General features: G+C 59.1%; 98 protein-coding genes and 2 pseudogenes (2 of these 100 running past the window's edge). 40 read left to right on the top strand and 60 right to left on the bottom strand.

Going from position 1 to position 115,343, the window contains the following annotated elements; all coding sequences use genetic code 11:
* The 13 genes from ACZZ0A_RS07615 to ACZZ0A_RS07555 all read left to right on the top strand — a co-directional run.
* On the top strand, nt 1-91 hold the 3' portion of the coding sequence (locus ACZZ0A_RS07615; protein WP_095111617.1) for a CpsD/CapB family tyrosine-protein kinase. It extends 557 nt beyond the left edge of the window; 91 of the gene's 648 nt are visible here — the last part of the coding sequence; its start codon lies beyond the left edge, outside the window; it ends in the stop codon at nt 89-91.
* Nucleotides 92-112: 21 nt separating this feature from the next.
* Complete coding sequence (locus ACZZ0A_RS07610) at nt 113-1,135, top strand: polysaccharide biosynthesis/export family protein (protein WP_007919474.1); 1,023 nt, start codon at nt 113-115, stop codon at nt 1,133-1,135.
* 16 nt (nt 1,136-1,151) lie between these two features.
* Entirely contained in the window at nt 1,152-2,744 is a 1,593-nt protein-coding gene (locus ACZZ0A_RS07605; protein ID WP_007919472.1) for a GumC family protein, read from the top strand.
* Entirely contained in the window at nt 2,741-3,829 is a 1,089-nt protein-coding gene (locus ACZZ0A_RS07600) for a glycosyltransferase family 4 protein (RefSeq protein WP_095111619.1), read from the top strand. The genes ACZZ0A_RS07605 and ACZZ0A_RS07600 overlap by 4 nt, the downstream gene beginning before the upstream one ends.
* A complete protein-coding gene (locus ACZZ0A_RS07595) occupies nt 3,826-5,193 on the top strand; it encodes an O-antigen ligase family protein (protein WP_463542781.1) in 1,368 nt (455 codons plus the stop codon). Before ACZZ0A_RS07600 ends, ACZZ0A_RS07595 begins: the two co-directional genes overlap by 4 nt.
* Nucleotides 5,190-6,158: a glycosyltransferase gene (locus ACZZ0A_RS07590; RefSeq protein ID WP_123374858.1), complete on the top strand. Its 969-nt coding sequence runs from the start codon at nt 5,190-5,192 to the stop codon at nt 6,156-6,158. Before ACZZ0A_RS07595 ends, ACZZ0A_RS07590 begins: the two co-directional genes overlap by 4 nt.
* Complete coding sequence (locus ACZZ0A_RS07585; protein ID WP_007919437.1) at nt 6,151-7,287, top strand: glycosyltransferase; 1,137 nt, start codon at nt 6,151-6,153, stop codon at nt 7,285-7,287. The genes ACZZ0A_RS07590 and ACZZ0A_RS07585 overlap by 8 nt, the downstream gene beginning before the upstream one ends.
* Nucleotides 7,288-7,300: 13 nt before the next feature.
* A complete protein-coding gene (locus tag ACZZ0A_RS07580; RefSeq protein WP_007919436.1) occupies nt 7,301-8,302 on the top strand; it encodes a polysaccharide deacetylase family protein in 1,002 nt (333 codons plus the stop codon).
* Complete coding sequence (locus ACZZ0A_RS07575) at nt 8,299-9,606, top strand: oligosaccharide flippase family protein (RefSeq protein WP_007919435.1); 1,308 nt, start codon at nt 8,299-8,301, stop codon at nt 9,604-9,606. The genes ACZZ0A_RS07580 and ACZZ0A_RS07575 overlap by 4 nt, the downstream gene beginning before the upstream one ends.
* Nucleotides 9,603-11,522 carry a hypothetical protein gene (locus ACZZ0A_RS07570; RefSeq protein ID WP_463542780.1) on the top strand — a complete coding sequence of 640 codons (1,920 nt, stop codon included), beginning with the start codon at nt 9,603-9,605 and terminating at the stop codon, nt 11,520-11,522. The genes ACZZ0A_RS07575 and ACZZ0A_RS07570 overlap by 4 nt, the downstream gene beginning before the upstream one ends.
* 68 nt (nt 11,523-11,590) lie before the next feature.
* Nucleotides 11,591-12,280, top strand: coding sequence for an N-acetyltransferase (locus tag ACZZ0A_RS07565; RefSeq protein WP_463542779.1), 690 nt, complete (start codon nt 11,591-11,593; stop codon nt 12,278-12,280).
* A 4-nt stretch (nt 12,281-12,284) separates the two neighbouring features.
* Nucleotides 12,285-13,475: a GNAT family N-acetyltransferase gene (locus ACZZ0A_RS07560; protein WP_463542778.1), complete on the top strand. Its 1,191-nt coding sequence runs from the start codon at nt 12,285-12,287 to the stop codon at nt 13,473-13,475.
* Nucleotides 13,472-14,164: a GNAT family N-acetyltransferase gene (locus ACZZ0A_RS07555; RefSeq protein ID WP_007919427.1), complete on the top strand. Its 693-nt coding sequence runs from the start codon at nt 13,472-13,474 to the stop codon at nt 14,162-14,164. Before ACZZ0A_RS07560 ends, ACZZ0A_RS07555 begins: the two co-directional genes overlap by 4 nt.
* A 125-nt stretch (nt 14,165-14,289) precedes the next feature.
* On the opposite strand, the gene ACZZ0A_RS07550 is transcribed toward ACZZ0A_RS07555, so the two are convergent.
* Nucleotides 14,290-15,087, bottom strand: coding sequence for a class I SAM-dependent methyltransferase (locus ACZZ0A_RS07550; RefSeq protein WP_463542777.1), 798 nt, complete (start codon nt 15,085-15,087; stop codon nt 14,290-14,292).
* A gap of 249 nt (nt 15,088-15,336) precedes the next feature.
* Between ACZZ0A_RS07550 and ACZZ0A_RS07545 the strand changes: the two genes are divergently transcribed.
* Together ACZZ0A_RS07545 and ACZZ0A_RS07540 are read left to right on the top strand one after the other, a co-directional pair.
* The gene (locus tag ACZZ0A_RS07545; protein ID WP_463542776.1) at nt 15,337-15,516 is read left to right on the top strand and encodes a helix-turn-helix domain-containing transcriptional regulator; all 180 of its coding nucleotides are present in this window, start codon (nt 15,337-15,339) and stop codon (nt 15,514-15,516) included.
* A gap of 56 nt (nt 15,517-15,572) precedes the next feature.
* On the top strand, nt 15,573-15,920 hold the full coding sequence (locus tag ACZZ0A_RS07540; protein ID WP_322846658.1) for a hypothetical protein: 348 nt from the start codon (nt 15,573-15,575) through the stop codon (nt 15,918-15,920).
* Nucleotides 15,921-16,066: 146 nt separating this feature from the next.
* Here ACZZ0A_RS07540 and ACZZ0A_RS07535 read toward each other — a convergent pair whose 3' ends face one another.
* The 5 genes from ACZZ0A_RS07535 to ACZZ0A_RS07515 form a co-directional block, all read right to left on the bottom strand.
* Complete coding sequence (locus ACZZ0A_RS07535) at nt 16,067-17,509, bottom strand: sigma-54-dependent transcriptional regulator (protein ID WP_123374851.1); 1,443 nt, start codon at nt 17,507-17,509, stop codon at nt 16,067-16,069.
* The gene (locus ACZZ0A_RS07530) at nt 17,478-18,968 is read right to left on the bottom strand and encodes a sensor histidine kinase (RefSeq protein ID WP_447784512.1); all 1,491 of its coding nucleotides are present in this window, start codon (nt 18,966-18,968) and stop codon (nt 17,478-17,480) included. Before ACZZ0A_RS07530 ends, ACZZ0A_RS07535 begins: the two co-directional genes overlap by 32 nt.
* Before the next feature lie 94 nt (nt 18,969-19,062).
* Nucleotides 19,063-20,166, bottom strand: a complete 1,104-nt coding sequence (locus tag ACZZ0A_RS07525) for an SCO family protein (RefSeq protein WP_463542775.1) — start codon at nt 20,164-20,166, stop codon at nt 19,063-19,065.
* Nucleotides 20,163-22,970, bottom strand: a complete 2,808-nt coding sequence (locus ACZZ0A_RS07520; RefSeq protein WP_463542774.1) for a multicopper oxidase domain-containing protein — start codon at nt 22,968-22,970, stop codon at nt 20,163-20,165. The genes ACZZ0A_RS07525 and ACZZ0A_RS07520 overlap by 4 nt, the downstream gene beginning before the upstream one ends.
* A gap of 355 nt (nt 22,971-23,325) precedes the next feature.
* Nucleotides 23,326-24,774 carry a sensor histidine kinase gene (locus ACZZ0A_RS07515; RefSeq protein ID WP_095111630.1) on the bottom strand — a complete coding sequence of 483 codons (1,449 nt, stop codon included), beginning with the start codon at nt 24,772-24,774 and terminating at the stop codon, nt 23,326-23,328.
* 424 nt (nt 24,775-25,198) lie between these two features.
* On the opposite strand from ACZZ0A_RS07515, the gene ACZZ0A_RS07510 reads away from it, so the two are divergent.
* The 4 genes from ACZZ0A_RS07510 (at nt 25,199) to ACZZ0A_RS07495 (ending at nt 30,825) form a co-directional block, all read left to right on the top strand.
* Entirely contained in the window at nt 25,199-26,545 is a 1,347-nt protein-coding gene (locus ACZZ0A_RS07510; protein ID WP_038364907.1) for a hypothetical protein, read from the top strand.
* A gap of 35 nt (nt 26,546-26,580) precedes the next feature.
* A complete protein-coding gene (locus tag ACZZ0A_RS07505) occupies nt 26,581-28,809 on the top strand; it encodes an Ig-like domain-containing protein (RefSeq protein WP_123374847.1) in 2,229 nt (742 codons plus the stop codon).
* 73 nt (nt 28,810-28,882) lie between these two features.
* On the top strand, nt 28,883-29,347 hold the full coding sequence (locus ACZZ0A_RS07500; RefSeq protein ID WP_414915452.1) for a curlin: 465 nt from the start codon (nt 28,883-28,885) through the stop codon (nt 29,345-29,347).
* A gap of 26 nt (nt 29,348-29,373) precedes the next feature.
* The gene (locus ACZZ0A_RS07495) at nt 29,374-30,825 is read left to right on the top strand and encodes a curlin (RefSeq protein ID WP_463542773.1); all 1,452 of its coding nucleotides are present in this window, start codon (nt 29,374-29,376) and stop codon (nt 30,823-30,825) included.
* 143 nt (nt 30,826-30,968) lie between these two features.
* On the opposite strand, the gene ACZZ0A_RS07490 is transcribed toward ACZZ0A_RS07495, so the two are convergent.
* The 23 genes and pseudogenes from ACZZ0A_RS07490 to ACZZ0A_RS07380 all read right to left on the bottom strand — a co-directional run bounded on the left by ACZZ0A_RS07490 (nt 30,969) and on the right by ACZZ0A_RS07380 (nt 55,806).
* Nucleotides 30,969-31,493, bottom strand: coding sequence for a hypothetical protein (locus ACZZ0A_RS07490; RefSeq protein ID WP_238539559.1), 525 nt, complete (start codon nt 31,491-31,493; stop codon nt 30,969-30,971).
* A gap of 94 nt (nt 31,494-31,587) precedes the next feature.
* Nucleotides 31,588-31,686: pseudogene (locus ACZZ0A_RS07485) on the bottom strand (antitoxin PaaA2 family protein); the annotation flags it as partial.
* Nucleotides 31,687-31,916: 230 nt separating this feature from the next.
* Complete coding sequence (locus ACZZ0A_RS07480) at nt 31,917-32,288, bottom strand: DUF6124 family protein (RefSeq protein WP_463542772.1); 372 nt, start codon at nt 32,286-32,288, stop codon at nt 31,917-31,919.
* Between the two features lie 889 nt (nt 32,289-33,177).
* Nucleotides 33,178-34,038, bottom strand: a complete 861-nt coding sequence (locus ACZZ0A_RS07475) for a CsgG/HfaB family protein (protein WP_095124770.1) — start codon at nt 34,036-34,038, stop codon at nt 33,178-33,180.
* Nucleotides 34,039-34,066: 28 nt separating this feature from the next.
* Nucleotides 34,067-34,498 carry a curli assembly protein CsgF gene (locus ACZZ0A_RS07470; protein ID WP_007919401.1) on the bottom strand — a complete coding sequence of 144 codons (432 nt, stop codon included), beginning with the start codon at nt 34,496-34,498 and terminating at the stop codon, nt 34,067-34,069.
* Nucleotides 34,495-34,887 carry a curli production assembly/transport protein CsgE gene (gene csgE / locus ACZZ0A_RS07465; protein ID WP_414915451.1) on the bottom strand — a complete coding sequence of 131 codons (393 nt, stop codon included), beginning with the start codon at nt 34,885-34,887 and terminating at the stop codon, nt 34,495-34,497. The genes ACZZ0A_RS07470 and csgE overlap by 4 nt, the downstream gene beginning before the upstream one ends.
* Nucleotides 34,884-35,423, bottom strand: coding sequence for a type II secretion system protein (locus ACZZ0A_RS07460; RefSeq protein ID WP_038364888.1), 540 nt, complete (start codon nt 35,421-35,423; stop codon nt 34,884-34,886). The genes csgE and ACZZ0A_RS07460 overlap by 4 nt, the downstream gene beginning before the upstream one ends.
* Nucleotides 35,398-35,772: a type II secretion system protein gene (locus ACZZ0A_RS07455; RefSeq protein ID WP_007919395.1), complete on the bottom strand. Its 375-nt coding sequence runs from the start codon at nt 35,770-35,772 to the stop codon at nt 35,398-35,400. Before ACZZ0A_RS07455 ends, ACZZ0A_RS07460 begins: the two co-directional genes overlap by 26 nt.
* A 5-nt stretch (nt 35,773-35,777) precedes the next feature.
* A complete protein-coding gene (locus ACZZ0A_RS07450) occupies nt 35,778-36,251 on the bottom strand; it encodes a type II secretion system protein (RefSeq protein WP_007919393.1) in 474 nt (157 codons plus the stop codon).
* A 2-nt stretch (nt 36,252-36,253) separates the two neighbouring features.
* Nucleotides 36,254-38,101, bottom strand: coding sequence for a secretin N-terminal domain-containing protein (locus ACZZ0A_RS07445; protein WP_414915450.1), 1,848 nt, complete (start codon nt 38,099-38,101; stop codon nt 36,254-36,256).
* On the bottom strand, nt 38,098-38,610 hold the full coding sequence (locus tag ACZZ0A_RS07440) for a hypothetical protein (RefSeq protein ID WP_007919390.1): 513 nt from the start codon (nt 38,608-38,610) through the stop codon (nt 38,098-38,100). The genes ACZZ0A_RS07445 and ACZZ0A_RS07440 overlap by 4 nt, the downstream gene beginning before the upstream one ends.
* Complete coding sequence (locus tag ACZZ0A_RS07435; RefSeq protein ID WP_095111640.1) at nt 38,610-39,158, bottom strand: GspMb/PilO family protein; 549 nt, start codon at nt 39,156-39,158, stop codon at nt 38,610-38,612. Before ACZZ0A_RS07435 ends, ACZZ0A_RS07440 begins: the two co-directional genes overlap by 1 nt.
* Nucleotides 39,145-39,690: a PilN domain-containing protein gene (locus tag ACZZ0A_RS07430; protein WP_463542771.1), complete on the bottom strand. Its 546-nt coding sequence runs from the start codon at nt 39,688-39,690 to the stop codon at nt 39,145-39,147. The genes ACZZ0A_RS07435 and ACZZ0A_RS07430 overlap by 14 nt, the downstream gene beginning before the upstream one ends.
* Nucleotide 39,691: 1 nt before the next feature.
* The gene (locus tag ACZZ0A_RS07425; protein ID WP_463542770.1) at nt 39,692-40,495 is read right to left on the bottom strand and encodes a hypothetical protein; all 804 of its coding nucleotides are present in this window, start codon (nt 40,493-40,495) and stop codon (nt 39,692-39,694) included.
* The gene (locus tag ACZZ0A_RS07420; RefSeq protein ID WP_463542769.1) at nt 40,476-42,182 is read right to left on the bottom strand and encodes a GspE/PulE family protein; all 1,707 of its coding nucleotides are present in this window, start codon (nt 42,180-42,182) and stop codon (nt 40,476-40,478) included. Before ACZZ0A_RS07420 ends, ACZZ0A_RS07425 begins: the two co-directional genes overlap by 20 nt.
* Nucleotides 42,183-42,263: 81 nt before the next feature.
* A complete protein-coding gene (locus tag ACZZ0A_RS07415) occupies nt 42,264-42,794 on the bottom strand; it encodes a response regulator (RefSeq protein ID WP_007919379.1) in 531 nt (176 codons plus the stop codon).
* Nucleotides 42,795-43,013: 219 nt separating this feature from the next.
* Entirely contained in the window at nt 43,014-43,775 is a 762-nt protein-coding gene (locus ACZZ0A_RS07410; protein ID WP_007919377.1) for a peptidylprolyl isomerase, read from the bottom strand.
* A gap of 15 nt (nt 43,776-43,790) precedes the next feature.
* Nucleotides 43,791-45,341, bottom strand: a complete 1,551-nt coding sequence (locus tag ACZZ0A_RS07405; RefSeq protein ID WP_447784488.1) for a cytochrome c/ABC transporter substrate-binding protein — start codon at nt 45,339-45,341, stop codon at nt 43,791-43,793.
* Between the two features lie 9 nt (nt 45,342-45,350).
* Nucleotides 45,351-45,971 carry an SCO family protein gene (locus tag ACZZ0A_RS07400; RefSeq protein ID WP_007919362.1) on the bottom strand — a complete coding sequence of 207 codons (621 nt, stop codon included), beginning with the start codon at nt 45,969-45,971 and terminating at the stop codon, nt 45,351-45,353.
* Nucleotides 45,968-46,618 (bottom strand): SCO family protein, encoded by a 651-nt coding sequence (locus ACZZ0A_RS07395; protein ID WP_463542768.1) that lies wholly within the window; start codon nt 46,616-46,618, stop codon nt 45,968-45,970. The genes ACZZ0A_RS07400 and ACZZ0A_RS07395 overlap by 4 nt, the downstream gene beginning before the upstream one ends.
* A gap of 14 nt (nt 46,619-46,632) precedes the next feature.
* Entirely contained in the window at nt 46,633-48,555 is a 1,923-nt protein-coding gene (locus tag ACZZ0A_RS07390; protein ID WP_463542767.1) for a YncE family protein, read from the bottom strand.
* Nucleotides 48,556-49,162: 607 nt separating this feature from the next.
* The gene (mnxG, locus tag ACZZ0A_RS07385) at nt 49,163-54,997 is read right to left on the bottom strand and encodes a manganese-oxidizing multicopper oxidase MnxG (RefSeq protein ID WP_007913550.1); all 5,835 of its coding nucleotides are present in this window, start codon (nt 54,995-54,997) and stop codon (nt 49,163-49,165) included.
* A gap of 200 nt (nt 54,998-55,197) precedes the next feature.
* The gene (locus tag ACZZ0A_RS07380) at nt 55,198-55,806 is read right to left on the bottom strand and encodes a lytic transglycosylase domain-containing protein (RefSeq protein WP_463542766.1); all 609 of its coding nucleotides are present in this window, start codon (nt 55,804-55,806) and stop codon (nt 55,198-55,200) included.
* Between the two features lie 206 nt (nt 55,807-56,012).
* On the opposite strand from ACZZ0A_RS07380, the gene gspG reads away from it, so the two are divergent.
* From gspG to ACZZ0A_RS07365, 3 genes are all read left to right on the top strand, one after another.
* Nucleotides 56,013-56,441, top strand: a complete 429-nt coding sequence (gspG, locus tag ACZZ0A_RS07375; RefSeq protein ID WP_007913548.1) for a type II secretion system major pseudopilin GspG — start codon at nt 56,013-56,015, stop codon at nt 56,439-56,441.
* A 14-nt stretch (nt 56,442-56,455) separates the two neighbouring features.
* The gene (locus tag ACZZ0A_RS07370; RefSeq protein ID WP_007913547.1) at nt 56,456-57,643 is read left to right on the top strand and encodes a type II secretion system F family protein; all 1,188 of its coding nucleotides are present in this window, start codon (nt 56,456-56,458) and stop codon (nt 57,641-57,643) included.
* 75 nt (nt 57,644-57,718) lie between these two features.
* Nucleotides 57,719-58,309 (top strand): hypothetical protein, encoded by a 591-nt coding sequence (locus ACZZ0A_RS07365; protein WP_463542765.1) that lies wholly within the window; start codon nt 57,719-57,721, stop codon nt 58,307-58,309.
* A gap of 266 nt (nt 58,310-58,575) precedes the next feature.
* Here ACZZ0A_RS07365 and ACZZ0A_RS07360 read toward each other — a convergent pair whose 3' ends face one another.
* Nucleotides 58,576-59,475, bottom strand: coding sequence for a LysR family transcriptional regulator (locus ACZZ0A_RS07360; protein ID WP_007913544.1), 900 nt, complete (start codon nt 59,473-59,475; stop codon nt 58,576-58,578).
* A 161-nt stretch (nt 59,476-59,636) separates the two neighbouring features.
* Here ACZZ0A_RS07360 and ACZZ0A_RS07355 point away from each other — a divergent pair, with 161 nt between their 5' ends.
* Both ACZZ0A_RS07355 and ACZZ0A_RS07350 read left to right on the top strand, forming a co-directional pair.
* On the top strand, nt 59,637-60,659 hold the full coding sequence (locus tag ACZZ0A_RS07355) for an alpha/beta hydrolase (protein WP_007913543.1): 1,023 nt from the start codon (nt 59,637-59,639) through the stop codon (nt 60,657-60,659).
* Between the two features lie 108 nt (nt 60,660-60,767).
* Complete coding sequence (locus ACZZ0A_RS07350) at nt 60,768-62,195, top strand: mechanosensitive ion channel domain-containing protein (protein ID WP_463542764.1); 1,428 nt, start codon at nt 60,768-60,770, stop codon at nt 62,193-62,195.
* A gap of 332 nt (nt 62,196-62,527) precedes the next feature.
* Here ACZZ0A_RS07350 and ycaC read toward each other — a convergent pair whose 3' ends face one another.
* The 9 genes from ycaC to ACZZ0A_RS07305 form a co-directional block, all read right to left on the bottom strand.
* Nucleotides 62,528-63,151 (bottom strand): isochorismate family cysteine hydrolase YcaC, encoded by a 624-nt coding sequence (gene ycaC / locus ACZZ0A_RS07345; protein WP_007913541.1) that lies wholly within the window; start codon nt 63,149-63,151, stop codon nt 62,528-62,530.
* A gap of 70 nt (nt 63,152-63,221) precedes the next feature.
* A complete protein-coding gene (locus tag ACZZ0A_RS07340) occupies nt 63,222-65,060 on the bottom strand; it encodes an amidohydrolase (protein ID WP_016987824.1) in 1,839 nt (612 codons plus the stop codon).
* A 43-nt stretch (nt 65,061-65,103) separates the two neighbouring features.
* Entirely contained in the window at nt 65,104-65,730 is a 627-nt protein-coding gene (locus tag ACZZ0A_RS07335) for an antibiotic biosynthesis monooxygenase (RefSeq protein ID WP_123374833.1), read from the bottom strand.
* Nucleotides 65,723-66,136 (bottom strand): DoxX family protein, encoded by a 414-nt coding sequence (locus ACZZ0A_RS07330; protein ID WP_007913538.1) that lies wholly within the window; start codon nt 66,134-66,136, stop codon nt 65,723-65,725. Before ACZZ0A_RS07330 ends, ACZZ0A_RS07335 begins: the two co-directional genes overlap by 8 nt.
* A 255-nt stretch (nt 66,137-66,391) precedes the next feature.
* Nucleotides 66,392-66,751 carry a DUF6124 family protein gene (locus ACZZ0A_RS07325; protein ID WP_463542763.1) on the bottom strand — a complete coding sequence of 120 codons (360 nt, stop codon included), beginning with the start codon at nt 66,749-66,751 and terminating at the stop codon, nt 66,392-66,394.
* 498 nt (nt 66,752-67,249) lie between these two features.
* Complete coding sequence (locus ACZZ0A_RS07320) at nt 67,250-68,866, bottom strand: hypothetical protein (RefSeq protein WP_007913531.1); 1,617 nt, start codon at nt 68,864-68,866, stop codon at nt 67,250-67,252.
* Between the two features lie 5 nt (nt 68,867-68,871).
* A complete protein-coding gene (locus tag ACZZ0A_RS07315) occupies nt 68,872-69,804 on the bottom strand; it encodes an Ig-like domain-containing protein (protein WP_007913530.1) in 933 nt (310 codons plus the stop codon).
* Between the two features lie 70 nt (nt 69,805-69,874).
* Nucleotides 69,875-73,921 carry an RCC1 domain-containing protein gene (locus ACZZ0A_RS07310; protein ID WP_463542762.1) on the bottom strand — a complete coding sequence of 1,349 codons (4,047 nt, stop codon included), beginning with the start codon at nt 73,919-73,921 and terminating at the stop codon, nt 69,875-69,877.
* Nucleotides 73,922-74,034: 113 nt separating this feature from the next.
* A complete protein-coding gene (locus tag ACZZ0A_RS07305) occupies nt 74,035-74,958 on the bottom strand; it encodes a LysR family transcriptional regulator (RefSeq protein WP_007913518.1) in 924 nt (307 codons plus the stop codon).
* Between the two features lie 211 nt (nt 74,959-75,169).
* On the opposite strand from ACZZ0A_RS07305, the gene ACZZ0A_RS07300 reads away from it, so the two are divergent.
* Nucleotides 75,170-75,601, top strand: coding sequence for a helix-turn-helix domain-containing protein (locus ACZZ0A_RS07300; RefSeq protein ID WP_007913516.1), 432 nt, complete (start codon nt 75,170-75,172; stop codon nt 75,599-75,601).
* 125 nt (nt 75,602-75,726) lie between these two features.
* Nucleotides 75,727-78,615, top strand: coding sequence for an ATP-binding protein (locus ACZZ0A_RS07295; protein ID WP_463542761.1), 2,889 nt, complete (start codon nt 75,727-75,729; stop codon nt 78,613-78,615).
* Here the strand turns inward: ACZZ0A_RS07295 and ACZZ0A_RS07290 are convergent.
* Nucleotides 78,592-80,049, bottom strand: coding sequence for an ATP-binding protein (locus ACZZ0A_RS07290; protein WP_463542760.1), 1,458 nt, complete (start codon nt 80,047-80,049; stop codon nt 78,592-78,594). The two genes, ACZZ0A_RS07295 and ACZZ0A_RS07290, sit on opposite strands and share 24 nt — an antisense overlap.
* Nucleotides 80,050-80,139: 90 nt before the next feature.
* Entirely contained in the window at nt 80,140-81,090 is a 951-nt protein-coding gene (locus ACZZ0A_RS07285; protein WP_463542759.1) for a GlxA family transcriptional regulator, read from the bottom strand.
* Between the two features lie 214 nt (nt 81,091-81,304).
* On the opposite strand from ACZZ0A_RS07285, the pseudogene ACZZ0A_RS07280 reads away from it, so the two are divergent.
* A pseudogene (locus ACZZ0A_RS07280) lies at nt 81,305-82,028 on the top strand (pirin family protein).
* A gap of 48 nt (nt 82,029-82,076) precedes the next feature.
* Here ACZZ0A_RS07280 and ACZZ0A_RS07275 read toward each other — a convergent pair.
* The gene (locus ACZZ0A_RS07275; protein ID WP_463542758.1) at nt 82,077-82,541 is read right to left on the bottom strand and encodes a hypothetical protein; all 465 of its coding nucleotides are present in this window, start codon (nt 82,539-82,541) and stop codon (nt 82,077-82,079) included.
* A 177-nt stretch (nt 82,542-82,718) separates the two neighbouring features.
* Nucleotides 82,719-83,594, bottom strand: coding sequence for a LysR family transcriptional regulator (locus ACZZ0A_RS07270; RefSeq protein WP_007913506.1), 876 nt, complete (start codon nt 83,592-83,594; stop codon nt 82,719-82,721).
* A gap of 111 nt (nt 83,595-83,705) precedes the next feature.
* On the opposite strand from ACZZ0A_RS07270, the gene ACZZ0A_RS07265 reads away from it, so the two are divergent.
* From ACZZ0A_RS07265 to ACZZ0A_RS07255, 3 genes are all read left to right on the top strand, one after another.
* The gene (locus ACZZ0A_RS07265) at nt 83,706-84,905 is read left to right on the top strand and encodes a YbfB/YjiJ family MFS transporter (protein ID WP_123374826.1); all 1,200 of its coding nucleotides are present in this window, start codon (nt 83,706-83,708) and stop codon (nt 84,903-84,905) included.
* A 61-nt stretch (nt 84,906-84,966) separates the two neighbouring features.
* Nucleotides 84,967-85,965 carry an NAD(P)H-quinone oxidoreductase gene (locus ACZZ0A_RS07260; protein ID WP_095111659.1) on the top strand — a complete coding sequence of 333 codons (999 nt, stop codon included), beginning with the start codon at nt 84,967-84,969 and terminating at the stop codon, nt 85,963-85,965.
* A 112-nt stretch (nt 85,966-86,077) separates the two neighbouring features.
* Nucleotides 86,078-87,022, top strand: a complete 945-nt coding sequence (locus ACZZ0A_RS07255) for an alpha/beta hydrolase (RefSeq protein WP_007913502.1) — start codon at nt 86,078-86,080, stop codon at nt 87,020-87,022.
* Here ACZZ0A_RS07255 and ACZZ0A_RS07250 read toward each other — a convergent pair.
* Entirely contained in the window at nt 87,019-88,830 is a 1,812-nt protein-coding gene (locus ACZZ0A_RS07250; RefSeq protein WP_007913497.1) for an ABC transporter ATP-binding protein, read from the bottom strand. The genes ACZZ0A_RS07255 and ACZZ0A_RS07250 overlap by 4 nt on opposite strands.
* 223 nt (nt 88,831-89,053) lie before the next feature.
* Here ACZZ0A_RS07250 and ACZZ0A_RS07245 point away from each other — a divergent pair, with 223 nt between their 5' ends.
* The gene (locus ACZZ0A_RS07245; RefSeq protein ID WP_007913495.1) at nt 89,054-89,467 is read left to right on the top strand and encodes a VOC family protein; all 414 of its coding nucleotides are present in this window, start codon (nt 89,054-89,056) and stop codon (nt 89,465-89,467) included.
* 57 nt (nt 89,468-89,524) lie between these two features.
* Here ACZZ0A_RS07245 and ACZZ0A_RS07240 read toward each other — a convergent pair whose 3' ends face one another.
* Nucleotides 89,525-89,854, bottom strand: a complete 330-nt coding sequence (locus tag ACZZ0A_RS07240) for a hypothetical protein (RefSeq protein ID WP_007913493.1) — start codon at nt 89,852-89,854, stop codon at nt 89,525-89,527.
* Between the two features lie 154 nt (nt 89,855-90,008).
* Here ACZZ0A_RS07240 and ACZZ0A_RS07235 point away from each other — a divergent pair, with 154 nt between their 5' ends.
* Nucleotides 90,009-90,284: a hypothetical protein gene (locus ACZZ0A_RS07235; RefSeq protein WP_463542757.1), complete on the top strand. Its 276-nt coding sequence runs from the start codon at nt 90,009-90,011 to the stop codon at nt 90,282-90,284.
* Between the two features lie 298 nt (nt 90,285-90,582).
* Here the strand turns inward: ACZZ0A_RS07235 and ACZZ0A_RS07230 are convergent, their stop codons facing one another.
* Complete coding sequence (locus ACZZ0A_RS07230) at nt 90,583-91,080, bottom strand: hypothetical protein (RefSeq protein ID WP_463542756.1); 498 nt, start codon at nt 91,078-91,080, stop codon at nt 90,583-90,585.
* Nucleotides 91,081-91,804: 724 nt separating this feature from the next.
* Here ACZZ0A_RS07230 and ACZZ0A_RS07225 point away from each other — a divergent pair.
* Both ACZZ0A_RS07225 and ACZZ0A_RS07220 read left to right on the top strand, forming a co-directional pair.
* Nucleotides 91,805-93,259, top strand: a complete 1,455-nt coding sequence (locus tag ACZZ0A_RS07225; protein ID WP_463542755.1) for a tyrosine-type recombinase/integrase — start codon at nt 91,805-91,807, stop codon at nt 93,257-93,259.
* An 82-nt stretch (nt 93,260-93,341) separates the two neighbouring features.
* The gene (locus ACZZ0A_RS07220) at nt 93,342-93,770 is read left to right on the top strand and encodes a hypothetical protein (RefSeq protein ID WP_463542754.1); all 429 of its coding nucleotides are present in this window, start codon (nt 93,342-93,344) and stop codon (nt 93,768-93,770) included.
* Here ACZZ0A_RS07220 and ACZZ0A_RS07215 read toward each other — a convergent pair.
* From ACZZ0A_RS07215 to ACZZ0A_RS07170, 10 genes are all read right to left on the bottom strand, one after another.
* Nucleotides 93,767-94,126: a hypothetical protein gene (locus ACZZ0A_RS07215; protein WP_463542753.1), complete on the bottom strand. Its 360-nt coding sequence runs from the start codon at nt 94,124-94,126 to the stop codon at nt 93,767-93,769. The genes ACZZ0A_RS07220 and ACZZ0A_RS07215 overlap by 4 nt on opposite strands.
* A gap of 10 nt (nt 94,127-94,136) precedes the next feature.
* Nucleotides 94,137-94,607 carry a hypothetical protein gene (locus ACZZ0A_RS07210; protein WP_463542752.1) on the bottom strand — a complete coding sequence of 157 codons (471 nt, stop codon included), beginning with the start codon at nt 94,605-94,607 and terminating at the stop codon, nt 94,137-94,139.
* A gap of 13 nt (nt 94,608-94,620) precedes the next feature.
* On the bottom strand, nt 94,621-94,947 hold the full coding sequence (locus tag ACZZ0A_RS07205) for a DUF6388 family protein (RefSeq protein WP_463542751.1): 327 nt from the start codon (nt 94,945-94,947) through the stop codon (nt 94,621-94,623).
* Between the two features lie 191 nt (nt 94,948-95,138).
* Nucleotides 95,139-95,675 (bottom strand): hypothetical protein, encoded by a 537-nt coding sequence (locus ACZZ0A_RS07200; protein ID WP_463542750.1) that lies wholly within the window; start codon nt 95,673-95,675, stop codon nt 95,139-95,141.
* Nucleotides 95,676-96,090: 415 nt separating this feature from the next.
* Complete coding sequence (locus ACZZ0A_RS07195; RefSeq protein WP_124314859.1) at nt 96,091-97,245, bottom strand: DUF3800 domain-containing protein; 1,155 nt, start codon at nt 97,243-97,245, stop codon at nt 96,091-96,093.
* A gap of 173 nt (nt 97,246-97,418) precedes the next feature.
* Nucleotides 97,419-97,760 carry a hypothetical protein gene (locus ACZZ0A_RS07190; RefSeq protein WP_463542749.1) on the bottom strand — a complete coding sequence of 114 codons (342 nt, stop codon included), beginning with the start codon at nt 97,758-97,760 and terminating at the stop codon, nt 97,419-97,421.
* 228 nt (nt 97,761-97,988) lie between these two features.
* Nucleotides 97,989-98,300, bottom strand: a complete 312-nt coding sequence (locus ACZZ0A_RS07185) for a hypothetical protein (protein ID WP_463542748.1) — start codon at nt 98,298-98,300, stop codon at nt 97,989-97,991.
* Nucleotides 98,301-98,435: 135 nt separating this feature from the next.
* Nucleotides 98,436-98,699 (bottom strand): hypothetical protein, encoded by a 264-nt coding sequence (locus ACZZ0A_RS07180; RefSeq protein ID WP_124314858.1) that lies wholly within the window; start codon nt 98,697-98,699, stop codon nt 98,436-98,438.
* A 130-nt stretch (nt 98,700-98,829) separates the two neighbouring features.
* On the bottom strand, nt 98,830-99,189 hold the full coding sequence (locus ACZZ0A_RS07175; protein WP_421666874.1) for a Rap1a/Tai family immunity protein: 360 nt from the start codon (nt 99,187-99,189) through the stop codon (nt 98,830-98,832).
* Nucleotides 99,131-99,586, bottom strand: coding sequence for a hypothetical protein (locus tag ACZZ0A_RS07170; protein WP_463544123.1), 456 nt, complete (start codon nt 99,584-99,586; stop codon nt 99,131-99,133). The genes ACZZ0A_RS07175 and ACZZ0A_RS07170 overlap by 59 nt, the downstream gene beginning before the upstream one ends.
* Nucleotides 99,587-99,835: 249 nt before the next feature.
* On the opposite strand from ACZZ0A_RS07170, the gene ACZZ0A_RS07165 reads away from it, so the two are divergent.
* Both ACZZ0A_RS07165 and ACZZ0A_RS07160 read left to right on the top strand, forming a co-directional pair.
* A complete protein-coding gene (locus ACZZ0A_RS07165; protein ID WP_463542747.1) occupies nt 99,836-101,389 on the top strand; it encodes a tetratricopeptide repeat protein in 1,554 nt (517 codons plus the stop codon).
* Nucleotides 101,386-101,637, top strand: a complete 252-nt coding sequence (locus tag ACZZ0A_RS07160; protein ID WP_463542746.1) for a hypothetical protein — start codon at nt 101,386-101,388, stop codon at nt 101,635-101,637. Before ACZZ0A_RS07165 ends, ACZZ0A_RS07160 begins: the two co-directional genes overlap by 4 nt.
* Nucleotides 101,638-101,753: 116 nt before the next feature.
* On the opposite strand, the gene ACZZ0A_RS07155 is transcribed toward ACZZ0A_RS07160, so the two are convergent.
* A complete protein-coding gene (locus tag ACZZ0A_RS07155) occupies nt 101,754-102,608 on the bottom strand; it encodes a hypothetical protein (RefSeq protein ID WP_463542745.1) in 855 nt (284 codons plus the stop codon).
* Between the two features lie 15 nt (nt 102,609-102,623).
* A complete protein-coding gene (locus tag ACZZ0A_RS07150; RefSeq protein ID WP_463542744.1) occupies nt 102,624-103,526 on the bottom strand; it encodes a UPF0158 family protein in 903 nt (300 codons plus the stop codon).
* Between the two features lie 693 nt (nt 103,527-104,219).
* Between ACZZ0A_RS07150 and ACZZ0A_RS07145 the strand changes: the two genes are divergently transcribed.
* From ACZZ0A_RS07145 to ACZZ0A_RS07130, 4 genes are all read left to right on the top strand, one after another.
* Nucleotides 104,220-105,437, top strand: coding sequence for a hypothetical protein (locus tag ACZZ0A_RS07145; protein WP_124314854.1), 1,218 nt, complete (start codon nt 104,220-104,222; stop codon nt 105,435-105,437).
* Nucleotides 105,434-105,895 (top strand): three component ABC system middle component, encoded by a 462-nt coding sequence (locus ACZZ0A_RS07140; RefSeq protein ID WP_058546399.1) that lies wholly within the window; start codon nt 105,434-105,436, stop codon nt 105,893-105,895. Before ACZZ0A_RS07145 ends, ACZZ0A_RS07140 begins: the two co-directional genes overlap by 4 nt.
* Nucleotides 105,892-107,892, top strand: coding sequence for a DUF3732 domain-containing protein (locus ACZZ0A_RS07135; RefSeq protein WP_463542743.1), 2,001 nt, complete (start codon nt 105,892-105,894; stop codon nt 107,890-107,892). The genes ACZZ0A_RS07140 and ACZZ0A_RS07135 overlap by 4 nt, the downstream gene beginning before the upstream one ends.
* A 219-nt stretch (nt 107,893-108,111) precedes the next feature.
* Nucleotides 108,112-113,442 carry an ATP-binding protein gene (locus ACZZ0A_RS07130; RefSeq protein ID WP_463542742.1) on the top strand — a complete coding sequence of 1,777 codons (5,331 nt, stop codon included), beginning with the start codon at nt 108,112-108,114 and terminating at the stop codon, nt 113,440-113,442.
* Between the two features lie 244 nt (nt 113,443-113,686).
* Here the strand turns inward: ACZZ0A_RS07130 and ACZZ0A_RS07125 are convergent, their stop codons facing one another.
* Complete coding sequence (locus ACZZ0A_RS07125; protein ID WP_463542741.1) at nt 113,687-114,928, bottom strand: hypothetical protein; 1,242 nt, start codon at nt 114,926-114,928, stop codon at nt 113,687-113,689.
* A 353-nt stretch (nt 114,929-115,281) separates the two neighbouring features.
* On the bottom strand, nt 115,282-115,343 hold the 3' portion of the coding sequence (locus ACZZ0A_RS07120) for a DEAD/DEAH box helicase (protein WP_463542740.1). 2,917 nt of this gene lie beyond the right edge of the window; only the last 62 of its 2,979 coding nucleotides appear in the window; its start codon lies beyond the right edge, outside the window; it ends in the stop codon at nt 115,282-115,284.

Here is a 115,343-nt window from a genome sequence, read left to right as displayed (position 1 = left end):
ACGCCTGACCCAGGCCGGGGCAAAAGTGGTCGGTAGCGTGTTCAACCGGCGCAAGTACTACATGCCCAAATGGCTTTACAAAAACCTGTAAGCGAACGCAAAGGATGACGCCATGAACGCCAAAATGCTTGTCCTGCTGTTGCTGCCGCTTGCAGGCTGCACCAGCAATTCCGAAACCCGCAACATGCCGGTGAATATCCTCACCGCCACACCGGCCAATGCGCAGGCCACCGACATGCCGAGGGTCGAGCAGACCCTGCGCCCGAAAGATGTGCTGGATGTGATTTTCCACATCAGTACCAGTGGCTCGGACGCTTACCGCGTGCAGTCGGGTGACCAGATCGGCCTGAACTTCACCGCCGCCAGTCAGCTCAACGGCACGCAACTGGTGCTGCCTGACGGCACCATCGAACTGCCGGGCGCCAACACCTCGGTGAAAATCGCCGGGCTGACCAGCGACGAGGCGCGGCAGGAAATCCAGCGCGCCTATCAACGCAAGCAGCTGTTCCAGCCCAACCGCAATCAGCTCTCGGTGCAGATTCTCAGCCCGCTGAGCAACGAGCAGAACCTCAAAAGCGCGCTGAACCACCCGGCCACCGGCATGAGCCGCGAAATCACCGTCGGCACCGATGGCTATGCGAGTTTTCCGGAAATCGGCGCTGTGCCGCTGCAAGGCATGACGGTCAATCAACTGGAAACCTTCCTCAATAGCAAGTACGCGCAATTGCCGGGACGGATGACTGTGGATGTGCTGCTGAAATCCACCGCCGGCAACGAGATCTACGTACTCGGCGAAGTCGCTCAACCGGGCTCGTACCCGATCCGCCGTCCGGTGTCGGTGCTTGAGGCGCTGACCCTGGCGCGCGGTACCAATGTCAAGGCGCGTCTCGATTCGGTGGTGATCATGCGGCGCAACGGCAATCAGGTGCAGGCCATGAACTACGACGTGGAGAAAGCACTGTCGGGCGATGCGCCACAGATCGCCTACCTGCAACCGGACGACATGCTTTACGTACCGAAAACCAAACTGGCCAGCGCCGGCGAACTCGCCCGCCAATTGGCCGATGTGGTGCTGTTCCAGGGCGTGGGTTTCAGCTTCGGCTACCGCGTCGACAACAAAGGCAGTGACAACTGACTCTCAGGTGAACGACATGAACCCAAAAGAAAATTACCTGCACGAGTTCTTCAGGATTTTCTTCGCCAACAAGCAACTGGTGAAGCGCATCTTCCTGATCTTTGCAGTGATCGCGCTGTTGCTGCCGCTGTTGCTCAAACAGAGCTTCGATATCACCGCACAGGTGATCGTGCAGTCGAAAAAACTGTCTCAGGGCGATGCGACCACCTCGCTGACCCAGGACAACGCCACCTTCATTCCGCCATCGCTGGCGGATATGGAAACCGAAAGCAATATCCTCCGTTCGCCGGCGCTGATCCGTCAGACCATCAGCGAACTGCGCGATCAGGGTCAGTACAACCCGCCACCGGGGATGCTCAGCAAGCTGCTCGGCGAACCGTTCAAGAATTACGTCAGCACGCCGCTGCGCGAATACGTGATCAATCCGCTGCGTGATGCACTGGGCATGGAAACCGATCCGGTGCGCGACACGGCACTGGATGGCTTGACCCAGGAAGCCATCGACAATCTGAAGATCGAAACCCTGCCGGGTTCCAATGTGATCTCGATCGTCTACAGCTTCCCTGATCCTGCCCAGGGCACAACGTTCGTTGCCACGTTGCTGCGCAACTATCTGGTCGATCGTCAGGCGCTGCAATCGATCGAGCTGCCGCACTCGTTCTACGAGACCAAGAAGCATCAATATCAGGTGCGGCTCGATGGTCTGGAAGGCGCACGGCTGAGCCTGCTGGAAAGTGTCGGTTCGTCCGATCCGAAAGAGGAAATCACCTTTCGCCTCAACGCGATCAACACTGAAGAGCAGGCACTCAACCTGTATCGCGATCGCTTGCTGCAAAGCCAGCGCTGGCTCGATTACCTGAAAACCAGCCTGGCCGCCGCCAACACCAACAAGCTCAACGACTACACCTTCCCGTTCACCTTCACCACTACGGTGGACAACATCGCGTTCGAAGACCGTGAGATCCGGCAGATGGGCGAGGCACTGACCACTCAGGTCAGCCGCTATATGAATGACCTCGCGGTATTTCAACCCAGTAGCGAACCGATGTTGCTGACCCGCGAGCAAATTGCCCGCACCCGCCAGCAGTTCCTCAAAGTGGTCAACAACCGCATCCAGGAACGCACGATCGACCTGTCGGTGGTCAGCCAGGTCATCGAGCAGAAAACCGCGCGCATTGCCGAATTCAAGAATCGCATCCATCAATTGCAGCAAACCCAAAGCAAGCTGCGCCAGATGGACACCGAGATCGGCGCATTGCACGCAGCGTTTTCAACCTATGCGCAACGCTTTGCCGAAAGCAGCACGACCCGCGCGCTGGACAACGACTTGTCCAACGCCCGTGTCTTGAGTCCGCCGTATGAACCGACCGAGGCGGCGTTTCCCAAGCCGATGCTGATCATTCCGTTTGGTTTGCTCACCGGTCTGCTGCTGGCCATTGCCTTCGTCTATGTGCGTGAGTTCTTCGATCACCGCTTCAAACATCCGGCGCAAATCAGTCATGAACTGGGCCTGCCGGTGCTGTTGGTAATCAATGAAGAAACGTCGCAGCCTGGCAATCCGCACAAGAACTGGACCATGCCCAGCCTGGTTCACTGGGTGCGCAATTGAACGCGGCGTCCACCCCGTGCGTCGCCCTGCCGATCATTCATTTGCTCAGCAGCGGCGGCTTCTACGGAGCCGAGCGGATGTTGCTGGATCATTGCCTGGCGACGCCGGGGCAGCATCAGGTGCTGTTCCTCGACGCGCCAGCCGAGCTGATCGAGCGCTTTCGTCAGGCCGGGGTGGACGCCCGCGGCTGTGCCGGGCTCGGCGGACTACTGCGGCACTTGCATCAGCGCCGTAGTGACAAGCCGTTGCTCAACACGCACAACTTCAAAGGACAACTGTTTGGCTGGGTCGGCGCAACGCTATTGCGCCTGCCGCTGGTCATCACCCAGCACGGTTTCACCCCGCGCAGTCGCAAACAGAAGTTCTACACCTGGCTGAGCCTGCAATTGTGCCGCACGGCCTCGGTGAAGCGGGTGATCTGTGTAGCGCAAAGCATCGCTGCGCTGCACCGTGAGGCCGGCGTCCGTGCAGAGAAGTTGCAGGTGATCCCCAACGGTTTGCCAGCGGCGTCAGCGGCGCCGCCGCTGGAACGACAACGCTGGCTGGTCGGTTACGTCGGTCGGTTGAGCAGCGAGAAAGGCCCGGATCTGTTTCTCGATGCGCTGATTGCGTTGTGTCACCAGCATCCGCAACTGGACGCGGTGATGCTCGGTGACGGTCCAGAACGTGAAGCCTTGCAGGCGCGTATCGACGCTGCCGGTTTACCACAGCGGATTCGCTTGCCGGGCTATCAGACGGCGATGCAAGGCTGGTGGCAGCAACTCGATGCGCTGGTGATCAGCTCGCGCACCGAGGGTACACCGATGATTCTGCTTGAAGCGATGCAGGCCGGTGTGCCCGTGGTGGCGTTCGCGGTCGGTGGCATTCCCGATGTCTTGCAGGACCGCCACAACGGCCTGCTCGCCGCACCGACCGATACCGCCGCCCTCGCCCGTCAGCTCGACACGTTGCTGGCCGAACCGAAGCTGGCCGCGCAACTGCGCGACAACGCCAGACGCACACAACAGGAACGCTACGACCTCAAGGCTTTGGCTGAACGCTGGTCGCAGCTGTACATCCACACGGCAGGGGAGGCACGCGCATGATTTTCCCGCTCTCGATCGTCAGCCTGCTGGCACTGGTCTGCATGGCTTTGCTGGTCAGTCCTTATCCGTATCTGGCGCCGGGGGCAGTGCTAGGGCTGCTGGGTTTCACGGTGCTGTACCGCAAACCGTCGTGGGGCCTGCTGGGTATTGCCGCGATGGTGCCGTTTGAAGGGTTCTTTAAGGACAGCGCGTTATCGGGGAGCAAATTCATCGGTGCTTCGCTGGCACTGATCCTGGCGTTGCAACTGGCATTGCATCAGATTCCATCGCAGCGCCTGCGCAGCAATCTGTGGCGCTACCTGATCGGTTTCATGGCGCTGTACCTGCTGAGCCTGCTCGCCACCGACAACATGGGCATGTCACAGAGTCATCTGCGTGAACTGAGCGTGGGCCTGATTCTGTTCGTGATCACTTTGTTGATCGGCCGCGAACTGAACCTCGATCTGTTCGCCCGACTGGTCACGCTCAGCGTCAGCACGACCTGCGCGATGGCGATGTTTTCCAGCCGATTCCAGGACAAGGGCCGCGCCGCCGGCCTGCTCGAAGACCCGAATGCCTTTGCGCTGCTGATCGCCTTCGCCGTGCCGCTGGGCCTGCTGCTGGTGATTCGCAGCCCGAATCTGCTGCAGCGTTTGTTCTGGGCGGGCTGCTGCCTTTTGCTGCTCGGCGGCATGACCAAAACCGAGTCGCGCTCAGGGCTGGTGGTACTGGCCTTGAGTCTGGCGATCGGGGTCTGGCATTACCGCCAGCACCTCAACCGTATCCGTCCCCGGCATTTCGGATTCGCCATGCTCGGCGCCGCCATCGTGCTGCCATTGGCGATTTATGCGATGCCTGCCGGTTATCTGGCGCGCATCCAGTCGCTGAGTATCTTGAGCGCCGGGGCCAAGGCTCAGGATGAATCCCTCGGCCGTCGCGCCTCTTACATTGTCGTCGGCAGCCAGATCATCCGCGAGCATCCGCTGCTCGGCTCGGGCCCGGGGACATTCCCGTTGCACTATGCGACTACCGGTTATGCCAAGGCATTCTCGGCCAACCGCAAGATCGGCGACCTGTATCGCCGGGCGCATAACACTTATCTGGAGATCTTCAGCGAATTGGGGATTCCCGCCGGCCTGCTGTTTGTCGGCATGCTCGTGCAGGGTTTCTACAACCTGATCCGCGCACGACGCGAATGGCTGCAACGGCGCGAGTGGCAGCAAGCGGACCTGATGACCCATCTTGGAATGAGTTTCCTGTCGTTGACGTTGTTTCTGATGTTTCTCAGCGCGCCGAACCTGAAGTACCTGTGGATCATGCTTGCACTGACCTGGGTACTGCGCCTGAAAGCCGAGCAAGCACCGCTGACGGAGGCCAGAGCATGAGCCGGATCAGCATCGTCATTCCGATGTACAACGAGGCACGGCACATCGGCCGCACCCTCCTGGCCGCTCGCAAAGCTGCGAACGCCGCCGACATCGACTGTGAACTGATCGTCGTCGACAACGGTTCCACTGATGACGGGCCACAGATCGCCCGCGCATTCGGTGCACAGGTGCTGGTGCTCCCCGGCCTGCTGATCGGCGCCTTGCGCAATCGTGGCGCAACGGTTGCCAGCGGTGAATGGCTGGCGTTCATTGATGCCGATATCGAAATGCCCGAAGACTGGCTGAACGAATTGTTCGCTCTCGAAGCGCAGAATCAGGGCGACATCTTTGGCCTGGATCTGCACACCCCCGCCGCCGCGCCGTGGTACGCGACCGCCTGGCAACGGCGCATGTTGCGTCCATCAGCGCACGCCAGTCGCACCGTGGACTGGCTACCCAGCGCCAACCTGTTGATGCGCAAACGGTGGTTTGACGTCGTCGGCGGATTCAACGAAACCCTGCGCACCGGCGAAGACAAGGAATACACCTTGCGTCTGAGCACACAGGGCGCTCGGCTGCTGTCGACCAGTAACAGCATCGCCCTGCATTGGGGCTACGAAATGAACTGGCGCGAGTGGATGGGCAAGGAGCTGTGGCGCCAGGGCAGCCATCTGCAGTTGCTGCGCACCCATGGCATGAGCCTGCGCCTGCTGCGTTTTCCGCTGCTGTCGTTGCTGGTCTGGATGACGGATTTTCTATTGATCGTTGCCTTGCTCGCCGGCCTCGCGCAGCTCGCGATGATCCTGCTGGTGCTGACCCTGCTGCCGAGTCTGATGCTCAGCGTGCGGCAGAGTATCAAGCACCACAATGCTCGCCTCACCTTGCAACTGTGGGGTCTGCACTGGTTACGCCTGCACCTGCCCAGCGCGGCACTTGTTCTCAGTCTGTGTCATTGGAACGCCAGGAGGCCCGCCCGTGGCTGAATTCATTTTTTGCCTGTGCCTTGTGCTGCCGGCGTACGCCTACATCGGCTATCCGCTGCTGCTGACCTTGCTGGCGCCGCTGTTCCCGGCCTGGCGGCACGCGCCGGCACCGCCGCTGAACGTCAGCATCGTCATCGCCGCGCACAACGAGGCGCGACACATCGAGCACAAGTTGCGCACCCTGCTGGCCCAGGATTATCAGCCCGCAGCGCTGCAGATCATTCTCGCCAGCGACGGCTCGAGCGATGACACCGTGGCCTGCGCGCACAAAGTGATCGATCCGCGCATCACCGTCCTCGACCTGCCGCGCCAGGGCAAAGCCGCCACACTGAATGCCGGCGTCGCTGTGAGCAGCGGCGACATTCTGGTGTTCACCGACGCCGACAACCAATGGTCGCGCGACACCCTCGGCCATTTGCTCGCGCCGTTGAGCGATCCGCAGGTCGGTGCCTGCGCCGGGCACATGGTGATCCCGGTCACCGGTGGTGGCCTGAGTATTGGTGACAGCCTCTATCGGCATTACGAAGGCTGGTTGCGCCGGGTCGAGAATCGCACCGGCTGCATGGTCTCCGCCGACGGCGCCCTGCTCGCCTTGCGCCGCGAGCTGTTCCAGAACGTACCGGCCGAGGTCAACGACGACTTCTTCATCAGTACCTGCGCGCCGGTCGCGCACAAACGCATCGTTTACGTACCCCAGGCGCAAGTGATCGACCAGGGCGTTGATGAAGCGGGCAAGCAATGGCGCCGCCGCCAGCGGGTCACGGTTGGTGGCCTGCAAAGCCTGGCGCAACGCAGCGCACTGCTGAACCCGTTCAAGTACGGCCTTTATTCCATTGCCTTGATCAGCCACAAACTGATCCGCCGTCTCGCGCCGATTCTCTTGCTGCCGCTGCTGCTGAGCAATTTCTGGCTGTGGAACGAACACGGTTTCTATCGCCTGAGCCTGATTGCGCAATTGCTCGGTTACGCGGTGGCCATCGCCGGCCTGCTGGATTCGCAACACCGTTTACCCAAACCGTTCCGCCTCGCAGCATTCCTGCTGGTGACGCTGGCCGGCATGAGCGTCGGTCTGTGGCAGTTCCTGCGCGGGCAACGCTACGCACAGTGGAATCCTGACCAGAATCGTTGAGAGGACTCATGCCATGGCGATCAAACAACTGCTAAAACGCACCAGCGGCTGGCTCTATCTCAACTCGTCAGTGGGGCGCAACCAGTTGCACGGTGCCGGGGTCATTCTGATGCTGCATCGGGTACTGGCCAACGACCGTGCCGCCAACCTCCCGCACCGCAATGAACTGTGCGTCGGGCCCAAGGCCTTCGAGCATTTACTGCTGTGGCTGCGTCGGCATTTCGATTGCGTGCCGCTGATGGAAATCCTCCAGCCCAATTCGCTGCGCAGCGAGCGCCCACGGGTGGCGCTGACCTTTGATGACGGCTGGCGCGACAACGCCGTCAACGCCTTCCCGCTGCTGCAGAAACATCAGGTACCGGCGAGCATTTTCCTCTCCACCGATTTCATCGGCAGCCGTCAGCGTTTCTGGTGGGAAAGCCTTGGCGAAACCCTGTGGGGCAGCCACGGTGAAAAAGCGCGGATGCACTTGATCGAGTGCCTGCAGTTCATGCATCACCCATTGCCGGTACTGCTCGATGACATCGATGTCGACCGCCGCAGCCTGGCGCTGCTGCATTTCCTCCAAGGGTTGAAGACGCTTGACCCGCAGGAACTGGAAAAACTCACCGATGAGTGCCCAGCCGAATCACAGCCGCAAGCGCTGGACTGGCATCAAGTGCGCGCGCTGGAGGCTTCCGGTCTGGTGCGCTTTGGCCCGCACGGTGCCAGCCACGCCATCCTCACCGGCCTTGATGATCAGCGCCTGAACGAAGAAATCAGCCGCAGCCGCGATGCCTTGTACAACAGCTGCAACCGCCCACTGCCGGTGTATTGCTACCCCAACGGCGACAACGATGAACGCGTGCGCGAGCAGATCGCCAATCACGACTACCCGTTCGCCCTCGGCACCGGCACCGGCATTTATCGCGGCGAAGGCGACCCGCTGAACCTGCCGCGCTTCGGCGTCAGTCAGCGCATCGCCTGCAATCCGGCGTTGTTGTCGTGGCGCATTTATCGCGGGGCAAGGTCATGAGTCGCGGTAGCTACCTCAAGCATCTGGCCCTGAGCATGGGCACCAAACTGGCAATGATTGCCTTGCGCCTGCTGCGCAATGTGTTGCTGGCGCGGATTCTCGGCCCGAGTGAACGCGGTTTGTTCGCCCTGCTCAGCACCCTGCCGGATCTGATCAGCGCGGCGACCAGCGGCGGCTTGAATTCGGCAGTCGGTTATCAAGCGGCCAATCAGCGGCCAATGGGCTTGTTGCTCGCTCAGGTGTTGGTGTTCGGCTGTGTTCTGGCCGGGCTGCTGACCTTGCTGGTGGTCGCGCTGGCCCGTGAGTTCGGCAGCGAACTCGATGTGACGATGCAGCTCGGTCTGCTGGCGTGGCTGTTGCTGCTGGCGGTGCCGCTGACCGTCCTTAAGAGCGGTTTGCTGACCTTGCACAACGCGTCGGGCGGCGTGGTCGCCTTCAATGTTCTGCGTCTGATCGAATCCCTCGCGCCGCTGCTGTTGTTTGTTGCGCTGTTCTGGATGTGGAAAGAGGCCGCACTCGAAGCCGCGCTGATCAGTTGGCTGGCCGGCATCAGTCTGGTGGTGCTGGTCGGCTGGATGTGGCTCAAACGCGCACAACCGCTGCAACTGCAATGGGATCGTGCGAGCCAGAACGAGCTGCTGCGATTCAGTGCGCGCAGCCATCCGGATCTGCTGTTCCAACAGATCATTCTGCGCTCCGACTACTTGTTTATCGGCGCCCTGCTGGGCAGTACCGCGCTCGGCCACTACGCCATGGCCAGCGCCGCCGCCGAATTGTTGCTGATCGTTCCGGAGGCGGTCACCACACCGCTGATGAAGCGACTGCTGCAACAGGACAAAGGCATGGACAAGGTCACGCCGCTGGCCCTGCGCCTGACCGCCACGGTGATGCTCGGCGCCTGCCTGACGATGGCAGTGATCGGCGAATGGTTGATCGTCACGCTGTTCGGTGCGGCGTATCAACCGGCGTATCCAGCGCTGCTCGCGTTGCTGCCCGGCCTGTTGGGCCTGTGCTATGCGAGCATTCTGCGGCTGGATCTGATTGGCAAGGATCGCCCGGGCACGGTGTCGTTGCTGATGGGCATCGGCGCTCTGCTCAACCTGGCGCTGAATCTGCTGTTGATTCCTGCCTTCGGCATTGTCGGTGCAGCGGCGGCTTCATCAATCGCCTATCTGGCGGTGACGGTGGCGATGCTGGTGCTTTATTGCCGCTTGAGCAACGTGCCGTTCTGGCAAACCTTGATCATCCTGCCCAGCGACATCACCCCGATGTGGTTGATGCTGCAACGTCGGAAGACAGCATGAAACGCCTGGCCCTGCTGTTCGGACTCGGCCTGACGCTGGACGCCTACGCGGCGTCGATGCGCTGGGGCGATATCCGCGACGGCAGTTTGTATCTGCAGGCCGATCGCGCGGACACCGTGACCGTCAGCTGGGTGCCCGCGTGGCAGGCAGAGGCTAACGAAGAGCATCTTTACCTGCTCGACGGTCAGGGCAAGTTGCAGGGCGAACGGTTGATCAAGGCCAATGAAACCCGTGGCAGCCAGAGCTGGCCGCTGGCACCTGGCGCTGCGAGTTATCAACTGGAGATTCCCGGCTACAGTTTCCGCGGTTACCGGATCGAACATGACGAAAAAACCGTGGCGCTGTTTGCCCCGGCCAAGGTGCATTTCAGCGCGGAAGTACGTAACGCCACTGAGCTGTATTTCAGCGTCGCACCCGGCGAACACGCGGTGCTGGCCGGCAAGTTCCATGGCGGCGTCAGCGGTTTGCAGGCACAGCGGGTTGGCGATGGACAGCAACTGTCATTGGCACTGAAACCCTATCGTGCCTATTGGCAGTTCGATCAAGTCGCGCTGCCCGTCAGCGAACAACCGCAGGTCTGGCGCCTGCTTCTGCAAGGTAGGGGCAAAGCAGCATTCTGGCTCGATGGCACGGCGAATCTGTTTGCGCAGAATCCGCAGCAGCTCAAACCCTTGCAGTCAGAACCGGGACAGACGCGTCTGACCCTGCACGACAAAGTCCTCGGACGCACGCCGGATCTGGGAATCGCACTGCCTTACCTCGTACCGCCGCCGGCCAGTCACGCCGTACTCGATGCCTTGAAACCCACCGCTGCGAGCTACTACAGCTTCGTTGACGTCACCGCGAAGAATCCACATTTCGAAGACGCGTTCCGTCAGCTTTATCAAAATCGCTTCGGCATTCGCCAGGACATCACCCTGCTCGCCGGCACCGGGCGTCAGGCCGATCTGCGTGCCGATGGTCAAAGCAACAGCGGCCTCGACGCCTGGCTCGCCGGCACTCGCGCCCTGGGTGGCAAAGGCACGCATTACATCGGTTTCGCCGACGAGCCTAATCTCAACTATTCAAGCTACGAACAATACCGGGCGATCTTCAGCAGCATGGCGCGGCAGGTGCGCAGCGACCCAGCCAACGCCAAGGCCGGCGTGCGCATCGCAATGCCGGCCAGCTCGCGGCTGGTCAACGGGCCGTTCACCGAAAACGCAGCAGACAAGCGCGGCATCGATTGGGCGCGGCGTCTACTCAGTGAATCCGCCGATCAAGTCGATGCATTGGCCTGGCATGAATGGATGATTCGCGACTTGCTGGCGACCCGGGTCTACCGCGACAGCGTACGCCGCGCAGCAGACCTGGTGGGGCTGGACGCTAAAGGTCAACCACGCAAAGCGTTGCTGCTGGATCAGACCAATCTGTCCAGTGGCTCAGCCCTGAGCCCCTACGATCAGGAAACCCATTACACCGCGCTGTGGTGGGCCTCGGTGGTCATCAACGCCTCTCAGGATGGCCTGCTGAGCATGCTCAACTGGTTTCAGGCCGCCGACGAACCGCCCTACGGCAAAGGCATGGTGCGCATACATGACGATGGTCGCTTCGAGCTGAAACCGGTGGGCCTTGCCCAACAATTCATCGCCCGGCATTGGCTGCCGCAAGTGCTGCAACTGGATAACGACGCTTTTGAGGTGGATGTCCTGGCGATGGCCGGCGACAAGCAGCGCGCCCTGCTCGGGGTGAACAAAGGCACGCGCCTGCAACGGGTTGATCTGAGCGGTGCCCGGTGCCCGCTGAACCAAAGCGCCCTGCGTTTCTTCGGCGCTGACAATCGTAGCAGCGACGCATCGTTTTCCTGTGAAAACGGGCGGGTGCGTTTCGAATTGCCGGGGCAAACCCTGTTTGCCCTGAACTGGAGCGCTTCATGAACTGCCCTTCGATGTTCTGCCCCGCGAGCCTCTTGCTGTGCGTGGGATCCTCAACAGGAGAAGAGACCATGGATGTTTTGCGAAGACTCAGCGGACATATCCGTCGTAAAGGCCTGCGAGCGACCTTGGCGAAGATCCGCAGAATGTACATTTTTGCCCATCAGGAACTGCTGTGGATGGAGCGCGATCTGGTCAGCCCCGTGCCGCCACACAGCCTCAAACCCTACCCGCCACTGCGCATGCTGAAGATCACCGCAAACAACGCCAGCGCCTTTACCCGCTACTTCGGCAACCGCGTCGGCGTCATGGCCGAACTGGCCAGTGACGGTCACACCGGGCATATGCATGTCGACGACAAAGGCGATGCCGTGGCGTTTATCTGGGGCACGCCGCGCGACTATTTCGATCGGCATTACTACCGCTGCCGGTTTCCGGTTAAACCCGGCGAGTTTTTCGAGTTCGGCGGCGAACTGACCCGTGCCTACTGGGGCACCGAATTGTCGGTAGATCTGCAACTGCGTCTGTGGAAAGCCATGGCCGCCCAAGGCTGCCGCAAAGTGGTCGATGTCTGCGACTCGAGCAACGTCCCGGCGCTCAAGCTGCACCTGCGCATGGGCTATACCGAACAACAGCGGATCATGAATATCTACACGCTGTTCGGCCGCTGGCGCTTCTATCGCGAAACCCGCTACAGCGGCTCGCGTCTGGCGGCGCTGGGTAAAACTTCCCGTCCACCTGTCAAAGCAACGGCGGCCTGAACCCATGGTGATGCGATTCGAATGGCGCACCTCTCTATGCCCTGCCGACTTCCCGGCAACAGCCTTCGAGGCACTGCGCCTGCGCGTGGCCGACCACACGCCGTTCAACAACCTTGGCTGGTTGTGCGCAGCAGAGCAGGCCCTGGACGAGGATCAGCGCCTGCACATTCTGCTCGGCTGGGAAGCCGAGCAATTGCTGCTGTGCCTGCCACTGGTGGCCAGCCGCGAACGCTTCACTGGCGTACCGTTTCGCGTTTTGCATCACTTGGGTTATCCAATGGCCGATCGCCTGGCCCTGCTGTCGTTGCTCGGCAGCGAAGACATGCACAAGGCGCTGGTGCTGATCCGTAAGCATCTGCCCCACGCGCTGCTGCAACTCAATGAACTGTCGGAACCTGCCGGTGAAGAAAGTGCGCTCACCGAATGGATGGCGCGCAGTTCCACGGCTGAACGACGCCTGAGTTGCCGAGTGCCAGTGCATCTGATCAGCGACGCCGATCATCAGGAGATCTCCGGCGACCCGCGCTACAAGCTGCGTCGGGCGCGCAAACGGATTGCCGCATGCGGTGCGCAAGTGCGACGAATCACCCCCGATGCGCTGTCGATGCCTACGATTTTAGAAGCGCTGCAGGAAGTCGAGTCGGTCAGTTGGAAAGGCGATGAAGGCGTGGGGATTTTCGCCACCGAACGCAGTCGTCAGTGGATGCAAAGCGCTTTCACCGCCCTCGCCGCTCAAGGACTGGTGCGGGTCGTGACGCTGGAGCTGAACGGCCGCTGCATCAGCTATCGCCTCGGCCTGCTCGAACAGGGCCGCCTCTACGATTACAACCTGGCGTTTTTGCCGCAGTACGCCGACCTCGGTAGCGGCCGGGTATTGCTGGAGGAATGGATTCGTTGGGGGCTGGATGAGCACTGGCGCTGGATCGATGCGTCGCGGGTCAGCCTGGAAAACTCCAGCCATCAACTGCACGAACGCATGACCGGGCAACTGGAACACTGGCGCTGGAGTTTCTACTCGTGGCGCCCGAGCGGTCTGCTACTGGGCCTGGGGCTACGCCTTTGGCACCACGTCAAACCGGCCCTGCAAAAATGGCGCGCACAGCGTGCCGGCAACTCGACGGCGGCGAACACATCCGAAATTCAACCGGCAACACCATCCAACACACCTGGGCTAGCGCCTCGGAGGGCATCATGAGCGTCATCGAAAATCTGCTTCTGCGCATCAAACAAAAAGGCCTGCGCCGCACCCTTGGCGCGCTGTGGAAACGTTACGTGTTCGCTCATCGTGAACTGCTGTGGATGGAGCGCGACCTGGTCACGCCGATTGCCCCGAACAAACTGCGCCCCTGCGAAGGTTTGCGCAGAGTCGACATCACCGAGGACAACGCCAAGGCATTCGGCAAGTACTTTGGTGACCGCGTGGAGACCATGGCCGAATTGGCCGCTGAAGGACATACCGGGCATATGTACCTGGACCAGGACGGTCACACCGTCGGGTTCGTCTGGGCCAGCACTCAAGACTATTACGACCGCCACTTCTACCGCTGCACGTTCCCGGTCAAGCCCGGTGAATACTTTCAGTTCGGTGCCGAAATTACCCGGCACTATTTCGGCAGTAGCTTGACCGTCGATGCACAGACCGCACTTTGGCAAGTCATGTCTGCCCGAGGCTTCAAAAAAGTCGTGGATATCTGCGACAACGCCAATGTACAGGCGCTGAAGATGCATATTCGCCTGGGCTATCAGGAACAAGGGCATATCACCCATGTTTACGACCTGTTCGGGCACTGGCGTTTCTTCCGCGAATCGAACTACAGCAACTCGAGACTGGAGGCGCTGCGCAAGCCGGAAAGACCGGTAGTGACGGCGGCGGCGCAGGCTTGATTCAGTCTGGATATTTGTGGCGGCTTTGATGCCGCCATCGCGAGCAGGCTCACTCCTACAGGGGTATGCATTTCAAATGTAGGAGTGAGCCTGCTCGCGATGAGGCCGGTTGCCGCACCGATCAATCACGCCTTGGTGGCGACGAAGGTAAAGCACATCGGCATCTGCGCCTCTTGATTCAAATACCGGTCATAAACCTCTTCCCGGTTCGAATGCGCATACTCCTTGAAGTGCGCAATATTCAGCCCCGCCGCAATGGCAGCGCTGAAGATGGCGCCAAGGTTATGCACAAACCAATACGACTTCGCCGACTGCTGCTCAACCTTGCCGCCATAGACAATTGGCTCTTCCTGGACAAACGGCTCGGCGCGAAAGTACGAACTGGCGAGGCGATACGGATCTTCCGCCTCCGGATCGACCATTTCCAGAAACGGATGGGTTTCATAGATCACCAGTTGGCCACCCGGTTTCAGCGTTGAAGCGACATGGCGGAAGAACTCGCCGATGTCCGGCATCCAGTTCAAAACACCAATGGTGATCAACGCCACATCGAAGCGGTTCTGCAACGACGTCGGCAGATGATGGATATCGCTTTCGATGAACTCGGCGTTGTGCGGTGAACGCTTGTTCAGCTCGCGGGCCTGTTCAAGAAACGCCGCCGATTGATCGACACCGACCACGCTTCTGGCACCCAGCGCAAACAGCGAGAGACTCTCGCGGCCATTGTTGCAGCCCAGTTGAATCACATCTTTGCCATCGACCTCCAGCAACCCGCTCAACGTCTCATCAAGGCAAGAGAAATCCGCCTGCGCGACCTCGCCGAGCAAAGCCTGCCAGCCAGGCGAATCCTGGTGATGGCGAGCGGAATCGTTCCACGCCTGTCGATTGCTCTCGATGGCGGTTTTATTGTTGGGCACTTCCATAGCGCACTCCGGACGATGCTGGTGATTGAGCGGATCCGAGTCTAGATCAGCCCGGCAATTGCGGTTGTTGCAAACTTGTAAGCCAATTCCTGCGGCAGCTCCTACATATCAGGGTGTTCTGGCCTACAAATGTCGGCGAATTATCAAAACAGATAAAGGACACGGCTGACTATTCAACTCTGCTCACGTGGATACCCTCACAAAGCGCAGTCATCCGACGCGCACAAAAATGGCTAAGGAGGCTTAACCATGAGCCAGACTTTGACGAATTTCGACGTGATAGCACTGCTGGACAGTGACGAAGCCATCAGCGAATACCTGTCCCAGGTTCTTGCAGATGGGGATAACGAAGAGTTTCTTCGCGCAATCGGCTATGTGCTCAAGGCCTGCGCACAGCCGGGGCACGTGATCAATCACCCGGTTGTTTGAATGTCGGGCAGCTATAGTTAATAGCCTTGGGGAATACCGCACTCGCAGGTGCCGCCATGCTAATGCTCGATCGGCTGTTGTTGACCGGCTGTCTGCTCGCTGCCACTCAGGCGCAAGCGCTGGACAGCAATTTCAATTATTACGGGCCCAACCAGCCCTTCGCCCACCCTGCTCCGTATTCGCTGGGTTCCACGCCGCCCAAGCCTTACGACGATACGGCGCCGCAGGATTTTGTGGTGCTTCCGGGTGACCATGAGTTCTACGATTCACAACTGCCGACCGTGGCGGATGCGACGGTGCGGGTGTTTATCCGCACCTACGATGCCGAGCGCGGGATTTATGTGAATGACGAGGTGCTGGATCCGGGTTGTGTGCTGGAGTGTTTGAGTCGGCAGCAGCATTGATCCGGGTTGCCCACAACATCTGCTGCACCCTCGATCCCCTGTAGGAGTGAGCCTGCTCGCGATTACGGTGTGTCAGTCGACCTGTTTATTGGCTGACTCACCACTATCGCGAGCAGGCTCACTCCTACAGGGGATTTGCGGTGGGGTTACCACTGCCGTTTATCCGGCCGGGCGAGGCCGAGTTTTTCGATGCGGTAGCGCAGCATGTCGCGACTCAGGCCCAGCAGGCGCGCGGACTTGGTGACGTTCCAGTCGGTCTTGTCGAGCATCTTGCGCACCATGTCGCGTTCGACTTCCGGCAGGTTCATCGACTCCATATTGCTCGCCGGACGCGGTTCATAGTGCGGCGCAGCCTCGTAATGTTGATGCTGATGCTGCGGCGGCAGCTCGTCGCACAGACTCATGCACACATTCAGTTGATGCGCGGCAATCGTGTCACTCGGCGCCAGCAGCACGGTCTGTTCGAGCATATTGCGCAACTCGCGCACATTGCCCGGCCAGGTGTAACTGAGCAGCAACTCCTCAGCCTGCTGACTGAAATGCAGATTCGGTTTGCCGTATCGTTTGCCATGACTGGCAAGGAAGTGCCGGGCCAGCAGCAGAATATCGTCGCCCCGCGCGTACAGGCGCGGCACCTTGATCGAAATGATCCGCAAGCGGAAAAACAGATCGCGGCGGAATTTGCCCTGCTGCACCATCTGCTCCAGGTTGCAATTGGTCGCGCTGATCACCCGCAGATTGACCTTGCGCTCCTTCACCGAACCGACCCGGCGAATGGTGCGGTCCTCCAGCAACTTCAGAATCTTTGCCTGCAACAGCAGATCCATCTCGCCGATCTCATCGAGAAACAGCGTGCCGCCATCCGCCGCCTCCACCAGTCCGACCCGGCGATCCTTGGCATCGGTGAACGCACCCTTCTCATGGCCGAACAACTCCGACTCGACCAGATTCGACGGGATCGACGCACAGTTGAATTCAATGAACGGACCTTTGCTGCGCGGGCCGTCGAAGTGCAACGCCCGGGCCACCAACTCTTTGCCGGTGCCGGTCTCGCCTTCCACCAAAACCGGGGGCAGATCGGTGTTGGCCATGCGTCGCTCGGCATCGAGCAACTGGCCGATAGTGTTCTTCAAATACTGCATCGGCGCCGAGTCGCCGATCAGCGCCTGCACCCCGGATTTCTGCGCCTCGCGCTCCTGATAGAACGACAGCGTGCGCTCCATCCTTTCGGTGGCCAGGGCCTTGTCGAGCAGCAGTTTGAGCTCCGTCAGCGCGACCGGTTTGGTGACGTAATGAAAGGCGCCCTCCTTCATCGCCACCACGGCATCTTCAACGTTGCCGTAACCGGTCATCATGATCACTTTCAGATCCGGCGCGCTGATGCGCAGCTTCTGGATCAGGTCGTGACCACTCATGCCCGGCAGCGAGTTGTCGGTCAGCACAATGTCGGGCATGAAGGTTTCCAGTTGCCCTAACGCATCTTCGGCCGAATGGCAGACTGTCACCTCGAAGTCTTTACGCTCCAGGTAGGTCTGAATATTTTCGGCCAACAGTTCGTCATCCTCGACCAGCAGAATGCTGTGTTCCATATTCCCCTCCCGATGCCACTTTGAAGTTGAGACTGACGCGGGTTCCCTCCTGCTCTTTGCTGGTCAAAACGACCGAGCCCTGAAAACGCTCCATGATTCTTTTGACCAACGCCAGGCCAACCCCGAGGCCGCCCTGCTTGGTGGTAAAAAACGGTTTGAACACCAACAGTTGCTGCTGCGCGCTCATGCCCTTGCCGGTGTCGCTCACGGTCAGACGCACGCTGTCGGGCTGCGGCGATTCGAACTCGACGGTGAGCACACCGCCCTTGGGCATGGCTTCGAGGGCGTTGGCAAACAGGCTATTGAGTATTTGCGTCAGCAGCACCTTTTGACTGACGACCGGCGCGCAATTCTGCGGTGTGAAGCGCACTTCGACGTTGCAGCGTTTGATCAATGCTTCGAAGGCGCCAACGGTGTCTTCGACCGCCATGACCAGATCCACCGCCTCGCCGTCGTCATTCATCGGCCGCAGCGACACCAGCAACTCGCGCACCCAGCGTGACATGCGATCGACCTGGCTGATGATGTCGCCAATATTGCGTTGCGCACCGGGGCTGGCGACTTCCTGGGCCAGTTCGGCGCTGGAGCGAATGGTCGCCAATGGATTGCGCAGGCTGTGCGCCACCGCCGAGGACATCTCGCCGAGGGCAACAAAGGTTTCGTTGCTGATCAACTGTTGCTGCTGGCTCTGCAGCAGTTTCGCCGCGCGGCGGACGATCCAGAACAACGCCAGAAATATCGCCGCGCCTCCAAAACAGGTCGCCGCCCAGATCGAGGCGAAACCACGGTCGATGCGGTCGACCAGATCCGCCGGTTCCTTGTAGACCTCAACCATGGCGACGACTTTGCTTTTGTCGGCGTTGAACATCGGGATGTAGTTCTCGATGAACAGGTATTTCGGTTCGCGCAACATTTGCTGCTCGGGTTTCTCATCGTCGATCTTGTGGTAGCTGGAAGACACCGGCACTTTCATCTCGAATGATTCGTCGAGCTCATCGTCATCCTTGATGTGCACACCGATAAGCTCAGCGTTGGTCGACCAGATCACCGTGCGATCCAGCGCATAAACGGTCGCGAGCAAAATATCCGGCAAGTGTTCGACGTGATCGAGAAACTCGGTGCGTGCCGAAGCCTGTAACGCCGGGTCAACATCGGGGTACTGGTTGTCCTGGCGCGGGTCGAGCATTTCGCCCATCGTCCGGTTCGGATTGATTTTGGCGTGACGCATTTCCGCCGCGCCAATGGCCTCAACGAATTGCGCGGTCAGCAGCGCATCGCGCTCGACACTTTCGGTGACCACGAAGCGTGTGGAGATATAACCCAGCCCCAACGCCACGGCGGCGATGATGAAAAAACTCGCGAGCGAGAACCAGCGCAGCAAATTGAACTGCTCGCGCCAGCCCTTGCATGCGACCGATGCGTTCGGTGCAGAGGTTTTTTGTGCTTCCAGTCGCTGCATGGGAGTGGCCCTGGAGTTTTATATCGCGCTGCTTACAGCCATCAGTGTAGGTGGCTCTGACCGCGACACACGGTTCAATGATGCTATTTCGCCGCTACCGCATCTGACTCACCGTCGCGGCTGGATCGCCCGGTTTTACTGGCGTCAAAGCACCGTCGGTCATGGCCGCAGTGGACGGTTGCTGACGCTCTGTTTCATCGCTGAGAAAGTCGATGATCGACTGCGCGGATTGCTCATCGAGGCGCAGATTGGGCATCGGGATTCGCTCGAATTGTTCGTAGAGTTGCAGGGCAATCGGGTCTTTTTCCGCGAGCAAGCGATCCGGTTCGCGGATCCAGCGATTCAACCACTCGGGATCGCGGTGGCGAGTTACGCCGATCAGGTCAGGGCCGATGCTGCGCATGCCAAGGCCCTGGCCATCCTGCGGGCCGAGGCTGTGACACGAGGCGCAACGGGTGCGGAACAATTCTTCGCCATTGCTCGGCGGGCGAATGTCCGGAGCGTTGGCGTAACTTTCCTCGATGCTCGGCTGTTTCCAGTTCTGCAGGGTGTTGGCCAGTTGATCGGCGAGGATCCACGGGTTTTCGAACGGTGAGGCTTTCATCCAGCGCCCGGTACTCTGGTTGCCGACGATCAGGCTGAGGTTGTGATCCTTGCTGCGGCCATTGTCGACGCCTTCGATAAACAGCCCGAGCTTCTTGCGCAGGTCGGTGACCTCTTCGAATTCGCCCGTCAAAAACCTCCAGCCGGGGCCGACCTTGAAGCGCTGCGCATAGGCCTTGAGCACGTCGGGCGTGTCGCTGAGCGGGTCGATGCTGATCGAGTAAAAGAAAATGTCTTGCCCGACCCGATCCCCCAGCAGTTTCTGCACCTGGCGCAAGCGCGCGGTTTCCAGTGGGCAGGAATCGCTGCACGAAGTGAAGATGAAGTTGATCACCACCACTTTGTCTTTGATCAGGTCATCGAAGAAATGCACCTGCCGACCGTCCTGATCGGTCAGCAAGGTGTTGGGGAAATAGTCGCCACCCCACGGGGTGGCGGATTCACTGGCCGGTGACGGCTCGCTGACACTGGCCTGATGTGCCGGCAGCAAGCGGCTGCCGAGCACACAGGCGACCAGTAGCAACACCAGATGCATGCCCAGCGCCCGGGAGCGCGGGGTATGCACGGGTTGGCTGTCACCGTGGCGGCGGTTCATGGCTTGACCACCACTTGTGGGCCCATACCGTCGCCGCTGCGGAAAGTTGGCAGCGCGGCGGAGTTGACGTAGCGCACACCGTCCCAGCTTGGCAGTGGGGTTGGCATCAACTGCAGTTGCCCGGGTTTCTCCAGGTCCCAACGCAGCAGCATCGAGTTGTCCTCATGCTGAGTGTTGTGACAGTGCTCCATGTAGGTCCCGGCAAACTCGCGGAAGTTGATCGCCATTTCCACACTGTCCAGACCATCGGCTTCGGAGCCGATGCGATAGACGTCTTTGCGTGCCCATTTTTCCCACTCTGGCGGTGCCTTGCCGCCGCGACTGAGGATGATCCCCTCTTCGAAGTGCACGTGTACCGGATGGCTCCAGCCCTTGCCGCCGGCCTTGATGTTCCACACTTCGAGGGTGCCGAACCCGGTGACACCGGCATCGGTCGGGCCGCTGGACAGCTGAGTCGAAGCATTCAAGCGACGCGGGTCCATGTGGAAGCCGAAACCGCCATCGGTCTTGACCGTCCACGGCGCCTCATCGGTGCCGTCGGAGCGGCCGAAGGTGAAAGTGCGGTGGCGGGCCTTGGCCAGCACGACTTTATCGGCGGCGTTGTCGCGATGGAGTTTCAGCGGGATCATCACCAGCCCTTCAGCCTTGCCCGGTTTGGCCGGCTCGTACGCCGCTGGGTTCATCGCCAGATCCTGACCGGTGTAGGCCTTGACGTTGAGCTGCAAGACCTTGCCCACCGCCGGATCTCCCCGGTCCCACTGCGGGCCATTGCTGGTCTGCTTGATCACTGGCAGGTATTTCTCCGAAAGTACGTCAGCCAGCGGAATCATTTCTTTCGGGCCTTTGCCGTCGTCCTGCGCCTGCAGGTTGAGGAAGAACAGCTTGTCACCGGGCTTGATACCGTTTTTCGAGAAATTGACGATGATGTCGAAGCGCTCGGCGATGCCTTGCGTCGGCAGGATCGCGTTGTGGTTCTGTTTATCGCCATCGGCGTCGAGGTCCATCGAACCGTCGAACGGCACGCTGTGTTCCATGATGTTGCCGTCGTTGGCGATCATGTGGAACGGCACACGGCTGTACGTCACACCCGAGTCTTTCGGCCCCTGAAACTCGCCGCCACTGCCTTTGATTTCCCGCACCAAGGCCAGTTTGAAGTAGCGCGACACCGAGCCGTTGAGAATGCGGAAGCGATAACTGCGCGCACGCACGTCAAGGGTCGGTTTCCACTGCCAGTTGACCAGCACCTGATCGCCGATGAAGCCATCGGTGTTGAAGGGGTTGAACCACAATTGGCCTTGTTGATCCCAGGCCTTGTCGGCGAGCACCAGATTGACGTCATAGTCGCGGTTGCCCCACGGCAAAGCGCTGCCGCTGGGCAGACGCAGGTTGACGCCGTCGTTCACCGACTCGTTACCGCGATCCAACGCGCTGTAGTAGTTCATCATCGCCGCGTTGCCCTTGTAGACGTTCTGCGCGGTGAAATCGAGCATGTGATCGTGGAACCAGTGGGTGCTCATGGTTTCGCGCCAGTCGCCACGGATCTTGATGGTGCCGTTGTCGCAGGTCTTCTTCGCCGGTGCGAGGTCGTTGACCCACAGGGTTTCGCCCGGTGCGCAGGGGAACGCCGCGCGCGGGTCTTCGGCCTTGGTGTTGATGCTGTCGTAACCGGCGAGCTGGATCGGCCAGCGATAGTCGTAAAACTGCCCCGGGAAGAAGAACGCGTTGGCATAGCCGTCGCTTTCCGCTGGCGCGTGGCCGTTGTGCTCGTGGGTGCTGATGGTGTGCAGGCCAAAACCACGGTTGGCCGACGGATCGATCGGCAAGCCGTTGTAGTGGCGCATCATCACCGGTTGGCCGTAGCGCACCATCAACAGTTTCGGCGGCAACGTGCCGTCGAAGGTCCACACCGAGTTGTGGTTTTGCGCCGGCATCGCCGGGTGGAAACGCGGGTCGACGCCCTTCGAGGTGCCGTCGGTCAGCGGTACACCGGCGACGTTGTGGTACAGACCGCCGGGGCCGAATTCGCCCACCGCGTAATGGTGCATTTGCACGCTGTCACGCAGGCCACCGTTGAGGCGCGCGCCGGTCTGTACGGTTTTGTAAGCGACTTGCGGGTAGAACTCGTTCCAGCGCTGGTGCGCCCAGCCTTTTCCGGGTGGCCGACCTTCGGCGGACGAGCCGATGTGCCGGTTGAGGAACACTTCGATCTGCGCCTGCCACGGGTTACGGTCGACGACATTGGCGAACTGGCTGGGGAATGGCGTCAGCCCCGGTTGACGCAGGAACGCGTCGAGGGCGCTGCCGGGTGGCGCGCTGCGGGCGACGTTGTTCGGGTCCTGAGCCGGTGCCGGGCCAATCGCGGCCGGCGGAAATGGCAACGGCGCGGCCGGGGTGGTCGGGTCGAGCTTTTCCGGGCCAAACTCTTCGAACAGGGTCAACTGCTGGGTGAACGGTTGCGCGCCATAGAGCGGGCTCGGCTTGCCGTTGGTGGGGTAGTTGAAACTGGTCTGCACCGTCGGCGGCAGAATGTTTTCCGTGCGGGTCGAGTCGCGGCTGCCTTTGACGCCGTCGGGCAAGTCGAAGGAATCTTCGTTGGCCTCAGGCAGGGTCAGGATGTTATTGAGCGCGCCGGCGCGGTCGGCCGGTTCGTCGTAGTACGCCGAGGGATCGGAGACTTCTGGCTGTCGCTCGTCATCAATGGGACTGGCGCGAACGCCGGCCATGCTGCCGAGGGTCAACATCAGAAAGACGCTCAGAGGCGTCAGCAGGAAAGTGTTGCTTGGGTCACGCGTTGCTCTGTCCATCACCAGCCGCCTCATCAAGGAAGGGGTGATGGTGTTTTGCAACTACTGCGCCAAGAAATTATTTCTAGTTGTAACAGGGACTTGGAAAGTCTGTGGGTTCCCCCACTCCCCGGTGACCGGGGCTTGACACCCACTGATGGGGGAAGTTCATAAATCTTTTGAGGTAATGCAAACCTCATGTAGGAGCTGCCGAAGGCTGCGATCTTTGAGATTGATCGTTCCCACGCTCTGCGTGGGAATGCAGCCCGGAACGCTCTGCGTCCCATCGGAACGCGGAGCGTCCCTTGAGGCATTCCCACGCAGAGCGTGGGAACGATCAGTCAATAGATCGCAGGCTTCGGCAGGAATGGACGAATCAGGGGACCAGTTGAAACGCCAGACGAACGGTGGTGCCCTCGCCTTCGCGGCTGTCGAGAGTCACGCCGCCACCGAAGCGCTCCATGATGCGCTTGACCAGCACCAGACCGACCCCGAGACCGCCAGACTTGGTGGTGAAAAACGGCCGGAACGCCATGGTCCGTTGCTCTTCGTTCATGCCTTTACCCGTGTCGCTGAGCACCACGCACACGCCACGGTCTTCGCTCGGTTCCAGGCTGACGGTCAGCGTGCCGCCCTTGTCCATCGCCTCCAGCGCATTGGCCAGCAGGCTGTTGAGGATCTGTGTCAGTTGCACCGGTTGGCTGAGCACCATGGGCGTGTGCTGCGGATGAAACACCACCTGCACGCCGGCTCTGGCGATCTGCTGTTCAAACGCGACAAGGCTTTCGTGCAGCGCTGCCACCAGATTCACCGGTTCCGGATCATCGTTGAGCGGACGCAGTGACTGCAGCAGCTCGCGCACCCACTTCGACATGCGATCGACCTGGCCGATGATGTCGTTGATGTTCTTCTGCGCCGGGCCGGCGTCGAACTCCAGCGCCAGTTCAGCGCTGGAACGAATGGTCGCCAGCGGATTGCGCAAACTGTGTGCCACGGCGGAAGACATCTCGCCCAGGGCGACAAAGGTTTCGTTGGCGATCAGTTGTTTTTGCTGGGCCGCGAGCAGAATCGCCGCGCGCCGTACGATCCAGTACAGGCCCAGATAAATCAGCCCGCCACCCAGTGCAGTCGCCAGCCAGATCAGAACCAATCCGCGCTCCATGCGTGCGATCAGATCCTTGGGCTCCTTGTAGATTTCGACCATTGCTGTGACGTTCTTGCCCTCGGCGTCAAACAGCGGAATGTAGTTTTCGATGAAGATGTAGTCCGGTGGTGTGATGAATTTCTGTTCTTCACGGGCCTTGTCGACATCGTGGTAACTGGCAGAAACGGGGATTTTTTCGTTAAAGGCGCGATCGAGGTCTTCATCGGCATGAATGTTGGTACCGATCAGCGCGGGATTGGTTGACCAGATCACCTGGCGGTCGGGCGCGTAGATGTTGGCGAGAATCACGTCTGGCAGGTGTTCGATGTGATCGAGAAACTCGCCCCGAGCATCGGCCCGGGCTTGCGGACTGACGTCGGGAAAGTTCGCGTCCTGACGCGGGTCGAGCAATTCACCCATCGTGCGGATATTGGGAATGGAAACGTGACGCACCTCGGCCGAAGCGATGGCCTGTATGAACTGGGCGGTGAGCAAGGCATCGCGCTGCACGCTTTCATCAATGACAAAACGCGTCGACACCGCGCCAAGCGCGATGGCCACGGTACCGATCACCGCCATGCTGATCAGCGAAAACCAGCGCAGCAGGTTGAACGACTGCTTGCGCGAGCCCAAGCGCAGATTGCCCTCCTCGACCGGAAGCGATTTCGACTGCATGTTCATGGCGGCGACTTCCCGATACATCCCTATAGGGTTATAGCCCACGGGTGGGGGTTTGCCCGGTTGCGGGGATATCGACCCGATCTACACCTCCCAAACCCACCTCAGATCTGTGTAGGAGCTGTCGAGTGCAACGAGGCTCGATCTTTTGATCCTGCTTTTGTGAATCAAGATCAAAAGATCGCAGCCTGCGGCAGCTCCTACAGGGGTTCTGCGTACGACGGGCCACTAAGAGCATCCCCACCGTCCCCGATTCTGGGGAATGACGCCCTTTTCCCGCTGGCCAAAAACCTGCCCCTTCTGCGCGTCAAGCCCTCTACCCCGGCCCTCTCCCGCCCATCCACTACACCTTGGCATGGAAGGTGTACAGGCCCTGTGCAACTGACCCATCCCCAAGGGGCAGGTACTTTGATAGAGGGATTAACTCATGCACCCTTTACTGTCCAAAACCGCGACTGTCCTGGTCGTGAGCGCATTGGCCCAGGGCATCGCCCAGGCCGCTTTGTTTGCTGTTGATCCGGGTCCGTACACGCCGGCCAACGGCGGTTTCGCCAGTTGGTATCAGGACTCACACGGTCGCACCCTGGATCTGTGCCTGTCCAAAGCGCTCAGCTCCCGAGTACCCAGCGCCCCCGGCGCGCCGTCTTACATGTGCTCGCTGCTGCCGACCCCCGGCGTATTCGATGACGCGCAACCGATTGTCTTCCCGACAAACTTTCCCGACGAAGCGTTCTGGTTCACCGGCGAAACGGCCCTCGTCGACGCCGCACGGGGAATTGATCTGGGCTACGTCAGCGCCATCGAAGCCGCGTTCGCTGCCGAGGAACCGGTTGAAGGCGATCAAGTCAGCTTCGCCCGTATCCGTATTCGCGTCGATGTACCGACCGCCGGCACCTATGTCATCACCCACCCGTATGGGGTCGACGTGTTCAACATCGACACCCCCGGGCGGCGCGCGATCAACATGACTCGCGACATTGGTATCGGCACGCCGAAAACCTATGACGGCGCGCTCAAGGGTGACATCGGACCGTTCCTGCGCAGCGTCAACGGTCCCTACACCGAGACCAACCCGCTGACCGGTGCCGCCGAACAATTCGTCGGCGACCCGAACCTCAACGAGGCAGTCACCGGCAGCCCGTTCAACACTAACTACGTACGCATCGAAGGCCCTAACGGCCTCGATCTGCGGACGAACGTGTTCGCCGTTTCGGGCAAGTTGTCGACGGTGGTCCGGCCTACACCAATGATCACCCAGCGCAGCACTTACTCGCGTACTGCGGGAACCAGTGCGCCGGTCGCCCAGCAGGATGTGTTCGTCCTCGCGCCGCCAGCGCCGGGCACCGTCGCCGTTACCAGCAGCACCCCGGTGCTGAACATGACCGAAGCCAACAGCACCGGCAGCTGGTACGCGCAGTCCTCGGTCAACCCGACCTTGCCAACCACCTTGCAAGTGACCGCCGACAACCACCTGGCCATCGCCAGCAGCACGCCGACCACTCTGCCCATGACCCTGACCGACCTGGTGGTGATCCAGAGCGCGCAATACAGCCTGAGCTCCGGACAACTGACCGTGGTCGCCTCGACCAGTGACGAAACCTCGCCGCCGGTACTCACCGCCACCTCCGGCAGCGGCGCCGCCATCGGCGCGCTCGGTGGCGACGGCGCGGTGAAAACCCTGGCCACCGGGATCTCGCCGATACCGCCGGCCAAGGTTCGGGTGACGTCGTCCAACGGCGGCAGCGATACCGAAGAAGTGGTCATCGTGCAATGAACGCTCACATGCCCAGATCCGCATCAGGAGGCATCATGAACAAGTGGCCACGCTTTGCGCTCAACGCGCTCGGGCTCGCTCTCTCGCTGACCGGCAGTGCCTATGCGCAACTCGCCGCCGTCGACCCCGGCCCTTACACCTTCGCCACCGGGAAATTCCCGATGTGGTATCAGGACAACAATCTGCTGTCGATGGAACTGTGCCAGTCGCGCGCCGCCAGTTCGCGCGTTGCCGCGACCACACCGCCGGCCTACATGTGCATTCTCTTGGCCGAGCCAGGCATCTACGACGATGCCCAGCCGATGATTTTCCCAGACAACTGGCCGCCGGAAGCCTTCTGGTTCCTGGCCGAAACCACGATTGCCGACAACGCCGCCGGTTATGGTGTGGACGCTTATGTCGCCGGGATCGAAGCGGCATTCGCCTCGGAAAATCCGGCGGACGGTGATCAGCAAAGCTTTGCGCGGATTCGCATCCGGGTAAACGTACCCGTTGCCGGCACCTACACCATCACGCACCCGTATGGCGTCGAGACGGTCAATGTCACCGCACCTGGGCGCCGCGCGATCAACATCACCCGCGACATCGGCATCGGCGCACCGGGCAATTTCACCGGTGCCGTCAATGGCGCCATCGGACCGTTTTTGCGCAGCGTCAACGGCCCGTACACCGAAGTAAACCCGGACACCGGCGCCACGGAAACTTTCGTCGGCGACCCGAACCTCAACGAAGCGGTGACCGGCAGCCCGTTCAACACCAACTTCCTGCGCATCACCGGGCCTGCCGGGACGATCCAGTCAAGCGTGTTCAGCCTGTCCGGCAAAGTGCTCGACAACCGTCAGCAGACCCAGGTGGAAATCGACCGCGCCACCTATCGCCGCACCGCCGCTGGCGTGCGTGCCGAAGTGTTTGCCAAGGCCAGTAACAGCTCGACCCTGTGCTTCCGCGAAACCGTGGCGCTGCTGCCCGGCCCACCGCCAACGCCGTGCCAGACCAGTCTGTTGGGTGACAACAATGGTCTGTTCTTCGGCCACCGCTTGGGCACTGGCGCGGTACCTCCGGTAGTCGTCGTGACCGCCACCAACCCCGCCGGCACCACGCGTCCGACGGCCGTGTCGGCGAAGCTCACCGACGTGGTGAAAGTGCAGACCGCGCGCTACAACTGGGCCAACCATAGCTTGCTGATCGAGGCCACTTCGAGCGATGAAGTGGCGATCCCCGACATGGTTGCCCAGGGCTACGGGCGTCTGTCGAAAACCGGCACCCTGCAACGCATCACCGTCGCCGACCTGACCCAGCCACCCGCCACCGTGACAGTGAAATCTGCCGCTGGCGGTGGAGACACCGAAGCAGTCGTCGTGGTCGGCAACGCGCCAGACACCGGTGAAAACCAGGCGCCAATCACCAACGCCGACAGCGGCAGCACCAGCTTCGGCGTGCCGATCACCCTCAGTCTATTGACCAACGACAGCGATCCTGATGGTGACAATCCGCTGGGCATCACCGCGTTGACTCAACCGGCCGCCGGCCAAGGCACCGTCGCGCTCAACGGCACCACATCGGTGGTCTACACGCCGCCAGCGGTAGTCAACGCGCCACTGACCACCACCTTCACCTACAAAGCGCAGGACGCCAAAGGCCTGGCCTCGGCCAATCCAGCCACCGTAACCATCACCGTCGCACCGAACCAGGCACCGACCGCCGTCGCGGACGCTGTCGCCACGCTCGGTGTGGCAATCCCGATCAATGTGCTGGCCAACGACACCGATCCGGAAGGTAACGTGCCACTGGCCGTCAACAGCCTGACCCAACCGGCCGCCGGCCGAGGCACGGTCAGCAGCAACGGCACGGTGATCACCTACACCCCACCGGCCACCGTGACCACGGCGTTCACCACGACCTTCACCTACATCGCCCGGGATGCCTTCGGTGCCCTGTCGACGCCGGCCACAGTCACGGTGCAAGTGTCGCCACGGCCAGCAGCGGAAACGTTCGCCGTCACCGCTTCAACGGTGCAGGCACGCTCTGGCGGGCGCTTCAACTGGGACTTCACCGGCACCTCGTCAGTGACCACCGGCAACACCATCACCGTGCAGGTCACCACCCCTTCCGGGCTGGTCACCCTTGGCACCACCACGGTGCCGTTGACCGGACGCTGGCGGCTGACGCTGAACAACACGCTCGTGGTGCCATCGGCCAACCCGACCGCGACGATCCGCTCGTCCCAAGGCACCGTGCGCACGGTCTCGGTGACCACGCTCTAGGCCTGCGCCCCAGCCACTTGCGGGTGGCTGGGGCGTGCTTCGCAACCGGATAACGCCACACAGGATTTTCACCATGAACACGTCGACCGCCGCCCTGCTTTGCCTGCTCCTGCTGTGCAGCAGTGCAGGCGTGCGCGCCGACGACCTGATGGAAAACGACGACCTGGCCCCGACCAGCAGCGACCTCGGCGAACTGCCTCCACCGGTGGGTCAGCAAGCCCTGATCGACCAGCTCGGCCAGGCCAACGTCGCCCTGCTGCAACAGAACGGTCAGTCGCTGCTCGGGCAGATCGTGCAGTCGGGCAGCAATCAGGAGGCGTACATCCTGCAACAGGGCAGCGACCTGATGGCGCTGATCAACCAGAACGGTTCCGGCAACGCCGCCTCGATCACTCAGAACGGCAGCCACAACCGCGCGCAGATTTCGCAAAACGGCAACAACAACGACGCCAGCATCGAGCAGGCCGGCGCGGGGCTGCAAAGCGCCGTGACCCAGTCGGGCAACGGCATGAGCGTTTCGGTCAAGCAATATCGCTAAGCACTGCAATCATCGGAGAGTTCATCATGTTCAAACTGACGCCCCTCACCGCCGCCATCCTGGTCATGATCAGTGCCCAGGCCATGGCCGACGACAGCCTGTCCAACCAGAGCCAGGTCGGTACCGCCAACATCGCGGATGTGAAACAGACCCAAGCTCCATTCAGCACCGCCACCCAGACCCAACTGGGCCAGGGCAACGACGCCGCCGCCGTGCAAGACCACGCCAGCAGCGTGATCACCCAGGACGCGGTCGGCGACTACAACGCCGCTTACGCCGAACAGCTTTACGAAGACAACGCCACCATCACCCAACAACAGGTCGGCGCCTTCAACACCGCCCACGCCAGCCAGTCGCTAGGCTTCGGCGCACCGAACAGCGCCCTGCAACAGCAGCAAGGCACTGGCAACTTCTCGTTCATCTATCAGGATTCGCAAAACGGCAGCGAAGGCAAAACCTTCCAGTTCGGCGACAGCAACGAAGCCAACATCGAGCAACTCTATGAAGGCACCGGCAACAGTTCAGTGATCACCCAGTACGGCACCGCCAACTACGGCACCGCCGAACAAGTGCTGCACAACGGCGGCCAGATCGGCATCAACCAGGCCGGCGAAGGCAACTACGCCTACGGCGACCAGCGCAATGGCACTGGCGGCAACATCACCATCAACCAGTTCGGCAACCTCAACGGCACGGAAATCTGGCAGGACGCGCAACTGGCCAGCCAGGCCACCGTCAACCAGTACGGTGACAGCAACGAAACCGTGGTCGATCAAAGCTTCGGCGAAAACAACAGCGCCGCCGTCACCCAGGTCGGCAACAGCAACGCGATCTACGCCGACCAGTTCGAATCGGTCAACTCGACACTGGCGCTGTATCAGGTCGGTAACGGCAACGTGCACTTCACCTACCAGAACGGCGACAGCCACGTGCTCAACGCCACCTCCGTGGGCAACGACAACAAGGTCTACGCCAGCAACTGGAAAGGCCCACAATCCGGTGGCCAGTTCGGCAGCGGCCAGCGTGCGACTGTGAATCAGGCGGGGAATGGCAACATCGCCAGCTTCACTCAGGATGGCGTCGGGCAGGTCATGACCACGCATCAGACTGGCACGGGTAACAAGACCACGGTCAGTCAGGCTGAGTCGTATAACGAGCTGTATTTTGATCAGAATGGTAGCGACAACATTTTGATATCGGATCAGCGCGGGACAGGGAACCTGGTGCAGGGTTCGTCGAATGGCACCGGCAACAGTGCTGAGTTCGATCAATCCGGGACTGGCAACCAGGCGTATACCGCGCAGCTGTATGGCAGTGACAACATGATCACGGTTAAACAGGCGGATACCATGAACGTGGCGTATGTGACCCAGGGCGGGACGGGGAACATTGCTAATGTGGATCAGAGTGGGGTTACGCAGACGGCGAATATTCAGCAGTTCGGGTCGGCTAACCAGGCGACGGTTTTGCAGCAGTAGGGGTTGGGTGTTGATGGGCCGCGATTCTCTGGTGAGGGGGGTCGCGGTTTTTTTTGGCCTATGCAGGAGCTGCCAAAGGCTGCGATCTTTTGATTTTGCTATTGGAGATCAGAAGATCGCAGCCTTCGGCAGCTCATAGTCGATCAATCTGGCATTGAACGAATAATGTCGGCCAGATCATCCTTGGTTAATTCATTGGCCTTAATGGCGGCAGCGGTATCTTTTTTGGAAAGCGGAAAACGCATGAAAACTTCTTTCAAAGTATCCGCATCCACATTTGCCAGCCAGAGTGGATCAATAAAAGAACCACCATACTCAGGCTTCATGGGCACTTCTTCGTGAGCAATCGCGCCTTTATGATTCAGATACACCACATAACGATCGTGACCTTCAGGAAAGCTTTTATCGTGGTAGAGCGTAGTGCCCAGAGGCAGGACATAGAAATTATCGTCGCCATTTGGACCTTCGATAAGCAACGGTTCTTTTGTTTTGATCATTTTCATATCGTTTCGATTTGAATGACCGTCAATTACGATTGAAGCCAACAACACCCCATTCACAGATAGAACTGCCGCCAGCCACAGACTGACTCGCCCGTTTGTAAAAAATTTCCCTATCATTTTCGCCTCGGTATTCCCTTCGAGTGTGGCTAGTGAATCAACGAACATCTAACTCTTGCAGTGTACCGGCGACTCCCTCTATCCGGGTGGGATTGATCTACCCACAGGCCTCGAGTCTTCTTCGCGCAACGCCTCTTGAACCTCATGCCTGATTCGTCGTTCCGCCCTTCATCTGTGCCATTACTTGCTCATTCGGAATGCTGGGGCGGGGATCTTCGAGCGACTTCCGGACTTTGGCACGGAGCCAACGGTCCTAGCTGGCGGCCTGTTCTTCGCTTTCGAAATCTTGAACGGTTGTGGAAAACAGTGGATCCATGGTGCCTCCGGACCGAGGGTAAAATCCTGTCCCTGTTCTTGATCGTTCCCACGCTCTGCGTGGGAATGCCTCTCGGGACGCTCCGCGTTCCAACTCGCGAATTTGACGCAGAGCGTCAAAGGCTGCATTCCCACGCAGAGCGTGGGAATGATCAATCAGCCATCCTTCAGCTCGACGTGATCGAGGGCTTGATTCACCGCCAGTTCGCCCAGCATGACGACTTGTGCGATGCCCAGTGCAGTCTTGCGGTGTGAGGTTTCCAGCGAGGCGGCGAAGTTGATGAGCATTTCGCTGGCTGAACCGAGAGTTTCGCTGGCGTTGGCCAGCAGGGATTCGGTGTCGTACCTGGGATTGGCGAGGTACATGGGTTCCGGCTCGTTGGCGCTGGACATGATGTGGGCGGTGGGGTTGAGGTAGAAATCGAGGGCGCGGTCGGCGGCTTCGTGGAGTTTTTTGCTGTCGACTGAGGCGTAGGGGGATGTGGTGTTGGTGTCTGATTCTGGGGGGTTGGGTGTTGGTTTTTTCATGGTGATTCTCTCTCATTGATGGTTGCAGCTGGCCCATTCGACTTCCAGGAAAAATGGGTGGCAGCTGTACGCAGGCTGGAAATCCGGGAGAGAGCAACCCGGCAGACACGAATGTCTCCCGCGCACAACCGCCATAACAGAGTGCACACAATGAAAGTGCGCAAGCATACGTTATGAAAGGCGTATCTGCTCTCTCGTGTCTTCGGGTTTCCATGCCCGGTCGCTGAATTGGCAGCGACGAACACAGGCTAGAGACCGGACGTCCGACGGACAACCTGAAAACCTTGTGGGAAGGTTCCGCTGATTCAGACACTTTTTTAAACACACTTCAGATCGCAGCCCTCACCCTAGCCCTCTCCCGGAGGGAGAGGGGACTGACCGAGTGGTTTGGGAGAGGTACGTCGACGTGCAATACCGAGTCGAACTCAGGCTTTGAAAAGCACACAAATCGGCTCCCTCTCCTCGGGGAGAGGGCTGGGGTGAGGGGCAGCAACAACGCAAATCAAAAGCCAAACACCCCCGCTCCTCACCACTCAATAGGCCGAGTGTCAGCTCGCCTGCTCTTGATCTTGATCCACGGGCGACGTCGGAAGGCTGAGTGGAGGGATTGATCCGGGCGTGGGAGCGCAGCGACCGTTTGGCGCAGCCAAACACAGCGGGAGTAGGTGCAGCGAAGCAAACCGGAGACGCTGCGCCCGGATCGATCCCGGAGCGAAGGAACCCCGAGCTTTAGCGAGCGGGCCGCACGCAGGAGCAAGCCTTTTGGGTTACCTTTTCGGCGTTTGGAAAAGGTGACCCGCCGTAAGGGCGGAACCCTAAGCAGCCGTTACCGCAGCAACGGATATGCACCCGCCCAACCAGAACCTGGTCGGCCCGAAGGCCGCCACGTTCACTCCGCCTCCGGATCCACCTTGTTCTGGCTCAAATACCGATTCAACACATCATCCTGCGAAGGCACAGAAGCGTCCCCCGCCACCTGCCACAACCGCCGCTCAATCCCCTGCGCCACCATATGCCCCACCGCCGCCTCAATCGCCGACAACACACAAAGCTGCGCCGGCTCATTCGTCGTATACCCAACCTCAGCCTCAAGCAACTTCTTGAACTCGATAAACTTGAAAATCCCCGCACTGCGCGCCACCGAGTAAATCGTCTTGCTGGTCATCACATTCGCCAGCACCTGCCCACTGCGCACATCCACCGCACGCAAGTTCACAGTCACCTGATCCACCCGATACTCACGCTGCAAATCAATCCCCAGATACCGCGCCCCTTCCCCACCGCTACGCACATTGGTGTCATACGCGATGATCCCACCCTCGAGCATCATGTTCGCCGCCTGCAACGGTGGCAGCTCACCCTGAATATTCACCGGCGTATTCGGCTTCTTCTGCGACGCACGAATAATCTTGCGCTCGGTCAACAGGTTCTGCAGCCCTTCCCGCTCCAGCACCACAAACCAGCCACTGGCCTGCATCGCGTCCATCAACATCGACGCCGCGCCCTGGGTCACGCTGGTGGAAAACGAACTCGCCGGCGTCGGTTTGTACTGCCCGGTCTGATCCCGGAAGCCGTACACCACCGCCATCAACCGCCCCTTGGGGCGCGGCATCTTCAGCAAGTCGTAATAAGTCGAGGCCCTTGGAGTCAGGGTCGGAGTTTCGGTGTCCTGCTCGGCCGACATCGGCTCACGCAGACTGCACCCTTGTAATGTCGCCAACAGCAGCCCTAACGCGATGATCTTTTTCATGTCCGTTCTCCCCGGAACCGTCAGCCCGTCATGGGTTGAGGCCGTTCACCTGAATTTCCGAAACCTCACCGGTCGCTCGATCGGTCACTTCAATGCTCAGTGCCCCGGAGTCGTCGATGACGTTGACGATAAAAGAGTCAGTGGACAGGCTCCCCGTGTTGCCAGTGGAGATGTTGTCCAGCAACTGCCCTAGCAGCCGCGATTGCAATTGACTGGTGAAGCGCTCCAGCGCCGACGTCCCGGCCACTGCCGAGCGGCTCTGGATGTCCGGATCGTCGTGATCGTTTTGCGCCTGAGCGTTGTTGAGCAACCAGGTACCGTTCAGCGGATTGCCGCCGAACGACGGATTGACCGGCGTGTAGACCAGTTCAGTGGCCTGGACAGCGGCAGCGCTGGCGAGCCCGATCAACAACCCCGAGATCCACAATCCGCTGCGCCGTGAGAACGTTGTGCTGTTCATAGTTCGTCCTTCTCAAGGTCGGTGGTGTCCTGCAACAGAGCCTCCAGCTTGCGCTGGACAACCTGGCGTCGAACCCAGTCGGCGGCCGCGTAGGCCTCGTCCTTCAGTTCCACGGTGTTCGGCGGCAGGAAGCGCCGATAAACCAGGCGTTGCTGATATTCCACGGTCACCAGGCTGCCCCAGCGCGCGTCGGGCCGCTCGCGCACCACCAGGTTGAAATCCATCGGGCTGGTGTCGCGCAGGCGTTCACTGAACGAGTAGTAAAAGTCGTGGCCGATGTGCGAGATCGTGTCGTCGACGATAAAGCCCATCATTTCGTCTTCTTCACCGGCGCTGGCGCAGCACGCCACAGCGGTGAGGAGCAGCGCGCACCACCACTGACGAGTCATGGCTGCAACGCCTGTGGCAGATTCGACTGGCCTTTGGCCGGGCCATTGGTGCCGTCGAGGAAGGCCTTTTCGGCGACGAACTGCCAGTCCGAATAACGCTGCATGCCGTCGAAATCCGACCACTGCGTCGGGAAGCCCGATTGCTTCAAAGGCAGCTCGGTCGAAGGACTGTTGAGGCCGGTGATGCGTCCATCGAAACCACGTTGCAGTGCCCATTCACCCTGACCGATCGGGTCTGGATAGAGCTGACGCAGGTGATGCTTGGCCTCGGGAAAACGCTGATCTTCAAGCAGATCCGCCAGTTCTTTCGGGTACTGCGCCAACCCTGGCGAACTGCGGTAATAACTGCGCAACGCCTGTGCGTACTGAGTGCCGACCCAGAGCAACTGGCGTTCACGGTCACGGCGCGAAGCGGTCGACCACAGTTCGCCGGCACTGGCCAGACCCATGCCCATCACCACAATCAGGAACAGCACGCCCAGGTACGTGAAGCCACCCTGCTGCGCGCGGTTACCACTCGGAATACTGGCTGCCATCACGCGCCCTCCCGGTAGCACCGCTTTTGATATCAGCCACGCCGCCGGCGACGCCGTCCGGTGGCGCGATCAGCACCCACTGGTCTTTGCGTTCGGTGATCGGATCGAGTGGCGCGTTGCGCAGGTAACGTTGTTCGATCAGTTGCTCGATGGAATCCGGATACCGCCCGGTGTCGCCGTAAAAGTGATCCAGCGCCTCGCGCATCGCCGACAGGCTCTGGCGCAGGGTGGTTTCCTTCGACGCTTCGAGGCTGTTGAAGTAGCGCGGCAGCGCGATGGTCATCAGCGTGGCGATGATCGCCATCACCACCATCAGCTCCAGCAAGGTAAAACCTTTTTCCCGGCGCATGAGGTTCACCACTCGCGGTAGGCGATGCCGTTGAGGCCCTTGCCCCGGGCGTGGGAGTAGACGTCGAACACGTCCTCGCCATCGCGCGGGTTCTGAGCCGAACTGTTGTAGGCGCGCACGCCCCAACCCCCTTCGTCATCACGTTTGGCCGGCACCAGCGGATCGCGCGGGATGCGGCGTAAAAAGTAGAACTTGGCGCCCTTGGCGCTGCGCACATCGCGCACGCCTTCGACCAGTACTTGCAGGTTCGGCGGGTAGCCGCTGCTGTTCAGCGACTTCTCGATGTAGCCGGCATCGAACGCGCGTTTGTAAGCGTCGATGCCATCGCGAATCTGGTACAGCGCGTTGCGTAATTCCTGCTCCTTGCCACGCCGCACCAAAGTCTCGGTCAGCGGCGCGGCCATGCTCGCCAACAGGCCGATCAGGGCCAGCGTCACCACGACTTCGATCAGGCTGAAACCGCGTTGGCAGGCGTTCATGATCAAGGCTTCTCGACGGTGACATGGGTGGTGGCCACGGCCGACTCACCGACTGCACGCGGCTGCGCGGCAGGCGATGGCATCACGTAACTCTGCGAACGATCCGGTGCCTGGATGTGCATGCTGGTTTCGGTGCCGGTGGAGAACTCCATGTCCGACGGGCTCTGGTACGGCAGGTTGCGCACGATCCGTGGGGTGATCGACAGCACCAGTTCGGATTTGCCGACGGTGTCCTTGTTGCTGCCGAACAGCCGGCCAATCCCTGGGATATCGCCGAGGCCCGGAATCTTGTTGCCGGTGGCGCCGTGGTCGTTGCGCATCAGCCCAGCGAGGATCTGCGTTTCGCCGTCATGCAAACGCAGCGAGGTTTGCGCGTTACGGGTGTCGACCTGCACCGGGATCGTGCCCTGCCGGGTCGGCTCCAGCGGCGTCGCGTTACTCACTTCGAGAGCAATCTTGATCGCCACTTCGTTGTTCAGGTGCACGGTCGGCTGCACTTCGAGTTTCAGACCGACGTCCAGATAAGTGACGCTCTCAGTGATCACCGGGCCTTGCGTCGACGGCACCGAAGTCGCGCTGATGATCGGCACGCGCTGACCGATGTGGATCCGCGCCTGCTCACGGTTGCTCACACGAATCACCGGGCTGGCGAGGGTGTTGATGTCATTGTCCTGGGCGTTGATCTTGGCTTGCGGCGACGGCGAGATCGAAATCCGGCTGGAGTTGATGCCTTTCAGTTGATCAAGCAGGGTCACCGCCGAACCGTCGCTGTTGACCACGCCGAAGGTGTTCGGCCATTGCAGCCCTAGGTCGAGAATGCGCTGGGTGGCGACTTCCATCACTTCCACCTCCAGCACCACTTCCGGGTTGGACTGATCTTGCGACTGCAGCAGTTTCTCGGCCATGCGCACGGCGTCTTCGGTGTCGCGCATGGTCAGGGTGTTGAGGCGTTCGTCGACGAACACGTCGCGGGTCTTGAGCATGGTTTTGACCATGTTCAGCGCGGTGTTCGCGTCGATGCTGGTCAGGTAGAACGTGCGCATCACCAGTTCCTGGTAATCCTTCACTTTCTGTGGCGAGTCCGGGTAGATGAGCAAGGTGTTTTCGTTCACCACTTTCTGGTGCAACTGGTTCTGTTGCAGCAGCAGGGTCACGGCGTCTTCAATGCGCACGTCACGCACGAAGATCGTCGCTTTCATGTCCGGGCGCAGGTCTTTGTCGAAGATGAAGTTCAGTCCGGCGACCTGCGACAGCACTTCGAAAATGGTCTTCAGGTTGGCGTCGCGAAATTCCAGAGTCACCGGCCGATCAAGCTTGGTGCGCAGTTGCGGATAAGCAATCACGTTGCGGCTCTGCACCAGACGAATGTTTCCTTGCAGCGCCAGCGCGCCTTCGTTGTTGGGGTCGAGTTCGAGGATCTGTTTGACCTGCCGATCAGCGCCGTAGATGTCACCGCGACGCAGGTCGCCACGCGCCAGTTCCAGTTTTTCGTCCATGCTGCGCAGGTAGTCCATCTGCTTCAGGGCATCCTGAGCGCGGCGGTTGTTCGGCTCGATGGTCAGCGCGCGGTTGTAGGCCACCCGCGCCGAGGCGAAATCGCGGCGCGAACGGTCGGTGTCGCCGGTCGTCAGCAACGCGGTGATGGCCTTGGCCCGACCGCTGTTGAGCAGCAAGTGCAGCTCGGTGTCCCGTGGGTTTTCGCGCAGACCTTCCTCGACACGGGCCAGCCCCGCTTCGTACTGACCCTGTTCAATCAGGTCGGCGGCTTCCTTGTTGGCCACTTGTGCAGAACTGCACGCGGCCAGCCCGGCACACAGGCCCAGGCTCATCAGCAAACGGGAACGGTTCATTGCGTACTCCCCACAGACAGGGTCTGCGACAAATGCAAGGGCAGGTAGACCAAGCTCAATTCCAGATCGGAAATGCCGGTGATCTTCCAGGTGTCGTCGATCACATCCCCATTGCGCACGACGTAGATCTTTTCGCCGTTCTGCAAAAACACTTGCAGGTCGCTGCGGTCATGCAGCCTGCCGACGAACTGAAACGGCACCGGTGGCAGGCTCGGGGCTTGCACCACAGTTGCTGGATTGATGGCCATTTCGGTGACCGTGGCCAGGGTCGGCGCGGCCTTCCAGGTCTTGGCGGCGAACAGGTCGCCGGCCGGGCTCAAATCCTTGATCGGGGCGTCTTTGGCCTTGGCGGTGCTGGCCGGCAGCGCGCCACGGGTTTTCCCCGGCGTAGCGACGGCCACTTCGTTGGAATCGGCGTCTTCGCTTGGCGAGAAATATTCCGGCAACCACGCCAGCGCGGCCGCTACGCCGAAGAATGCCAACCAACCTGTCACGCGCTTGGTATTCATCACGACCTCGACAGGTAAAGGGTCATACGGATCCGGCCATTGAGGTCGGTGTCGCCAATCTTCTTGCGTTGCAGTTCGAGGTCTTCCACCACCACCGCCGGCAACTGCCCGAGCAAGGCGTGCAGGAAGCGGCGCAGTTGCGGGTAACTGCCGCGCACTGGCAGGAGAATCTGATAGCGCGCCAGATGGGTTTTCGGGTCGACGCCGAGGGCATATTCACCGCGCGCCAGGGTGATGTGCTCCTGGGCTGCAAGGGCGTAGATGCGGTCGATGGCGACGGTGGCTTGCGGCTGCGCCGGCAGTTTGTTGCGGAAGTCGTCGAGCTGACGCTGTGGCACCACCGGTGGCGCGATGCTGCCGTCCTCAACCTTGGCCAAGTACGCGGTGGCTTCCTGAGTCTGCAGGCTCAGGTGCTGCAATGATTGCCAACCCGGCAGCAAACCACCGAGTGCCCAAGCCACGGCGATCAGCAGCAGCGCCAGCCCGGCGAGGCCCGGAACACCGAGACCTTGCAGGTATTCGTGGACGATCAGTCTAGGGATTCGCATCGCCAATCTCCCAAGTCGCCGACAGGTTGAATTGCACCGGTTGTTCCGGCGATTTGACGACAATTTCGTGGCTGAGCAGCGACACGTCCGACAGCTCGTCGCTGGCTTCCAGACGTTTGTGGAAGTCGAGCATCGCTTGCAGATCTCGCGCTTCGGCGCTGATGCGTACCTGACCTTTACGGGCATCCGGGGTCAGGGTCAGCAGCGCGACGTCATCGCGCGGCATCGCTTCGAGCATGGCGAACAGGCGTTCCCACGGCCGGCGCAGTTGCTGTGAGACCTTGCGCATTTCGGCGAGGTTTGCCGCTTGCTCACGGGTTTCCGCCGGGCTCAGGGTGGACTTGGCGCCGCTGTCTCCGGTGAGCTGACGCTGGGTGGTTTGCAGGTGGCCTTGTTGCTGTTCGGTGTGCGCGCCGAGGTGCTGTTGCACGCCGAAGCACAGCAGCGCCAGCAGCACACCGCCGCCGAGCAGGCTCCAACCCAACGGGCCGGAACGCGGACGCGGCTGAAAGTCGAGATTGAGCGCGCGCATGTCAGGCCACCGCCCGGGACATGACGTACAAGCCGTCACGCACGTTCATCGAGTCGTCTTCAAGGGTGCGCAGTTGCACACCCGCCACGTCCGGATGTGCATCGAGGCGCGCCGGTGCATGCAGATAAACGTTGAAGGCACGTTCGCTGGTCGAGGCTTGCAGCTGCCGTTCGCGACCGATCAAGGCATTCAGCGCCGCGTCGCTGTCGCTGCCGCCCACCGAACGCACGCCAGCCCAGCGCCCTTCCCTCGCCAGCAACAACACACTGCGTTGCGGCTCGGCGACGACAAAGAGGAAGTCGCCGGCATCGAGGCTTTTGTCGAAGCGATTGAACGCCGCCATCAGGTACGGTTGCACCGAGCGCAGGCGCAAACCGCGACCGCTGACCAGCGTGCGCAGGCGTTCGAGCAAGTCCTGCGGCAAGGCGCTGGCGATGCGGTCGTAACCGGCAGGCTCAGCGGATAACACCAGACTCCACGGCTGAGTCGGCGCGCCAAACAAGTCTTCGAAACACAGTTGGGCAAAGCCGCGCAGCTCTTCAGGACTGCTGATTTGCGCGCTCCACGGCACCAGGCAGAAGCGGCTGAAATGGCCGGAGATGACCACGCTCAATTCGGCACCGGCGCGGGCGTGTTCACCGAGCAGGCGATCAAGGGTGTCCAGCGCCACCGCATAGCTCTGGAAGCCTTCGTCGATGTAGCCGACGCTGCCCAGCCACAGGGTGTCGCTGCCGCGCCGCTGACCGAGGCCAACACCGCTGGCGCCGAGCACGGCGACAAAACGCTCACGAGATAAATGTGACACGATTGATCTCCTCCAGCGTGGTGCGACCTTGTTCCACCAACTCCAGCGCCGATTCGCGCAGCAGGCGCAAACCACGGGCACAGGCCAGGGCTTTGATTTGTTTGATCGGTTGGCGCTCGACGATCATCTGGCGCAGCTCGTCGTCGAGGTGCAGCAACTCGGCAATCGCCGTGCGCCCGCGATAGCCGCTGCCCCGGCAGTGGCCGCAGCCTTTGCCGTGGACGAAGTGGTAGTGATCGACTTTCTGCGGATCGAGGCCCGAGGCGCGCAGCTCTTCATCACTCGGATTGACCGGTGCGCTGCAACTGCTGCACACCAGACGGATCAGGCGCTGGGCAAGAATCGCGTTGAGCGCCGAGACCAGGCTGTACGGGTCGATTTCCATTTGGGTGAAGCGGCCGATCACGTCGAAAACGTTGTTGGCGTGGATGGTGGTGAACACCAGGTGGCCGGTGAGCGCCGACTGCACGGCGATCTGCGCGGTGTCCGGGTCACGGATTTCGCCGACCATGATCTTGTCCGGGTCGTGGCGCAGGATCGAGCGCAAACCCCGGGCGAAGGTCAGGCCTTTTTTCTCGTTGACCGGGATCTGCAGCACCCCCGGCAGTTGATATTCGACCGGGTCTTCGATGGTGATGATCTTGTCCACGCCGTGGTTGATCTCGGTGATCATCGCGTACAGCGTGGTGGTCTTGCCGCTGCCGGTCGGGCCGGTCACAAGGACCATCCCGTAGGGTTCGGCGGCGAGCCGGCGCAACTGACGCAGGGTTTCGTCTTCAAAGCCCAGCGCCTGCAATTGCACGCCGCAGACCTTGTCAGCCAGATCCTGTTTGTCGAGGACACGCAGCACCGCGTCTTCGCCAAAAATGCTCGGCATGATCGACACACGGAAGTCAATCTGACGGCCACTGATGCCGATCTTGAAACGACCGTCCTGCGGCACGCGTTTTTCGCCGATGTCCAGTTCAGCCATGACCTTGACCCGCGAGATCACCTGCTCGGCGAACTCGTTGCCCTGGACTTTGCTGATGTTATTGAGCACACCGTCGATGCGGTACTTGATCACCAGACCGTGGCCGGTAGTGCCGAGGTGAATGTCGCTGGCGTGCATTTTCAGCGCGTCGTAGAGGGTCGAGTTGACCAGTTTCACCACGCTGCTGGCGTCTTCGCTGATGCTGGTCAGCGACAGGCTTTGCAGGGTGTCGATTTCGTTGTGGGTATCGCCTTGGGCGTTCAGCGATTCGACGGCGTGGAAGCTTTCTTCGTGACGGGCCAGATAGGCCTTGAGGTCATCGGCGTGCACCAGATACAGCGGCGCGCCGTGCAGGCAGTCGTCGATCCAGGCCAGGCGCGACGGGTCGAAGGGGTCGGCAAACACGCCGATGACTTCGTCGTTGTGGCGCAGTAGGATGAATTCACGTTTCAGGCATTGTGCGAGGGTGACGCGGTCGAAAACCGGCGTCGCCGCAAACAGGCTGTCGGTGTCGAGCACCGGGTAATGCAGGGTGGCGCCGAGGGTGCGAATGAACGGCATCGGCGCCAGTTCACAGAGTACGCCAAGGGCTTCAAGCACGCGTTCGCCGGAGGTGGCGGCCCGCGCCCGGGCCTGGGCAAGCTGTTCACTGGAAAAGCGTTCTGGCGCGCTTTCGGCCAGCAGAGGTTCGACGACAACGGACAGACGTTCCATGGCTTGCTCTCCAACCGGGGCTCAGTGCCCTGTCGGCGCGGCAAACCTTGGCGGCAAGTGCCGGAACGTCTGATCGCGCCATTACTCCCCGGTGAGCATTTGATCGTCGTCCGGCGCCATGGATTGCGACTGCCGTCGCCGATCCGCCAACACCCAACTGCCATCGTACAACTGCAACGGGAAGCTCTCGGTCCTGCTCTGGCGTCGTTCGACGAAGCCCTCGGAAGGGCTCGCACCGGGTTTCGCTTCGCGCTTGATGCCCAGAAGGTCGCAGACAGCTCGGGCCAGTTCCGCCAATGGAAACGGTTTGAACAGGATGTGGCTGACTTGCAGTTGCCGCGCCCGCTCACAGACTTCAGCGGTGGGGTGACCTGTTATCAGCACAAAATTACACGTCCTGTTCTGGCGGACCGCGTCGAGCACCTCAAAGCCTTCCATATCGGGCAAGCGGTAATCGAACACCAGCACGTCGGGGGCAAACGTTTCGGCCAAACCGATACCCGTCGCTCCGTCATGTGCAATCCGGACGTCCAGCCCCTGCGCCGACAGATAATCCTGAAGGTTCTGTGCAAGCAGCTGCTCGTCTTCGACAACCAGTACTTTGTTAACCAAGGTCGACTCCTTGAAACAGCAGGTCCGATGACCCCGCCCTGAGAGTGCGCCTTACCAGGGGTAACGCACACTTCATGCCAGGCTGAGCGCCGGTAATTTTATCTCTTCATGTCCTTGAATTTAATGACAATGCCCGCTCGTCCCGGTACCCCGTTCCCCAGAAACGGGGAAGCACCTGAATGGGCATCGAAGCCATTCCCCACTATTGGGGGGGAACCTTCAGTCGTCGTCAATTCGTTCGATCCTGTTCTGCACCCGTAATTGCGCGAGCACCTGACGACGAGCCTGGGTCTGTTGCTGTCGGGCGAGCTCTGCCCTGACTGTATCCAGCCCCTGCAAATCTGGGACATCGGCGGCCTCCAGGTGGTTCGGCAAATAAATCACATGCCAGCCGAACGGTGAGCGCACCGGTTGGCTGGCAAACGTCGCGGCCTCGGCAATCGGCGCGCGCATCTGCATCAAGCGTAGACGCGCTGCGGCCACTGTGGCTGCATCCGCTTGCGCGGGCACGCGGATCAGCAGGTGGCGGGGTTGCAAGGTATTGGCGCGGATCAGCTCGGCAAACATCTGCTGCGCCGCCATTTCCCGGCGGGTGTACTCGGTGAAGGACGCTTCGTCGAAACCGGCGTCCTGCAAGCGCCGGACGAATTTATCCGTGCCGCCGATGGCACTGCGGGTCTGCTCGACTTGCTGAAGCACCACTTGATCGTCGATCTGCACCCCGCGCTTTTGCGCTTCCTGCCACAGCAGCTCTTTGTCGATCAGCGCTTGCAGTGCTGCCTGGCGCAGCTGTTTATAGGCTTTGGGATTACGAATGCTCGCCACGGCGCGACCCTGATCTTCCAGGTATTCGGCGAAGAAGCGCTCAAAGCGAAACCCGGAAATCTCCTCGCCGTTGACTCGCGCCACGGCCGGCTCGTTATTGGCCCACGCCAGCGGCAACCAGCAGGTCAGCAGCATTATCAGCGTTGTGAGCTTCATGATCGGGCCCTCCATTCAGGGGCTGGCAACAATCGGTTTATAGGGGGCGACCAGATAAAAGCGCTGATCCGGCAAGTCCACGGTGACCACATGGGCGCCGCTCAGACCCAGGCGTCGTCCGGGGCCGAAACTCAGGCGCGGGGTCAGGCCGGTGTCGAAGTCGTGCAGGCCTTCCAGCGCCGTCACCAGTTTTTCGCGGCTGGCGTCGCGGCCGGCCTGTTTCATGCCTTCGCTGAGCAGCAACATCGAGGCGTAGGCGCCGACTTGCAGCACCGCATGCTGGGCGCCGAGGCCCTGGCCTTCGCGCAGCAGCGTCAGGGCCATGCGCCCGGTCTGGGTCCAGTCGCTGGGCACGAACGGATAGGCGAGAAACACCCGCCGAGTAAAGCCGTCGGGGACTTGCAGCAGATCGCCGGCCACCTGGCTGGAGGCGGCGAACAGATACGGCACCTGCCCGGCGCTTTGCAGCCGCGTCGCCAAACGACTGAAACCGCCGCCAGTACCCAGATAAAACACCGAGCGCGAACCCAGCGGTAGCGCATCCGCCGTCGGGTCGTAGGCTTGCAGTTGGACTTTTTGCCAGCCGTGATCCTGTAAATACTGGCCGAGGTTTTGCGCAGCCAGCGTTTGTGCAGGATCATCGGGATAGGCAATCAACGTCGGTCCTTGCAGCACACGCAGACTTGCCGTGGCGTAGTCGGCCAGCGCGATCAGTTGCTCGCGCAGGCCGGGCAACGGTTCGAAAATCTGCGGACTGGCCTGCATCGATCCGAGCAACGACAAGGCGCCAATCAGCGGTACGCCAGACTGCTCCAGTCGACTTGCCAGTTCGCTGTCGAGGGCCGGCGCCAGCGGCGCGATCAGGGCGAACACCTGCTCCTGCTCGATCAAACGCTGCAACGCCTGCTCGGCACTGGCGCGGTCCGGGCCGGGATCGATCACCGTCAAGCGCAACTGCCGGCCGTGTATGCCACCGGCCTGATTGATCCGCGCGACACTGCCGTTGAGCACCGCTGCCACTGTCGCGCCCTCCTCGGCCAAAGGGCCTTGGCTGGGCAGCAAGGTGCCCAGGTGCAAAGTCTCGGCATCGAGGCCGGGGTCGCGTTCATCGGCGAGGCGTTTGAGATAGGCGGTGAGGTTGCGCTGATCCTTCATCGACAACAGAAAGCGCGGCATGCTCGGGTCGAGGCGATTGTGGCCGGGGTCGCGGCCCTGCTCGATGACGGTCGCCAGACTGCTCTCGGTGTAGGCCGGATAGCTGCGCCCATTGACCTGTTGCTGGCCATACGTGCTGGTCAGTCGCGCCCAGTTCAGCGGCGGCGGACGCACCCCGCCTTCCGGTCGACCGAGGCCATCGGCGCCATGGCAATTGGCGCACGGCAGGCTGGTTGCCGGCAGCAACACATCTGCCGCACCGACCCGCGCCATGATCGCCTCGCCACTGGCCGACAGACCCAGGCGGTACAGGCGCTTGCCCGCCGCCTCTTCCGGGCTCAGCGGCGCAGCGCCCGCGCCAAGGCTGACGCCAGCGAACAGGATCAGGGCGAGGACGCGGCTCAGGTTCATGGCGCGGACTCAACGGCCAGCCACGGGCATTGTCAGCAACTGCAAGCGCTGGGCAATGGCGGCGGCCGGGGCGTCGGGACGGATCTTGCTCCAGCGTTTATTGGCGACATCGCCGACGATCAACTGCGTGGAATGCTGCTCGGGCGTCGGCACGATCTGGCCGATGCGGCTCAATACCAGGTCCATCTGCGCTTTGTCGCCAGTAAGAAAAAGCCAATGAGGGTCATCGGAACCCTGCTTCAAGGTGTAAGCCTTGAGCACCGCTGGCGTGTCGCGCAGCGGGTCACTGGTAAGGGAAATAAAGGTGATGTCCTGCGCCTTGTCACCCAGCAGCTCGCGGACTTCTTTGAGCTTTTGCGTGATCAGCGGGCAGGCATCGTTGCAACTGGTGAAGATCACGTTGAGCAGCACTATGCGGTTTTGCAGCGCATCGCTGTAGAAGCGCAACGTCTCGCCGTTCTGATCCTGCAACGGCGTGTCGGTGAACCAGGTTTTCGCGTCGTGGGTGCCTTTGGCCGGCGCAGCAGCCACAGCGGCTGGCGGCTCAGAGACATGGCCTTCGTGAGCGAACGCGACGTTACCGAGAATCCAGAAGCACACGGTCAGGGAGATCCAGTCGAGCAGTCTCATGGCTGTTGCTCCATGGCGATGGCGGTGTGTTTGGCGTGGGTGCGCAGGCCGCTGAGTTTTTCCACTTCCTTGGCCAGCAGCGCCGGATCAGTGAAGCCGTAGTAGCGCATCCAGTGGCGGCTGTCGCCGTCGCCGACGAGGATCAGCGGTTGATGACTCTTCAGGTCGCCGCTGAAACTGCCGAGGCCCTTGAGGGTTTCATTGATCGACTGTGGCGAGCCGGTCAGCCAGCTCCAGCCCGGCCCGCGCTGGAAGGTACGGGCATAATCCTGCAGGCGTTTCGGGTCGTCGCGCTGTGGGTCGATGCTGATCGACACCAGTTGCACTTCCTCGCCGACGCGCGCACCGAGCTGCTTCTGCACCTTGCCCATGATCGACGAGACCACCGGGCACACCGTGGTGCAACTGGTGTAGATAAAGCTCATGACGACGATTTTGCCCTGCACCAAGTCTTGTTCGAGGCGTACGGTTTTACCGTTCTGATCGAGCAGCGGCACATTGGCGAATTTCACTTGGGCATGCTCTTGGGTGTTGCTGGCCGGGGCTTTGTGCCCGGCGTGTTCGTCTGCCGAATGAGCGTGGACTTGTTGAATGCCAAAGCTCAACAGGCACAGGGTCAGTAGGCCAGTGGATGCAAATCGGTTCATGTCGAAACTCCTCTTCAACGGGCCTGGCCGGGGGTAACCCGAACACTGGCAAAGGTCTTGTCATCGAAACCGGCGCCCAGCGATGCCGCACGCACATGCAGGTACCAGGCGCCGCTGCGGTCGAGGGTGATTGGCGCCTCGTAGACGCCGTCGGCGACTTCCAGCGCCGCCACTTCACGCGGGTGCGAGGTGGGCGCGAGGTAGTAGCGCAGTTGCACGTCTTTGACGCCGCTGCGTTGGGTTTTGTCTTTGCCTTGCACGATGCGGAAACGCACGACGTAAGGGTCGTTGAGTGCCACGGCAGTCTTGTCGAGAAGGAACTCGACTTTCGGCTGGCCGAGGTGTTTTTGCGGTTTTCCGTCAGGCTCAATCTGCGCAGTGAAGCAGTGAATGATGTTCGGTTGGTTGAGCAGGAACGCGACGTCGAAACGCCCCGCTGCCGGCAGCTTCACCCGCGCGCTGTAGAGGCCCGGCGAGACTTCGCGCAGGCTGCGGTCGATGACCATGGCGGCGCGGGCGATCTGGCCACGGTTGGGGTAACCGGACATCGGCGCGTTCATGCCTTCGGCGTAGAAATAGGTGGTGTTGTCGACCGGATTGACCACGAACACCGCGTTGTCATCGCGCGACACCGCCAGGCTTGAGGCCAGCGGCAAATCCCCGGCCAGGCGCGGCGCTTGCGGGCCGGCCTCGAAACCTTGGCTGATCGGCTGGCGACCTTCGCCGAGGGAGGACAGGTTGATCATGGTGACTTTCGGCGAAGCGAGTCCGCGAATGTAAGCGTAGGCCTGGGTGAACACCACTTGGTAAGGTTCGGCGCTGACGTCGAGAATGTGGATCGCGCTGTTGGTGGAGGCGTCGATAACCGTGGCGCGGTTTTCCAAGGTGTTGAGCACAAGACCGAAGCGGCCGTCGGCGCTGAAGCCCATCGGGCCGAGGCCTTGTTGCAGTTTGATCACCCGGCGGATGGCGTGGGTGCTGGCGTCGATCACGGTGACGGTGCCGTCTTTACCATCGGCCACGTAGACCGCGCCGGACAGCGCCGAATAGGCGACTGACAGCGGATGCGAGCCGGTTTTGATCTGCTGGACGATGTTCAGGCTGGCGATGTCGATCACGCTGACGGTGCCGTCGTCGCGGTTGCTGACGAAGGCAAAACGGCTGTCCTTGCTGAAGCTGATTTCGTGGTGGCCGCGCCCGGTCTGCAAGTGTTTGAGAGGTTTGAGGCTTTGGCTGTCGATCACCGTCACGCCGGAGTCTTCGGCTTTGCTGGCGTTGTTGCCGACCCAGAGCAGACGTTCATCGGGTTGCAGTGCCACGCGTACGGGTTGGCTGCCGGCTTTGATCGAATCGAGAACCTTGAATTGTTCGCTGTCGATGACGGCCACTTCGCCCGCCGTTGGCATCGAGACAAACACGCGTTTGTTGTCTTTGGGCGTGACCCAATCCATCGGTGGTTGCTTGAGTTCGATGCGCGCGAGGGTGCTGGTGATGCCGCCCACTGACACCGACGGATCGACCACGGCGATGCTGGCGTCGCGGTTCATCACCAGCAGGAAATAGCTGTTGAGGTCGAGCAACGGCCGCGCGCCGATGTTGGATTTGAGGAACACCCCGACCCGGGCTTTGCAGCTCTTGTCGCGGCCCTGGGCTTGATCGGCGGCGAGGGTCTGCGGATCGACCCAGGCGCCCGGCGCCACCCCGGACAACGGCTGGCCGGAAGCGCTGTCGGTGACGCGGAACTGCACATCGGCGAATTCGCCTTCGCGCAGCTTGCCGTCGGCGGCCAGCGGCTTGAGGTCGAAATCCACCGCCACGCCGTCACGGTTCAGCGTCTGCTCGCCAGCGGTTTGCGCCAGCGCAATCTCACTCAGCGTCAACAACGCCCCGGCCATGGCCAGGGTGCAAATACCGACGATGTTGATGATCCTGTTCATACCACCCTCCCCTCATTTGCAAACCCATCCCTGTAGGAGTGAGCCTGCTCGCGATGGCGTCATCCGCCTCACCATCCGAAACCGAGTTGTCCCGATCGCGAGCAGACTCACTCCTACATGGGATTTGCATTCATCCCACCCTCTTCATTGCCTACCACGCCCCCTGTGGGAGCTGGCTTGCCAGCGATGGCGTCCTTCCTGTCACATCAATTGCGCCTGCGCCGCCGTCATCGCTGGCAAGCCAGCTCCCACAGGTTTTGTATCCATCCCGTCAATCTCACTGGCCCCCCTGGCCCCTTGTGGGAGCTGGCTTGCCAGCGATGGCGTCCTTCCTGTCACATCAATGGCGCCTGTGCCGCCGTCATCGCTGGAGAGCCAGCTCCCACAGGTTTTGCATTCATGCCGCAATCTCATTGCCACACCTGGCCCCTTGTGGGAGCTGGCTTGCCAGCGATGGCGTCCTTCCTGTCACATCAATTGCGCCTGCGCCGCCGTCATCGCTGGCAAGCCAGCTCCCACAGGTTTTTTATCCAGCCCGTCAAACTCACTGGCACCCCAGCTCCCACAAGGATTTGCATCCACAGGCATGTTGTCGTTGCACCTGCTTCTACTGCCCCTGCGGCGCCGGTTCCGGTTCGTTGGTCACCCGCAGCAATCCCCATAACCCGGAGGTGTTGCCGTAGGCGCCGTAGTCGCGGAACAGGTAGTCCCCCGGGATCGCATTGCTGCCGCCGGCGCTGGGGATCATGAAGCTGAAGTGCGCGGCCGGCAGGATGCTTTCGTGGGCGCCGATGTACATCGACATCGGGTTGTAGCCGAAGCGCACCGAGCCCACGCCCGGCGAGCCCATCGGATAACCACCGACATCGCTCTTCTCGGCCTGGAACGGATTCACCGACCAGACATGCCCGTCGAGCTGGAACGTGGTGCCGCGACTGCCACCGCTCGGCATCAAAATATGCGTGCGCAACGGCTGCCCCGGTTTGGCATACAGCACCGGCGTCTGCGGATCGCCACCGACCAGCGCATTGCTGTAAGCCATGTGCGCATTGGTCATATCGCCATAACCCGCGCCATCGGCATGCCCGAACGGTGCGTCCGGAGCGAGGCCGAAGCGATACCACAGCGGTTCGGTCTTGTAGTTGATCGCCATGCTCGAGTTGTCCTGCGGATCGGTCGGCACGCCGAAGCCTTCGGCGGCAATCCCTTCCACCGGCCGGCCATTGGCCCAACGGGTGTTCAGCGCCTTGTGCCAGACCATCGCGAAGTCGCGGTAGCTGGTTTGCCCTGGCGCCGTCACCGTGGCGTTGACCTTGCGTGCATCGTCAACCCAGGTCGCGCCGATCGGCAGAATGCTCATCGCACCACCGAGGCCTTTTTGCGGCTGCTTGATCACGTCCGCCGGGGTGATGTTCAAGCCGCCGAACTCCACCGCCGTGGCGTTGATGTTGTCAACGCTGCGGCCCAGTTGCGTCACCGGTTTACCTTCACGCTCCAGGTGCCCGGCGTAGTACTGATAGGTACGGGTCGGGTACGCGCCGCTGCTGCCGACACGCGGTGGCACGGTCTGGATCGGGTTGGCGCCGACGTTGGCACCGTCGGATTTAGTGATGTCATACGCCAGCAATTGCGCGTGCAGGCCGACGTGGCTGGACGGCCGCATCAGGTTGTTGCTGAAGGTGGTCGAGCCCAGACCGCTGTTGCGATCACGCTTGACCATGCCTTGCATCACCGCGGTTTGCGTCAGGTCAGGCATCACGCTCGGCAGACGGTTTTCCAGGGTGATGTTGATGCAGTCCCCCGCCGCTGCACGCAGCACCAGCGGCTCGACCGGAATGCCGGGTTTCAGCTTGCCACTGACCGGATCGAGATCGGATTTACGCACATAGAGGATCGCGGTCGGGTCATGCAGCGGCCCGCTCTGCCCGCCGATGGTGATGGTTTCGCCATCCTCCGGATCGGTCACGGTGACTTGTGGAATGCTCACCGTGCGCGAGTTCAGCACCAGGGTGCCGCCCGCCGGGTTCAGCGGCCCGCCGACATGTTGACCAAGCCCTTCGGGATCACCGATGGTCAGGCCCAGCGTATTGCCGAGGATGTCGTTGGCCAGCGCCGCGACCACTTCATAGTTGCGCTGCACAGTGGGCCGGGTGCCAATGCCGTTAGGGTTGGCGCCATAGCGCGGGCAACTGCCCTCGAACGCCACGGTGTTGCGCATGCCCGCCGGGCTCGGGTTGTTCGGGATGGCGAACAAGTCGGCGCGTTTGGCGGTGTAGTTGCGCATCACGCCCCAGATACCGCTCCAGTAGCCTTCGATCGAAGCGTCCATCGAGTACAGATAATCGCCCGTGGTCGCCGCCGAACTGGACAGCATCGACACCGGCGCAATAAAGCCCATCTGCTCGGAGATGCCGATCATCTGCGACGCACGCCAGCCAGAGTTGGAGCTGTTGCCGAAACCGGAACCGCTCTGCAGCCATTTCACACCGTGCAGGGTGACGTTGTGCTCTTCTTCATGGCCGCCGGCATGCACCCGCAGCCGCACGTTGTCGCCAGTGTAAGTGCGCAGCATCGGCGTGAACGGATCACCCGGTTCGGCGCCGCCCTTGTTGATGTGCGGCGGGAACAGCGTGGTGCCACCGGTTGGGCCGGTCGCCGAGGTGAGCAGATTCGGCGCCAGGTTCATCGCCGGAATTGCCCGGTCGGTACGGCTTTGCATGGCGAACGACAGATCGCCGCCGAGGCCGTCGGCCTGCATACCGCGCTTGCCGTCCGGACCGACCTTGTTCGGGTCGTACACGCGCAGAGCCAGCGGTTCGTTGCGATAGTTGACGACGAACATGCCCGGATCATCCACCGAAATCGCTTGCGGGCATGGCCGGCTCGGGCAGCCCGGGACCTGACCGCCCTGCACTTCCAGTACGCCTTCAAGCAAGTTGCTGGCGTTGTTGCGCACTGGCGGGTTGATTGCGTAGCGGAAGCTGTCGGCGGTGGCCGGGAACGCTTGCGCATTCGGCACACCGTTAGGGCCGGCACCGACGTAGACGCCGGCTTCATAGGCGTGCTGGAAGTCGCTGTATTCGAGGAAGAACTCGCGGAAGCTGTCGTTCTTGCCATCGCCGTCGAGGTCGCCGGTGTTGATCACCGCTTGCCACGACGTCGGGCCGCCGTCCTGGCGCGCGCCGCTGTACAGAGGCTCGCCAGTTTCGGCGTGGAACCAGGTGGAACCGGCCGGTTCCGCCAGCACAGTCGCGTACAGACCGATTTGTTGGTGCGTCGATGGGCCTAAGTGGTCGTGGGTGAAGATCGTGCCGAGGCCGCGATCGACGCCTTTGGCGTTGACCACCGGATCGACGAACCAGCGCTGCATCGCCGTGCGCGCACCGAGCCAGTCGGCGCGGCCGTACTGGCCGAAGAACGGATGGTTCTTGGCTTTCGGGCAGGCTTGAGTGCCGTCACGCGGATCGGTGCCGGCGCACTGGTTGAACTCGCGGATCGCGTGAATGCGTTCCTGCACGGCGCCGGGCGAGAGCACGCCGTCCTCGTAGTTCCAGCCGTTGGAGGAGCCGTCCGCCGAGGTCAGATCCCACTTCGGCAGGTGAATGTGTTGGCCGATCACATCGGTCGGCGTGCGCACCTGATAGTCGTCCATCTCATAGGTGGCCGGCACCAGGTTGGTTTGCTGGTATTGCACGCAATCGAAGGTGTTCATGCGCATCACCAGCGGTTCTGGCGGACGCTGCTTGGTGATCACCGGCCAGGCGTCTTCCCACAGCGCGAGAATGCGCGCCTGCGGAAAGTGATAACCGACCTTGTTATACACCGCGTCGAACTGGATATTGGCGGCTTTGTAGATCCGTGGGCGGTCGGCGGTGAAGCTCGAGGCGCCGACGAAGGACATGCCGTCGATGCGTTCACCGCTGGCGAATTCACCACTACCGGCGCTGGCGGTCAGGCGTTTTTGCCGGTCATCCATGCACGGTTCGTAGTACGGCGCGCCGGCCATCGGCAAGGCACCGTTGGTGCGGAACGCCTTGGCCACCACTTGATTGCCGGGCAGCAAGGCGTAGCTTGGGTGATCTTTTTTCGCGTGGAAGGCCATCGCGGCCTGTTCGACTTCGGTGCCTTCTTCCGGCAGGTAAATAGGTTTGGCGCGAGTGACTTCCTTGGAGAAATCCAGCGAAGTGGTCACGGTGTGCGCTTCGCCACCCGCCGCAACGCCATCCAGTGCGTGCCGTTGCAAGCCGCCATCCCAGCCGCCGGACTGCGCCGGGTCGAGGTTGGCCCACAGCGCTTTGCCGCTGGCCTTGAGCGATTGCGCGGTGGCTGCGTCGAGCATGTCCAGTGGCGGAGTTGGTGGCCGTTGGCCGACCGAACTTTCCATGCCGCCGATCCAGAACGGATAGCCAGGGTTTTTCAGGCTGCCGTCGGCATTGCGGTTGGCTTCGCTGCGATCGACCAGCGCCAGCGAGCCGATGGCTTGACCACCGCCATTGCCGCCATGGTGCTCGCCGTCGTCATCGCCCTCTTCTTCGTCATCGTCGTCATCATTGCCGGCGACCAGGGTTTCGCCGATTTTCGGCACCACCACGACTTTGCCCGGCATCGGTGCCATGGCTTTGCCGGGCAGCGGCACGATGGCCGGAATCGGCGTACCGGCGACGATTTCACCATCGGGCAAGGCCCGTGCACCCGCCGCCGGCTTGCCGCTGCGCAAGGCAAACGGTTCGCTGTGATAGCCGTCGGCGCCCTGCTGCGAAACATCAAGTCGAGTGCCTTCTTCGAAGACATCGTGCACCCGCCACATGGCCCACATGCCCTGGGCAAAGTGCGGATAGAAATGGCAGTGATAGATCGCATCGCCGGCCACGCGGTTGCGGTTTCCCGACCCGCCATTGGCGATTTCATAGGTGTAACCGGCACCCGGACCGATGCCCTGGGCGTCGACGTAATCGGAGTTGTCATCGTTGGGGTTGAACAGCCACTGATGGCCGTGCAGGTGGAATATGTGCTGCTCGTGGCCATTGTGGGTGTTGCGGAATTTGACGAAGTCACCGATGTAGCTGTGGTTGACGTTCGACGGCTCCGACGGATACAGCGCCATGGTGGCTTTCACGCCGATCTGATCGGCGCGCGGTGTCTGGCCCGGGGCGATGTTCTCAAGCCCGGTGTTGGCCGGCACATCCACCAGCATCGCCACATCGCCGACGGTGTGCGAGCTGAGGAAGAATTCTTCATAGGCACACGACAGGCAGTCGTGCATCGGCCCCACGCCCAAACGGTTGGCGACCACTTCGGCGCCCATGCCGCCGGAGCCGTAGTTGATCATGAACGAGTCGCGGGTCGGCTCCAGCACATGGGCCATCACCGGGTCGGCCCAGTACGCTGGGAACGCTTGGGTGGCGGCGGTTTCATCCTGAAATTGCGAAGCGAAATCGCGGAACGCTTCGAGGCGGTTGGGAATTGCCGGGTTACGTTTTCCCACCGACTCCAACGGGTAGGTGCTGGACGGGAAGCTGCCGTCGGCGTTACTGCCCATGACAATCGCGTCGCTTTCGCTGGAAATGATTTCATTGCCATCGACCATGCCGATGATCGGCGTGCCAGCCTTGCCTTCACGCAACCACGGTTCGCGCTGCGGGTAGCGCGCCTGGTAGTCGACGATGGGTTGACCGGTGGGTGCGCGGCCCGTAGTGGCCAGGCGCATTTCTTCTTCGGTGAGGGTATTGCGATAGGTGCGACCGCCCTTGGGCAGGACGACGACCTGGCCAAACAGTCCGTTGGCAACGTTGCCGGCCGCGCCCTCGCCGCCAAACGTTGCGCCACGGCTGCTCACGGCAAACGCGCCTTCACGTTCGGCGAACAAGGTGTAGGAGCGGCTCGCGCCGGGTGGCACCAGAGTGTTGGCGTTGCGCCCGGTGAACGAAGAAATGTCATCGATGCTGTTTACCGCTTGCAGGCCGTTGACTTGAAAGCCGACGTGACGGTCGGCGACCTGCTCGTCGACTTTGAAGTCTTCGGCGCCGTTGGCGTTTTCCACGCCCTCCTCTTCGCCCTCGTTTTCAAAGTGCTTGTTCGGGTTGGCCTGATAGTCGAGCAGGTTCTGCAAATTGATCGTCAGGCAATCGCCGGCGGCCACGCGCAACACCAATGGCCGTGGACGCTTGTCCGGGCGCAACGAGACTTTGCCCGGCACTGCGGCGCCGCCGTAAGCCAGCGACTGCTCATGTTCATCAACGACATCGCGGCGCAGGGCGAACATCATGCCGTTGATGTTCTGCGCGCCGAGGCGGTTGAACATCAGCGGTTGATCGAAGGCGACGACGTTGGCCACCAGGTTGCGCTCGCAACGTACGGCCGCGCCGGCCAGCTCGACGCTGAGCATCGAGGCTAGAATCAGCAGCCAGTTAATCAGGGACGGAGCGTGAGGAAAGCCAGCCATGATCAGGAACCTCGTAGTGGGTGCTCGTGGGAACACTTCTCGACAAATGCCTCGGAGCAATCCGCGTGCCACAAAAAATTGCATTAATGTTCAATCAGTTACCGCGACCACTTGAGAATCCGGGGAATATTCCCCACCCGTTTTCCCCACTTTTCGGGCCACCATGGTTTGCCCCGAAAGTGGGGAAAACCGATTGGGGATTACAACGGCGCATCCATGGCCAGGCCCTGCAGACGCCGGTACTGACGCAACACATTCGGCACATAACGCTGGGTTTCGGCGAACGGCGGAATCACCCGGCCACGGCTGAGCACCGCGTCGGGCCCGGCGTTGTAAGCCGCCACGGCAAGGGCGATGTCGTTGTCGAACAGGGTCATCAGGCGCTTGAGGTATTTGGCCCCGCCCTGGATGTTGGCCTTGGGGTCGTAGACGTCGGTCACACCCAGCTCGCGCGCGGTGTCGGGCATCAACTGCATCAGCCCGCCGGCGCCTTTGGGGGACGTGGCGCCGGGGTTGTAATGCGACTCGGCGTTGATTACTGCATGCAACAGCGCTTCGGGTAATTGATTGACCTTGGCTGCCGCCGAGACCAGTTCCGCGTAGGGCTGGTTGGCGATCATTTGCGGCTGTTGATCGAGACTTGCCACAGGCATTTCAGCCTCGTGGATAACCCGCTCGTAGGTACGTCCGGGCCGGTGAACGTTGGACAGTACATAGCTGCCCTTGGCGTCCACCGAGATGAACACATCGGCCGGCGCGGCGCCGCTGAGCAGCACACAACCGAGCAATCCGCTGGCAAGGAATTTCATGTCGGGCCTCCCCGGATCGACCCCGATAAATTGGGGGAAATGCCCCAATGGCCGATCACGTTTGAGCCATACGCAAGCACTGTGCCGACTCTTGAGAGGCGCGTATTTCAAGGGTTTCAGCGTACAAGCGGGTTTTCAGTGGGGCCTGAGCATGGCAATTGCATAAGCCCTTCAGGCGACACGGCTGCCACTCACGGGAGGTCATCATGAAGCTGCAATTTCGTCCGCGTGGCCAACGCGGTTTTACCCTGCTCGAATTGCTCGTGGTGCTGGTGGTGCTCGGCCTGTTGGCCGGGATCGTCGCGCCGAAATACTTCGCCCAACTCGGTCGCTCCGAAGTGAAGGTGGCCAAGGCACAGATCGAAGGACTGAGCAAAGCGCTGGATATCTATCGACTGGAAGTCGGTCACTACCCGTCCACCGAACAGGGCTTGCAAGCCTTGGTCACCGCACCGAGTGACGAGGCGAAATGGACCGGGCCGTACTTGCAGAAAAAGCTGCCGCAGGATCCGTGGGGGCGTAATTACGCCTACCGCTATCCCGGCGAAAACAGCGAGTACGACCTGCTGTCGATGGGCAAGGACGGCCAGCCCGGTGGCGAAGGTGAAAACGCTGAAGTGACCAACTGGCAGTAAGCGGAGCGCGGCCCATGCGATTTCATTTGAAAGCGGTCGGCAAGGCTGGGGTGGTGTCCTTGAGCGTCGAAGCACCCGGCGACAGCGAAGCACGGCGGATCGCCGAGGATCAAGGTTTGCGGGTGCTCAGCTCGCATGCCGACAAGCATTGGCGCTCGCTGAAACTGCGCCAGCGCGAGACCTTCAACCTGGTTTTATTCAGCCAGGAACTGACCACGCTGCTCAATGCCGGTCTGCCGCTGATCGACGCGCTGGAAAGCCTCGCCGAAAAAGAAACCGCCCCCGCGGCCCGGAAAACCTTGAGTGAGCTGGTGCGCCTGCTCTACGAGGGTAAATCCTTCTCGCAGGCGTTGGGCCAGTTGTCGGCGGTGTTCCCGCCGCTGTACGTGGCGTTGGTACAGTCCAGCGAGAAGACCGGCGCGGTCGGCGATGCGCTGGGGCGCTACGTCAGTTATCGCCAGCGCATGGACGAGGTGCGGCAGAAGATCATCAGCGCCTCGATTTACCCGATGCTGTTGCTGATCGTCGGTGGTGGCGTGGTGTTGTTCTTGATGGGTTATGTGGTGCCGCGTTTCAGTCTGGTGTTTGAAGGGCTGGGCAATAACCTGCCGTGGCTGTCGCAGGTGTTGATGAGCAGCGGGATGTTTCTGCATGCGCATCAGGCTGAATTTTTCGGTGCATTGGCAGCGCTGGTCATCGCCCTTGCCGTGCTGCAAAAGCAACCGGCGTTTCGCCGTGGGCTGGATCGACTGGTGGAAAAACTGCCGGCCGTGCATCAACGGATTTTCATGTATGAGCTGGCGCGGTTTTACCGCTCATTGGGGATTCTGCTGCAAGGCGGGATTCCGCTGGTGACCGCCATGGCCATGGTGCGCGGTTTGCTCACCGTCGCTTCGCGGACGCGGCTGGATCAGGCCTGCGAGCGGGTGCGCGAGGGACAGTCGCTGTCTACCGCGCTGGAGCTCAATCACCTGGTGACGCCGGTCTCGCTACGACTGCTGCGGGCCGGTGAACAGTCCGGCAACCTCGGGCAGATGATGGAGCGCAGCGCCGATTTCTACGACGAGGAAATCAGTCGCTGGCTGGAGTGGTTCGTGAAGTTGTTCGAACCGCTGCTGATGACCTTTATCGGCCTGCTCATCGGGGTCATCGTGATCCTGATGTACATCCCGATTTTCGAACTGGCTTCGAGTATTCACTGACTCCGGGAACGGGTCCGATCCCTGCAAAAACGCACTTTTACGTTCCCAAACAAAACCACAAAGACGGAGAACGATATGCACGTTAAAAAGCTCGTGCTCGCAATGGCCATCGGCGCAGTTCTGTCGGCGTCTACGGTCCTCATTCCGGACAGTGTGTCCGGGGTGTCCAGTGCTTATGCCAAGGATGGTGGGAGTGGTGGTGGAGGCAGTGGGGGCGGTAGCGGAGGGGGCGGCGGCGGAAGTGGAGGCGGAAGTGGAGGCGGAGGAAGTGGCGGGGGCGGCGGCGGTCACGGTGGCAGCGGTGGCAGTGGTGGTGGAAATGGTGGGGGCGGAGGCAGTCACGGCGGGGGCGGCAACAGTGGTAGTGGCGGTGGCAACAGTGGCCACAGCGGCAGCGACCACGGCTCGGGACACTCGGGCGACAGCGGCTCATCCGGTCGCAGCGGCACGCACGCCGAAGCGGGAGATGACCATGGCGTCCACCGCGCTGGTGAAGTCGGTGATGACCACGGGGTCCACCGCGCTGGTGAAGTCGGTGATGACCACGGGGTCCACCGCGCGGGCGAAGTCGGTGATGATCGTGGCGTGCATGCTGCAGGCGAAGTCGGCGATGATCGTGGCGTACATGTCGGCGGCGAGCCGGGCGATGACAAGCGCGCCAACTGATCCATCCTGAAAACACCACACCCCCTGTGGGAGCTGGCTTGCCAGCGATGAGGCCGGGTCAGGCAAAATTGTATTACCTGACACACCGCCATCGCTGGCAAGCCAGCTCCCACAGGGTTTTGTGGCGTTTACATATTCCGCAGACAACCATAATCCCAATGTAGGAGTGAGCCTGCTCGCGATAGCGGTCATTCTGACACTGAAGCTGTGACAGACAGAATGCTATCGCGAGCAGGCTCACTCCTACAGTTTGATTTGCGTACGGCTCAGAGGGCGACGTGGCTCTCGTTCAGGCGTTCGCGCAAAAACTCGACCAACGCCTGCACCGGTCTCGAGGCCTGGCGATGCTGTGGATAAACGGCTGAAAGTGTCAGCGGTTCCGGCCGCAAATCATCCAGCACCGGCACCAGCCGGCCATCCTTCAACGCCGCGCCGACAATGAACGTCGGCAGATAAGTAATGCCCATCCCCTGCACCGCCGCATCCCTGAGCAACTCGCCGTTGTTCACGCGCATGCGCCCGGTGACGTTGACCAACACAGGCTTGCCCTGCCCCGCATTGAACCGCCACTGCACCGAACGCCCATGCCCATACGGCAGGCAGTCATGGCTGTGCAGGTCTTCGGGTTGCTGCGGCGTGCCACGCTCGGCGAGGTACGCCGGGCTGGCGCAGTACACCCGCTCGATCGACGCGATACGCCGGGCAATTAGCGTCGAGTCTTCCAGTACGCCAATGCGCAGCGCCAGATCGTAGCCCTCACCGAGCAAATCCACCGGGCGGTCACTCAAATCCACCTCGACCGTGACCTCGCGATAGCGCTGCAAAAACATCGGCAGCAGACACCCCAGATGCGCCACGGCAAACGACAGCGGCGCACTCAGGCGAATCGTCCCGCGTGGCTCGGCGGTCTGCCCGGCGATGCCCTGCTCCACTTGCTCGACTTCGCCCAACAGGCGCAACGCCGATTCGTAATAACTCTGCCCCAGCGGTGTGACGTCGAGGCGCCGCGTCGAGCGGTTCAACAAGCGCACGCCGAGGCGCTCTTCCAGTTGCATCAAGCGCCGACTGACGAACTGCTTGGACAGGCCCAATTGATCGGCCGCTGAGGTGAAGCTGCCGGAGTCCATGACCTGGCAAAAAATACGCATGTCTTCGAACGGGTTCATTGTCACTCTCTGGTGGACAGTTAAACGCTTTATAGCCGCTTTTTCACTTTCGAGCAGCTCATTAATCTGTGCTCACGGTGTTGCTGAGGCCTGAAGCCCAGCGCCACAGCAGCCCGCAACCCAGGCATAAAAAATCAAAAATATTCAAAAGGATTTCCACCATGAACATCGTCAAGAAAACCCTCACCGCGTCCCTCCTCGCCCTGTCCATCGGTAACGCCTTCGCCGCCGAAAACAGCGGTGTCGAACACAACACCCAAGCCTTCCTCAACGCCCTCGCCGCCGGTGGTGGCAAACCGCTGGAGCAACTGAGCCCGAAAGACGCCCGTGCGGTGCTGACCGGTGCGCAGGCTTCGGTAAAAGTGGACCTGTCCGGTGTTGAAGTCAGCGACAAGGCGATCAAGGTCGATGGCCAGACGATCAACCTGAAAGTGGTGCGTCCGGCCCAGGTCAAGGGCGAGTTGCCGGTGTTCATGTTCTTCCACGGTGGCGGCTGGGTGCTCGGTGATTTCCCGACCCACCAACGGCTGATTCGCGACTTGGTGGTGGGCTCTGGCGCCGTCGCGGTGTACGTCGATTACACGCCGTCGCCGGAAGCGCAGTACCCGACCGCGATCAACCAGGCTTACGCCGCAACCAAATGGGTGGCCGAGCACGGCAAAGATATCGGTGTCGACGGCAAGCGCCTGGCAGTAGCGGGCAACAGCGTCGGCGGCAACATGGCAGCGGTCGTGGCGTTGATGGCCAAGGAACAGAAAGCCCCGGCGCTGCGCTTCCAGTTGCTGATGTGGCCGGTGACCAACGCACAGTTCGACGACGGTTCGTACCAGCAATTCGCCGAGGGCCACTTCCTCACCAAAGGCATGATGCAGTGGTTCTGGGACAACTACACCACCAACCCGGCCGAACGTGCGCAGATCCACGCCTCGCCGCTGAATGCCAGCGCCGAACAGCTCAAAGGCTTGCCCGCCGCCCTGGTGCAGACCGCCGAATTCGACGTGCTGCGTGACGAAGGCGAAGGTTATGCGCGGCACCTTGATGCGGCCGGTGTAGCGGTGACCTCGGTGCGCTACAACGGGATGATTCATGACTTCGGTTTGCTCAATCCGCTGAGTCAGATTCCTGAGGTGAAAGCGGCGGTGCGTCAGGCGGCGGCTGAGCTGAAAACTCATCTGAATCCATAACGGCAAAAGATCGCAGCCTGCGGCAGCTCCTACATTGGAATACGTTCTCCTGTAGGAGCTGCCGCAGGCTGCGATCTTTTCAATTGCAGACACCACGGAGCCAAGGTCATGACATTTTTCTACACCCACCTGCTGTCCTGGAGCGCCGCCCTGCTGTTGCTCGACGCCGTGCTCTGGCACTTCTCGCCCTTCAGCCATCGCGCCCCGAGAGTCGCTGTGCGGCTGGTGCTGTTTCTGGCGTTCACCGCGCTGGTGATCAACGCCGGCGTCAGTCCGTTGCAAGCAGCACAATTTGCCGATGACCGCGTGGCGCAGTTGGGTGCGACGGCGTTGGGGATTCTCTGGTGGCTGTACGCGGCGCGGGTGCTGACCGAAGTCATCGGGCTGGCGCTGATGCGCCGTATCGGCCACAGCGGTCGTTTGCTGCAGGACGTCATTGGTGCACTGGTGTTTCTGGTGGCCATCGTTGCGGCCGCCGGTTACGTGCTGGAACTGCCCGTGAAAGGCTTGCTGGCGACTTCGGGGGTGGTGGCCATCGTTGTCGGTCTGGCGCTGCAAAGCACCCTGGCTGACGTGTTTTCCGGGATCGTGCTCAACACCACCAAGCCGTATCAGGTGGATGATTTCGTGGTGATCGACGGCGTTGAAGGCAAAGTCTTCGACATCGACTGGCGCGCCACCCACCTGCTGACCAGCGCCGGGACCATGGCCGTGGTGCCGAACTCGGTCGCGGCCAAGGCGAAGATCGTCAACCTCAGCCGCCCGAACAACATGCACGGCGTGTCGATCAGCATTCAGGTGCCGAATCACATCCGCCCGCGTCGTGTTCTGGATGCGCTTGATCGCACCTTGCAAGGCAGCAGCAGTTTGCTCCTCAGCCCGGCGCCGAAAGCCGTGTTGAAAGAGGCCGGTGAAACCATGTCGGAATACGTCGCCAGCGGCTTCATCGCCGAGCTCGGCAAGAAAAGCGAAGTGCGCAACCAACTGTTCGACCTCGCCCACCGGCATCTCGAAGCAGCCGGCATTTCGCGGCATCCGGACGGTGTGATCGAACCGTCGACCCGTGCTCGTGCGTTGCTTGATGAGGTGAAAATCTTCCGCTCGCTGAGCAGTGAGGAGCGTGATCGTCTGGCGGAATCGATGGTTGCGCAACAATACACCGCAGGCCAGGTGGTGCTGGATCTGGATGAAGTGCCGGACAGTCTGTTCGTGATTGCCACCGGCGTCGTCAGTGCGACTGTGGCGGATGGCGACAGCAAGGTCGAGGCCGGGCGGATGGGGCCGAGTGAGGTCATGGGTGAACAGAGCATTCTGGCGGATACGCCGTCGCAGGCGACGTTCACGGCGTTGACGTCGAGCATCATTTATCGGCTCGACAAGAATCTCACTCGTGAGTGCATGGAACAGCGCACGGAGGTGGGCCGGGCGTTGAACAAGTTGCAGGCGGTGCGTCAGCAGAACAGTCGCCTCGCGTTGATGGCTAAACCGGTGGCGGAGAGGAAAGGTGGGTTTCTCGGTTGGCTGCAGAAACGCTAGAGCGGCAAGATCAAGATCAACAGCTTACCCCCTCACCCCAGCCCTCTCCCCCAAAGGGGGCGAGGGGGAAAGGGAGCAGACCGCATGCAATTCAGAACCTGAGTTCGGCTCGGTATCGCAGGTCGGTGTATCCGAAAGAACCCCTCGGTCAGTCCCCTCTCCCCGAGACCTCGAAGGAAAAGGGAGCCGATCTTCGGGCTTTTCATGACCCGGGTTCGGCTCGGTATTGCACGTCGGCGTACCTCGAAAGAGCCCCTCGGTCAGTTCCCTCTCCCTCCGGGAGAGGGTTAGGCGGGCGGCGTTCCGATGAGGGGCTTTTCAGGATCAGCCGATTACTTGGCAGTGAACTTGGTATAGCTGTTGATCAGGTTGCGATAGTTAGGCAGACGCTCCGACAGCAAATGTGCCAGACCTTCCATATCATTGCGCCAGTCGCCCTGCAGCTCGCACGCCACCGAGAACCAGTTCAGCAGGTGGGCACCCGCCGCCGACATCCGCGCCCACGCCGCTTGCTGCACGGTAGTGTTGAAGGTGCCCGACGAGTCAGTCACCACGAACACTTCATAACCTTCAGCGATGGCCGACAGGGTCGGGAACGCCACGCAAACATCAGTCACCACACCGGCAATGATCAGTTGCTTGCGCCCGGTTGCCTTGATCGCTTTAACGAAATCTTCGTTGTCCCAGGCATTGATCTGGCCCGGGCGCTGAATGAACGGTGCATCCGGGAACTGCTCACGCAGTTCAGGGACGATCGGGCCGTTGGGACCTGCGTCGAAACTGGTGGTCAGAATGGTCGGCAGCTTGAAGAACTTGGCGATGTCGCCCAGCGCCAGCACGTTGTTCTTGAATTCGTTCGGGGTGAAATCCTGGACCAGCGAGATCAGACCGGTCTGGTGATCGACCAGCAGTACGACCGCATCATCTTTGTTCAGACGTGTGTAAGGAACGCTCATGGGAAAACTCCTGATGGACGGATGGATGAAGCGTTGAGCGCCGACCGGATGGCCGGCGCTTCAGGGGAAATCAGAAAGCGAAGCAGGAGCAGCCGAACGCGCCCCAGAAACCGGCGAAGTCGCTGACCGGTGCGTTCGACATCCGCGCCTTTTCATGGCTGTGGGTGTGCACCGCGCACGGGCCGCTGCACTGGTGAACCTGCGCCTGCAACGGCGAATTCGGCCGCCAGTGGCCCGGGACTTTCACCACCGGCGACCAGTCCGGCAACACCGGAATCGAGCGCGGGCCGAGGTCTTCGAAGTCGCCGGCGGCGTAAACAATTTTGCCGCCGACCACGGTCATGACCGATTCGATCCACTTGATCGCTTCTTCCTCGACATGGAAGAAGTCCGCGCTCAGCGCCGCCAGATCCGCCAGTTGCCCGACCTTGATCTGGCCTTTCTTGCCCTGCTCCGAGGAGAACCAGGCGCTGCCGTGGGTGAACAGTTCCAGCGCGGTGGTGCGCGGCAGACCTTCTTCGTACAAGGCCAGACCGCCGACCGTGCGTCCGCTGACCATCCAGTACAGCGAAGTCCACGGGTTGTAACTGGAAACGCGCGTGGCATCGGTGCCCGCACCGACCGGCACACCTTCGGCGAGCATGCGTTTGATCGGCGGGGTCGCCTCGGCGGCTTGTTTGCCGTAGCGGTCGACGAAGTACTCACCCTGGAACGCCATGCGATCCTGGATCGCGATGCCGCCGCCCAGCGCTTTCACCCGCTCGATGTTTTGCGGGGTGATGGTTTCGGCGTGGTCGAAGAACCACGGCAAGCCGTTGAACGGAATGTCACGGTTAACCTTCTCGAACACGTCGAGCATACGGCTGATCGATTCGTTGTAGGTCGCGTGCAAGCGGAACGGCCAGCGCTGCTCGACCAGGTGGCGCACCACCGGCTCCAGCTCTTCTTCCATGGTCTGCGGCAGGTCCGGGCGTGGTTCGAGGAAGTCCTCGAAGTCCGCCGCCGAGAACACCAGCATCTCGCCGGCGCCGTTGTGACGCAGGAAGTCGTCGCCCTGATGCAACTTGACGCTGCCGGTCCAGTTCTGGAAATCGCTCAGCTCTTCTTTCGGTTTCTGGGTGAACAGGTTGTAGGCGATGCGCACGGTCAACTGGTCGTCTTTGGCCAGTTGCTCAATCACCTGATAATCGTCCGGGTAGTTCTGGAAACCGCCGCCGGCATCGATCGCACTGGTCAGGCCGAGGCGATTGAGCTCGCGCATGAACTGGCGGGTCGAGTTGACCTGATATTCCAGCGGCAGCTTCGGCCCCTTGGCCAGCGTCGAGTAGAGAATCATCGCGTTAGGCCGCGCAACGAGCATGCCGGTCGGGTTGCCGTTGCTGTCGCGGACAATCTCGCCACCCGGCGGGTTCGGCGTGTCGCGGGTGTAACCGGCGACGCGCAGTGCGGCGCGATTGAGCAGCGCACGGTCATACAGGTGCAGGATGAACACCGGGGTGTCCGGCGCGGCCTGATTGATTTCTTCCAGAGTCGGCATGCGCTTTTCAGCGAACTGGAATTCGTTCCAGCCACCGACCACGCGCACCCATTGCGGGGTCGGCGTACGGTCAGCCTGATCCTTGAGCATGCGCAGCGCGTCGGCCAGCGACGGCACGCCTTCCCAGCGCAATTCGAGGTTGTAGTTCAAACCGCCACGGATCAGGTGCAAGTGCGAGTCGTTGAGACCCGGGATGACACAGCGGCCATGCATATCGACCACTTGCGTGTTCGGCCCGCGCAGGGCCATGGCCTGGTTGTCGTTGCCGACGACGACAAAGCGGCCGTCGGTGATGGCCACGGCACTGGCCAGCGGTTTGGTGCGGTCTACGGTATGAAACTGGCCATTGAATAAAATCAGATCGGCGCTCATCGCAGTTCCTCAAGCAAAGTGAAAAGGAGCGAACCTCGCGCGCTCAACGCGGCGAGGTGTCTTGGGAATCGAGGTGTTCATGGGCCTGGCTGGCTTCGAGCCATGGCGAAAACAAACGGGTGACCGGCGGCATCACCACGTACACCACCGACAGGACGATGGTCAGGGTGATCAGGAAAGTAGCGACCACATAGTTGGAAAGAAGCGGATGCAGCGCCAGCAGCGGCCCCCAGATCAGTGGCACGAGCAAGGTGTGCGGCAGAATCACCAGCAGCGTGACCACCGCTTGCTTCCAGCGCGGCGGCGGCGAAGCGGCATCGGCCAGTGGCGTAAACCAGAATTCATTGATCGGTGCGACTTCGGTCTGATCGCCATCAGCCAGCATCGGCGCGGCTTCGGCGACCAGTGCCTGACGCTGCGGCGATTCCAGCCAGCCTTGCATCGCTTCGGTGCTGCTGAAACGCAGCACACAGGTGTAGAAGTCGAGGCGGCCGCGCTTGCCGCGCACCACGTCCACACCCAAATGCCCCTCACGCTGCCCCGCCACGCGAACGATATTGCGCAGCCAGGCCTCATATGCTGACTCGAAACCGGCCTTGACCCGGTGTTTGATGATCAACGTGACCGTCTCATCGGCCCCCGGTGACTGTGGATTGAGGACTTCAGGCATAACGCAACACTCCGGGCAAACGAACAGAAATCGCCAGCCGTCCCGGCCCGGCGATCAACACAGTGCTAAACAGGATCAGCAGCAACCAGCCGAACTGCCCCTCGGCCACACTCCATTGCGGATGCACGACCAGCAACGCCACCAGCAGCACAAAGAGAATAGGCACGCAGGCCAATCGTGCCAGTAACCCGGCGACGATCAGTAGTGGGCAGAGGACTTCGGCGAAGATCGCCAGGATCAAAGTGAGGTGAGATCCGAGGTGGAACGGGTCTTCGATCAGTTGCAGTTGCGCGGTGAAGTCGAGAAGCTTGGGCAAGCCGTGGACCCACAGCAGAAACAACCCGCCACTGACCCGCAGGAACAGCAAACCGATGTCGCGTGCCTGTTCATCTGTTGAGGCATTCATGACCCGACCCTTGAAATGTCATTGGCTGGAATCATGCCAATGATGGTCGGGAGGAAATTGGATGGGTGTGCTCAGTTCTTGCGATCAACCAGGTTGCCGGGAACGCCGAAGAACTCTGTGGGAGCTGGCTTGCCAGCGATAGCGGAGTGTCAGGCGACGTCGCTGTTGGCTGATCTGACGCCATCGCTGGCAAGCCAGCTCCCACAGGGTTTCTGAGCGCCCCAAGTTCCGCGTGGGAACGATCAGTGGTCCGGGTTAGCCCGGTAACTCCAGGCTATCCAGCACCCGATTCACCGCCAGCTCACCGAGCATGATCAACTGCGCAATCCCCAACAACGCCCGGCGCTGCGGCGCGGGCAACAGGTGGGCGACGTCCTGGGCGATGGTCTTGGCCGAGGCGAGTGTTTCGCTGGCATCGGTCAGCAGTTCTTCGGCTTTGGTGTCGGCGGTTACGGCATACATGCCACGGGTTCTGCGTGGCGGTGGCGTGGAGCCGGGTGGCAGGAGGTAATGGTCGAGGGCGCGGTCGGCAGCTTCGTGGAGTTTTCGGGAGTCGATGGATTCGTAGGGCGATGTGGGGTCGATGTCAGGCGGGTTGGGGGTGACTTTGAACATGGTGAATCTCCTTTTTAGAGCCGAGATCACCACGTCCTGTCGCTAAACAGGATGGGGGGCGACCGTATGCAGGTTAGCGAACCGGTAAAAAGGCAACCCGGTAGACCCGAAGGTCTCCCGCATACAGCCGCCATAGCGAAGTGCAGACGATAGCCTGCAACGAAGCATGGAGCGCTGATGCACTTTTTTTGGTCCGAGTCGCTAAACCCGATCGCTGAGTTTTCAGCGACCACCAAACGATAGAGACCCGACCACAAGCGCACAAGCCGGCGGATTCTGGCGTAGCTGTAGGCAAAGGCGCAAGGTTGCGTAGCCTGAAAGAGTGTCTGAGGGTGTTGCTTAAACGGCGATGTTTAAACCACCAACAACTCAGGGATCACGCCGCTCCCACAGGGGATCAGTGCTGTATTTGAGATTTGCGCAGGGATTCAGCTAGCCGGGATATCCAGCGGCGCTGCCATGACTGGTTTAAGGTTGCCGAGTGCAAAGGAGCTGTGTTCATTGAACGTTACCACTGCTCGATTTCGGTGAATCCGCCCCCAACCATTGATCCGCTGGATCGTAATCGAACACATATGCACTTCTCGATGCGTTAGAGGCTACCCGTACAATCGGCAGAAAGTGCCCGGTCTGGTTGAAATAGTCCCATTGAAAAAATTGAGCGTTCAGACGCCCCGAAGCCGCGACGTAAAAGAACGCTTCCAGAGGTAGCTGCGCAGGGATGTCCTGTGGCCAGTTAGCGATGATAACCTCGTTGTGTACGCGCTGATCAGTGGCGTTGAGTCGAGCACGCGCTTCGACGCTGACCGCAAACGGCGCCTGGTTCCCATTGAGGCTGCAGCCGTGATATCGGCTGGCCTGTGCGTAAAAATGAGTGATCACCTCCTCCACATCACTTATGCCTTGCTCATCACACGGCCGGCTATCTTGGGGGGCATCGGAATGCCCATTGCAGCTGTCGCTTCGATAAAAAGTCGCACCGTCGAACGGGAAAGAGCAACGCAAGGTCAATGGATAACCTGTCGGAGCCGCGAGCTCCTTCATGATCAAGCCCTCGTTCTTGGCCCAAGCCAGAACAGGCAAATGCACATCCGCCCGCAGATAGGAAAAAGACACACCATTGCGCTGAATCGAACCGGGGCTGGGGTTCCACGCATGAAAGTTCGGCGAGGCGTCGGTGGTGCGTATCAACACGCCGTTGCAGTTATAAGCGGCGGTATTGCCCCGGCATGCCATGGCGGTATCGGCGTAACGCGCATTCAGTCGCGCCGCCACTTCATAGCCGCTGTAAACCTGCTCCTTGAGATCGAAACCGAACACGGCATCGGGCCCCTGCATCAGGTCCATGCGCATGATGGGCAACCAGTCGCCGGTCGCGATGAAGTAAGCCCGCTGATCTCTCTGCGCGCCGAGTAACGCGGCGGGTTGCGTCATGTCGTAGTACAGGCCTTGTAGCGGTAGTTGTTTCGGTGCGCTGACATCCCAGTTGCGCAACTGCACCTGCATCGACCGAACCGACCATTCGTTATCAATGCCCTGATGTGCCAGCAGGCTGGCCCTGAACTGTGCCGGGGCAAGGCTGCTCAATGAACACTGCTTTGCTGTTTGTAAATCCTGCTGATGAAAATGCGTCAACCAGCTCTCGGCATCGGTCACGCCTTGGGCAGCGCAAGAACTGCTGTCACGTCCTGACGTCACTGCGCCGCAACCAAAGTCTGGTCTATCGTCATCCAGTGCCAGTTCGAATGGATAGGCACATAACACGTTCAGCGTTTTACCCAGACCTATGGCAGTGAATGAATCACTGAAGACAACGCCGTTGGCTGATGACAAGGTGCGAGTCCCCAGGTCGCTGCGCAGATAGACAAAAGCCTCGGCCCCCAACTGCGTGGCGACCTCACCGTGTTTCCAGAACTCAAGAGCCGGATCACTGCCGCGCACCAGCACACCGCTGCAAAAATACGCTGGGTTGGCGCCCGGGCATTCGGCCGTGGTGTTCTGATAACGTCTGTTGAGCAACTGCGCGGTTTCCGGGCCGGTGGCGGCGAGGACCGGACCGCTGAGCAACAGCAATGCCAGCAGGTATCGGGTTATCTGCATCCGTGCGCCTTGCATGGCTTCTACCCCCTGCCCTTTTGACGCTTCGCTTGAGTCGCACTAACCCCGAGGACCTGCCAATACGTGTCCTTGTTGTGCGCACTGGCATTGTCATTGACAGAATCGCCGTTAAGGTCATAAGTCCACGCGGTACCGCCACCCAGATCTTCGCCGGTCCATACGGGATAGTTCAGCCACTCAAGGTAATCGGCCACCGGGCCGGCGTCGGGGAAGTACAGCGTCCACATGCGTTTGATCTGGGTCAGCGTGACCGGCTGCAATTTTGCTGTTTCGCACAGTGTGAGCATCCCTTGAAAATCCGCGCTGTGGGTAAGGAAGTGCACTTCAACAATGCCCTTCACAGTCAACGGGTAGGTTCGGGTCTGGCTCTGGCTGTCGGTGGCGCTGATCGTACAGTCGCCATTGCGAAGCGCAGTGACTTCGCCCGACAGCGTATCGACACTGGCAATGGCCGGATCGCTGCTGGTGTATTGATAGGGGCCACTCCCCCACTGCGCAAGACGCGTCATTCTGGCCGCTTCGGGTAACTTCATCGGCGGTTTATCAACCGACACCACATGGTTGTGCGCGCTCAGATCGAGGGCCGCCTGCGCGTCAAAACCTGACTGCAATAGAAGCTCCAGTCTTTGCGACGGCACACGATCGCCGCCATAGAACTGCACTTCGAAGTGAATGGGGACGATGTCGTTTGCGTCGGCAATCAATTCACTGCCAAGCACGGTGAAGGTGACGTCTTTGCCAACAGCGGTGGGGCCAATCGGGATGTCATCGGTGTACTCGCCGACACTAAGAAAAACGTGATCACGGTAGGCCATGTCGTCATAGGGTTTGATTCTGACCGTCACGCCTTTGGCCGGAATATTCGCAGGATCGAGTACATCGCCGGGCGCTTCGTCTACCGACGGTTTGAGCGGGGTGTTTGTTGTTTTGTGCATGGTGAGACCTCACACGGCGCTCGGTCGAGCGCCGTGTTCCGGGTTTGCAGCAAGGCTCAAGGGCAAGCGTTCAACGCCCGGTATTCAGCTCGGCCCAGCGACTGGCCAGAAGTGCCCGGCCTCTGGAGATCGGAGTGGCGTGATAAGACACCTTGCCCCTCAGCCGCTCCTGTACGGCGCTGCTGTCCCCGCCGCCATCGGCATGTCCCCAGGTCACGACGCGGCCGTCAGCGGTTAGCGCAGTAAACCCATGAGTGTTGTCGTATAGCGCTTGTACCTGAGTCAGCTCAGTGACGACCGTCGAGGTGTCGCCACCTACAGTCGCATTCCCCCAGGCGACCACTGTGCCGTTCTTGCGCAACGCAGCAAAAGCCATGGAGGAACCACACACCTGAACAATGTCATCGAGCGCCGCGATTTCGGCAGGTACCAGACCACCCTCCGCAGGAGTGCCCCACGCCACTACGTGACCGTTGCCTCGGCGCGCTGCGAACGCGCGCCAGGTAGAACTAACCTCGACTATGTCCGTGAGCCCGCCGATCAGCGCGTCAATCGTCCCGCCGTAAGCCGCCGTTCCCCACGCCACCACCTGCCCGGTGGCACGCCTTGCAGTGAAGGCCTGCGCATTGGCGCAGCTCAATTCGATGATGTCGGTCAGCGACGCAATTTCAGCCGGCACTGCGCCGCCATAGGTGGCGTGGCCCCAGCCGACAATCCGCCCATTGCCACGATGCGCGGCAAAGGCACCAAAGCTGCCGATCAGATTGTCGATATCGGTCAAGCCTGCAATATCACCGGGAACCACCCCACCGTTTGCCGCCAGGCCCCAGGCCACAACATTCCCGGCGGATCGTTTTGCTGCAAAAGCCTGACCCGCCGCCACCACTCGAACAATATCCGTCAGTGCGCTGATGTCTGCAGGAACACTACCTCCATCGGCAGATGTGCCCCAGGCAACCACCTGCCCGGTCGTCTTCAACCCGGTGAACGCGGTCGCATTACCGATGACTTCGACAAAACCCAGCGGATCCATACCGCTCATGCTTCCGCCCTCGGCGGCGGTTCCCCAGGCGACAACTGCACTATTGGCGCGGCGAGCCGCATAAGCGCTGCGCGTGCAGCTCACCTCAACGATGTCATCCATGGTGATGATGGTCGGAGGAATATTGGCACCGTACGCAGCGTTGCCCCAACCGGCGACATCCCCGACATCTCGGTGAGCGACGAAAGCCGCGAGTCCTGTGACCGTGGTGTCGATCCCGTTGCCAATGATATTCGCCGAGTTGAGCGTGACCAGATCATCGGCAGTGCGCACTTGCAGCGGCTGCTGCGGTGAGGTATCGCGCCAGGTGGCGGCGGTCATCCACTCCGTGTCCGAAGCGTACTTCCACTGCGCTTGCAGCGCCTGCCCGGTGGTGGCATTGAATGCGCTCAGTACACGAGTGGCACTGGACGCGCGATAAGTACTGCGGTTATAGCGCGCCCCCATGATCTTCAGGGTGCCGCTGCCAATGACCCGGCGAACATCGTAAACCGTCGGCACCGACGGGCCATCGGTCCCTCCCGCCTTGCGCTTGACCTCATAACGCAACGAGATGCTGTCATCGAGGTTGGCGCTGATCACCGTGTGGGCCACCTTGATCACGCTGAGTTCTTTGTCGGCCTCTGCTGCCAGAACCGTGTGGGGGTAAGGAGTGGTGGTTTTGCCGACCACGGTCACGGTGATTTCATCGTCGGTCTTCAACCGAGCAGTTGCCGGGATCACTACCGTTGCGCCGTTGGGGTAGACATCGTCCGGGTTCAACTGATCCTTTTGCGAGCCCGTGGCTTCCCGGAAGGTGGCAACCGGCAGCCGGAACTCATGCGCTTGCACGTCAAACTCATAAGGTTTGCCGTCCGCCTCGCCGCCGTTAAACAACTCGACCCGATAATCGACAGTCACTTTTTTGTTCAGGCTGGCCTGCACAACGGACAGGTCAACAGTGAACTCGATCGGTTTGCCCTTGTTATTGCCACTGACCGCTTTGTCATCGGTGTAATTGACCACTCCGTCCGATGATGCCCAGGTCATATAGAAGTGATCACCGGCATTCTCGGGATCATTGGCCGGTATCTCAACGGTTGCTCCGTCCGGAACATTGGCCGGGTCGAGAATGTCATCCAGCGCCTGCACCACGCGGGCCGGGTCCAGCAATTGCCGAGATTCGCCGACGGAGAACACGAGGGGGTTGGAATAACTGAATGTGTCCGTCTCCTTGCGCCATATTTTGTACTTGGCCGTGATCATGGACCCGCGATTTGGCTCAATATGCTCGGCTACGAACGTTTGGCTGAGTCGGAATGACACGTCCATATTTTCGTTGAGCACAGTAATGTCGATGATGTCGCCGGTCTTGCCTGTTTTTGCCCCGTCCCAATCGAAAGCCACCTTATCACCGCGTTTCGTCGGCGTGACGATGGGGTTGGGAACAGTCAGCCGACCAACGCCGTTGGGTAAATCAGCAGGCTCCAGTGAGCCATTGTTTTCGCCCAGCACGATCGGTTTGACCAACTCGAATTTTGGCTCGCCCACGCTCAGCGATGCCGCGGGACGCGACACACGCCTTACAATTTCATCGCTCCCATCCACACTCAAATGGACATACGACAGCACCAGTGTTCCGCCCTCAATGGTCTTCAAGTGCAAGCCTTCGACAGTGAGGAAGAAACCGATCGGGTCGTCGATTTCCTCCCGGCTCGGTGTATACCTTTCGAATTCCGGGATATAGGCACTGCCATCCGGACGTTTACCGAACCACACCAGTTCAAACGCATCGCCATAGTTGAACAGCGAATCAGAGCGAATCAGAATCCGGGTACGTGCCAGGTCAGGGTCAATGGCGCCCTGGTTTTCATCTTCAGCAACAGGGGCATCCAGGCGCGTGGCCTCGCCGTTGACTTGCACGAACTGACCTTTGGATTGCAGCGGATCGGCAATTCCCTCGCGCTCGACCTCATAAGAAAAAATCACCTGGGTTGCGACAAGCCTGCGCAGATCCGCATTCTCGAACTCGAACTCATAGGTGTGGGGAAGATTGTCGACCTCCTGCCTCGGCGCAGTGAACGTGACGGCTTCACCGTCGGCGCTGGTACCGCTGACTTTTACTACAATCCAGTCCTGATGTTTGAATTCGCTCGAGGTTGCCCAGACCTGAACAACGACGTTTTTTTCACCCAACCGGTCAAGGTCGAGAACATTGTTGAGCGCATCCTTGACAATAGGGGCAACCAGCCGATTGGTGTTGAGCGAAACCCTGATCCGGGTTTCTTTACACCAGTCCTCCGAATAGTTATGGACGATATCGCGCACGCGAAAGCTCACGGCCAGGCCCACCGCATCGGTATCACCTGCTTTTTCTATAATCGCCCGCTTGACGTAAATCGTGATGGGATTCTTCACCGGATCACTGATTTGCTCCGCCGTCACCGGGTCGCCCCAGATAAAAATGCCGCCCCAACTGATCTGAGGCTGGTCGCCCACGGCAATCTCAGGATAGGGTTCGCCGCTACCGGATGCGTTTCGAATGACGATAGGCACACCCGCTTTCGGCGCATCCGGATTACCCTCATCATCCGGATCCACCGGAATGTTGTCGCTGTCCACTCCACCAGAGACAAATTCCGGCGGGATGAACATGTACAGATTGGAATGCCCCGGCCCCTCCTCCGTATCCTGTCCGCCGGGAATTTCCAGCTTGACGAATATTTTCAATGGCGGCGTGTACGTCTCGGCGGGATCCAGGCCTAATCGCTTTACCCAATAGTCGATTTCATGGGAGCCCGAAGCAAGATGCCGCGGAGCAACGAACAGGGTCGCACGCTGATCAGATTCTGATTGATCACGAATGGTGTACCGATCCACCTCGACAGAGCCTTTCCTGAGCACCACCAGGTCGCCTTTACTCTTGGTCGTCCATGGGCTGAGGTAGACCTGCAACCCTTCGTCCGGATAGACCCCTTTCGCCGCAGCCCGATTGATCCCCCACTCTCCCGAGGGAAGGATGGGAAGCGTACGACCGGTGATATCCGGCTCAGGAAGTGCCAGCGTTGCGATCTGTTTTTTGAGTTTTAAAAGCATGACAAAACACTCCTGCCGGGGGATTAGGCGACGGAGTGATTAACAGCCAGAAACAGAAAATCGTCACCTGTCAGATCTGACAGGTACAGAGCAATTTCCGACGAGCGGAGGGGTCAACGTGGCGGTATATCCAACGGCGCCGCCATGAACTGGCTGATCCGCGAGCGCAGCCATTTCTCCGCCGGATCGTTGTCATGCACCCCGCTCCAGGCCATCGACAATTGCGCCGCATCAATCGGAAACGGTGGATCTTCGGCGCGCAGCGCACAACCTTCCACCAACGCGCAGGCGGCGTAATCCGGCACAGTGGCGATCATCTCGGTGCCGGCGAGCAAGGCGCGCAACCCGCTGAACTGCGGCACACCCAAGACCACGCGGCGCGTACGGCCGACCTTAGCCAGATCCATATCGATATTGCCGCTCAAGTCGCCCGAGAACGACACCATCGCGTGCGGGCGCTCGCAGTATTCGTCGAGGGTCAGCGGCCCCGGTCGGTCGTCGCCGCGCAGAACCTTGCAGGGAATGTCGCGCAAGGTCTTGCGCTTGGCATTGGCCGGCAGATCGGTGGTGTAACTGACACCAACGGAGATTTCCCCAGAGGCCAACAGTGCCGGCATCAGCAGGTAGTTGGCGCGGCGCACCACCACGACAATCCCCGGCGCCTCTTGCTGAAGCTGACGCAACAACGGCGGAAACAGGCCGAATTCGGCGTCGTCCGACAAGCCGATGCGAAACACATCACAACTGCTCGCCGGCTCGAACTCCTTGGCCCGGCTGACCGCTCCGGAGATAACGTCCATCGCCGGTTGCAGCTCTTTGAGAATCGCCAGTGCCCGCGCGGTCGGCTCCATGCCGCGACCGTTGCGCAACAGCAAAGGGTCGTCAAACAGATCGCGCAAACGCCCCAACGCGGCGCTGACGGCCGGTTGCCCCATAAACAGTTTTTCAGCGACGCGGGTCAGGTTCTTTTCGAACATCAGCGCTTCGAAAATCACCAACAGGTTCATGTCAACGCGACGCAGATCGTTACGGTTCATGGGCACGGATTCCTTTTAGCCAGTCAGACGCCAGTGCTACGCACTTTACGCGATCAACGGGACTGTCAGCGCCGTTTCGCAGCGAAATTAACAACGATTAACTCGTCACCCCCCTGCCCTCGGCCAACAATGAATGCCACTGCGCAGCGTTGTTTTTTTGACCTGAGGGGATGCGCCGACCGTGCATTCCCCATCGACACGGACTTTGGCCATGGCTCACTTACAGCACAGCGTCGCCCTCGCCCCTGCCAACGAACCACGCAAGACCGGCGTCGGCGGACTCAGTCCGCAACGTGAACGACAGGTCAAACAGCTGATCCTCGAACGCCTCGGCGAAAGCCTTGAGGTCACCGAACTGGCTCGCGCCTGTTCACTGTCGCGCAGCCATTTTTCCCGCGCCTTCAAGTGCAGCACCGGGCTGTCACCGCAGGACTGGATTCGCACCCAGCGCCTGGCGCGGGCCAAGCTGTTGATCCAGCACACCGACCTGAGCCTGACGCAAATCAGCCTGGAATGCGGCTTCTGCGATCAGGCGCATTTCTGCCATATGTTCACCCGCAGCGAAGGCATCAATCCGTTTGCCTGGCGCTGCCAGATCATGCGTGAACCCAAAGCTCACCGTGCACAGCCTGCCGTGTTTTGATCGCGGCCCCCGTTGCACTGACGCTCAAACCTGAGGATTATGCCGGGACACCCCGGATTAGAAGGCCTGCGCACGCGCCCGGCACTACTCCGCTCTGTCCGCCGCAGCACCGCAGGAGTGAGCTGTTGAGTCTTTCACCGAATCAGGCCCTCGGTTTTGGCCCTTATCGGATTCATCCCGGGCAACGTTTGGTACTCGAAGGCGAGCAGCCGTTGCGTCTGGGCCGACGGGCGATGGACATCCTCCTGATTCTGCTGGCGCATGCCGGCGAAGTGGTGAGCAAGCAACAATTGATGGCAGGGGTCTGGCCGGACACTGTCGTTGAAGACATCAACTTGCGTGTGCACATGGCGGCGCTGCGCAAGGCGCTCGGTGACGGTCAGGCCGGCCAGCGTTACATCATCACCGTGGCGCAGCGGGGTTACAGTTTCGTCGCACCGGTTTTGCTGAAATCCATGGAGGAGCGCCCTGTGGGCAATGCTGGCGGTCGACACAATCTGCCCTTGCGGCGCACGCGGATGATCGGCCGCCAGCCGCTGGTCGACAGCTTGATGACGCAACTGCCGCGCCAACGCTGCATCACCCTGGTCGGCCCCGGCGGGATCGGTAAAACCACGGTGGCCCTGCGGGTAGCCGAACAGTTGATCGGGCACTATCGCGACGGCATTCGTCTGGTGGATCTGGCACCTCTGAGCGATCCCCGGCTGATCTGTTCACACTTGGCCGCCCTGCTTGATCTGGCACTTCTCGAAGGCGACCCGCAGACAGCACTGGTCAAAGGCCTGCAACAACGGCAGATGCTGTTGTTACTCGACAACTGCGAGCATTTGATCGATGCCGTCGCAGCGCTTAGTGAAAGCATTCTGCGTGGGGCGCCGCACGTGCATATCCTCGCCACCAGCCGCGAAAATCTGCGGGCCGAAGGCGAGTACGTACAGCGTCTGGACTCCCTCGAATACCCGCCGATGACGACGATGCTGGATCGTGAGCTAACGCTGAATTTTTCGGCGCTGCAGTTGTTCGTCGAACGAGCGACGGCCGCGCAGGAAAGCTTCGAACTGAACGATGCCCAGTTGCCACAGGCAATCGAGATCTGCCATCGGCTCGACGGCATTCCACTGGCATTGGAGCTGGCGGCCGCGCAGGTCACCGAGCTCGGACTGGATGGTCTGCTGAGCCAACTGCAAGGCCGTTTACCGCCGCTGGCAGCGGGCAATCAAAGCAGTCTGGAGCGTCATCTCACTCTGCGCGCAACGCTGGACTGGAGTTTCAATCTGCTCGATCGCTGCGAACAAACCTGCCTGCGTCGTCTGGGCGTGTTTCGTGGTGGTTTTACCCTCGAGTCGGCGGCAGCCGTTATCGTCGGTCAGCAGATCGACCCCGGCATGGTGTTTGTGTCGATCACGCAACTGGTGGCCAAATCCCTGCTCGCCGTCGAGGTCGGTGACGAGGACGTGTTCTACCGCTTGCTCGACACCACCCGACGTTACGCGCTGGAAAAACTCGATCACGCCGCCGAATGCGAGGAAACCCGCGAACGCCATGCCGAACGCTGTCTGGCGTTGATGCAGCAGGCGCAGAACGATTGGGAAAACACGCCGACCTTGTTATGGATCGATCGCTACGCCCGAGGGCTGGAAGATTTGCGCGCAGCACTGGACTGGAGCCTGAACGGTGTCGGCCCTGGTGGTTTGGGGATTCGGCTGACGGCGGCGTCGGCACCCTTGTGGCAGGAGTTGTCGCTGCTCAAGGAGTACGGCGCCTATGTGCGCCGGGCGCTGAGCCTGTTTGATGAACTGCACGAACCCTGCCCGCGCCTGAAAGTCGCCCTCAAACTGGCCCTTGGCAGTGCCTGCTACCACACGTGGGGTGGCACGGCGGAAACCATCCAGGCCTTCGCCGAAGCCCGCCAGTTGGCCCACGAGCACGACGACGTTGCCGGACAATTGCGCGCAGTCTCCGGGCACATGGCGGTCAACCTCAGTTGCGGGCACTACCGCATGGCGCTGGCACAGAGCGAGCAGTTCGACCGCCTCGGCCTGCACGGCGACCCGCTGTTGTCACTGAGTACCCACCGCTTGCGCGTATTGGCTCTGCATTATGCCGGCGACCAATTGCAGGCGCGCATCCACGCCGAACAGGTCCTCCAGCGCATGGCGCACAGTGGTCATGTCAACCGCTTCACTCATGGCTTTGGCGTGCAGTACGACCAAAGCGTCGCGTCGCTGACGGTGCTGGCACGGGTGTTGTGGATGCAGGGTCTGCCAGAGCAAGCGTGGCGCACGGCGCGGCAGGCACTGGACATTGCCGTGCAAATCGACCATGGCACTTCGATTTGCTACACCCTGGCGCTGGCCAGTTGCCTGATCGCTCATTACAACGGCGATCAGCAAAACGCCCGGGCGCTATTGCAGTTGCTGCTCGAGCAGTCGCAGAAACATTCGGTGCTGCTGTTCAACACTTGGGCGCGGCACTACGCGCAGGTGATCGAACCACAAGTCAGTGCGCCTGTGTCGACAGGCAGCGGCGGGCTGATCGGGGAAATCATGGTGACTCTGGATGACCGTTTTGTCGACGACGCGCTGCTTGAGCGGGCGCTGAGTGGTGATGCGGGGTGGAGTACGGCGGAGATTCTGCGGGCTCGGGCGGATGCGTTATTGAAGGGAGGGATGGTTTGTCTGGGCGGGCCTCTTCGCGAGCAGGCTCGCTCCCACACTGGTTCCGAGTACATCCAGAATTCCTGTGGGAGCGAGCTTGCTCGTGAAGGGGCCATTCAGGAAGCCGAAGCACTCCTGCAACAATCCCTGACCATCGCCCGCACTCAAGGCGCGCTCGCCTGGGAACTGCGCAGCGCCACTTCATTGGCGCAACTCTGGCAGCGTCAGTCACGCTGTCGCGAGGCGCTGGATTTGCTCAGTCCGATCTATCAACGTTTCACCGAGGGCTACGCGACCCCGGACCTGCGCAAGGTGCACTTGCTGATCGACGAATTACGCGAGGGCGCGCACGTCTGAAGCCCGGCGAATCCGCTTGATGTAACGTGCATGCCGGCGTTCAAGATCAATCCCCTCACCGCTGCGCTCAAGTTCCGTGCGGGCATAGCATCGGGTGGTATTGAGCATCCGGTACCGGCCTGCACTGGCGCCGCGTTCCAGTGACAGCCAAGACTTCTGCGCCAGGCCTTCGATGATCGCGGCCAACTCCGACACAGCCAGTCGCGGGCAACTGATCACCGCCAACGCAGCCTCCAGCGTAAACGCCAGTTTGAACACCGATAGGCGTTGCAGCACGCGTTGCTCCTGCTCACTCAAGCATTGATAGCTCCAGTCGAGTGCCGCCTGCATGGATTGGTGCCGCGCCACTGCAGTGCGCCGGCCATGGCTGAGTACTTGCAGGCCGTTGGCCATTTGCGCTTGCAAACCTACCAGCGCCAGCGCATCGATCTGCGCCGCCGCCAGTTCGATCGCCAGCGGCAAACCGTCGAGTTGACGACAGATCTCAAGCACGGCACTGACATCCTGCTCGCGCAAGCGGAAATCATGCTGTCGCGCCCGCGCACGGCTGACGAACAACTGCACCGAGGAATGTCCCATGGCTTCAGTGATGCAATTGGCTGCCGAGCGCTTCGGAATGGCCAGCGCTGGAACACGCTGCAGGGTTTCCAGACTGACCTGTAAGGCTTCACGACTGGTGGCGAGGATCGACAGTCGAGGCGCGGCGTCGAGCAACGTTTCAACCGCTAATCTGCAAGCATCGCGGCGGTGGTCACAGTTATCCAGCAGCAGCAACGCATGGCGAGTCGACAGCCCTGTCAAATCGCTCTTCAGGGTGCGCAGCACATGGTCGAGCAGCGGCGTGTGGTCGTCGATCAAGCTCAGATCTACTTGCCATACACCGTCTCTGTAGTACTGCAAAAGCAGTTCCGCGACCCGCAGCGCCACGGTGGACTTACCTACGCCCGGCGCTCCGGTGATGGTCATCAACCGACACAGCGGCATTTGTCGCACCAACCCGCCAACCAGCGAGTCACGACCGGTGACCGAGGTCAGTCGCGCTGGCAAATTATGCTGGGGTGTCTGCAAGCCCTCGAAAACCACTTGCGCGGCGCTGTCGCAGCGGACCGGGGCGATAAAGCTGTAACCGCATTGTGGTACATGGACGATGTAACGCTGACCGTTCTCGCCGTCACCCAACGCTCGCCTGAGCGCCGCAATGTGCACGCGCAGGTTGATCTCCTCGACCACCGACGTCGGCCATACCAGCGCGATCAACTGCTCCTTTCTGACCACTCGACCGGCACGCTCGACCAGCACTTGCAGAATGTCCAGCGCGCGACCGCCCATGCGCAAGGGCCGATCTCCATCGAGTATCAGCCGTTGCCGCAGATGGAAGGCGTAAGGGCCGAAATGCAGCACCGACGCCGTGTTCAAATCGTTGAGGCTATCCATGCCAACTATCTTGGCAGCCTCAGATGACGCGACAACCGCTACACGAGGCGCAGCACGGACATCCGAGTGCGCCAGACGGACACAAGCGCTCTAGCTGAACTGTTCGCGGTATTGCACGGGGGTCAGGCCGAGCTTTTCAGCGAACAGCGCACGCATGTGCCGCACACTGCCAAAACCACTTTTATAAGCCACGGTTTTAAGCGGCAGATCGCTGGTTTCCAGCAGATTGCGCGCGCAGTCGATGCGCGCACTTTGCAGAAACTCCATCGGCGTCATATTGATGTCGCGGGTGAACACCCGCGCGAAATGCCGCGCACTCATGTTGGCAATGGCGGCCATGCGCTCGACCGTAAAGGCTTCGTCGAGGTGTTCCAGCACGTAACTCTGGGCGCGGGTGATCGGGGTTTCCTGCGGCGCCACGGCAGCCATCAGCGGACTGAACTGCGCCTGCCCGCCCTGCCGTTTCATCACCACCAGCAGAACTTTGGCAACGTCCTGAGCGAGCTTTTTGCCGTGATCGCGGGCGATCACGGCCAGCGCCATATCGATGCCGGCAGTGACGCCACCTGAGGTGATCAGATTGCGATCCTCGACATAGATCTGATCGGTCGTGACATGGGCTTTGGGGAATCCCTTGATCAGGCGTTCGGTGTAGTTCCAGTGCGTGGTCACACGGTAGCCATCAAGTAATCCGGCATGCCCCAACACAAACGCGCCGGTGCAGATCGAACCGTAATATTCAACGCGCCGGACGGCGTCTTTGAGCCAGGCAAACAACGACGGAAACTGCTGGTTGTAGGCACCGGGGCCTCCCGGCACCAGCAGCAAATCATAACGTTCGGTGTCGCCGCCAATGGTCCGGTCCGCCTGCACCATCACACCATTGGAGGCCCGCAGCGGTCCATCTTCGGTGCCAAGCGTGATCAATTGATAATGCGCATCGGGTTTCAGATACCGATTGGCAACCGAAAAAACCTCCAATGGCCCGGCCATGTCGAGCAGGAGAAAGTCGGGGAACAGCACCATTGCCACGGTTTTCATGGGCAGACATCACTTCAATCAAAGAAACATGAGACAGGCCAGACATTATGGCCAAACGTAGCCGTTTGAGCGCAAAAGTTTTGTGTGACGGCTATCGCAAAACTGTCAACCTGAAAGGGACAGTCTTTCAATTTTCATCTACTTATTGCGCAATCCAGTAAACAGTAACCTTCTCCTCACTCGGACGAATTCACGTCCCGCAAGGAGATTTCACATGCTGACCCTTCGCAAAGCCTCCGATCGTGGCCTCGCCAATCATGGCTGGTTGAAGTCCTTTCACACCTTTTCCTTCGCCAGCTACCGCGACCCTCGTGAACAGGGTTTTTCCGACCTGCTGGTGATCAACGATGACCGCGTTGCCGCCGGAAAAGGTTTCGGCCAGCACCCGCATCGCGACATGGAGATTTTTTCCTACGTGCTGGAAGGTGCGCTGGAGCACAAGGACACACTGGGCACCGGTTCGGTTATCCGCCCGGGTGACGTGCAACTGATGAGCGCCGGCCAGCGGTGTGGCGCACAGCGAGTTCAATCATTCGGCGACCAAACCGGTGCACTTCCTGCAGATCTGGATCGTGCCAGAAGTCAGCGGCGCCAAACCGCGCTATCAACAGGAACATTTCAGCGCCGGGAAAAAACGCGGTCGTCTGCAATTGATCATTTCGCCGGACGGCCACGACGGTTCACTGAAAGTGCGCCAGGATGCACGGGTCTTCGCCGGGCTGTTCGACGGCAAGGAAAGCGCCACGCTCGAACTGCCGACCAACCGCTATGCGTATGTGCATGTAGCGCGCGGCAGTGTCGAACTCAATGGCCAGCAACTGCGTGAAGGCGACGGCGTGCGGGTTCGCGAAGAACAGTTCCTGACGTTGAGCAACGGTGTCGATGCCGAGGTGCTGGTGTTCGACTTGCGGCCGCAGGAATTGCCAGAGATGCCATGACGCGGTGTCTCAATACCCACAAAAACGGCCTTCTTTGAAGGCCGTTTTCTATTGTGCTGATTCGGTTGCTTGCGGCGAAGCAGGCTTTGGTGCACTTATATCTTTGCCTATCTGGATCGCAGCGAGTGTCGTCTGCAGGGTGGTTAGCACAGCCGCTTGATTGGCGAAGTGCGCCCCCACCACGACGGTGATCATTCCGAGAAAGTGGACGGCCGTTGTCGCCCAGTAATGCGCCTTCACTGTCGAGGCATGTTTGATGGCTTCTTTTGAGTCCTCGGCGATTTGTTGTACGCCGTCCCACATCAAATCGTACCGTTTGTCCCTCTCCGCCTGAGTCAAAAGATAAGCATCGATTTTTGCCGACACACCCTCGAAGCGAGCGTCCATCCTGGTCTCAATGGTCTCGATCCGGGCATTGAATTCTTCACGACTTATTGCGTTCATGGCTTGAGTATTCCGGGTTTTACTCGATAGATCACTGATTGGATTTTGACTGAATTCCGAGGTTTTCAATTCGACACCTTCCTGGGTCTACATACCGTCCCTGGTATTAAGTCGGTGAGTTTCCAACGCCCCTCACCGAGCTGATGAAACGGTAGGCCCCATCCAGAATGGTGACAAGCCGGGCGATTCTGCCTCTGGTGTAGGCCGTTTCGTCAGAGGTTGTAGCCCTGCCAAAACAGCATCTACCTATTCATTCTCCGACGCGAACACATCGACAATCTGCTCAATCACCGCCCTCACCCGCGCGGTGTGGCGCAGGTCCGCGTGGGTTACCAGCCATACCTCATACGGGAGCGGCGTAGTGCGCTCCGGCCATAGCCTGATCAAGCCATCGCGCTCACCCATGTATACCGGGATTTCTCCTACACCCAACCCTGCTGCAATCGAACGACGGACGAGCAAACTGGAACTGAGGCTGGCGACGATCCGACCGCGACTCAACGGCTCCGATACCAACGTCAGGTCCTTTTTGCCTTGCAGATACGGTTGATAAACCACCAGATCATGCCCTTCAAATGCCGTGCCCGGCGGCGGCACTCCATTGGCATCTATATAGGCTTGGGAAGCAAACAGCCCCACCGGCCATCGGGCAATGCGCCGGGCAATCAGGTCAGGGTTGTCCGGCCGGGTGTTGCGCACGGCGATATCCGCCTCACGCTTGGCCAGGCTGAGAATCTGTGTGGACGCATCCAGTTGCACGCGCACGTGCGGGTGCTGCTCGTGCAAGCGGGCAATCGCCGGAATCAGAAAATCGATGGCCAGCGAATCCGTGGTGCTGACGCGCACCGTGCCAGTCAGACGATCGTCCAAGCCTTGAATCTGCCGCTCCAGCTCCAGCGCCGAATGCTCCATTTTCTCCACGCTTTTAAGCGCTGCTTCGCCGACCGCCGTCAACGCGTACCCGTCAGAGGTGCGCAGGAACAACGTCGCGCTCAGGGACTTTTCCAGTGCCGTGATGCGCCGCCCGACGGTTGCCTGATCCACCGCCAAAACCCTCGCTGCACCGCGCAGCGTCGATTCGCGGCAAACGGCAAGAAATACCCGTGCGTCATCCCAATTCATGCTGCCTCCAGGCGATGCAAATTCGCATCAGCGTGCCGCTTAATCGCTGCATTAACGCAGCAACGATAGCCGATATGCTGAACGCCATAAACCTTCCGCGAGATCGCTATCATGCGCACTTCAACCTCCACCGGTATCTGGCTGTCGATCTTCGCTGGCCTCTGCGCCAGCCTGGTCAGCATCGGACTGGCGCGTTTCGCTTACACCCCGTTGATCCCTTCGCTGATTGAGGCGCAGTGGTTCAGCGCCAATGATGTGGTCTACCTCGGAGCCGCCAATCTGGTGGGTTATCTGATCGGCGCCCTGCTCGGCCGGCCTGCAGCACGCCAACTCGGCAATAAAAATGCCTTGCGGCTGATGATGCTGGTGGTCACGGCGGCATTTTTTGCCTGCGCGTTTCCGTTGTCGGTGAGCTGGTTCTTCGGCTGGCGGCTGCTGTCCGGGATTGCCGGCGGCGCGATCATGGTTCTAGTGGCCGCGACAGTACTGCCGCATGTCCCGGCGGCGCGTAAAGGGCTGGCCAGTGGCGCGATTTTTCTGGGTATCGGTCTCGGCATTGCCGGTTCCGGGACGCTGGTGCCACCGCTGTTGAGCCTTGGCTTGCAGGCAACGTGGCTGGGCCTGGGGGCTTTGGCCTTGTTGCTGACGGTGCTGAGCTGGTTTGCCTGGCCGTCTGATTTCCTGCACCCGGTCGTTGCGCAAGAAATAGTGCCCGTAGAACCAACACCGCGTGGTGTGTACTTGCTGTTCGCTCAATACGCTTTTATGGCAGCCGGCCTGGTGCCCGCCATGGTGTTTCTGGTGGATTACGTGGCGCGTGGACTCGGTGCCGGGGCGCATATCGGCGCGTTGATCTGGGTGATGTACGGCTTGGGCGCGATTGTCGGCCCGGTGAGTTATGGCTTTCTCGCCGATCAACTGGGCGCACGGTCCGGCATTCGTCTGGTGCTGGTTGTGCAGGCGATTGCCCTAGGACTGCTGGCGATCTCCCACTCGTTTCTGGCGCTGGCGTTGCTGGCGGTGATTCTCGGTTCATTTCCGCCGGGCATTGTGCCGCTGGCGCTGGCTCGGGTGCATGAATTGGTGCCGGAGCACCATCGCCAGCAAATCGCCTGGAGCCGTGCCACGGTGTCATTCGCCACGTTTCAGGCGCTGGCCGGGTTTGCCTATTCGGCGCTGTTCAATGCCAGCAGCGGGCATCACGCGTTGTTGTTCGTTATTGCCGCTGGCGCGATCGTCGTGGCGCTGCTGCTGGAGCAAGCCATGAAATGGCTGCCCGCCCCGGTTGAGCCGCGCTGCTGTGCAAATTGAAGGGAATCATTGCTTGCGCAGCACGCTCCCACTTACACAACTCAAGCCAAGAGGAATCGATATGTCCCTGCCCAGCGAAATGACCCGAATCGAAATCACCGAGCCCGGTGGACCCGAGGTCTTGCAACCCCGCCGCGTACCGCTGCCAGTCGCCGCAGAGGGCGAGGTGTTGATCCGCGTACACGCCGCCGGAATCAACCGGCCGGACGCCTTGCAGCGCGCCGGCAAATACCCGATGAAACCCGGCATGAACCCGATTCCCGGGCTGGAGGTCGCCGGTGAAGTCGTGGCGCTCGGGGCGGGTGTCAATCAGTTCGCCGTGGGCGACAAAGTCTGCGCGCTGACCAATGGCGGCGGTTATGCCGAATACTGCGCCGTCCCCGCCGGCCAGACCCTGCCGATTCCCGACGGCCTGGACTGGGTGCACGCCGCCGCGATCCCGGAAACCTTCTTTACCGTATGGGCCAACCTGTTCGGCCTCGGTGGCGCCAGCCGTGGTCAACGCGCATTGATTCATGGTGGCACCAGCGGCATCGGTACTACCGCACTGATGCTGTGCCGCGAATTCGGTATAGAAGCGTTTGCCACCGCCGGCAGCCCGGACAAATGCGCAGCGATCAGCAACCTTGGCGGCTTGCCGATCAACTATCGCGAGGAGGAGTTCGCCAAGGTCATCGCCGATAAAACCGCAGGCCAGGGCGTCAATGTGATCCTCGACATCATGGGCGGCTCGTATCTCAACGATAACGTCAGCGCTTTGGCGATGGATGGCCGTCTGGTCATGCTCGGTTTCCTCGGCGGCGCACGGGCCAACGACTTTGATCTGCTGGCAATGATGGCCAAACGCGCGGTGATCACCGGCTCCCTCTTGCGTGCCCGTACCGCTGCTGAAAAAGCCGCGATTGCCGATCAACTGCGCGAGCACGTATGGCCAGCACTGTCTGCCGGGCGCTGCCTGCCGATGATCGACAAGGTTTATTCACTCAACGACGCGGCTCAGGCTCACGCACACATGGAGGCTGGCGACCATATCGGCAAGATCGTGCTGCAGGTCGTGTAAGTCTTTGCAGCATTTGGTAATCGTTGCGCCGGGGCGGTGGTCGAAAAACTCACGCGCAGACCGAGGCATCTGGTAAAAAGCCTTCTTTGTCTGCGCCTGGGTGAAACGTTTAATGTTCCTGTCCTTCATGACGCGTCTGCGACGCCGCCGTTTGGCGTTTGCCTGCATGGCCGCGCTGATTATCGGCGTGCCGACCAGTTGTGCCGTACTCGAACACACCGAACGCAAACTGCTGTTTCGCATCGAACCGGGCACCGCCGGTTGGTATCGCGGCTTGCCCGGCAGCGTGCAGGAACTCGACCTGCAACCGAAGAGTTTCAAGGCCGGGGAAAACATTCATGCCTGGTGGTGGCCGGCGGAAAAGGCCAATGCGCCGGCCATTCTCTATCTGCATGGCGTGCGCTGGAACCTCACCGGGCAGTTGTTTCGCATCGAACAATTGCGCGCGGCGGGTTATTCGGTGTTGGCCATCGACTATCGCGGTTTCGGCAAGAGTCACGGTGATCTGCCATCGGAAAGCAGTGTCTACGAAGACGCACGCGTGGCGTGGGAGCGCTTCAAACTGCTGCAACCGGACCCGGCCAAACGCCTGATCTACGGGCATTCCCTGGGCGGCGCCGTGGCGATCGATCTGGCAGCGGAACTTGGGCAGGCCGCCGCCCGCGATCACTCCGCGCTACCCGTGCGCGGACTGGTGATCGAGTCCACGTTTACCACGCTGGCAGATGTCGCCGCCTCTGTGGCCAACACTTCATTGCCGGTGCGCTGGCTGCTGTCGCAGAAATTCGATTCGATCGACAAGATCGCCGACATTCACATGCCGCTGCTGGTGGTTCACGGTCTGGCTGATGCTTTCGTTCCTCCGCGCTTCAGCGAGCAACTGTTCAACGCCGCGCAACAGCCCAAGCGCCTGTTGTTGGTGCCAGGAGCGACGCACAACAACAGCATGGCGCTCGGCGGGCAGAATTATCGCAAGGCGCTCGACAGCCTGATGCAGAGCAAACCAGCGCCGCGGATGGCCGGACCGGCGACCGTGCGCAGCGGGCGGGACACTTAGCGGTAGCCGCGAGCCTGCAAATCGAACAGTTGCGCGTAATGCCCCGCAGCGGCGACCAGTTGATCGTGGCCACCCTGCTCCAGAATCCGGCCTTGTTGCAGGACGATGATGTGGTCGGCATTGCGCACGCTGGAAAAACGATGGGAAATCAGCAAGGTCATGCGCCCTTCGCTGTGCTGGCTGAAATGCTCGAACACCGCCGCTTCGGCCGCCGGATCAAGGGCGGAAGTCGGCTCATCGAGGATCAGAATGTCGGCCTCACGGCGCATGTACGCGCGGGACAAGGCAATTTTCTGCCACTGCCCGCCAGACAATTCCTGGCCCCCGGCAAACCAGCGTCCCAATTGCGTGGCATACCCCTTGTCCAGTCCTTCGATAAAGGGTGCCGCCATCCCTTGGGCAGCCGCCTCTTTCCATCGTTGCGAATCGTTGAACGCCAAGGTATCGCCGACGCCGATGTTTTCTCCGACGCTGAACTGATAGCGGATGTAGTCCTGAAAAATCACGCCAATACGTCGACGTAACGCGGTCTCCTGCCAATCCTGCAAATCACTGCCATCGAGCAGGATGCGCCCTTGATCAGGACGATAGAGCCGGGTCAGTAATTTGATCAGCGTGGTCTTGCCTGAACCGTTCTCTCCGACCAACGCCATGCTCTGGCCTGGCACCAGTTGCAGGTCAATATTTTCCAGTGCCGGTCGACTGGCACCCGGATAACGGAAACCGACGTTTTCGAAACGCAAACCATCGCCCGGGCAGGCACCGACCGTCAGGTGGCCGCTATCGACCTGAACCGGTTCGGCTAGATATTCATAAAGACTGGTCAGGTAGAGGCCGTCTTCGTACAGGCCGCTGATTGCACTCAGGCTGCTGCTCACCGCGCTTTGGCCTTGCTTGAACAACACCAGATACATGGTCATCTGGCCAAGACTGATCTGGCCATGCACAGCATCAATCACCACCCAGGCATAGGCCACGTAAAAAGCCGCCGTACCGAGCAGACCGAGGCCGAAACCCCAGCCGTCGCGCCGCAACGTCAGGCGTCGATCTTCGGCATACAACCTGGCGAACGTGTCGCGGTAGCGTTGCAGCAACAGTGGTGCAAAACCGAACAGCTTGACCTCTTTGATATAGGTTTCGTGGGACAGCAAGGTTTCGATGTAATTCTGCTGCCGACTCTCCGGCGCGCGGCGGGTGAACAGGCGAAAGGCGTCACCGGAAAAATGCGCCTCGGCAAAGAACACCGGCAATGCTCCGACCACCAGCAGCACCAGCGCCCAAGGGGAAAAGTGCACCAGCAGCACACCAAAGCTGATCAGCATGATCAGGTTTTGAATCAAGCCCAACGACTTCATGACCAGTGCCAATGGCCGGGTCGAAGCCTCGCGACGGACACGCACCAGTTTGTCGTAGAACTCGGAGTTTTCGAACTGCACCAGTGACAGGGTCTGTGCTTTTTCCAGGATCAGCGTATTGACCTTCTGCCCTAGCTGCACCCGCAACAGCGACTGCTGCACCGAGAGCGCCCGTTGCGTGCCGGACAACAGCGCCAACACCCCGGCCTCCAACAAAACGTAACGCAACACCGGCCACAACGGCGCACTGCCGTGTTGCGCGTGCAACTGCATCGCTGCGACCACGGCATCGACAATTCGCTGCCCCAACCATGCCGCCAGTGCCGGCAGCAACCCGGCCACCAACGTTGCCAGCACCAGCCCCAGAAACAAGCCACGCGATGTCCCCCAGACCAGGCGCAAGGCGCGCTGCGCCTGATCGAACAAGGACGTGAAGCGTGATAGATCAGGCATGGGGCGTTGGACTCTGCAGGTGATGGTGGTGCGTCATGGTACTCCAGCGCTTGGACTGAATTTCACACAACGACCGCGTTATCGTCGAAGCGCTTTTCAGAACAAAAACATCTGGAAGACTCAGGCCTTTCCGGCGTCCAACGCTCTGCTATGTTTTAACCGCCTAACGCGGAACCCGGCGAACACCCGCCATGCTCCGCGCCTGACTGCCGGGAGCAGAGACATGAGAATCGACCCGTACCTGATCTTCAACGGTGACTGCCGCGAGGCCTTCACCTTTTACCAGCAAGCCTTGCAAGGAAAGCTCGAAGCGATGATGACATTCGGCGAGACACCCGCCGCCGAGCATGTGCCCAAAGAACACCACAATCTGATCATCCACACCTGCCTGAAAGTGGGTGATCAGATGATCATGGCCTCGGACACCACACCCGACCGCCCGACTCAAGGCATGAGCGGCTGCTCGATTTCGCTGAATGTCGACAGCATCGCTGAAGCTGAGCAGGTGTTTAACGCTCTGGCCAAGGACGGCCGCATCGATATGCCGCTGGAGGCGACTTTCTGGGCGGTGCGCTTCGGCATGCTGGTGGATCGTTTTGGCGTATCGTGGATGGTCAATTGCGAGAGCGAAAAGTGAGACAAACTTTTCGCCAGGCATGAAAAAGCCCAACCGGTTCAGGTTGGGCTTTTTGCTTCAGCGCTGGGCCAGTTCGTGGCGTACGCATTGTTCATAATAGGTCTGCTTGACCGCTGCGGGTTTGAGCTTTGATGGACTGTCGTAGGTCTGCTCGGTGATCCCCATCGCAGTCATGCGCATCCACGGCTGCTGGAACTTGCGCACCTGCAGGCGTTTGCGCGCGCCATACAGCGAAATCCCCGCAAGCTTCGACTGCTGCGCGCCGGCGGCGATGTCCGAACCCCATACACAGGCAAAACGATGACTCTTGCTCAACTCTTTCGCCTGAACCCCACAGGCGATGACAGCCAGGGAAAGCGTTGCAACGGTTATGACAATCGTCCGCATATAGCCAACCTAACCTTTTGAAAAAAGGCGATTTTGCCGGGGAAGCGTAAGTCCGGGGGCCAGCAATTTGCCTTCTCGCCACTCGTCCGGTGGCCCGCACCTTTCGCCTCTTAGCACTTCCAAACTGAACACCCCTCAGTGGAGCGTACAAATAATGAACAAGAATATTGCTGCCCTGTCCCTCGCCAGTCTGCTGCTCATTGGCCCTGCCTGCACATTGGCTGCCGAGGAGACTAACGCTGGGTCTGCTGCCCCGCCGACCGCCCTGCCAGGAGTCAATTCCGGCAGCAAACAACCCAATGAAGAAAAGGCGAACAAGAAAGGCGAGGAATCGTCAGGCGGCAACGCAGGCGCGCAATCGCACGAAACGGAAAAGGACGCTGCGACTTCGAGTGACTCGGATGACATCAAGAAGAAGCCTGCACAATAGCCGCTCTTTTTCCGTCTCGCGGTGAGCTCCAAACATTGCAACTAGCGAGCCTGGCACCATGAATACACGCTAGCCGCGCTGGCATCGCATAAAGGGACACGTACTGAAAAGGCCAATACTGAATGCATTGGCCTTTTTAAATGAATTATACGACCGGGACAGAGTAACTCTGATAGTCGCTCAGTGGCACCTCCTGTTTGTGCTCGCCCCAAGCCCCACCCTTTATTGATTTGTAGTACCAGAAAAACCCACCGACAGCACAGCTGCCAAAATTAAAATCGAACGAAACATGAGACCATCATAATCCCGCACAAATAGAAACGCCAAGAACCACTCTTAGTTCGTGAACTTGTCCTTTGTATATTGTACCAATGGGATCACCAAGAGAATTTGTCGGTGTTAGTGTCCGTCCTCCTGCAGAAACAAACCTAAGTTGGAGGGAACCGTCATTGTCATCAAGACCGTCAAACGTGTCATTGATCATCATCCACACATCCTCACCACCGCTGAACGCCCCTCGCAGACCCAGCGCCTCTGGCGATCCATGCTCACCGACTCTGAATATTGCCTGCCCCACTATTGCCTTCTCGCCGCTATAAGGATATTTCTTGTCCCCCTTATCAATATTCATAATGTAGTAGTTGCCCTTGCCTACACCATATCCTTTAGCATCACAGGTTCTGGCGTCTCGCTCGCGAGTATTGAAGCACCATGTACCATCTGCATAAAGATTGCCTGCCGAAGGGATTTTCCCGATACGTTGCCAGCCTTTATTCGCATGAATTTTACTTTCCATTTAGCAACACCTCATCAACAAAGAATAGAATTCTGCCTGCAGCAAAAAACTATAGTTCGATATTTTTTGGCGTCAAATAAACTTACGACCTATACACTTCTATATACCAGAGCTATAAAGCAACATCAGCACTATGGCGCTATTTCGAAAGTGTTAAGTTGTTAAAGCAAGAGACTTGATTACCCCCAAAAGACGCGACACGCTGGAAATAATGTCGTCTGACATCGGAAATAATGGCTTTCATCGACATCTTGCCTGCCTGAAGCGCAATGAGTCTGCGGATGTCCGCGTTGGTGATGAGGTTACTCGCTGAGCATGCATTGGTGCAGTCGTGACGAATACGACCGCATGACCCACGCAACCCGATGTCGCAGCTTTTGGCTGAGTCGGCATCGAGGTCAATCAGTTCGCGAGGACCGGCTCTGATCATCTTGAGGAGAAAACGAGATGCCCCCCCGCAAATTCCCCACGCATGAAAAAGCCCAACCTTTTCAGATTGGGCTAAGTCATTGAATTATATGGTCGGGACGGAGTGATTCGAACACTCGACCCCTAGCACCCCATCTCCTTTTTCATACTTCTTGAAAGATTCCAAAATTTTACTCTGGATTTTTCTAAGCTAGTATTTACTTGAGCTCCAGCGGTGTTCTGCTCTACGAGAGTCCAGGAACGCCCATCAAGAGCCGACGTTTTTGTGGGGGTAAAAGTAGGGGGAGTCCATTTCATGGCCAAAATCACCATCAAAGAACTTGAGTCGCTGACCGTCAATGATGCCGGCCGGATCCTCCGCGAGGATGGTAATCTCGCCGGTCGAATCTCAGTCCGCAAGGACGGCGTGTCAGTCAGCTTTTTCTACCGTTATCGCTGGGGCAATCAAAACAAAGAGTACGCCTGCGGAACCTGGCCGCGCAAATCCCTGACGGACATCCGCAAGGCCCGCAACCAGGCCCGGGCGCTCATTGATGAGCAGATCAATCCCAGCGAGCAAAAGAAAACCGCCAAGGCCCAGGCATACGCCGCTACTAACGTAGAGGCTGAACAAGTAAAAACGACGAAGGTGAAAACGCTGACCGTCCAGGATCTGGCCAGCGCGTGGCTGCTGGATGGCGTAGCGCGGAAAGATGGCAATGCTGAATTGCAACGACGCTTTAACAAGGACCTTTATCCGGCACTCGGCAAGACCGCGGTGAGCAGCGTCTCCGAACACGATGTTCGGGCGCTGATCCGCGCCGTGGTCAACCGCGGCGCTCACCGGCAAGCCATCAGTTTCTTCGCCGACCTCACTCAGATGTTCAGCTGGGCCAGAAAACGTCAGCCCTGGCGGGCCTTATTGATCGAGGGCGATCCGACGGAACTGGTCGACATCTCCCCCCTGATCCCGGCCGACTACGAAGCGGAAAGACGCCGCATCCTTTCCCCGGCTGAGCTGTTGGAACTGCACACCCGCTTCCAGCAAATGACTGCCGATTACGACGCCCTCCCCGCGGGCCAAAAATACGACGGCATTCGACCGCTAAAGAAGGAAACACAGCTTGCGCTCTGGATCAGCCTGGGCACGCTGTGCCGGATTGGCGAGTTGCTGCAGGCCGAATGGAAAAATGTCGATCTAGACCAGCAGACCTGGTTCCTCCCCAGCGAAAATGTCAAAGGCACCCGTGGCAAAAAACAAGACCACCATGTCTTCCTCTCCCCCTTCGCCCTGCATTTCTTTCAGGAACTCAAAATCCTGACGGGAGACTCGCAATGGTGCTTTCCGAACAAGCTGGATGATGGGCATGTGGACGTGAAAGTGTTGAGCAAACAGGTCGGCGATCGCCAGGCCCGATTCAAAAACCGCAAAGCCCTCTCCAGAAGGTGCCATGACGATACCCTGGTCCTTGCCGACGGCCAAAACAGCGACTGGACGCCGCATGACCTGCGCCGTACAGGGGCGACTATGATGCAAGCCTTAGGCGTTAGCCTGGACGTCATTGATCGCTGCCAAAATCATGTACTGGCCGGCTCTCGGGTGAGACGCCACTACTTGCATCACGACTATGCCGACGAGAAGAAAAACGCCTGGAACCTGCTGGGCGATCGACTCAGTGCGGTGCTGTCCTCGACCTACGAGCACACGCAAAAGGAGTCGAAGTTGTCTTTTCCAGCGTACGTAGCGAAAGAGACACGAACATCCTCATAGGGCCGTTTCACCCTGCGTCACCGGAATTCAACGTCCCCGTGCTGTGATCCATAATTCGCGATGAGCAAAGGTGGCAGATTTCATGTACACATTCGTGAGCTTCACCGCCGCGGAACCGTTCGAAAAAATGTGGCAAACACCCATGGTCAAACTAGCGCACGACATTGGCGTTTCCGACGTCGCCGTCGCCAAAGCTTGTCGCAAAGCCGGCATCCCTCTGCCTGGGCGTGGCCACTGGGCCAAACCGGAGAAGCAGCGACAACGCAAACCCAAACCTCCCCAGGTCGATGGCAAGGTCCTATTCCAGGTGCTCGACCGTGACAACTCGCTCGCCACGACTGGCACTGATTTGAACTCACCTAAAGTCCGGCGGAAGATTGGAACCCCCGATCAATTAACCGAGCCTCACGCGCTAGTGAGTCAATGGCTAAAGAGCGCAAAAACGTCGAGAGTCAAGGACGGCTACCTCGATTACGCAGGCAAGAGTGTGTTGAATGTGATGGTTTCCTAGACGTTTGCTTCAATCACTCGGAGCCAGCCATTAACCTGCTGTAGATAGGCTTTTTGCTCGTCTGTGTCGAAGTCGGCTAGGATTCGATTTTTTACAGGTTCAAACTCAGCGGGGATGATTTCGCATGCATCTTTCATCGCGTGCTGAAGCTGCAACATTTGCAGAACATATTCGCGCAGACGTTGGATTGAATCTGGTTTGAGCGTCGTTTTCCCTTGCCGAAAGCCGGTAACGTTTTCTCGCAAAACCCGCATAACAGGTTGTAGCTGCGACCTGATTTCACGAAGACCTGCAAACCGGGAGTCGGCATGAAATTCTTCAAAAAGAGTGCGGTTTATTACTTCTTCAATTGCCATTAAATTTTTCCTAAGTTGAGGTCCGCTCCCAGCGTAGCGAACTTATTGCTTTGAATTGGCTGATACCAACTGACCCACGCTCGTTCCTAGCTTTTGATCCAGGCCTTGTCAGTAACGCCTCTACCGAAGGCCGGGCTGCTTCATAAATCTGAAAGGCATTGTAATCGGCATCGAGCAGCACCAGGAGAACCGTATCAAAAGACTGCTTTAGATCAATTGATCCCACTCGGCCGCCTCGCATTCGAGAATCGAAAAAATACCTACCCTTGATTTGGATCTTGAGAGTCAACCCGTTCCTCTTTTCCGTCGCGTCATAGCCCGCTTGCCTAGCTACCTCCAATTTAAGATTGAGGATTCGAGCGGCCTCATACTCCGCAACCTCACCCGTGACGCCAAGCGGCTTGCCTGTGAGGTGATAGAACCGCCGAGCAAGGACTTTCGCGTCGCTCAGGATCTGGTAAACCTCATCGGTTGCTTGCATGCTAAAACCTTTCCTATTCAGCGATACGGTTAAGCTGCTTGAACTCAGCCCAATCAATACCAAGCGCGTCAGCGACTTTACGATGCTGATCCAAGCGCCATTCATTAGCTTGCTCAGGCGACTCGGCGACAAGGAGAATCACGAACTCATCGACTTCGAGTCCGCGGCTGCGAGCAGCTTCTGCGAATACGAAAATGCGCTGTTGTTCGCAGTATTCATCAACCGTTATCCCGCACGCCTCAATAACGGCTGGATTGACCGACTCGATGTGATTGAGCGCGCGAGGGTTTTCAGCGAAAAACCTATCACGGGCAGCCTGATACCGGTTTTCGATACGCATCGATCTTTTTCCTACCTATTCGGGTTTGATACCCGTACCACGATCTTTGGTCTTACGAGGCCAGAGCTTCACCACAAAAAACAGGAAGGCAAAACCCATGCACATGAAAAGAACTCGTCCCAGCGGAGTCAACTGAGAAAGCTTGTTCCACAACTCGACCAAATTATCCATATATCTATTTTTTCTAGGTATCAGTACGCAGTGTCTGCGTTCCCTTCGATAACTCGTACAGGCTTACCTACCTCACGCTCAACCGCGGTTAGATGGGCCTTCTGACGATCAACAATGTGAAGTTCAACCAGACGGATCAGCTTGCGCAGTTCGTAAAGGCGGTCGAAAGGAAAGGAGATTGCATACTGCAGGTGCAGCGCAAGCTCTCCTGGTGCATCCTCTTCGCGAACTGTCACCGTCTCAAACGCGTTTTCGTCATTATGGGCGACATAGGTATGGCGCAAGTCAATGATTTTGCAGTGCTGATCAAAGTTAATGGGCTCAGATTTAAATACCGAAGAAGCGTCTAGCTTTCGGCGTCCCTTCCCAGCGCTTATAAAGCATTTGGCATACGAGTTGATCGCACTTTTGAAGTGGCCTAAAAACTCGAGGATGGGCGGGTACGAGGTCCAAAGATGAGGATGGCCTAGCTCTTCTGCTCTGCTGATGTAGTAACTAGCTTCGTGTATCTGCCGCATCAAATGGATCTGACTCTTATAGCTGCTCAAAGCGCTCATCGGTTTTACCCGTGTTCATTTCGCGGACGCGAAAACCGCGCCTCTCCTACGGGCCTAGCCCCGACTAGCGGGGCTTGGTTGTGCAGCGATTTTTCCGTGCTACTTCGGTTGATCGTCAGTGGTCGTGTTTTCAACTGCGCGCATGTACACCGCCATATCACCCACCTGCTCTACGATGGCGGCTTCGCTTGCTTCGTGCACGGCGCGATCTTGGCTTTCATTCTCCGGCACGAACCGCAATCGACGTGCACCCAGTTACTGATGCCGTTGCTGGCTTCCCCGAGCCAAATGCCGCATGGCGCCTGATCGGCTTCGTCGTCGTCAGGATTGGGATCAAAGTGCGTGGCCATCGTCGCTTTCCGAAGCGGTAACCAATATCGAACACACCATTGATTAGCCGCACTTGTGCCGCGCTTTATAAGTCGCGGTAGTCCTCCGGGTATTCAATCCCATGCAAGAACCATAGACTTTTGGCATTGCTCTCATGAGGTGCCTGATTAAAGATGAAGGCAGGGCATTCCTCATCTGCTTTGTCGATCAGCTTAGCCACCAGATCAGCGTTGCGGCGCTGTTGCACTGACAGCTTTGCACTCGCTTCTTCCAGGTGATCAATGCTGCACTTCTCCATAAAGCTGAAATGTTTGCCCAGGAGCCCGCAGAGAATGTCCGAGATCTGTATGGCAGGTTCATTGTGTGAAATTGCGAACCGGTAGCTTACGGGCTGGCCACCCCACGAAATTTCTTTGCGCTCAAGGCTTTCCCGGACCCGCGGTTCTTCGTCAAATACGTGAACCGATCTCACGAATGTGGCAAGTCTATGGATGAAGGCTGTATCAAAACCACTCACCAGCTCATCCTTCTCGTTGCCGCAAAGATACAACAGCGTAGTGACCCTGGAAGCCTCTTGGAGAAGGTCTGAGAGCGCAATTCTTGCCATGTTTCTGAACGTGAAGCCGCCACTGAAGAGAAACTGGCGTACAGCTTTTAGGAATTCGGGTATTCGCGCTGACGGTACGTTCGGGTAGTCGAAGGTCTTTAGTAGCCGGAAATACCCAAGTGGCTCTAGCCTCACTATGGCGTGCAGTTCGTTTTTCAGATCGTCCCGAATGGATGTGTAGGTCTCGAATTGATCATGATCTAGCAGCGAGTCAATCAGGTCGACTATCGACCAGTTCAAGATGCTGAAGTTAGAGAAGTGAATGTAAGCTGGCGACTCCAGAAGCCATGTGAGGAACTGCTCCAGCTTGTTGGAGCTGAGGCAGGTGATGTAATCCCCCTGGGCCAGGTGCTTTAGCTTCAACTCTTTGACTGATGGCTGAATTCTCAATTGTGCCCTCAGGGCATTAATATCAGGCAGGCTGGCCCCTGGCCCCAGCGCTACACCCCCGAGTACAAAGCAATCCAGAACCTCATGATTGAGTCCGGTTCCAGTCAAGGATAGGCTTCGGATATTGTTCGTTTCGTCGTAATACAGCGTGTAGGCCTTATTGATGTTCTTCATCAAGTCCTGCCCGGGAAATCTAAACAGGCCGGCATCGATCACTATTTTTTCGGAACTGTCATCAATCATGGGTCTACCTGAGGTCGGTTCCGGCTGGAGGCGAAATGACACCCTAAGCCGTTTCGCGATACTGCGCACGATTTCCGTTCTATCAGTGATTGTCAGTAGAAGACCTTTTTAAACGGCCAGGAATGACCTGATCATCTGACGTTCATTGAACGACAGCGCAGCGCGCAACCTCATCAGCACCAAAGAACTGGTCGCGGCAAGTTGTTAGGATCAGCTTCTAGCTTCGACGCGAGATCGCGATCAGACACACGGCGCAACGCCTCGGCTGCAACAAACAGAGCGCGCATCGCAAGTACCATCAGCTCGATCCGGGTCATGCCGTGCGATGCATATCGGGTACCGACATAGTCAGGGAAATGCGCGATAGCGCCGCGAAGGCGATCGTCGTGCGCAGTCGAAACCTCGCCGATCAGCGCGTCGGCTAGCTTGACAAGGTGGTGCGACAATTTCCGGTATTGCTCCTCGGTCCAGCCGCGCGCGGCAAGTGCCCCTTTGAGCGCCAGTTCGGCGGTCAAGCAGATCGTCTGTACGGCAGCGTCGATATCGATGTCACCGGCGAGGATACGAGCGGTCGCCGCGAGGGACGAGCGCGCGTTGGCGAGTAGCTGAGGCGCATCCCCATTCCCATGCTCCAGATCACTAACCCCATAGGCGAAATCCCACAGGTCGGCGACGCCATAAAAGGCACGCCAACCCTGTTCTGGGTATTGTTCGAATATAAACTCCAGCTCATCGTGCGGTATCTAGATGCAGTCGAGGAGGTCAACTGAAACGGATCCATATCCGATGGCGATTCGAACCGGGTACATCTGGTCACGCAGCGCCACGCCGCCCTTGAGCATCGCTGGCATCGAGAAATCACCTACGGGATGGAGCGTATGGTCGATCGCCATAAGCGGGTCCCACATCGCCTTGTCGAACACATCGCCGGAAATGCCATTGGCCTTCATCCAGGCCACCGCCACGTGAAACGGCCGCTGGTGCAGTTTCAAGCCCTGCGTGATCAATTCGTCGTCGCGTTGCCGCACGAACTCCTTGTCTATGGTCTTGGTCATAAAACTTCTCCTCTCTGGGCTTAACACGGGGAGATGCGTTCAAAATTAACGCAACGATTCTGGACGCTTGAATCGTGCCTCTCTCTACGGCCCCGGTTTGCGGCCGGGGCTTGGGGTGTACCTGGTCGTTTTCCTCTACGACGGACGTAGCTCACGCTGCTTGCGCATGATTGCCTTGGTAAGCGTCATTTTCAGTGCTTGTTCCTGCTCATTGTCCAGTGCGCCGGCCAGACGCAGACCAACACAAATACCATCGGCCCTACCTTCCTCAAATGGGATTTGGCCGACAGTTCCTACCCGACTGATTTCCCTCAGCTGATAGACAACCGCATCATTGATGTGACCAGGTAGGGCAAGTTTGGGCAAGTCAATTTTCTCAAGCTCGTCCATATCGTCCATGCTAATTAGCCTTCATTGTTTAGACACCAAGATTGGTGTCCTTCTATGTCCTCGGCCCCAGTTTGTTAGGCCAGAGCTTGGGGGGCAGCTGAGCATTTTCCAAGAATTGTTTGATCATGGTCGAATGGCTTCATCCGCATCCATACTCGGTAGCGAGCGCGATCATTACCATCCCAGTATCTGAGTCAGACCAATCTTTGGGATTGTTTTTGAGGAAGACAACAACTGCACGAACACCATCTTTGGTGGTGTGCGCTTTTGTGAAACAGAGCCGCGCCTCCGGCAGAGCTTCACCCAACACCGCGATTGTATTACCAACGCCCTCTACCATCCCGAGGCATTGACCTATCAGAATAAACTCAGCGCTTGCAGTCTTTGCAACAGGCCGGGGCTCACTTACGAGTGAGCACTTTTTCAGTAACGATTCCCCATCAGCAAATGCCGTTAAGAACGTAAGCGATAGCAATGCGGCAACCAATATTCGTTTCATGCTTCCCTAGGCATGCTTCATTGCGGCCCGGCTCCACGTGACTCATGCCTCTCTCCAAGATTTTCATCGCCGCGTTCATGGCTACAGGCTTTCGCACTCCCTTAGTCAGCTCGTCCATCACGTCGGATTGAGCCCAGGGTAGGTTGTACATCATACCGAATTGAATTTTTCCATGCGTATTGACGGAAACACCGAACCATGTGGCAGCTCGCTCCACGTACTTGCGTTTTTCACAATGCAGTTTCAGGTGTTCAATCGCGTGAGGATCTGGAGCTGGGTAGCAATGGAACGTAATCCCCGCTTCCCCTCCATCAATGGCAAAGGTGAAACCTTGAGGGCGTCCACCTCTCATGGCCATACCCGTGATACCGGCTATACCCTGTGGATGTGCTGACACGCCCTGCTATCCAGCGACAACAGCACGAAACCAAGTTCAAGCATTGCAGGATCGCTGGCCCCTTGCATCGCAAAGAAATCTGCCCTACCCTTCGCCAACTGGCTAAGCGGCTCGAAGAGCTTAAGGTGAGCCAGGGTATGCCTCCCCGGCCGAATCGCCTTCTGTGACACCAGCATCTGAGCTATTGAAGCTTACGTATTGCTCTGGTTCTAACTCGATATTGGGGGGGCGCAGATATCGGAGTTAGCCATGATCGACCAAGATCAGTTCAGTTCTTTCGTAAAAGCCCTACACCTGTACCTCAAGCAGTACCACGGTGATTTCAGCGGCAGCCTCAGCGCTGTTCGTGAGCTTGTGTCCCGCGCAATTGCCGACATGCCCAGCAATCGGCTGATCGTCAGTCTCAAGAACTCCCCAATTCCCTTCGATAGTATGGCATTCGAGAGGTTGACCTTCGCCCTGAAGCAGACCCATGGCATTTCTATGCCAGCAGAAATGTGGCGCTGGCCGCTTCCCCAGGCGTTCAAGCTTACCCCGGCAGAGCGCACTGAAATCTGGAAAACTGCGCTCAATAGCACGCTGAGCAAGGCGAAAATCGACGGCATGTGGCGCGATGGATATGTCAACGCTGAGCCCTATATCAAGCCCATGGGGGAAGGTAAATGGGGGGTGTGCAACCGTTCTCCAGTCCCATTCTCGCTGTGCCAGGACGTGTTCACTTCCAAGTGGATCGCTCGACGAGACGCTGATAATTCCATTGCCGATGACGACACGGGCCGCCGGCCAGAGGATCGTTCATACCACGCAGGGCTTTCGGCGCTTTGGAAACAGGACTACCGCGCAGCCTTTAAACACTTTCAGGACGCCCAGTCGAAAGGGCACCCGATGGCGGCGTTCAACCTTGGCTGGATGTACAGTGAGGGGCTGGGGCGCAGTCCTGACTTCACCGCGGCAGCTGCGCTGTATCAGCAGGCAGCTGGCCTTGGCGTAGTCACCGCCCACCACAATCTGGGCCGGATGTACCTGGAAGGGGGCAACAACTTCGCCAAGAGTATCCCGGATGCTATCCGGCATTTCGAGCTGGCCGCCGAGGGGGATATCGCCGCGTCGATCGGCTGCCTAGGAATGATCTACCTGAATGGTAATGGTGTACCCGAAGACCGAAATCGCGCCATCGACCTTCTGTTACGGGCTGCCCACCTGGACGACGACCACAGCATCAATACGGTGGCGACCATACTCGACCACCAAAATGGTGGCGCATCCACCTCAGAAACCTTTGCTCTCTACCGCAAAGCAGCGCGCTCTGCTCGGGCACTCAACCATGTTATGCCGATTTTCAACCTGGGGCTTTGCTTCCTGTACGGAAACGGCGTAACCAAGGATGTAGCGAAGGCACGCCGACTGTTCCGCATAGCCGCAAAAGCAGGCGATGCCGATGCGGCTATGAACCTGGGGCTCATGCACCTCAACGGAGATGGCACGCCAGTGGACGCGGATGAAGCACAGCATTGGCTTGCCGTTTCCGCAGACCGGGGAAATGGGGACGCGCTCAATGTGCTCGGCACCATCGAGTTCAACGGCCAGTTTGGCGCGCCGAATCATCACCTCGCGTGGCTTCTTTTCTCGGAGGCTGCCCAAATGGGCTCGATCATGGGGCTAGCCAACCAAGCCCGCTGCTTGGTGACCGGTCAAGGGGTCGAGCAGGACGTTGAGCTTGCATGCCTGCTGCTTGAGCAGGCAGAAGCGCAAGGGCATCCGCTAGCCCGTGAGATGCGCCTTCAGTGGGAGGCTCAGGCATGAACTCGTTCCCCCTGGACACCGATTTCGAAGAGAGCCTCAGCTGTCATGACTGCGGTTGCGATTTCTCACTGGATGACTTCGAGTTCGTTGACGCCGAATTCGATGAAGCCGGGTGTCGCTGCCCTAACTGCCAGCTACACGCCGACCTGCAGGGCCACCCTTGCGACTACTGCCCGGAACCAGCAGCACACTCGTTAGGCTCGACCTTCTACTGTGAAGAGCACTTTGAGGATCTAGTGGGCGACTGATCGCCTTTAGGTTAGTGATGCCAAGTCAGCCACCTCCCATGCAGATGGGAGGTGGCTATATCATCGACCATGCCTGCAAGAGCATGCCAGACCGCCTTCACACCTTCCTCTGGCCATCACGTCGGATCGAGATAGTGAGCCCTCTCAAAATCGCCTTCCCGATGAGGCCCCACATACAGCAGGAAAACGTAATAGCCTGACGGCAGCCCCACCGCCTGATAGTAGATCCGAGGGCAGTTCTGTGGCTTGGTTGCATCACCTTTCTTCAGGTGGATACAGGACGTCCCCTTGTGTACTGACTTCCCCCCCTGAAAAACCTCTAGCTTGATGTTGTCACCGCCAGACTGCGCCAGGTTCAGCTTCCTCGCGAGGAAGAATTCCTCCATCGTCCCTTCGGTTTGCCCCTGCAGTCCGATGATTTCCACCAGCGCATCGATACCGTCCCTGACGAATCGATACCGCTGCTTGCTGACCTCATCGCAGGTATCGATGGCATTGGCCACCACGACCAACCCCGGACAACTTGCTACGGCATCAGCAATGTAAGCAGAAGGGGTTTCCGGCTTTTCTTCGCCCCCGATTGCCTCCAACAGCAGTCTAGTGATGGTGGATGCCTTCGGTTGATCAAACTGCTCATTTTGCTTCAGGAACGGCCAGCCGTCTTTTTCCTGATCGAAACAGACAACTTTCGCCCCCATCTCCGACATTTCTACGATGTTATCAGCAACATCTTCGGGGAGCAGAGCGTACGGAAGAACAAAAATTCGCGCGTCGTCGAATCCCTCACCAACCGTTTTGCAGTACTCCCACAGTGCATGGATTGCGAAACTGGGGTGCGGTAAAAGGACGTATTCCCCCTGATTCCCCCAGCCACAGGGAATGATGTGAGCTCTCATCTGCCGCTTGAGCACCTTGCTCTCCACGCGACTTTGCTCACTTTGGGGCAGGCCAACAATAAAGACATTGGTCATCCCGGCAACCCCTTCTTACAGGCGGGAGTTGGCGAGTACGCAACCTAGCAGTGCAGGAATTGCGATAGATACAATTTCCTGTTCAGTCATCATGCCCAGCAGCTTCTGCGCCTGTTCACGGGGACTGAGCTGCCCTGACGGTGCCGATGCCGCCGTTTCAGCCGGTTCTGCAGGTCGATCGAATTGGAAGGTAAACAAAGGGCTCAGCGCGACACGATGCTCGCCCGCCCAACTCTGTACGACCTCTGTGACTCGTTCCGCACGGTAGCGCTTCCACTCGGACTGACGCTCACCCAGAGCACGCCCGAAAAGCACACTCAACTGGCTAGAGTAAGGCTGCTCAAGCAACTGAGAAAGCGAGGTGGCCTCTGCTTCAGGAAAGCTACTAATTGCAAGGAATTGCTGCATCCATGACAACTGGGTCTGAGCATCGATTCTAGGAATTTCCACGAAGCGTTCTGGAGCCTCAGCAACCAAGGCAACGTTAGCGGAGTCAGTATCCAAGAAATGCAACACCTTGCCACTGACTCTGTCCAGATAGCGTTTTCGGTGTTCGTTGAGGTGTGTAAAAGCTTGCCACACGTCGCCACGAATCAGCCGGACGGGGAGTGGCTTATCTGCGACCGCATGAGAGGTGTCGTGCTGACTTGGCGGGAAGCTTGGGGAGGCTGCCGGCTGATGCTTCAGCGTGATCTGGATATCACCGCCTTCGGGCGGTTTTTCAACCATCAGGTAATCGCCGAACTCGGCAACTAGAAATTCTGAAAATTTCCTGAAACCGAACTGCTTTTCGTCGAAAGCTGGAAGACCTGCATTCAGGAGGGTACGATTCAGTCGTTGCTTGAGTCGAGCGCCGACCTCTGAGGGCCGATCCGAGAGAAGCTCCAGGATGGCAGTATGAAGGTATTGCAATTCCATAAATTCTCCAGGCAAAGAATCGATACTCACCACAAAGTATATGGTGAGTATCGTCAATTCGTTTTTTTGCCCGGTTTCATAACTGTTCGCATCGTCATCTGGAAAGCGAAACCGTGGAGAACACGATCCAGCACACTGGCAATGCTACAGCCCTTGAGAACGAGTGGATAGGTTTTGTTACCCAATGATCTCGCGGTAGCCCTCCAAAGCATGCACGTGCCAGCCTTGGAGCCGTGAATCAATGGTACGCAATGCGTGCTCAACGCGTCAAATCTATTTTGGTACAGTGATACTGTACGTTGCAAACCATGTCTGCGTCCCGGCGGAAAAATCTCAAGGTCGCCCCCCAGCAGTATTGTCACTGATGCGGAATTGACCCTACTGCCGGCGCAACGCTGACCCAGCAGCAATCAGCTGACAGTCAGCGCCAATAATGCTTTACGAAGCAGAAGCTTGGGTCAGTGTAATTTCGGTAGTTGGGTCAATTCAGCATCAGCAGCAACATTCTAACCTTTTCGATTAAAAAAATAACGGTATGACTCAATCAGATGGCGTTTAGCCAGTTTGGGTTGATAAGATTGCGCTCTGAACACATCAAACCTGTATATCAATACAGTATCGTGGATTTTCCTGGCCAGGATGGCGAAGTTTGCTACTCACTGGCCAATCTTGTTTTCCAAGATTGGAGTTGCTGTGAACGCGAAGCTCGATTTTGACGCATCAAAGCTCTACGAAGCCCTGAAGTACCAAATCCACGTAGCGATCGACTACTGCCATACCCTTGATAAGGACGATGTCCTTTGGATCGAGGTGTTTGGCGATGTCACCGTCGAAGGCCGTGATCAGGTTGAGGTTAAGGAGTACAGCGACAGCCTGACCGACAGTCATGAAAACCTCTGGAACACCCTCAATAACTGGCTAAAGCCTGATTTCAATCATCAGCAATACGCCAACCTGATCCTGCTGACGACTCAGGCCTATGGTGAGCGAGCAGCTATCAAAGATTGGTATCAGTGGAATACTGATCAGCGTCTGGCTGCGCTGCAAAGTATCCTCCAGGATGCGGAGGCTCGCTTCGAAAAGGCCAAGCAGGAGAAAGAGGCAACTGCTGACCAAAGCGAGGAAGGTGGAACAGGAGGAAAAACTCCAGGGCCTTCTAAGGCGCTGACCCTGCAGCGCAAGGTGATGGCAAAAGCCATGCGTGAGTCGCTGATGGAGGCTCTGCCCAAGGTCAAGATCATCACCGAGCAACCTGACCTGCTTGGCTTGATCGCCAGGTACAAGAGGGCCCATCTTAAAAGCATCCATGAGCATCGCATGGACGACTTCTTGAATGACCTCTTTGGCTTCATGACCAGCGCCGTTAAGGTCACAGAAGGATGGCGGTTCACCACCGCGGAATTCGACAGCAAGTTCACAGAGCTCACCGCCCGCTACCTGATTGGCTCGGTGAAGTTTCCCCGTGTCAACACTGAGGAGATCGAGCGGGAAGCTGCTGAGATGAATGTGCGTGACCGCATTTACGCCCAAAAGCTAGATGAGATCGGGGGCGAGGAGGAGCTTATTCTTGAGGCAACTGCCGATCTGCTTCATGCCCACGACTACATTGCCGAGCTCATCAAGGACTGCACCACGTCACAGAGCGACGTGGAAAGCTACAGCAAAAGCCATATGCGCACCCATAGTGCCAGCAGGGCAAAACTGATGATCGGTTGCGACGAAACCTGGTCGGATTCGAAACTGAAGCAGGAATCCCTCAAGTTCTATTACGCGCGCTGTGAATTGGATGTCGTGGGCTTCCGAAGCTACGAAGACACGCCCGTTGAATTCCGCAATGGCATCTACCACATGCTCGCAGATGCAGTGCCCGCAAGCTCAGCGAAGGAGTTTCACTGGAGGCTATGGAAATGAGTGCAAAACCCATTGAACACCTCTTCACGCTTCAGCGCTCCCCCATCGCACTGGCACCGGTGATCCACAACTTCTTCGCCCATTCCGAACCTAGGGAACGTGACCTGCTATTGAGCTATCTGGTGCTGCCCATGGTGCTGTACCCGGCCATGCAGACGTACCTGCTGACCGTGAGGAAGACCAGCAACCTGCGCACACTCTGCAAAGAGCAGTCGCGGCTGGTGGGGCTCACCCACAACACCCAGCAGTTCAAATCCCTCACAAACGCCGCTCTGCTTGTCCTTCAAGCAGAGCAAAGTATCGAAATCACCGACGACCTAACTGTTAAGTCGATCGGGGACGTCAGGGCGTCCAATACCAACCCCAAACAACTTGAAGCCGCCCGCCGGCTTTCCATGGTCTGCGCAGAGGCAGACGTCGTTTCCATCTACAGGACGTTAGGATTCAAGTCTCTATGAAATGCTTTCTGCGGTACATCGGCGTAGTCGACACTCAAGACAAAATTCACAAGGTGCGACTGGAGCCTGGGCTCAACGTCATAACTGGCAAGTCATCCACTGGCAAAAGTGCGATCCTGGAAATATTCGACTATTGCCTCGGCAGCACCGAAGACACAATTCCGGTGGGCACGATCACTGAGCGCGCCGAGACCTTTTTCATCGCATTGCAATTTCCCAGCTACTTCATTGTGGCCGCACGCAAGAAAAAATCCGACCGCTGCTTTTTGCTTGAGGTGCAAGGCTCCGACCCAGATCGATTGCTTCAACTAATCGAGCAACCCAAGGCCTTCTTCGATCCCAAGCACTACATGCCACTGGCAGACTTCAAGAAAAGCCTCGGGCGCTATTTTGCGATCACGCTGGAAAACATCGACGAAGACCCGTACCTGAAAGCGGCCGGTCGCAACAAATCTGCCACTCCATCGGTACGCAGTTTCTCCTCCTTCATGCTCCAGCATCAAAACCTAGTGGCCAACAAGCACGCGATTTTCTACCGCTTCGATGAGAAGGAAAAACGTGACCAGGCGATCAATCACTTCAAGATTCTGATGGGACTTGTGGACGAAGCTTATTTCGATCTGTACCGGGATCATGAGGTTGCCAAGCACGAGCTCAAAAAAATTCAGGCGCAAATTCCCAAGCAAGCTCAGCGCAAAGATGCTGCGATCGCTCGTTACAACCGTTACCTAACCGAGTTCAAGTCCTTGGCAGGTCTTCCTCTAGTCGATGCAACGGCTGAGGACATCTACAGCAAACCCGCGACGATGCTGAAGATGATTTCCGGGCGTTCTGTCAAAATCGACGTGCTCTCAGATCAGGTTGAAATGCGTCGGGCTGAACTTCACTCTCAACGAATTGCTGCGCTCATCGAAAAGCGCAAGCTGCAGGGACAGATGAGACTGGTCACGGAGTCTCTGACTTCTGCAACACAATTCAGCTTGAGCATGACCGCTGAGACACTGCCCGATTCCATTGAGCTGTCCGAAGCTCATTGCCCGCTTTGCGAGGCCCACACCAGCACCCCCGCTATGGAAGCCAACAAGCTCGTAGGTGCTATCGAGTGGTTGAATGACGAGCTCAAGCTGTCCGCCTATGCCCGGGAGAGTTTCGCTGTAGAGCGCCGAAACATTCAGGACGCGCTCGATAAGGCTAACGCAGAGCTGCGTCGTATCCAGACCGACATCCAGCCACTTGATGAAGAAATTGCCAAGCTCAAGACATCCAAATCGATCGATGAGCAGGCAACCAAGGCCAAGCTTCGGCTTGAAATCGCCATTCAAGATCAGTTGGACAAACCTGAGTCGGAGCTGGCGACTGAAGAAAAAAATCTGCGCACTGAGGTTGATCGCCTGGCCGGTCTACTTGAGAAATACGACATCAAGGACAGGTTAAAAACGTTAAGCAATGAGATCGACGCCAAGATGTGTGAGCTTGGCAACCACTTCGATTTCGAGGAAACGTACAAACCTTCGAAGCTGCGCTTTGACGTTGAAACGTTCGATCTTTGGTATCAGCTGAATCAGAACACTCGGGTTTACCTACGCTCGATGGGCAGCGGTGCGAACTGGTTGTACTCTCACCTCGCCTTGTTCATGTCCCTGCACTACCAGTTCGCGGCGCTGTCGAACAAAGGGTGCAAGATCCCACCAATCCTGTTCCTTGATCAGCCCACCCAGGTGTACTTCCCTGCCTCACTGGATGACGCAGAGGATTTCGATGCTCAAGAGCTTTCAAAACAGGCCAAGCGTGAAGACGCAGTCGACGCAGACATGAGTGCTGTGACCAACATGTTCACTCAGTTGGCCAAGTTCTGTGATGAAACTGGCAAGAAGACAGGCGTAACTCCGCAAATCATCGTCTCGGATCATGCAGATAGACTGACCCTAGGCGAAGGTTACAAGTTTCCGGACTATGTCCGGGCTACATGGAGAACGCGGGGCTTCATCGCCGACTAGGAGTCTTCATCCTGAAGGGGAGTACTCCCCCGTTTCTTGATCAGGCCATAGTGGTTGGTGCATCAATCATTACGCCTGAGACCTTTGGGGACGAAGTCCTTAACAACCACGTCTGTTCTGGCGTGGTGTGGTGTGGTGTGGTGTGGTGTGGTGTAGATACGCTATACACTTCTCAATGTACGGACATCACAAAGCCAGGGAAGCCAGGGAAGCTAGACCATGAGCATCGACGTAACTGCACCAGCGCCGAGGGCTTTCTCAGAAAGCGACACGCGCACGATTGAGATGTCACCCTCCGGTTACCTAGAGCAGATACTTGATCGAGAGCTCAAGCTCACGCTCCACGGCATCGAGCTGGGGTCCGAGCGAGATGACTCCATGCGTCAACTCACTGACACCGCAGCAACGCTTTACGATGGCCGCATTCTGCGCGAGCTTATACAGAATGCGTACGACGGCGCTGGTGAAGATGTCGATGCCCATATCCTGGTGAAGCTGGATCTTGCCTCTGCCCCGCACGCGATGCTGGACGTCTGTAACACTGGCAATGGATTCTCCCGGGCCGATGTCGACTCAATCGTGAATCCGGCAAGAAGTAGAAAGCAGCCCGGAAACTCCATTGGCCACAAAGGACTTGGATTTCGCAGTGTTACGTTGATCAGCCATGATCCTCAGATCTACTCATCTCAAGCTGAAAATAAGGCAGCGCAATTCGACGGGTTCTGCTTTCGATTTGCTGATGAGCAGGCCCAACGCGAGCGACTTCTGCATCTAGCTGAACCCGACCTTGCGGAAAGGGCGGTCGGCAAGACTCACAGCTTGCAACTGCCGCTCGTGATAAATAGCTTCCCCGATGACATACAGGACTATGCATCGCATGGGTTTGCGACAGTGATAAGACTGCCGTTGACCGACCGTATGGCCGCCTCTCGCATGGAAAAGGAATGGCAGTCACTTTTTGATGAGCGTGCCCCGCTTAATCTCTTTCTACCTAAGCTCACCAAGCTCGTATTTGAAAAAATTGACGCGGACGGCACTACTTCGCGTCGTGTGTTAACGCGTCGTCGGTACCCTCTGAATCGCCCTCTGAAAATTGACAATCTTGAGATAGAAGAAATCGTTATCGACGATCGCTCGTACTTGTTCATCAGCCGCGTCGTTGATCCGCCGCGGTTTTTAAGAGCAGTGGACGCTGCTGTCGAACAACGTCATAAAGTAGAGAGGTGGCGAAATTGGGCAGGCGCGCCCACGGTCAGCATCGCGATCCCCCTAGGGTTCGAGGTTCCGGAAGGTCGCTACTATGCTTTTTTGCCAATGGAAACCCCCTGTCCTTTTAACGGTCATTTGGATGCTCCATTTTTTCCAGACCCCGACCGTAAGGGCTTAAGTCTGGATAACGCCCTCAATCAAGAACTGGTCAAGGTTGCAGCGGAGATGTGCCTTGACCTGATATATGGTGTAGCTGCTGCCAATATCAATCTTGTCTCATACATACACGCCGCTGTAGACGCCATCACATGGGGACCCGCAGACCACGTCTTGACTGCATTTCGAGCTAAAGGGCTGGCGTATAAAACGCTCCCACTTCCAACGATGAGCGCACCTGGCAGCGATGCAAGATGGGCAACCCTTGACCATGTTTTTGACTGGCAAGACGACCAATACAAATCACTGCGTGCGATTTGGATTGCGAAGGTTACAGGCGCTTTTTTACTGCGCCGCAAGCTGGGAGCCAGGCGGGTTGCCGCCTTGCGCAGCCTTGCTAATGATGTGGGACTTCCGCTTGAGCCGGAGAACGATCGCCTCGCAAAGTGGGTACCGTTACTCGCTGCCGACCTTGAACGCCAACGCAATGCTACAGCTGCGAGTTGGGAGGATTTCTATACCGACCTGAGCGAGCGCAAGGACATTCTTGAGCAGCTTCGGGGCAAACCCATTTTTAGAAACGAAGCTCGCAAACTTGTGCGAGCCGAAGGCGCTAAATCCGTAGCAGGCGAATCGGTTCAGTTTTTCATCAATGCCGCCCCTGGGCGTGTTACCAAGAAGAAAAAGCGCCTGGATGACGCCGGTGTTTTTCCTCCGAGCTGCATAACCAAGGGCCTCGAGTTCGCCGACCCGACGCTTGCCTGGTCCGCCGATGTGGTCTCGGCCTTCGTCAACGCGGGGCTTGCTTCCGAGTTTCGCCTTATCAACTTGATTTCAAGATTGGCAACACTCCTGGGAGCTCGCCCTCGTGCACGCGACGCCTTGTCGGTGCTCAACTGGGCATTTAGAACATGGAAGCAAAATCGCACCCCGGATTTCGACCAAGCCCTTCAGACTGCTGGACTCTGGGTACCCTTAGCCAGCGGCGGAATTGGCAAAGCGAGCCTTGCCTATTTCTCAGTGGGATGGCGCGACACGCTCGGTAATTTGCTCACTGACCTGTGTAAAGAGGCAAGCCACGACAAGCAGATTGCTGGGATCGCGAAGACGATGCTTCCTGATTGGAATAAATGGAAAACCGGTCCGGGGGAAAGTGCTCAAGACTGGCGGGACTTTTTGAAAATCGCTGGTGTGCAGGACGGACTTTCCTGGAGCAAAGGCGCCGCTGTACGAATGGACTCCTCAGCCTGGCGAAGCTTGAGATATGGTTTTTTACCAACACAGAATTTCGAACTGGAGATGGGGATTTGCTGGCGCAAAGCTGTTGCTCTGTCACGAGACCTCGGCTACCAAAGCGGTGACTACGTTACGAATGGTATCCCCCACCTATACGGCCAGGCGAGTTACGACACAATGAACGGAGCTGCCCGCTTAGCATACGGGCGACTGATTATCCAAGCGCTCACAAAGATTCCAGCCGAAGCTATGGTGACAGCGCTCTCCCGCCGCGGTGCCCGTTCCGACTACATCACCTGGCCTAGTGCAATCACGGCATTTTTGAAGTCGACTGCTTGGATTCCCGCATCGACTGCAGAAGAGTTTGAAGGGCTAACTTTACGTCAGTGTTGGTTAGGCAGCAGGAGTGACATTCCGCGTTTCGTACCGCGACCAGAGCGCATGGTACGAGAACTGATAGAGAGCAACCGTCACCTGCAAGAAATGTTGTCCGGAAAGTTGAATGTACCCGCTTGGTCGGACCCAAAAAGCGCGCCCCAACGTATCGCCGCACTTGGTGAGCTGCTGGAACGCGGTATATCAGAGGCCTTTCTTGATGACTTTCGGAAAGCCTACCGTGAGGCATGGACACAGTACGCTCAACTCGACTGGAGTCCTGCGCTGCCTTCAATACTCGTAATCCCTAAGGACACTATTGATGGCTTAACGGCTGTGACACTCAACAAAGCCACCCCTCTCGTTGAGACGATCTATGTTGATGATGGAACGCGGCCCACATTTCAACAAATTTTGGCTTCTTTCGGTCGAATCACCGTTGATGTGGGCACTGCTGCGACTGTGAGCTGTATTAAAGCGTTGGCAACGTCTCTGGGATGCAAAGCCCAGCCAATTCGTGAAGACTCGATATCCGTTGCTACAGATGGTGTTCCTTTCTCTCCGAGCGCAGCAGATGAGTTGCTCGTAAGCAAAGATTGTGAATGGATCGCTGACCTCGCTGTTCTGGTTCTCGAAGTAAGCTCAAATCTAAGCAACCAAAACACCCTTCGAGCCCGGCAGGCGCTGGGAGGGGCTATCCGTCGAGTACGGCTGCGTTTTGTTCGAGAAATTACTGTTTCGATAGATGGAAGTTCAAGCTCCCTGCCAGAGGAGCTTGACGGCATACTTCCAGTTGCCAACGAAGAATATCCAACGGTTCTGTGTGAGGGGCAGTTTTTGAATTGGTCCACCCTGGCCATGATCGCGTCGGCTGTGCCCGCGGCGATAGGCAGACCGGGATTAACGGACGCCTTTCGCCTGACATTTTCTGCTTTTGGCAACGAGATGTCGCGGGACGGTCATGAGCTGAAAGCGCCTTCGGACTTGCAACTCGCACGAGCACTTGGGCGACCCGTCTCTCGGATTACCGAGCTGAGGCGATCTCTTCGTGCGACCACGCCGCGCTTATTGGAGTATTTGATCCCGTCCATCCACGCCATGGGGTATACCGACCTGGCTGCAATACTGATCGAGCGGACCGACGAATTCAGAGATGATTCCGACGTGATGGCCGTTATTTCTGGTTACGGTATACCCTCCGACCAAGCCGAAAGAATCGTCAGCGCCTGCCGAGACGCCGACACACTTAGCGGCCTACGGCATGAGCTAGGGCTTGAGTTCAACATACTGAACGCGAGCCTAGTTGCGCTTGGTCGATCTCCGCTGGAGTTCAAGAAAAGGTTAACGGAGCGTTTCTCCTCCCGCGTTGAGCATCGGCGTGCTGAAGTTGAGCGAGCCGTACGGGATGCGTACACCCAATCCATTGAAGCAGACGGAGCCCTTCAGGCCTATCGCGAAGCAGTCGCTTTGAAATGGCTCCACCTACCAGATGATTGGGTGGAACGATTCGATGATATTGATACACAGCAGGTAGATGAGGAAATCGATAGACAGGTAACCCTCCGCCTTGGTGCAGGCCCTTTTCCCAATGGCAGTCCCATCGACGGCGTCCGCCAGCACAACCGCCAACTACTCACGCGGATTGCGGAACATTTGCAACGTTTGGTCAGAGCTTGGGCGAAGTGCAATTCGACGCCACTTGATGAACTTTGGTTGCAAGGACCTGAACGCCTGATTCGAGCTGCCCTGTCATCCGGTACGCTTGACTTCGAGTCCCTCAACGAGAGATCCGTCCCCTCCGCACTTCACCGAGCGAGCCTCTGGCCAAATCAAATGCCGGAAAGCCTGGACACTGTTGCGCTCGGTCTTTCCGATCGTGATCTGGCATTCGAAGCATTAGAGGAGCGTGAACGAGAAACGCGCAGACAGAAAGAACGTCGTAGTCTGCAGTTTGGGGAATTAGAAATCGATGGTGGTACTCAGGGTTGGTATGATGCAGTTGCGCAAGCCATGCAAGAGACTCTTGCGAGTGGAGGATTCAAAACGCGGTCCGGTCCTGCGGCATTACAAGTCTTTGGCCCTCGAACTGCCCCTAGACCGACTAAGCGCGGCACAAGCAATCGAGGTGATGATCCACAGTATTTGAGTCAAGAACAACGCGACCTCATCGGTTTCGCCGGGGAGCTCGCCGCCTATCAATATTTACGCAATAAACATCGAAATATGCGGCCCGAATACTGGGTATCTTCGATGGGCCGCAGGTATCTAGGGCTTCCGCCAGAAAGTGATCAAGGATTCGACTTCAAAGTATCGGACGCGAAAGGCTTCATTCATTACGAGGTCAAGGCGCATGTCGCGGATCCAGGACACATCGACCTAGAGCGCTCTCAAGTAACTGCGGCAGTAACGATGCGCCATGATGGAACCAACCGCTGGCGTATTCTCTATGTCGCGAACGTACGAGGTCCTAACGTCGCAGTTTATGAGCTGCCCAATCCATATTCCCTAGGTGCAAGTCGGCTATTCCGGGAAAGTCATCAGCAGGGTGTCCGTTTCACTGTCATGCGTGAATAGCAATTGCCCGGTGAGCGCATGCGCAAATTATTCTGTTGGAGTTGGCTCGCCAACCGTGAGCCAAACTTTGAATTGCCAACCAAGATGTAAGCATGCCAATCGCCCGCGCCCGCTTCCAGCTCGGCTCGAATGCCCAGATCCAGTAATCGTTTATAGATGGCAATCTCGCCAAGAAGGCCAGCCACCAATCGCTTCTCATTGAGTATCCCGGGGCAGGCCACGCGCACCGACCTTCTGCTAAGTGTCAGTGCCGACCTTCAGAGCACAGTTTAAAGCCTTGAACGGACGACCAGAGCTTTGAGCTATGGCGATGGTAGCCAGGCCCTCTGATCAGCAGTGCCATGTTTACGGAGAAATGACTGCATTGCATCCGAGACTGGTCGCTCAATATGAAAGTCTCCGTAGCGCTCAAGGAAATCGGCCCAGCGAGCCAACAACAAACCCCTCCGCCGATACTTCGGCGCGAACCATATCCAGTGCAGCGCCCACTGACCTTTGTGCGGGCCCGACGATTCAGGTAAAAATCCACAAGCGCCAGCGATCGTACCTTCAGCGTCTCCAGCGAAAAGATAACCGTGCCAACCCTCTGAGGCTGGACTAGTCGCAGAACCATCCCACTGAACTCGGTCGTAGCCAAACTCGCGCCTGAACGCCCTGGCTCGCTGCAAGACTTCCTCATGCATCCAAAGCGGGCTTGACGGATCAACGAGCTCCCCCTAGGGACGACAGCAAGCCGCTGCGCGAACAGAGAGTTCGGCAAGGGCTCGTAGAGCTGGCGAGTCCACTCATGCTCTGCGTGGTGGATGCGTTCGTCTACAGAGCTGTTGGTAAGGTAGCGATGCTTGCAGTAGTCGCAAATGACGAACTCCTGTGGTTTAGGTTCGCTGTAGTTAGGCCCACGAACTTCAAGCCGAATCGCAGCTTTTCCCCTCCAGGTCATTGCGAACTTATATCCCGAAGCGTCCTTGTGGTGGGTTACAGAGATATCCCCTTCCCCAGCGTTTGGATCAGCTTTGAGCACAAAGCACTGCTTTCCACGGTAGTGTCGGTACATCAGGACCGAAAGTTCACTGTTCGTCAGCAGCTTCTTCTCGTTGATTTCCGGGGTCAGGGCGGCGACCAACCTGCTCGGGTCTACCTGCAGGCCGAGATGCTCCATATCGATCAGCAGCCCTACCGTATCCACTGCCGTTAGCCCCTCATACCCACTCACTTCATCTTCAGGGTATTCCGGCTTGTAGTAGACGGTCTGCCTGGGAATCGAAAACGGATCAATCAATGCCTTGAATAGCCGTTCGATCGCGCTGTAGCGGCGGCGCTCAGTCAAGATCAGATAGTCGCCAAACTCTACAAAAGCCGTGACTCGATTGACCATGAGCTGACGCTCAAAGCGTGTCATCGAGTGGCTGCAGGATAGCGAGCGTCTATCCTCACTGAGGATACTGTAGAGCTCGGCAAGCGTGTTGCTCTCAATAAAACGGTCCATGAGCATCCAAAGGGAAGGCGAATGCAGCATCTTGCCAACCGTTCTCGGAGCACGCAATGCGCTTTATGCGCCAAGCACATAGCGTCATTGTTGCCGGCTGACTTCGCTGAATCCTTCTCGTATTTCGGCTGGTGGAGCGAAAAGCGTTGTGATCGGCCTAGTCAAAATCCCGCATTGATCTACATGCTGGGAGCACGGCAAACCGTTGGTTAAAGACTGTCCGTAAAGACTGCAATCTGGAAATGCGAAGAACCGAAAGTCCGCCCGTGGAGCTAAACGCTAGGTAAATCTAGGTCATCCACGATGGCGAACACACGAAGCGGCCAGGCGTACTCCTCAGCCGCTTTGTGGAATCAATTCTCTGGTTCGTTGACCAGCCAGTAAGCCTTCGCTGCCCCTCCCTGCCTCGCGTAAC

It is taken from the genome of Pseudomonas sp. AC242 (assembly GCF_979258655.1).
The sequence above is the reverse complement of the archived record's forward strand: the minus strand, read 5'-3'. Positions and strand labels throughout refer to the sequence as shown.

What these genes read in the sequence shown, in the direction of transcription:
- ACZZ0A_RS07610 (WP_007919474.1), top strand. Translation starts at nt 113, where the DNA reads ATGAACGCCAAAATGCTTGTCCTGCTGTTGCTGCCGCTTGCAGGCTGC.
- ACZZ0A_RS07605 (WP_007919472.1), top strand. Translation starts at nt 1,152, where the DNA reads ATGAACCCAAAAGAAAATTACCTGCACGAGTTCTTCAGGATTTTCTTC.
- ACZZ0A_RS07595 (WP_463542781.1), top strand. Translation starts at nt 3,826, where the DNA reads ATGATTTTCCCGCTCTCGATCGTCAGCCTGCTGGCACTGGTCTGCATG.
- ACZZ0A_RS07590 (WP_123374858.1), top strand. Translation starts at nt 5,190, where the DNA reads ATGAGCCGGATCAGCATCGTCATTCCGATGTACAACGAGGCACGGCAC.
- ACZZ0A_RS07580 (WP_007919436.1), top strand. Translation starts at nt 7,301, where the DNA reads ATGGCGATCAAACAACTGCTAAAACGCACCAGCGGCTGGCTCTATCTC.
- ACZZ0A_RS07575 (WP_007919435.1), top strand. Translation starts at nt 8,299, where the DNA reads ATGAGTCGCGGTAGCTACCTCAAGCATCTGGCCCTGAGCATGGGCACC.
- ACZZ0A_RS07570 (WP_463542780.1), top strand. Translation starts at nt 9,603, where the DNA reads ATGAAACGCCTGGCCCTGCTGTTCGGACTCGGCCTGACGCTGGACGCC.
- ACZZ0A_RS07565 (WP_463542779.1), top strand. Translation starts at nt 11,591, where the DNA reads ATGGATGTTTTGCGAAGACTCAGCGGACATATCCGTCGTAAAGGCCTG.
- ACZZ0A_RS07560 (WP_463542778.1), top strand. Translation starts at nt 12,285, where the DNA reads ATGGTGATGCGATTCGAATGGCGCACCTCTCTATGCCCTGCCGACTTC.
- ACZZ0A_RS07555 (WP_007919427.1), top strand. Translation starts at nt 13,472, where the DNA reads ATGAGCGTCATCGAAAATCTGCTTCTGCGCATCAAACAAAAAGGCCTG.
- ACZZ0A_RS07550 (WP_463542777.1), bottom strand. Translation starts at nt 15,087, where the DNA reads ATGGAAGTGCCCAACAATAAAACCGCCATCGAGAGCAATCGACAGGCG.
- ACZZ0A_RS07545 (WP_463542776.1), top strand. Translation starts at nt 15,337, where the DNA reads ATGAGCCAGACTTTGACGAATTTCGACGTGATAGCACTGCTGGACAGT.
- ACZZ0A_RS07540 (WP_322846658.1), top strand. Translation starts at nt 15,573, where the DNA reads ATGCTAATGCTCGATCGGCTGTTGTTGACCGGCTGTCTGCTCGCTGCC.
- ACZZ0A_RS07535 (WP_123374851.1), bottom strand. Translation starts at nt 17,509, where the DNA reads ATGGAACACAGCATTCTGCTGGTCGAGGATGACGAACTGTTGGCCGAA.
- ACZZ0A_RS07530 (WP_447784512.1), bottom strand. Translation starts at nt 18,968, where the DNA reads ATGCAGCGACTGGAAGCACAAAAAACCTCTGCACCGAACGCATCGGTC.
- ACZZ0A_RS07525 (WP_463542775.1), bottom strand. Translation starts at nt 20,166, where the DNA reads ATGAACCGCCGCCACGGTGACAGCCAACCCGTGCATACCCCGCGCTCC.
- ACZZ0A_RS07520 (WP_463542774.1), bottom strand. Translation starts at nt 22,970, where the DNA reads ATGGACAGAGCAACGCGTGACCCAAGCAACACTTTCCTGCTGACGCCT.
- ACZZ0A_RS07515 (WP_095111630.1), bottom strand. Translation starts at nt 24,774, where the DNA reads ATGAACATGCAGTCGAAATCGCTTCCGGTCGAGGAGGGCAATCTGCGC.
- ACZZ0A_RS07510 (WP_038364907.1), top strand. Translation starts at nt 25,199, where the DNA reads ATGCACCCTTTACTGTCCAAAACCGCGACTGTCCTGGTCGTGAGCGCA.
- ACZZ0A_RS07505 (WP_123374847.1), top strand. Translation starts at nt 26,581, where the DNA reads ATGAACAAGTGGCCACGCTTTGCGCTCAACGCGCTCGGGCTCGCTCTC.
- ACZZ0A_RS07500 (WP_414915452.1), top strand. Translation starts at nt 28,883, where the DNA reads ATGAACACGTCGACCGCCGCCCTGCTTTGCCTGCTCCTGCTGTGCAGC.
- ACZZ0A_RS07495 (WP_463542773.1), top strand. Translation starts at nt 29,374, where the DNA reads ATGTTCAAACTGACGCCCCTCACCGCCGCCATCCTGGTCATGATCAGT.
- ACZZ0A_RS07490 (WP_238539559.1), bottom strand. Translation starts at nt 31,493, where the DNA reads ATGTTCGTTGATTCACTAGCCACACTCGAAGGGAATACCGAGGCGAAA.
- ACZZ0A_RS07480 (WP_463542772.1), bottom strand. Translation starts at nt 32,288, where the DNA reads ATGAAAAAACCAACACCCAACCCCCCAGAATCAGACACCAACACCACA.
- ACZZ0A_RS07475 (WP_095124770.1), bottom strand. Translation starts at nt 34,038, where the DNA reads ATGAAAAAGATCATCGCGTTAGGGCTGCTGTTGGCGACATTACAAGGG.
- ACZZ0A_RS07470 (WP_007919401.1), bottom strand. Translation starts at nt 34,498, where the DNA reads ATGAACAGCACAACGTTCTCACGGCGCAGCGGATTGTGGATCTCGGGG.
- csgE (WP_414915451.1), bottom strand. Translation starts at nt 34,887, where the DNA reads ATGACTCGTCAGTGGTGGTGCGCGCTGCTCCTCACCGCTGTGGCGTGC.
- ACZZ0A_RS07460 (WP_038364888.1), bottom strand. Translation starts at nt 35,423, where the DNA reads ATGGCAGCCAGTATTCCGAGTGGTAACCGCGCGCAGCAGGGTGGCTTC.
- ACZZ0A_RS07455 (WP_007919395.1), bottom strand. Translation starts at nt 35,772, where the DNA reads ATGCGCCGGGAAAAAGGTTTTACCTTGCTGGAGCTGATGGTGGTGATG.
- ACZZ0A_RS07450 (WP_007919393.1), bottom strand. Translation starts at nt 36,251, where the DNA reads ATGAACGCCTGCCAACGCGGTTTCAGCCTGATCGAAGTCGTGGTGACG.
- ACZZ0A_RS07445 (WP_414915450.1), bottom strand. Translation starts at nt 38,101, where the DNA reads ATGAACCGTTCCCGTTTGCTGATGAGCCTGGGCCTGTGTGCCGGGCTG.
- ACZZ0A_RS07440 (WP_007919390.1), bottom strand. Translation starts at nt 38,610, where the DNA reads ATGAATACCAAGCGCGTGACAGGTTGGTTGGCATTCTTCGGCGTAGCG.
- ACZZ0A_RS07435 (WP_095111640.1), bottom strand. Translation starts at nt 39,158, where the DNA reads ATGCGAATCCCTAGACTGATCGTCCACGAATACCTGCAAGGTCTCGGT.
- ACZZ0A_RS07430 (WP_463542771.1), bottom strand. Translation starts at nt 39,690, where the DNA reads ATGCGCGCGCTCAATCTCGACTTTCAGCCGCGTCCGCGTTCCGGCCCG.
- ACZZ0A_RS07420 (WP_463542769.1), bottom strand. Translation starts at nt 42,182, where the DNA reads ATGGAACGTCTGTCCGTTGTCGTCGAACCTCTGCTGGCCGAAAGCGCG.
- ACZZ0A_RS07410 (WP_007919377.1), bottom strand. Translation starts at nt 43,775, where the DNA reads ATGAAGCTCACAACGCTGATAATGCTGCTGACCTGCTGGTTGCCGCTG.
- ACZZ0A_RS07405 (WP_447784488.1), bottom strand. Translation starts at nt 45,341, where the DNA reads ATGAACCTGAGCCGCGTCCTCGCCCTGATCCTGTTCGCTGGCGTCAGC.
- ACZZ0A_RS07400 (WP_007919362.1), bottom strand. Translation starts at nt 45,971, where the DNA reads ATGAGACTGCTCGACTGGATCTCCCTGACCGTGTGCTTCTGGATTCTC.
- ACZZ0A_RS07395 (WP_463542768.1), bottom strand. Translation starts at nt 46,618, where the DNA reads ATGAACCGATTTGCATCCACTGGCCTACTGACCCTGTGCCTGTTGAGC.
- ACZZ0A_RS07390 (WP_463542767.1), bottom strand. Translation starts at nt 48,555, where the DNA reads ATGAACAGGATCATCAACATCGTCGGTATTTGCACCCTGGCCATGGCC.
- mnxG (WP_007913550.1), bottom strand. Translation starts at nt 54,997, where the DNA reads ATGGCTGGCTTTCCTCACGCTCCGTCCCTGATTAACTGGCTGCTGATT.
- ACZZ0A_RS07380 (WP_463542766.1), bottom strand. Translation starts at nt 55,806, where the DNA reads ATGAAATTCCTTGCCAGCGGATTGCTCGGTTGTGTGCTGCTCAGCGGC.
- gspG (WP_007913548.1), top strand. Translation starts at nt 56,013, where the DNA reads ATGAAGCTGCAATTTCGTCCGCGTGGCCAACGCGGTTTTACCCTGCTC.
- ACZZ0A_RS07370 (WP_007913547.1), top strand. Translation starts at nt 56,456, where the DNA reads ATGCGATTTCATTTGAAAGCGGTCGGCAAGGCTGGGGTGGTGTCCTTG.
- ACZZ0A_RS07365 (WP_463542765.1), top strand. Translation starts at nt 57,719, where the DNA reads ATGCACGTTAAAAAGCTCGTGCTCGCAATGGCCATCGGCGCAGTTCTG.
- ACZZ0A_RS07360 (WP_007913544.1), bottom strand. Translation starts at nt 59,475, where the DNA reads ATGAACCCGTTCGAAGACATGCGTATTTTTTGCCAGGTCATGGACTCC.
- ACZZ0A_RS07355 (WP_007913543.1), top strand. Translation starts at nt 59,637, where the DNA reads ATGAACATCGTCAAGAAAACCCTCACCGCGTCCCTCCTCGCCCTGTCC.
- ACZZ0A_RS07350 (WP_463542764.1), top strand. Translation starts at nt 60,768, where the DNA reads ATGACATTTTTCTACACCCACCTGCTGTCCTGGAGCGCCGCCCTGCTG.
- ycaC (WP_007913541.1), bottom strand. Translation starts at nt 63,151, where the DNA reads ATGAGCGTTCCTTACACACGTCTGAACAAAGATGATGCGGTCGTACTG.
- ACZZ0A_RS07340 (WP_016987824.1), bottom strand. Translation starts at nt 65,060, where the DNA reads ATGAGCGCCGATCTGATTTTATTCAATGGCCAGTTTCATACCGTAGAC.
- ACZZ0A_RS07335 (WP_123374833.1), bottom strand. Translation starts at nt 65,730, where the DNA reads ATGCCTGAAGTCCTCAATCCACAGTCACCGGGGGCCGATGAGACGGTC.
- ACZZ0A_RS07330 (WP_007913538.1), bottom strand. Translation starts at nt 66,136, where the DNA reads ATGAATGCCTCAACAGATGAACAGGCACGCGACATCGGTTTGCTGTTC.
- ACZZ0A_RS07325 (WP_463542763.1), bottom strand. Translation starts at nt 66,751, where the DNA reads ATGTTCAAAGTCACCCCCAACCCGCCTGACATCGACCCCACATCGCCC.
- ACZZ0A_RS07320 (WP_007913531.1), bottom strand. Translation starts at nt 68,866, where the DNA reads ATGCAAGGCGCACGGATGCAGATAACCCGATACCTGCTGGCATTGCTG.
- ACZZ0A_RS07315 (WP_007913530.1), bottom strand. Translation starts at nt 69,804, where the DNA reads ATGCACAAAACAACAAACACCCCGCTCAAACCGTCGGTAGACGAAGCG.
- ACZZ0A_RS07310 (WP_463542762.1), bottom strand. Translation starts at nt 73,921, where the DNA reads ATGCTTTTAAAACTCAAAAAACAGATCGCAACGCTGGCACTTCCTGAG.
- ACZZ0A_RS07305 (WP_007913518.1), bottom strand. Translation starts at nt 74,958, where the DNA reads ATGAACCGTAACGATCTGCGTCGCGTTGACATGAACCTGTTGGTGATT.
- ACZZ0A_RS07300 (WP_007913516.1), top strand. Translation starts at nt 75,170, where the DNA reads ATGGCTCACTTACAGCACAGCGTCGCCCTCGCCCCTGCCAACGAACCA.
- ACZZ0A_RS07290 (WP_463542760.1), bottom strand. Translation starts at nt 80,049, where the DNA reads ATGGATAGCCTCAACGATTTGAACACGGCGTCGGTGCTGCATTTCGGC.
- ACZZ0A_RS07285 (WP_463542759.1), bottom strand. Translation starts at nt 81,090, where the DNA reads ATGAAAACCGTGGCAATGGTGCTGTTCCCCGACTTTCTCCTGCTCGAC.
- ACZZ0A_RS07270 (WP_007913506.1), bottom strand. Translation starts at nt 83,594, where the DNA reads ATGAATTGGGATGACGCACGGGTATTTCTTGCCGTTTGCCGCGAATCG.
- ACZZ0A_RS07265 (WP_123374826.1), top strand. Translation starts at nt 83,706, where the DNA reads ATGCGCACTTCAACCTCCACCGGTATCTGGCTGTCGATCTTCGCTGGC.
- ACZZ0A_RS07260 (WP_095111659.1), top strand. Translation starts at nt 84,967, where the DNA reads ATGTCCCTGCCCAGCGAAATGACCCGAATCGAAATCACCGAGCCCGGT.
- ACZZ0A_RS07255 (WP_007913502.1), top strand. Translation starts at nt 86,078, where the DNA reads ATGTTCCTGTCCTTCATGACGCGTCTGCGACGCCGCCGTTTGGCGTTT.
- ACZZ0A_RS07250 (WP_007913497.1), bottom strand. Translation starts at nt 88,830, where the DNA reads ATGCCTGATCTATCACGCTTCACGTCCTTGTTCGATCAGGCGCAGCGC.
- ACZZ0A_RS07245 (WP_007913495.1), top strand. Translation starts at nt 89,054, where the DNA reads ATGAGAATCGACCCGTACCTGATCTTCAACGGTGACTGCCGCGAGGCC.
- ACZZ0A_RS07240 (WP_007913493.1), bottom strand. Translation starts at nt 89,854, where the DNA reads ATGCGGACGATTGTCATAACCGTTGCAACGCTTTCCCTGGCTGTCATC.
- ACZZ0A_RS07235 (WP_463542757.1), top strand. Translation starts at nt 90,009, where the DNA reads ATGAACAAGAATATTGCTGCCCTGTCCCTCGCCAGTCTGCTGCTCATT.
- ACZZ0A_RS07230 (WP_463542756.1), bottom strand. Translation starts at nt 91,080, where the DNA reads ATGGAAAGTAAAATTCATGCGAATAAAGGCTGGCAACGTATCGGGAAA.
- ACZZ0A_RS07225 (WP_463542755.1), top strand. Translation starts at nt 91,805, where the DNA reads ATGGCCAAAATCACCATCAAAGAACTTGAGTCGCTGACCGTCAATGAT.
- ACZZ0A_RS07220 (WP_463542754.1), top strand. Translation starts at nt 93,342, where the DNA reads ATGTACACATTCGTGAGCTTCACCGCCGCGGAACCGTTCGAAAAAATG.
- ACZZ0A_RS07215 (WP_463542753.1), bottom strand. Translation starts at nt 94,126, where the DNA reads ATGGCAATTGAAGAAGTAATAAACCGCACTCTTTTTGAAGAATTTCAT.
- ACZZ0A_RS07210 (WP_463542752.1), bottom strand. Translation starts at nt 94,607, where the DNA reads ATGCAAGCAACCGATGAGGTTTACCAGATCCTGAGCGACGCGAAAGTC.
- ACZZ0A_RS07205 (WP_463542751.1), bottom strand. Translation starts at nt 94,947, where the DNA reads ATGCGTATCGAAAACCGGTATCAGGCTGCCCGTGATAGGTTTTTCGCT.
- ACZZ0A_RS07200 (WP_463542750.1), bottom strand. Translation starts at nt 95,675, where the DNA reads ATGAGCGCTTTGAGCAGCTATAAGAGTCAGATCCATTTGATGCGGCAG.
- ACZZ0A_RS07195 (WP_124314859.1), bottom strand. Translation starts at nt 97,245, where the DNA reads ATGATTGATGACAGTTCCGAAAAAATAGTGATCGATGCCGGCCTGTTT.
- ACZZ0A_RS07185 (WP_463542748.1), bottom strand. Translation starts at nt 98,300, where the DNA reads ATGACCAAGACCATAGACAAGGAGTTCGTGCGGCAACGCGACGACGAA.
- ACZZ0A_RS07180 (WP_124314858.1), bottom strand. Translation starts at nt 98,699, where the DNA reads ATGGACGATATGGACGAGCTTGAGAAAATTGACTTGCCCAAACTTGCC.
- ACZZ0A_RS07175 (WP_421666874.1), bottom strand. Translation starts at nt 99,189, where the DNA reads ATGAAACGAATATTGGTTGCCGCATTGCTATCGCTTACGTTCTTAACG.
- ACZZ0A_RS07165 (WP_463542747.1), top strand. Translation starts at nt 99,836, where the DNA reads ATGATCGACCAAGATCAGTTCAGTTCTTTCGTAAAAGCCCTACACCTG.
- ACZZ0A_RS07160 (WP_463542746.1), top strand. Translation starts at nt 101,386, where the DNA reads ATGAACTCGTTCCCCCTGGACACCGATTTCGAAGAGAGCCTCAGCTGT.
- ACZZ0A_RS07155 (WP_463542745.1), bottom strand. Translation starts at nt 102,608, where the DNA reads ATGACCAATGTCTTTATTGTTGGCCTGCCCCAAAGTGAGCAAAGTCGC.
- ACZZ0A_RS07150 (WP_463542744.1), bottom strand. Translation starts at nt 103,526, where the DNA reads ATGGAATTGCAATACCTTCATACTGCCATCCTGGAGCTTCTCTCGGAT.
- ACZZ0A_RS07140 (WP_058546399.1), top strand. Translation starts at nt 105,434, where the DNA reads ATGAGTGCAAAACCCATTGAACACCTCTTCACGCTTCAGCGCTCCCCC.
- ACZZ0A_RS07135 (WP_463542743.1), top strand. Translation starts at nt 105,892, where the DNA reads ATGAAATGCTTTCTGCGGTACATCGGCGTAGTCGACACTCAAGACAAA.
- ACZZ0A_RS07130 (WP_463542742.1), top strand. Translation starts at nt 108,112, where the DNA reads ATGAGCATCGACGTAACTGCACCAGCGCCGAGGGCTTTCTCAGAAAGC.
- ACZZ0A_RS07125 (WP_463542741.1), bottom strand. Translation starts at nt 114,928, where the DNA reads ATGGACCGTTTTATTGAGAGCAACACGCTTGCCGAGCTCTACAGTATC.